This is a genomic window from Pseudovibrio exalbescens DSM 16456 (assembly GCF_000422785.1).
Classification (GTDB): domain Bacteria; phylum Pseudomonadota; class Alphaproteobacteria; order Rhizobiales; family Stappiaceae; genus Pseudovibrio; species Pseudovibrio exalbescens.
Genome location: NZ_AUGS01000005.1, coordinates 173,014 through 288,356, shown reverse-complemented (window position 1 = coordinate 288,356; position 115,343 = coordinate 173,014). Strand labels below are relative to the sequence as shown.

The window sequence follows — 115,343 nt, the reverse complement described above, 5'->3', positions numbered from 1 at the left end:
TGCCCTGTAGCCAGATGTCCAGAATGACAAGCGAGGGACGGCGCTCCGCAATCGCTTCCAGCGCGCTATCGCTGTCCGAGGCGGTGCGGGCCGTGTATCCCTCATCATCAAGAATGCCCGCAATCAGCTCACGGATATCCGCTTCATCATCAACAATCAGAATGTCACTTGCCATGGCTTGAATCCACCACCTGTTCGGTCCGTTCACTATCACTGGATGAGTTGTAGGAAGCTGCAAGGCTCAGTCGAACCATGGCCCCATGCCCTCCGTCTGCCACAGACGGTGCGTCGAGCAGCTCAACACCCCCACCGTGATCCTCCATAATCTTTCTAACAATCGCGAGCCCCAAACCAGTCCCCTTTTCCCGAGTGGTCATGTAGGGCTCCAAAAGGCGTGTGCGCTTTTCGGATGGCAAGCCCACACCGTTGTCCACGACCTCGATGATCCGCTGCTCACCATTTGCATAGAGCTTGACACGAATGTCACCCTTCTCCTCAGCGCCATGTTGCTGCTGATACGCCTCCACGGCTTCGGTCGCATTCTTGATGACGTTGCCGACAGCCTGCCCGACGAGACGCGTGTCAAATCGGGCCATCATCGGCTCCTCTGGCACCTCGGTCTTGATCTGGATATGCGAGTTGGAAACCGACAGCATGAACGCAGATTCGCGCACGATCGCGCGTAAATCTGCGTTCTCGATACGCGGTTTTGGCATGCGCGCAAACGAAGAGAACTCATCGACCATGCGCCCGATATCGCCAACCTGACGCACGATCGTATCCACGCATTGATCAAACACGATTCGATCATCTTCATTGATACGCTTGCCATACCGTCGGCGAATGCGCTCCGCAGAAAGCTGGATCGGCGTTAACGGGTTCTTGATCTCATGGGCAATGCGACGGGCAACATCCGCCCAAGCCGAAATGCGCTGTGCCGCAACAAGATCCGTGATGTCGTCCAGCGTAACCACGAAGCCATGCTCGGACCGCGTAGATTCTTCTGTTGTGACGCGCACGTTGACCGTGCGTTCGCGCCCACCGCGAACCAAGGATATCTGAGCGTATTTGCGATGATCCCCGCGTCCGCTCAGAGCCTCTTCAACAGGTCCTTGCAGTTCCGGCACCACCTCACCAAGAGGCCGCTCCAGAAGCTCCTCTTCCTCCTGATCCAGAAGGTACAATGCGGAACGATTGATCAACGTCACGCAGCCCTCGTCGTCAATGCCGATGACGCCAGAGGACACGCCGGACAATACCGCTTCAGTAAACCTGCGTCGCTTGTCGATCTGATCATTGGCGGCAAGCAATGCGGCCCGCTGTCCGCGCAATTGCGAAGTCATGTTGTTGAAGGTCGTGCCCAGATTTGCAAGATCACCCGCCGACTTGTTGGTCTCGACCTCAACCAAATAGTTGCCTTTTGACACCTGATCGGCCGCACCGATCAGGTTTCGAATGGGCTTTACAAGATTGTTTGCAAATCCAAATCCCAGCCAAATGGAGGAGAGCAACAACACAAGAGCAACGCCCACATACACCAGCGCGAAGGCCAACTGCACGCCAAAGCGTCGCGCCTCCAACTCGGCATACTCGTTGATGCCTGCCTCTGCCAGACGTTGATATTCGACAACCCTCGGATCCAGGGCCCGTGTCACATACAAATAAAGATCATCATAAGCGGTGAGTTTCATCACCCCGCCGACGAGGTTTGAAACACCCGGCGCGATCAACACCGGCGCGCCCTCCTGTGCCTGCCGCATGGCCACTTCGGGCGGCAACAACGGTTCTACATCAGGATCGCGCAGAACCCGAGTGACCACCGTTCCATCGCGCTTCAAGATGTATGCGCCCAGCAACCCCCTGACCCACGTCTGGGTTTCAAAAAAACGATCGAACCGAGAAGGTTCATAGTGATACGCGTTGCGATTCAGGTCCACGTCATTGACCATGGCGATCAAGGTGCTGCGCAGCACGTTTCCATGCTCTTGAACATACGCTGCGGCAACCGACTGCGCGTTACCAATAATCTGACGTGTGCGTTCCTCGAACCACCTGTCCAACCCCTGATCCAACGTTATCGTGGCAACAACGGCCACCAGTATGGCCGGAATAGCCGCGACCAAAGAAAACAGCGTTACAATGCGCACATGAAGGCGCGCCGCAGCACGCCCGCGTTTTCTGGCCTTCAGAAGCTTGAAAAACTCCCAAAAAATGAGCGAAATCAGAACCGCCACGAGAAGGCTGTTCCATATCAGCGCTGCGTAGACAACGTTCGTCCCCGGAACAAGCGGGGTCAGGCCCATCAAAACGGTAAAGGATACTGCAATGGAGATCAGCGAGACGATCACCACCAGTAGACCGGCCAGACGCGCACGTGACCCCATAAGGCCGGATTTGCGCTCCACACTATTTGAAGTTGCTTTGAATATCATGGGGTCAACAGCCTGCTGCAGCCTGCGTCGCGGAAGAAAACATAGTTGCACCATTAGCACACATGTTGCGCATAGGCGACACTGACTTCATTGGGGAAGCCGTGGTTTGGGGAAAAGAAAGCCGCACCTTGGAAGAAAGGCACGGCTCATGCAAACACTATTGCTCACATTCAAGTGGTTGCGGGTCAACGCGAAGTCCGGATCACCTGAACATCAAGATCCCGGATCTTCTTGCGCAACGTATTGCGGTTTACGCCAAGCAATTCCGCTGCCTTGATCTGATTGCCGCGCGTGGCTGCCAACGTGGCACTTATCAGAGGGTATTCCACTTCACGCAGGATTCGGTGATAGAGCCCCGGAGGCGGCAAATCCTCCCCAAAGCTGCCAAAGTACTCGCCCATGAAACGCTCCACGGCACTGCTCAAGTCCTTGTCCGCCGCAGGTTCGTCGCTGACTGTGGTCATGGATGGTTGGCTCAGTTCCAGATCAATCAAGCTTGAGGTGATGACGTCCTGCGGATAAAGCGCGGCCAGCCGCCGTACCAGATTCTCCAGTTCACGGACATTGCCGGGCCAGCGATAACGTCGCAACTTCTCAAGCGCGTTCAACTCGATCTGCTTGGCTGGCAGCCCTTCCTTTTCAGCCATGGCAAAGAAATGTCGGACCAGGTCAGGAATATCTTCCGTACGCTCCCGCAACGGCGGCAACCGAATGGGAACAACATTCAAGCGGAAGAACAGGTCTTCACGAAACAGGCCTTGCCCAATCAGGTGCTGAAGATCCTTGTTGGTGGCAGCAATGATGCGAACGTCAGTCTGTATGGGCGTGCGCCCACCTACTGTGGTGTACTCACCCTGCTGAAGGACACGTAGAAGCCGAGTTTGAGCCTCCATTGGCATGTCGCCGATTTCATCGAGAAACAGCGTACCTCCATCTGCTTGCTCAAAGCGACCAGAGGAACGCGCCTGAGCCCCAGTGAAAGCTCCCTTTTCGTGACCAAACAACTCAGATTCGATCAAGTCCTTGGGAATAGCTGCCATATTGACCGCCACGAAGGGCCCATTGCGCCGTTTGCCGTAGTCATGCAGCGCCCGAGCGACAAGCTCTTTCCCTGTACCGCTTTCTCCGTTGATCATCACGGTAAGATCAGTCTGCATCAGCCTCGCAAGAACCCGATAAATCTCCTGCATGGCAGGCGAACGGCCAACAAGCGGAATGTTGTCCTGCCCCTCTTCACTTGCAGGTACACGACGCGACTTCGGTTCAGCCAGAGCTCTACCGACGATACCGGTCAACTCCTTGAGGTCAAACGGCTTGGGAAGGTATTCGTACGCCCCCTGCTCGGAGGCCTTGATTGCCGTCATGAAGGTGTTTTGCGCACTCATGACGACCACCGGCAGGTCTGGACGTAGCTTTCGAATACGCGGTAGCACGTCGAACGCATTTTCGTCCGGCATGACAACATCCGAAATCACCAGATCTCCTTCACCTGAACTGACCCAACGCCATAACGTGGTTGCATTCGACGTCAGCCTGACCGTGTACCCTGCGCGTGACAAAGCCTGATTGAGCACGGTGCGAATGGCAGCATCGTCGTCAGCTACCAGAATGGTTCCGCTTGGCATAACGTTTATTCCTGTCTCTCTGGTTCATCCTCGACCTGTGAATAGGCCGGCATCAGAATGCGGAAAGTCGTCCCCCGCCCGGTACTGTCACATTCAATGACACCGCCGTGGTCGCCCACGATCTTTGCAACAAGCGCCAAGCCGAGACCCGAACCGTTTGTCTTGGTGGTGATGAACGGCTCAAAAAGGTGGGGCAATAGATCTTGAGGTACGCCCGGACCATTGTCCTTGACGCAAAATTCAAGGGGCAGACTGACACGTTCACGCACTCCGGGGACGGATAGCCGTACGCCCGGACGGAACGCAGTCGTGATTGTGATCTCCGCATCATGGGTGGTTGCCAAGGCTTCGCTCGCATTTTTCATCAGATTCAAAAAGATCTGAACAAGCTGGTCCTTGTTGGCGAAAACAGGCGGCAATGAGGGATCATATTCCTCAACAATGCGGATGTTCTTGGCAAATCCGTTTTCTGCAAGCTGTTTCACCCGGTCCAACACCACATGAATGTTAACCGGCGCACGATCAATCGGACGTTCATCGGAAAACACTTCCATCCGATCAACCAGCTTCACGATACGATCAGCTTCCTCCATGATCAGCCGTGTAAGCGCACGATCCCCCTCATCTGCCGAGCTTTCCAGCAGTTGAGCCGCACCCCGAATACCTGACAATGGGTTCTTGATCTCGTGCGCCAGCATGGCCGCCAGACCAGTAACCGTGCGCGCGGCACCCCGTGATGTGAGCTGTTTATCCAGCTTTTCCGCCATGGTGCGTTCTTGAAACAACAAGACGACGGACTCAGGCTGATCGCTCAAAGGCGAGGCATGAATGTCCACCAGTTTCTCGCTACCAATACGCGGCGATCCGATATCCACCTTGTATTCGTTGACTGGAGCCCCCCTTTCCTTCACCTGCTGAAGGAGATTGAGCAAAGGGCTCCCAAAGGGCACGAAGTAGGACAAATCGTGACGCTGCATCACCGACAAGCTGGCTTGAAAAAAACTCTCTCCAGCTGCATTGGCTCGGCTGATACGACCATCCGGCCCAACCACAACAACGGGGTGCGGCAGCGAATCCAGCACCTGTTGTCCCGTAATCGACTGCACTATCTTCAATGCCCCCTATGCTGTGTCTTCATCAGGCTGCGCTCTTCACCCGGCCTGAAGTCTGGGTAAACACATCTTTCAATGTGGCAAGAACCCAGTCCGGCTCCGTCGATGTCATGAGCCCGCGCATTACCTCCGGCGCGACCTGACCTTTTTCCAAATTCGACTCGATATACCAACCAAGATGCTTGCGTGCGGCACGCATGCCCACATGAGCGCCGTAGTGTTGCAGCATCGCGGTATAGTGTTCGCTCACGAGATCAGCGAGCGCCTCGCCACAAGGCGCTTCCAGCTCTTCTCCAGTTTCCAGAAAGTGGCCGATATGGCCGGGAAGCCATGGTTTGCCATAGGCAGCGCGCCCGACCATCACGAGGTCCGCACCGGATTTGTTCAGCATGGTCGTCGCATCTTGGAAACTGCAACAGTCACCATTCGCGACCAACGGCACATCGACGACCTCACGAACTTGCGCAATCGCCTCCCAGTCTGCCTGCCCCTTATAGAATTGCTGGCGGGTTCTTCCGTGAACGGTAATCATCTGGACACCCGCATCTACGGCGCGACGCGCAAGTTCAGGTGCGTTGATGGAGGTCTCATCCCAGCCCAAACGCATTTTCAGCGTCACAGGCACGCTCACCGCCTTTACGGTCGCCTCTACAAGCGTCAGCGCATGATCCAGATCTTTCATCAAGGCAGATCCGGAATAGCCACTTGTAACTTTTTTTGCCGGACACCCCATGTTGATATCAATGATGTCCGCCCCAGCTTGCTCAGCTAGGCGTGCACCTTGCCCCATCCAGTGAGGTTCTCTGCCAGCCAGTTGGATAACATGAGGCGCGATCCCCTCACCCTCCGCACGCATGAGGGATTCAGGATGCCCAGTCACCAACGCTTCACTGGCCACCATTTCACTGACGACAAGACCTGCGCCATAGCGCCAGGCCAGCCGACGAAACGGCAAGTCGCTGACCCCGGACATGGGGGCCAGAACACTCCTGTTTCTGAGAGGTACAGAGCCGATCTTGATCATGGTCGCGTGAGGGGCATCCGAGCGGGGTGCACATTCCGTATGCATCTACAATTATGCCTATATTCTAATCAGTCATCGAAATCAAGCATGTGATTTCCACCTCATACTATCCGCGCATATTGAGCGCGCGCCCGAAATACGCCAATAAGACAAGCAAAACAACCACACCTGCAGCGTGACGCGACGTCCATACGCAAAACGTGGCGCTCGGAAGGATCAAGCAAACCTTGAAACAGAATTTGCAAAGCATTGCGCTGATCGTGGCCGCAGGACGCGGCTCGCGGATGATGACGGAGACTGATTCCAGCCCCAAGCAGTATCGGGATCTGGTGGGTAAGTCGGTGCTCCAAAGGACCTGCGAGCAGTTCATCGCCAATCCGCGCATAGACCGGGTACTTTGCGTCATACATGCAGATGACCGCGATCTCTTCCAAACTGCGACCGCACGTCTGGACAGCACCAAACTGCTGCCGCCGGTCACAGGCGGCGCCGAGCGTCAGGAATCGGTGCGCCTTGGACTGGAAGCCTTGGCGGACATGAACCCGGACTACGTACTCATTCATGACGGTGTGCGGCCATTTGTCTCTCAAGAGGTAATCCTGCGAGTTCTGGATCATCTGGACAGCGATCACCCCGCGATCCTGCCGGCGGTCAAGGTAAGCGATACGCTCAAGACACGCGGTGCAACAGGACACATCGAAGGCACAGTGGACCGCAGCAAGATATGGGCGGCACAAACGCCGCAAGGCTTCGCGTTTGAAACCATACTGAATGCACATCGCACGGCGCTCGCCACCGACCAACATCACTTCACCGATGATACGGCACTCATGGAACATAATGACGTTCCCGTGCTGATTGTTGAAGGCGATGGAGCGAACATCAAACTCACCACACCTCAAGACATGGAACTGGGGCGCAAGCAGCTCCGAATGGAGGCCACTCACATGCTTTCCGATATCCGGACTGGAACGGGCTATGATGTGCATGCATTCGAGGAAGGTGACGCTGTCCTTCTTGGCGGTGTTGAAATCCCCCATAGCCGAAAGCTGAAGGGCCATTCTGATGCTGATGTCGTGCTGCACGCGATTACGGATGCCCTGTTCGGAGCTTTGGCCGACGGTGACATCGGCTCTCACTTTCCGCCATCCGACCCGAAGTGGAAAGGCGCAGCTTCCGACCAGTTTCTGGTTTATGCAGTTGACCGCCTCAAGGCACGAGGAGGCAAATTGGCCCACGTGGATGTAACTGTGGTCTGTGAGCGCCCCAAAATCGGTCCGCACCGCGACAGCATGCGCGAACGCATCAGCCAGATCTGTTCGCTGCCAGTTGACAGGGTGGCCGTAAAAGCGACAACCTCCGAAAGACTTGGCTTTACAGGACGGGAAGAAGGTATCGCCGCCTTGTCTACGGTAACAATCCGCCTGCCTTTACCCGACGACTATTGGGACGCACATGACTGACCTGACGCCGCTTCGCGAAGCAGCCCAAATGCTCATTTCGGTTTGCACCGCCAAAGGAGCGATGGTTGCGACGGCTGAATCTTGTACCGGAGGCCTCGTTGCAGGGATCCTCACAGAGATTGCCGGCTCTTCTGCTGTTCTGGATCGTGGGTTTGTAACGTATTCCAACGAAGCCAAGAACGAGATGATCGGGGTGCCAATGGACCTGATCAAAAACCATGGCGCGGTGAGCGAGCCTGTAGCAAAGGCCATGGCAGAGGGCGCATTGGCACGCTCGCGGGCAGACGTTACGGTCTCCATCACCGGCATTGCCGGCCCCGGCGGCGGATCGGATGAAAAACCGGTCGGCCTCGTCCATTTCGCCGCGATGACCCGGACTGGTCACTCGGAACACCGCGAAGTTCGCTTCGGTGATATCGGACGGGAACAGGTTCGTCTCAAGTCAGTTGAGACCGCACTCGATCTTCTGACAAAAGCGACCGAGCGCCTTTAACGGTTTAGACATACCTCACAGCGACTATGACGACTTGTCGTTTTAGTCGTTTTTTTAGCTGGATTATCATGAAGCCGCTTGTTGTCGCCCTGCCCCTGTTCCTTCTTTTCGCACTTCCAAGTGTGGCAGATGAGGTGTACATGATTGCCCGAGATACCGAGGGCACTTTCATTGGCAGTCACAAGATGTTTGATTCTGAAAAGGAAGAACACAAGAAAGTCACGCTCTGCGGCTCAGACTTCTGGCTCCGCCCCTACACCGCTGTCTGGGCAAAGTGGGAGGCTCAATCCGGCAGAAAAGTAACGCTTGAAGGCAACCACGAGGGCCGATGGGATATTCTGTGCAAGAACCCGACCGAGCAAATCACACTGCGCCAGGTCGGCGTCTACGTCTCGTTGAAGGATGCAATGCTCAACGCGCAGAACATCACCACAGACCGGCGCAATCGCTTCAAGGCAATCCGCGAAACTTTCAACGAGCGCGGCTTTGGCAGCGACAACGACGACGACAAAAACACCCCGCGGCGCGTGATGCCCTTCGACGCTGAGTGATACTATTCCCTTAAAGGACTGTCAGGCGCTGCCATAAACCTCATCGGCTCGTGCTTCAAAAGCCGCCGAAAATTTGCGGAACGCACGATCGAACATCGTACCCATCAAAGCGCTCAGGGTCCGGCTCTTGAACTCGTAATCAATGTAGAACGAGATATCGCAGCCTTCCGCCTCACGTGGCAAGAATGTCCAACGATTTTCCAGATGCTTGAAGGGGCCATCCAGATACTCAACGAGGATCTGCAGTTCTGCCGGATCCAGCGTAACCCGGCTCGTAAAGGTTTCGCGGACAACCTTGTAGGCAACCGTCATGTCCGCAATAAGCATCTCGCGTTCGCCCTCAAGCTCGCGGCGCCCGCGGACAACCAAGTTCTGACAGAGCGGCACAAACCGGGGATACTGCTCCACATCCGCAACGAGATCAAACATATCTCGAGCCGAATGCTGAACCCGGTGCACTGTTTTAAATGACGGCATGCTTTCCTATTCCGCAGGACTGAGTGGCTAGGCTGGCCTCCACATACTGCACGGAACCACCAAAGCCAAGGGATGCAACCCGCACCCCATCGACTGTCCACACGTCAAATATGTCACAATTCCCTGAGGAGAATCTAAACACAAAAGGGCCGAACGCAACCGCCGGCCCTTTCAAACTTCAATGACCTATCAGTGACCCAGCTTTGCTGCCCGAGCCTTTTTCAAGTCTTCAAAATCGGAACCCGCATGGTGCGACGACCGTGTCAACGGGCTTGCAGAAACCTTGAGGAAGCCCTTGGAATACGCAATGCGCTCATAAGCCTTGAACTCTTCTGGCGTCACGAACTTCATCACCGGATGGTGCTTTTTCGTCGGCTGCAGATACTGACCCACTGTCAGGAAATCCACATCAGCCGAACGCAGGTCATCCATAAGCTGAAGCACCTCGTTACGCTCTTCGCCAAGACCCACCATGATGCCGGATTTGGTGAACATGTTCGGATCCAGTTCCTTCACGCGCTGCAACAGGCGGATGGAATGGAAGTACCGCGCACCTGGCCGCACCTTGAGATAGTTGGAGGGCACTGTTTCCAGATTGTGGTTGAAAACGTCTGGTTTTGCATCAACGACGATTTCAAGAGCGCCATCCTTGCGCAAGAAATCCGGCGTCAACACTTCCACGGTCGTTTTTGGCGAAACCGTGCGGATCGCATTGATCACGTTTGCGAAATGGGTCGCACCGCCGTCATCCAGATCGTCCCGGTCGACCGAGGTGATCACCACGTGCTCAAGGCCCATGCTCTGAACGGCTTCTGCGATGTGTTGCGGTTCACTCTCGTCAACTGCTCCGGGCATCCCGGTGCGCACATTACAGAACGCGCAGGCACGCGTGCACGTGTCGCCCAAGATCATGAAGCTGGCGTGCTTCTTGGACCAGCATTCACCAATATTGGGGCAACCGGCTTCTTCGCAAACCGTCACGAGCTTCTTGTTACGTACCAGCTCATGGGTCTCGCGATAGACTGGCGATGTTGGCGCCTTCACCCGGATCCATTTCGGCTTACGCTGCACCGGGTTGTCCGGGCGATGGGCCTTTTCCGGGTGCCGCGGGCGTTCAGCGCCGGCAGCTGCTCCAACCTGTACAGACGCAGCTGCATCCTTTTCAGGTGTGGCGGAACGATTATTAAGTGTATCTACGATGGTGACCATGGCACTCACATGCTTCTTCAGGACAGAAAGGTCAAGGCCTTTTCCGTCGCAAAGAGGAAAAGCTTCGATCCGGTCGGCGTCAGCGGGCTCTAAAATACTTTCCGTTTCAAGAACAGTAGCAGAATGGAGCCACACGTCGCGATGATCAACTGATCAACGAAACCGCCGGTCACGTTGAGGTTCAGTATCTTGGCCAAGTAGCCCCCAACCAGGGCGCCTACAAGACCCAAAACCAAACTGCCGATCATGCCTCCGCGGCTATCGAACACTCTGTGTGCAATAAACCCGGCGACCAAACCGACAACAATCCATAAGAAGATACCCATTGACGCCCTCCACTATGATCTGGCGCATACGCCCGTTTCGAACTGCTGTTCGGATGTCTGTCCAAACCATCCTGCCGATGCCAGACTCTGACCGCAGACTATACGGTGCATTCGCTTGCATCGATAGGCCCCTTCTCTCGTCCAAATTGCTCGGCGCTGTGGGGTGACCCTCAACAAGTATCGTGCTGGCAAGACCATGTTTTGCACAAACAAGCCCGGCATTTCAAAAGCTTACTGCCCAATCAGGTCCTACCAGCATGAATGGCATTCGCCCGTCAATCAGAACGGGCGAAAACCGAAATCAGATGTTCATTGCCCGGTCATAGGCATCAAGAACGCTTTCCTTCATCATTTCGGAAAGAGTCGGATGCGGGAAAACCGTGTGCATCAGATCCTCTTCAGTGGTCTCAAGACCCATAGCCACAACAAAGCCCTGAATGAGCTCGGTTACTTCCGCACCCACCATATGAGCGCCCAGCAACTGACCTGTCTTGTCATCGAAGATGGTCTTGATCAACCCTTCAGGCTCACCAAGAGCAATGGCCTTGCCATTTCCCATGAACGGGAAGCGACCGACGCGCACCTTGTAGCCAGCATCCTTGGCCTGCGGCTCTGTCAACCCGACAGAGGCAACCTGCGGATTACAGTAGGTGCAGCCCGGAATCTGGTCCTTGTCCATCGGGTGAACGTCCAGACCTGCGATGTTTTCAATGCAGATCACACCCTCATGCTCTGCCTTGTGGGCCAGCATCGGAGGACCAGCGACATCACCGATTGCATAAAGGCCCGGAACGTTCGTCCGGCCATAGCCATCGATAACGATGCAGCCACGATCTGTCTTGACCCCAAGTTCTTCAAGGCCAAGCTTTTCGATGTTGCCAACAACACCCACCGCAGAAATCAGCTTCTCTGCCGTGATCTTCTGGCTCTTGCCGTCCTTGGTTTCAACTGTCGCGGTGATCTCGCCCTGACCCTTTTCCACCTTGGAAACCTTGGCCTCAAGAACGAACTTGATGCCCTGCTTCTCCATGGACTTCTTGGCCATGGCGGAGATTTCCGGGTCTTCCACCGGCATGATCTGGCTCATCATCTCCACAACCGTCACATCAACGCCCATGGTCCGATAGAATGAGGCAAATTCGATCCCGATAGCACCAGAACCCATTACAACAATGGACTTTGGCATTTTCGGCGGAACCATCGCCTCGAAATAGGTCCAGATGTTTTCCTTGTCAGGCTCAAGCCCTGGAATGACACGCGGACGAGCACCTGTAGCCACAATGATGTGCTTGGCCGAGTAGGTGCCATGCCCCTTCACGCCTTTCGGCTCCGGATGTTGCGGCTGATAAGCTTCCCGGCTTGGCGCACCAACGGAAATTTCGCCGGGCTTGGTCAGCTTGGCTTCACCCCAGATGATGTCGACCTTGTTCTTCTTCATCAGATAACCAATGCCGCCATTGAGCTGTCCGGAAACACCACGAGAGCGTTTGACTACTGCACTGGCATCAAAGCCAACGTTCTCAGCTGACAGACCATAGTCCTTGGCATGCTGCATGAAGTGATAGATTTCAGCCGAACGCAGAAGTGCTTTCGTAGGAATGCAACCCCAATTGAGGCAGATCCCGCCCATGTGTTCGCGCTCAACAATCGCAGTCTTCAACCCGAGCTGGGCAGAGCGAATAGCCGTGGTATAGCCACCAGGGCCAGAGCCGATAATGATGACGTCGTAGGCAGTGCCACTCATCAGTCAATCCTCGTTTTTGCCGCCCCTTCGCTGTGGGGCTCGACATAAAGGTCAGAGAACTTGTCGAAATTCTCTCTGAAATACCTGGGTAGCTCCTTGCTGTGCCGTTCGACCAGCTTTGAGCCCCCGTCTCCCGCATCCAGACGCTGCAAAGTTCGCTCCGCCCGTCCAAGATACGTCTCATTCTGGTGTTCCGTGTGCGAGTAAGCCGCGACCTTGGTCAAAACCTTGTCCATGTCACCCAGATAGCTGAAATGCCAACTGGTTGATGGACGGATGATGCGGTTCATCCAGCGACCATAACGGCGGGCTGTTGCCGCGTGCCACATCAGACGTTCCACTGCAGCCGGAGCCGACCGACTCCTGAGCGCTCGCTCGCTGCGCAAGCTCTGAGCACCCCTGAAGTGTCGGCGCGCAATCATGCGCGGGCAGGATGTCAGATCATTCACATCATCTTTATAGTTCAGTCGGTACCGAAAAATGTCCGTACCAAACCATGTCAGGCCATACTGGGACCGCTGATCGGCCTTGGCCAGTTCAAGCGCCTCGGGGCGCGGTATCTCATCCACATCAGAGACAAGGATCAAGTCTGCCCCATCCCCTTCCGCAAGACCGCGAGCGATGGCGTCTCGCTGCATGAACTCACGCGTCCAGGGGCTAGGCACATTCTCTGGCAAATCGGAAACGATCACATGCGTGATCTTCTCTGAAAATGCCGCATACCGCGCCTTGTTTTCCGCAAAAAACAAGGGCTTTTTCTGGCCGGTAAAGGTGGTGGTTGCTTCAACAAGAATGAACTGATCGACAACGTCGTAAAGTTCGCCAAGCCTGAGTTCCAACACATCAAACTCATTGAAAAATGTAAACCCGTCGATCACTCTTCCCATTCGGCACCCTCACCCTCAGCCACGCCACAGTCCTGAGGACCGCAGTCGGTCTGCCAATTCGCACCAGAACAGGCAAGGCGATCAAGTCCCCCTGATCGCCTCCCCTAGTAATCTTAGACCAACATGCTCATCGGATTTTCGATGAAGCCCTTGAAGGCCTGTAGCAGCTCGGCACCCAATGCACCGTCAACAGCACGGTGGTCCGTCGACAACGTTACAGACATCACGGTCGCCGGTACGATCTCATCACCCTTGACGACTGGCTTCTTGATACCAGCGCCGACGGCAAGAATTGTCGCATGGGGTGGGTTGATGACTGCGCTGAAGTCGTTCACGCCGAACATGCCCAGATTGGAAACGGAAGTTGTTCCGCCCTGGAATTCGTCAGGCTGCAGCTTGCGGTCTCGTGCGCGCTTCGCAAGATCCTTCATCTCTACAGAAATTGTAGACAAGGTTTTCTCTTCAGCACGGCGGATAATTGGCGTTATCAAACCACCATCAATGGATACCGCAACACCCACATCTGCATGCTTGTGAACCAGCATGCCGCCCTCTGTCCAAGAGGCGTTGGCACCCGGCACGGCCTTCAGAGCCATGGCATGCGCCTTGATCACCATATCATTCACGGAGATCTTGTAGGCAGGGTTTCCATCCTTGTCCTTCGGCGCAGAACCATTGAGCTGCGAACGCAGAGCCAGAAGCTCATCAAGTTCACAATCAACCGTCAGGTAGAAGTGAGGGACGGTTTGCTTGGACTCGGTCAAGCGCTTCGCAATGACCTTACGCATGGTGTCGTGTGGCACCAATTCGTAAGAATCCTTGTCGAACAGCTTGAGGATCTGCTCATCAGACTGACCAGCAGGTGCTGTCGGCTTCGGAGCTTCTGCGGCCTTGGGCGCGTCTGCTGCCGGCTGAGCGGCATCAGCTGTTTTTGCGGTGTCGGCTTTACCGGTACCAGCTGCCAGAGCTGCTTCGATATCGCGCTTGACAACACGGCCACGTGGACCGGTGCCATTGACCAGGGAAATATCAAGGCCATTCTGCTTCGCCAGGCGACGAGCCAGCGGCGAGGAGAAGACGCGACCACTCTCGGTCTTTGGTGCTGGAGTTGCCGTATCCGGTGCAGCGGCTGGAGCCGGAGAGTCAGCTGGCGCCTCTTGCTTCGGAGCTTCTTCGGCCTTTGGCGCGTCAGCAGTCGGTGCGCTGGTCGCTTCGTCCAGAGCCGACTCGTCTTCGCCTTCTTCCAGAAGGACAGCGATAAGTTCATTCACCTTAACGCCTTCAGAGCCTTCCGGAACAACAATCTTGCCAACAACACCCTCGTCAATGGATTCAACTTCCATTGTGGCTTTGTCGGTTTCAATTTCCGCAATCACATCGCCAGCGGATACGTTATCGCCTTCCTTGACCAACCACTTGGCAAGGTTGCCCTCCTCCATTGTGGGGGAGAGCGCTGGCATCAATATTTTGATAGACATCCTGTTGCCCCTCGCCTTACGCGGTGTAGGTAACGGCTTTCACCGCGTCGATGACTTCCTTGGTGTTCGGCAGAGCCAGTTTCTCAAGGTTTGCAGCATATGGCATCGGCACATCTTTACCGGTTACGCGCAGAATGGGCGCATCCAGATAATCGAAAGCCAGTTCCTGAGTCTGATATGCAATTTCAGAGGAAACCGAGCAGATCGGGAACGCTTCTTCAACCGTCACCAGACGACCGGTCTTACGAACAGACGCCAGAATAGTATCGATGTCCAACGGACGGATTGTCCGCAGGTCGATGACTTCAGCGGAGATACCCTGCTTGGCAAGTTCTTCTGCAGCCGGCAGCGCATAAGTCATGCCAATGCCCCAGGAAACAAGCGTCACATCCGTGCCTTCCTGAACAACCTTTGCACGGCCGATCGGCAGCACGTAGTCATCCAGAACCGGTACATCGAAGTGATTGCCGTAAAGCATTTCGTTTTCAAGGAACACAACCGGGTTCGGATCCCGAATGGCCGCCTTGAGCAAGCCCTTGGCGTCCGCAGCTGAATACGGCTGAACAACCTTCATGCCCGGTACACTTGCGTACCATGCAGCGAAGTCTTGAGAGTGCTGCGCACCCACGCGCGATGCTGCACCGTTCGGGCCGCGGAACACGATCGGTGCGCCCATCTGACCACCGGACATGTAAAGCGTCTTTGCTGCAGAGTTGATGATCTGGTCAATCGCCTGCATCGCAAAGTTGAACGTCATGAACTCGACGATCGGGTTAAGGCCGGACATTGCCGCACCAACCGCAAGGCCGGTAAATCCATGTTCCGTGATCGGCGTATCGATGACGCGCTTTTCACCAAATTCGGCCAGCAGTCCCTGCGAGATCTTGTAGGCGCCCTCGTATTCGGCAACCTCTTCGCCCATCAGGAAAACATTTTCGCTACGACGCATTTCTTCTGCCATTGCGTCGCGCAGCGCTTCACGAAGTGTCATGTTGCGCATTTCGGTGCCGGCCGGAATTTCAGGATCCTGACCGACATCGATCTTCACAGGCGCACATGGGCTGACATATTCGTTTTCGGAGACAGGTTGCGGCGCAGCAGCAGGTGCGGCGGCTGGTGCTTCTGCCGCAGCTTCCGGTGCAGCGGATTCTTCAGCCTTTGGTGCGGACGATGCTGAGGCGTTTTCCAATGCAGAAGCGTCTTCACCTTCTTCAAGCAGCATTGCAATTGGCGTATTGACCTTTACGCCTTCAGCGCCTTCCTGAACAAGGATCTTGCCCAGAACACCCTCATCAACCGCTTCCACTTCCATTGTGGCCTTATCGGTCTCGATCTCGGCAATAACGTCACCAGCCTCGACCGTGTCACCTTCTTTCTTGACCCACTTGGAGAGGTTGCCCTCCTCCATTGTCGGTGAAAGAGCCGGCATCAAAATTTCAATCGGCATAATTTCTCGTTCCCACCTTAGAGGATAATGTCCGTGTACAGTTCAGACGGATCAGGCTCGGCATCGCTTTGAGCAAAGTCAGCCGCGCCCGCAGCAACACCGCGAACTTCCTTGTCGATCGCCTTGAGTTCGTCCTCGGTTGCCCATTCCTTTTCCAGGAGGCGCGCACGGACTTGCTCGATCGGATCGTGCTCGGACTTCATCTTCTGCACTTCATCCTTGGACCGGTACTTGGCCGGGTCGGACATTGAGTGACCGCGGTAGCGGTAGGTAATCATTTCGAGAATGTACGGACCGTTGCCTTCACGGCACCATTCCATGGCGTAGTCGGTCGCAGCCTTGACTGCACGCACGTCCATACCGTCAACCTGCACGCCCGGAATACCGAAGGACTGACCGCGCTGGGACAGATCCGTGGTAGAGGAAGCACGCTCTACGCTGGTCCCCATGCCGTACTTGTTGTTCTCGATCACGTAGATGACCGGCAGATTCCAGAGCTTGGCCATATTGAAGGATTCGTAGACCTGACCCTGGTTCACAGCACCATCACCAAAGAAGGTCATGGAAACCTTGCCGTTCTCCTTGTACTTGTTGGTAAACGCCAGTCCGGTACCCAGTGGCACCTGTGCACCAACAATGCCGTGTCCGCCATAGAACTGCTTTTCCTTGGAGAACATGTGCATGGAGCCGCCCTTGCCCTTGGACAGGCCGCCCTGACGACCAGCCAACTCGGCCATGACGCCATTGGGATCCATACCACACGCAATCATGTGGCCGTGATCACGGTAACTCGTGATCATCTGATCGCCGTCCTGCTTGGCCATTTCCATGCCGACAACGACAGCTTCCTGACCGATGTACAAGTGACAGAAGCCGCCAATCACACCCATGCCGTAGAGCTGACCCGCCTTCTCTTCGAAGCGACGGATAAGCAGCATCTCGCGGTAGGCCTTGAGCTCTTCTTCCTTGGTGAAATCGGCGATAGCGGGCGTATTTTTCATCGCCCCGCGGGCTTTAGAGGCAGCTTTGGAGCGCCCCCCGGTAGACTTGGTTTCTGTTCCAGCCATGACCCTCGTCTTTCGTGACGTGTGCTAATTATGCGAAGGACAGTACTCCGGCAAACCCCGCAGGCCAAGACCCATCTACGCAGAGTATTCACCGGTTACTGCATTGACTTATATGGAGAAATTCTAATTAACTGAAATCCGGTTATCTACTTATAATTAACTTGATTTCAGTTAATATACCTCTAAATGGCCTAATTACGCAGAATTGCAACCTCATTGGGATGCACGAGATTCAAGCTGGCGCGCGCTCTCTCATCAACCATATCCGGATCGAGACTGTCCGGCATCAGCAGGAAGACCCTACGTTGCATGATGAGACGCTGTTCTTTGAGTTGCGCCAGTTCGGATTCAAGCTCGGCCACCTGATTCTCGATGGCCGCTTTTCCAACCAAGCCCAGTTCACCATTGAAGGCATGATAACCGAAATAGCTCAGCATCGCCACAGCGACAGCTGGGCCCAGCATCTTTTTAAGGGAGGATTCTTTACGTTGACGTGTAGTTGCTAGCAAGGGAACGACCTACAAAATACAAAATGGTCACTACGCCCGATACTATGCCTAATGCACGTTAACCAAGGGTTTCTAGCGCGATATCAATTCATTGCATCCCGCAAAAAGCCCGGTCACACCGGACTTTTTGCGGACAACCTGTGTAGATCTAGGCAGCCTGTGCCAATTTCACAAGCTTGTTCAAGATGGTAGCCGAGCCCTTCAATCTGTCTTCCGCGTTCGGCCAGTCACGGGTCAGTACAATCTTCTGGTCCGGCTTGATCTTGGCCAGGAACCCCTGCTCGGCGATGTAGGAGACAAGACCCGCGGGATTTGGAAATTCGGAGTTTCGGAATGAAATGACAATGCCCTTCGGTCCAGCGTCGATTTTTTCGACATTGGCCTTGCGGCATAGCCCCTTGATGTACACGATCTTCAACAGTTGATTGACCTCCTCGGGCATGGAACCAAAACGGTCAATCATTTCAGCTGCAAACCCATCAATCTCTTCCGCCTCGGTGACATCGGCCAAGCGACGATACAAATCAAGCCGCACTTGAAGATCGGGAACATAGGCCTCCGGAATCAAAACCGGCGTCCCAACGGTGATCTGCGGAGACCACTTTTCGTCTTCATGATCATCATCACCAGACTTGAGCTGTGCAACGGCTTCCTCGAGCATTTGTTGGTACAGCTCGAAACCAACCTCCTTGATATGCCCCGATTGCTCCTCACCCAACAAGTTACCTGCGCCGCGAATATCAAGATCGTGACTTGCAAGCTGGAATCCCGCTCCAAGGTTCTCAAGAGATTGAAGTACCCGTAGTCGCCTCTCAGCCGTGGCAGTCAACGTCTTGTTGGCAGGAACGGTAAACAAAGCATAGGCTCGCGTCTTTGACCGCCCTACACGCCCCCGGATCTGATAAAGCTGCCCCAGACCAAACATATCGGCTCGGTGGACAATCAGTGTGTTGGCATTTGGAATATCCAGACCAGACTCAACAATCGTCGTTGACAGCAACACATCATACTTACCCTCATAAAAGGCATTCATGATGTCCTCAAGCTGACCTGCCCCCATTTGCCCGTGAGCAACAGCCACTTTGACTTCAGGGACATTCTGCTCAAGAAATTGCTGGATTTCGGCCAGGTCCGCCAAACGAGGGCACACATAAAAGCTCTGCCCGCCGCGATAATGCTCGCGCAGCAAAGACTCACGGATAACCATGGGATCAAACGGCGAAACGAACGTACGGACGGCCAGACGATCAACCGGCGGCGTGGCAATCAAAGACAGCTCGCGCACACCTGTAAGCGCCAATTGCAAAGTACGCGGAATCGGTGTTGCCGATAGCGTGAGAACGTGAACGCCGGATTTGATTTCCTTCAGACGTTCCTTGTGTTTGACACCGAAATGCTGCTCTTCATCGATAATCAACAATCCGAGATCTCGAAACCCAATCGAGTTCCCCAGCAGCGCATGCGTGCCAATCACAATATCAACCGATCCGTCTTTCAGCCCTTTTTTGGTTTCGCTGAGCTCCTTGGAAGAAACCAGACGAGAAGCTTGACGCACGTTGAGAGGCAGTCCCTGAAAACGCTCGGCAAATGTCTTGTAATGCTGGCGCGCCAACAAGGTTGTCGGCACCACAACGGCCACTTGTCGGCCTGACATGGCTGTCAGAAATGCAGCACGTAGCGCAACCTCCGTTTTGCCAAAACCCACGTCCCCGCAGATCAATCGATCCATCGGCTTACCGGAAGCCAGATCCTCGAACACGGCGTCAATCGCATTCAACTGATCGTCAGTTTCGTTGTAGGCAAACCGCGCCACAAACTCATCATAGGCCCCGTCCGGCGCGCTCAGCGAAGGAGCGCTGCGCATGGCCCGTTCGGCTGCGGTTTTGATCAAGCCATCAGCAATTTCGAGAATGCGCTTTTTCATGCGCGCCTTGCGCGCCTGCCATGCGCCGCCGCCCAACTTGTCGAGCTGAGCCTCCTGGTCCTCCGATCCGTAACGGGTCAGAAGCTCAATATTTTCAACTGGCAGATAAAGCTTATCACTGCCAGCATATTGCAGCTCAAGACAATCATGGGGCGCGCCGACCGCTTCGATCGTGCGAAGGCCAACAAAACGACCAATGCCATGTTCGACATGCACTACAAGATCGCCTTCATGTAGGCTGGAAGCTTCAGTAAGCGCATTCGAAGACTTCTTCCGCTTGCGCCCCTGCCGAACGAGCCGATCGCCAAGAATGTCCTGTTCACCAATGAAAGCGTAGGACCCTATCTCGAACCCTTGTTCAATGCCCAGCGTGATCAAGCCGCTCATGCCCTTGGGCAACTGCTGCAGCTCGTCGATCGAGCCTGCGTAGCCCGTTCGATCCAGACCATGATCCGCCAACACCTGAACCAGTCGTTCTCGAGACCCGTCACTCCAGCAACAGATCACGACGGTCTTACCCTGCTCGCGCACATTTGCGGCATGGGTTGCCAGCGCTTCGAAGATATTGACATCACCAGCAGCACGTTCGGCCGCAAAATTGCGTCCTTGCCGCCCGGCAAGATCAATGGACAGTGCGCTACCAGGCGGTGCAGCGAATGGAGAAAAACGCCCGACAGCCCGGTCACTGAGCGTTGTTGTCCATTCATCTGCACCAAAATACAGGTTGTTCGGCTCCGCGGGTTTATAGGGAACCCCGCTGGAAATGGCAGAGCCGTCAAGCGCCTCAATACGCGCCGCGTAGTGCTCCTGAATTTGTTCAAGCCGCTCTTTCACCGCATCCTGATCGGCTGTATCAAGTACAATCGGACAGTCTGCTATATAGTCGAACAAGGTTTCCAATCGCTCGTGGAACAGCGGGAGCCAGTGCTCCATTCCAGGATATCGACGTCCCTCACTTATTGTGTGATACAGAACGTCATCCCTGTCTGCGGCTCCAAACATGGAGACATAGTTGCGCCGGAACCGCGAAATAGTCTCAGGCTCCAGTACAACCTCACTCATGGGCACGAGGCCGAGGCTTTTTTTCTGAGCCAGAGTGCGCTGTGTTTCCGGGTCAAAAGACCGGATCGATTCCAGTGTATCGCCAAAGAAGTCCAGACGGACCGGTTCCTCGGTTCCAGGTGAAAACAAGTCAATAATCCCACCGCGAACCGCGTATTCCCCTGTTTCACGCACAGTTGGTGTGCGAGAAAAACCGTTCATCTCCAGCCATTGGATGATCGTGTCCAGCGGAATGCGATTACCCGGAGATAGCGCCAACGCTTGTTCGGCGGCCCAATCCCGCGCCGGAACACGTTGCAACGCAGAATTCACGGTGGTGAGGAGGATCGTCGCTCCCTCTCCCTTAACACCACGGGCCAATCGACCGAGCGTCGTCAACCGCCGGGCAACAATGGCACTGTTCGGCGACACACGATCATAGGGCAGACAATCCCAAGCCGGCAGTTCAAGGACTTGCAAATGAGGCGCAAAGAAAGCCAAGGCTTCGGCAACTTGTGCCATTCGCGTTGCATCACGCGCCACATAAGTGAGCACAAGGCCATCCCGTTCGGGAATCTCCTCAAGGATCTGCGAGAGAACATATGCCTCCGCACCATCCGGTACCGAAGACAAAAGCACGTTTGCGCGATCTGATAGCAGGCTCTCAAACACCTTGGATCTTCCTTTGCTGCGAACTTGTCCGCCGGTTCTGGAGCCGGTCGTTAGCGTTGGGTCTGGTAAAACGCCAGGATATCGCGAAACAACTCCGTATCCTGGGCAGAAGGAACGGGTTTGGACCCGATGAACCACGAATAAAGATCCTGATCGTGGAGTTCCATCAACTCTTCGAGCGCGGAAAGCTGAGCCTCATCCATATCCCCGATTTTCGCCTGTACATAACCGCCAAGAAGGAGATCCATTTCCTTCATGCCGCGGTGCCAGCACCGAAACAGGATTTTCTTCCGTCGCGGATCAAGGTGAGAGGTGGGATGATCGCCTTGGGGCTGGTTGTCGTTGATCATGGATGGCCTCACTGTGACTGCGGGCGTTCATAAAAACACCGTGTAAGATCAGACAGCCGTGTATAACGGCATGAAACACTTCTGTCAGTGTTTTCTCATCTGCGGTTGCACAAATAGCCTAGACGTGCGACCAATCAAGCCTCTGTTCACGTTATAGTCCGATTTTTTAAATGCGCCCGACACGCCTGGATCCGCTCTTTGCCCCTGTCACCAAGTTACCCGGAATTGGTCCCAAAACGGCCAAAACCCTTGGTAGCTTATTGGTCGGCCACGCCGAACGTGAGGCCAGAATCTCGGATCTTCTGTTCCATTTGCCAACGTCGATGATTGACCGGCGCCTGCGCCCCGGTGTTTCGGGTAGCCCCGAAGGCACAATTGTAACGCTGACACTCTGTGTGGACCAGCACCGTCCACCACCGCGCAATAGCCGAGCGCCCTACAAGGTTTTCGCTCATGATGAAACCGGATCCATCGAACTGGTTTTTTTCCATGCCCGCCGAGACTATCTGGAAAAAATTCTCCCAGTTGGCGAAACACGTTTGGTATCCGGCAAAGTGGAATGGTTCAACGATCGCGCACAAATGGTTCACCCGGACTATGTTGTGAGTGAAGAAGATGCCAAGACCTTGCCGGTGGTAGAACCCGTGTATCCACTGACGGCGGGACTATCCGGGCGTATGATCATCAAGGCCATGCAATTGGCATTGAAAGTGGTGCCTGACCTTCCCGAATGGCAAGACGCCAAATTCTTGGACCAACAAGGTTTCCCGAGCTTCAAGGATGCCTTATTGGCAGTTCATCATCCAGAAGACGCCTCGGATCTTGTCGCAGAGGGAAAAGCCGTGCGCCGGCTGGCCTATGATGAGTATCTGGCCAATCAACTGGCGCTCGCCCTGGTTCGCAATTCCATGCGCCACCAGGGAGGAACCGAAAGGCGCGGTGACGGCCAGTTGCGGGCACGCATTCGCGCCGCGCTGCCTTTCAACCTTACCGAAGGCCAGGAACAAGCCTTGATCGAAATATCGGAGGACCTCGACGCGCCCGTGCGAATGCTCCGATTGCTACAAGGTGACGTTGGTTCAGGCAAAACCGTTGTTGGTCTCATGGCCATGGCACAGGTCATTGAAAGCGGTGCTCAAGCAGCGCTCATGGCACCGACCGATATCCTCGCCCGGCAGCACTACGCATCAATCTTGCCGCTATGCGAAGCCGCCGGCATTCGCGCCGCCGTCATGAGTGGCAAAGACACGGCAAAAACAAAACGTGAGATCAATGCGGCATTGGCGGCTGGAGAGCTGGACCTGATTGTGGGAACTCACGCGTTGTTCCAGACAACGGTTACATTCAAGAATCTCGGGCTGGCTGTGGTCGACGAACAGCACCGCTTCGGCGTACACCAAAGGCTGTCCCTCTCCTCCAAAGGCGCTCATGTGGACGTCCTCGTAATGACGGCGACGCCGATCCCAAGAACACTGGTCCTTTCTTACTTCGGCGACATGGAAGTCTCACGGCTTACGGACAAGCCCGAAGGTCGCCAGCCCATCAAAACCGTAGCTGTATCTCTCGACCGGATATCCGAGGTCGTGGAGCGCTTGCGAGCTGCCATTCAACGCGGTGAGAAAGCCTATTGGGTGTGCCCGCTCGTGGAAGAGTCCGAGAAAATCGACTTGGCCGCCGCACAAGAGCGGTTCGAAGACCTTCAGCGCAGCCTCGGCCCGGTCGTGTCGCTGGTTCACGGTCGTCAGTCAGCGGACGAAAAACAAGCAGCCATGGATGATTTTAAGCATGGCCGAACGCGTCTTCTGGTCGCCACGACGGTGATTGAGGTCGGGGTCGATGTGCCTGACGCGACGATCATCGTTATCGAACACTCGGAACGCTTTGGTCTGGCGCAACTTCACCAGCTCCGCGGCCGTGTCGGTAGAGGCAGTGCCGCGTCGACCTGCCTGTTGTTGTACAAGGCTCCCCTTGGTGAAACATCGGCAGCGCGGTTGAGCATTCTTCGTGAAACCAACGACGGTTTTCGCATTGCCGAGGAAGACTTGCGCCTGCGCGGCGAAGGTGAACTGTTGGGAACACGCCAGAGCGGAATGCCGGGTTTCAAAATTGCAAACGTGGAAGCCCACGGCGACCTGATGGAAATCGCCCGGGATGATGCCAAGCTGATCCTGTCCAGAGACCCGGCCTTGACTTCACCTCGAGGCGACGCACTCCGACACTTGCTTTATTTGTTCTCCCGAGATGAAGCCGTGCGCTTGTTGCGAGCGGGATGACCTATTCTGCGGGCTCCCCGCTTCGCCTTTTCTCGCCAGCCCTCGAGCTGCCGGTCGACGTGATTTCCTCCCCCAATTCCGCGAGGATCTCTGGATAATCAGGACTGACCAACCCCGCCGAAATGACTAGTTTGGCCGCATCTTCCACGCTCATCGACAGTTCGATGACGTCCTCTTTTGGAACAAACAGAAGAAAGCCTGAGGTCGGATTCGGCGTTGTTGGCAAGAACACGGACACGGTTTCTGCCTTGTTCTTCAGTCTGGTGGCGACTTCACCGCGCGTAGATGTTGCAACGAACACAACCGCCCACAAACCCGGCCGCGGATATTCAATCAGTGCAGCCTTGGTAAAGTTCTGCCCACTATCGCGCAGCACCGTTTCAAAAATCTGCTTCAACGCCGAATACAGGTTACGCACCAGCGGCATCCGCGCCACAACGCGCTCACCCAGATTTATCAGCGTGCGTCCGGCAATGTTGGCTGTCAAAAAACCAATGAGTGTCAACGTGACCAAAGCTGCAATCAGCCCGACACCCGGCACCTCAAGGCCAAAGTAGGTGTCCGGATTATACTTTGCAGGAATAATCGGCTTTACCCAGCCATCAACAACCTGGATGAGCGACCAACTTAGGTAAAGCGTAATGCCAATCGGTCCTGCAACAACCAATCCTGTCAGGAAGTAATTGCGAATCTTGGTCAATGCACTCACCCGCGGTACAATGCTTTCGCCCTCACCGGCGTCTTTCGAGTTGGAATCAGATCTCTTCATGCAATCGGTCTTCCTTGGAAACGCCCACACTCACCCGTGATTGGCATCATATATCCTATTGCTTTATATGGGTGAACTTAGAGGGAATTGTTGCAGTGACGAGTGTTTTTGCAAAAACACCCGTTTTTTTCGCCCGGAAGGAGATCTGCACGTGCCACGCGCATTCTATTTGGCAGCGGGTTTCTTGCTGGTTGCAGTGGGATTGATCGGCATCGTCTTGCCGTTGTTGCCCACTACCATATTCTTGATTCTCGCAACTGGATGCTTCGCCAGATCCAACCCACGTCTGGAGAAGTGGCTGCTCAACCACCCAAGATTTGGCAAAAACATTCAGGACTGGCGCAATCATGGCGTCATCCCCGTACGCGCCAAGATAATGGCTGTACTCGGCATGACGGGCGGCTATTTCGTGTTTCTTTTTACCACCGCCCCCACGATGCCACTGGCGTTGATCGTCCTCGCTGTCCTGATCTGTTGCGCAATCTATGTCATCACGCGCCCCTCAGGTCCTAGGACTGCTCAAGTGTCCTGAGTACATAGGCCTGTGCGAGCAAGACTGACCCATCTTCACATTGGACTTCCACAGGAACGCGAACATATTCCTCGCCCTCCCATTCATCGATATCAGGCCAAATGCGATGCAAGTGCTCTGAAGAATAAACGTTCCCCTGAAGCCACTCAGCCAGTTCATCCGGCACCAGCGCAGGATAGCCAGCCCCTTCCGAAAACCCTCGATCTTGATAGTGGGCGCGTATGTAGGCACGCGACCACACACCAGTTACTTGCGTCAGTAGGTATTCATGGGAGGCCCCGGGGGCCAGACTGCCATAAACAAACAGGTGCTCCATGCGGCGATCTCTTACAGCTTCGACGAGTTTGGGAATACCGATCCAGCTCTTGCCGGATCGCTCCTCACCCCGCTATTCGACTGTTACCGATTTTGCAAGGTTTCTTGGCTGGTCAACATCAGTTCCCATGAATACAGCTGTGTAATACGAGATCAATTGCAAAGGCAGGGCGTAGACGATCGGCGTTGCAATCTCGGGAACATCCGGGACCGTAATGATGTGATGAGCCTCAAGTCCGGCAGCTTCCGCACCTTTGCCATTGGTGATGAGCACGATGCGGCCCCCGCGTGCGGCAACCTCCTGCATGTTGGAGACCGTTTTTTCATAGATGCTGTCGTGAGGTGCCACGACAAAAACCGGCATTGTCTCGTCGATCAGCGCAATCGGACCATGCTTCAACTCTCCCGCTGCATAACCTTCAGCGTGGATATAGGAAATCTCCTTGAGCTTAAGCGCGCCCTCCAGTGCCATGGGAAAGCTAGTGCCGCGCCCAAGGAACAAAGCATGATTGGTTTGCGAGATCCAATGGGCCATTTCTTCAATCTGATCGCTCAACGCCAATGCTTGCCTTGTATAACTCGGCAGCTCTGAAAGCGTTTCAACGAGCCCCTTGGCCTGTGCCTCGCTCAAAGTCCCGCGCATTCGCCCTGCATGGACAGCAAGAGCCGCCAATACCGTAAGTTGGCAGGTAAAGGCTTTGGTTGACGCAACACCAATCTCCGGACCTGCATATGTTGGGAACACCACATTGGATTCACGAGCAATTGTGGATTCGGGAACGTTCACAACAGAGCCAATCACCATCCCCTTGTCTTTGCAGTATCGTAGCGAAGCCAGCGTGTCCGCCGTCTCACCTGACTGGGAGATGAACAGCGCCAAGTCTCCAGCCTTCACGGGCATTTCGCGGTAGCGAAACTCCGAGGCAATATCAATATCCACTGGCAATCGGGCGTACTTTTCGAACCAGTACTTGGCAACCAGCCCAGCGTAATAGGCAGTGCCGCAGGCCGTGATCACCAGACGATCCAACTTTGTGAAGTCAATGGCTGATGCCTCAGGCACGACCGTTGAATAATCATTGAGGTCGATGTACCGCGAAATGGTATGACCGATTACCTCGGGTTGCTCATGGATTTCCTTTGCCATGAAGTGTTTGTAGTTGCCTTTGTCCACCACAGCGGCGCTAACGGCAGACGTGCTGATTGGCCGGGCAACCTGATTTCCATCGGCGTCGAAAATCTCGGCACCTTCCCGCGTAAGAACGGTCCAATCCCCATCTTCCAGATAGCAAACACGGTCGGTAAAGGGTGACAAGGCAATGGCATCCGACCCCAAGAACATTTCACCCTCGCCATAACCAATGGCAAGCGGAGAGCCTCGTCGCGCACCAATGAGGAGGTTTTCTTCGCCGTCAAAAAGAATTGCCAGTGCAAAAGCACCTTGAAGCTTGCTCAGGCAATTGCGAACTGCCTCAACAGGTTGAAAGCCCGCCTTCAACTCGCGAGCAATCAGGTGAGCAACCACTTCAGTATCGGTTTCGGTTTCCAGCTCCACACCGCCGGCAACCAGCTCGCCCCGCAAATCCATGAAGTTCTCAATGATCCCATTGTGAACGACGCTGACACCTTCAGCAGCATGCGGGTGCGCATTGCGAACAGTCGGCGCTCCGTGGGTTGCCCATCGCGTATGACCGATACCAATCGTGCCACGCAAGGGTTGTTCATCAAGCAAGGCTTCGAGATTTCGCAGTTTGCCCTCGGCACGGCGCCGAACAATAGTTCCCTGCTCAAGCGTTGCTACACCGGCAGAATCGTATCCGCGATACTCAAGGCGTTTCAGCGCATCCACAAGCAGCGGTGCAGCCGGTGTTTGCCCGAGAATGCCGACAATACCACACATATCAATTCTCCTTGATGATCGACGCCTGTTGCCCGCCGAAATCCGTTGGTCTTGGTACCTGTTTAGCCAAAGGTGCATAACGCTGTGAAATCAATAGATGTTTCGGTTCGTTACACACCATTGGTATTAGAGTAGTTATACATACCTACTTCTAGTCGGCCTGCTTGGTTTGGGCCTTTTTTTTCTCTAAACCCGCACGCACTTCTGCTGCGCGGTCAGATTTGGACACCTGTCGAGATCGCCCAAACGCCATGGCGTTGGTGTCCACGTTTTCGGTAATAACCGAACCGGCAGCGATCAAGGCTCCGTCACCGATGGTCACCGGCGCAACCAGAATGCTGTCAGAACCGATAAAGGCGCCTGCGCCAATATCCGTGTGGTGTTTGAAATACCCATCATAGTTACAGGTGATCGTTCCGGCTCCAACATTGGTCTTCGTACCGATCCGCGCATCGCCAATATAAGAAAGGTGATTGACCTTGGCACCGGCCTCGATCTGAGCATTTTTTATTTCAACAAAGTTGCCAATATGAGCACCAACGCCAACTTGTGCATTGGGTCGCAACCGCGCATAGGGACCAACAGTTGCGTTTCTTTCAACATGCGCTTTTTCAAAGTGTGAAAATGCCTTAATGCGAACGCCGGTCTCAATGCGCACACCAGGCCCGAAAACCACATGAGGCTCTACCACAACGTCCTGTGCCACGGCTGTATCCCACGAAAAGTAGACTGTATCAGGTGCAAGCAAAGTGACGCCATCGGCCATTGCCTGTTGCCGCATTCTCTCCTGAAAGACAGCATCGCACGCGGCCAGTTGTGCACGGGTATTGATGCCCTGCACTTCAGATTCGGGAGCAACAGAAAACCGTACCTTGAGCCCTTTTGAAGCAGCTATTTCCACCGCGTCCGTCAGGTAGTACTCGCCTTTGGCGTTTTTGTTTTCGATCAGATCCACCAACTCTGCCAGAGCTTCTCGGCGAAAGCCCATGATGCCAGCATTACACAAACTGACTCTGCGCTCTTCATCAGTTGCATCTTTTTCTTCGCGAATTGAAACAAGCTGATTTCCCTTGGTCAGCAAGCGACCATACCCATGGGGGTCTGCTGCCTCAAACCCAAGAACAACCACGTCCGCCCCTTTGGCCAACTCCTCACGCAAAGCGACAAAGCTCGCGGGCGTAACAAGCGGCGTATCACCGAAAAGCACCAAGACGTGACCACACTCGCTGCCTTGATAAGCCGCTTCGGCGGCCTTGACCGCATGAGCCGTTCCCAAACGATCATGTTGGACGAAGCATTGCGCGCCGGGTGACAGCGACCGCACTGTTGTTTCAACTTCGGGCATCTCCGGCCCAATGACGACTGCCAGCTCCTCTGACCCGGCAGCCTGTACGGCCCTGACGACGTGACCAATCAACGGAAGGTTCCCGATTTCGTGCATGACCTTAGGCAAACTGGATTTCATCCGTGTCCCAAGTCCCGCACCGAGTACGATTGCCAAGCAGCTTTCCGAGGTCATGTATCTGTTCCTGAAGTTGAAGACCGTTCTTTGCAGGACACTGCAGTCATGCCGTTACAAATCAATCTGCAGAGGCACTATATCACCAACAACTTTCGCCTTTTTGAGCAGAAACTGTAAAAATCAGCGAGCCGGACAAATTAGCGTTTGCAATCTGTTAACCATAAACCCACAAGGTTTAGAGGGTACAGCCGTCGCGGAATCAATCTTTGCATTAGTTGTTTGTTTTGAAAAGCACAGTCGAGCCATACAGCCAAGGGCACACTGGCACGGGCCAGATAGACCGGAGGGCAATTGCACTCTGGGGCTGTATTGCTGTTTGTTGTGCAACAGCTGCTCTGGCAACGATTGTCTTGACCCCTCAGCCGTTCAAAACACCGCAACCTCCCATAGCGACCACCGAGCTGCCCTTCCTGACCGAAAGCGAGCCATTTCAAACAACCGAGGTCTTCAAAGATAACGAGCTCGCTGTCTATCAACCCGTCAGTTACAACAATAACCGGTCAACAACAGCAGGCACCTCAGTTCGCCAGATCAGCACGCAGGTAGCCATGCTGGAACGCCAGTTGGGGAGCCTGCGCAACAGCAATGAGAGATTGCGTGAGACGCTGGCCCGCTTGGAGGCCCACCCGCCCCAGCCACTGAAGGTACAATTGGCCCAAGCCAACCTGACCAGCGGCTCGCAACACCTCCCAGCTGAGAACAACCGCGAAGGATCAACAGCAAAGCAGGAAACAGAACAAGACGCGGCGGCTTTGCCCTCCTCACAGAAAGTGCCAAGAAAGATCCCGTTTGGTGCGGATGTTCAGCTGGCTTCCCAGGAGCAGGCCATGGGGCCGGATCCGGTACCGCTTGCCCGAGCCAAACCCAAACAACTTCAGCCCCCACCGATTGAAACCCTTCCCGCACCGGAGGTCGCCCCTGAAGTCTACGCTTCGTTGCCACCGCTTGTAGCACTCAGTACTGATCAACCGACTGTGCCTCTCCCTTCCTCCGAAGCACCTCAATTGGTGTCGGCCATCTCTCCAGTCGCGGCCAACCTCACACCAACAGGGCCAGCGGGGATCGTGTATGGCCGGGCAGGATCCGTTTTCACGCGAACAGCGTTCGCTGTTGACCTTGGTGAATTCAAAAGCCGCGGTGATGCGCAAACACATCTTGAGCATGCCAGTGCCGTGTCCGGTCTGGTTGCCGGGGTATCGGGTCATGTACTGGCTAAAGATCCAGACCCCGAAAATGGCATCGAGTACAGAGCAGTTGCAGGTCCATTCGCCAACGCCCGTGATACGGCCCTTGCCTGCGCCCAACTGCGAGCGCAGAACCTGCCCTGCCGCATGGTCATCCACCCAAAGTAAACTTTCGCAGGCTCCTGCCATACTCCATTGTGCACCCGGCCTCTCGCGGCGTTGCCTGCTGCCAACTTGTTTCTCACACCCAAGGTTCAGTCACGTGTCCTCACCAGCCAGCCAGAATCCCCTGATCTATCCTCTGTTGTTCATCATGCCGGTATTCATGAGCTCGAACATCATCATTGGGCGCTATGCCATCGAGCAGACCGAGCCTTGGACACTCGCCTTCTTGAGATGGCTACTGGCATTCATCATTTTGCTGCCGTTTGCGCATAAGCAGGCATCGGCAGCCATGCCCATCATTCGAGCAAATCTGAAACTGCTTCTCGTCATGGCATTTCTGGGCATGTGGATCTGTGGCGCTCTGGTCTATCTTGCGCTCAAATACACCAGTGCAACACATGGCACGCTGATTTACTCTGCGGCACCGATTGTGATCATGGTTCTGGAATGGCTTTTTCGAGGACGCCGCATATCCCCCCGCGAAGCCGTGGGCATCATTCTGGCTGTTACTGGTGTTGCCATTATCGTTACCAAAGGTTCATTGGCGAACCTTCTTACGCTGCAATTCAACTGGGGTGACCTGATTTTCGCCCTCTGCATGATTAGCTGGGCAACCTATTCCGTTCTCATTCGCCAGAAAGCCCTGCAAGACATCCCCGTCATGATGTTGTTTGCAACTCTGGCGGGGTTGGGCGCCCTTCTGCTGTTTCCGTTTTCGATAATGGAAATGATTTTCGTTGCGCCCTTGCCAACAAGCATGCCGGCATGGCTCTCGATAGCTGGTGTCGCTATCGTCGCCTCGGTTTTGGCGTTTTCAACTTATCAATACGGAATCAAGATGGTTGGCGCGTCAATCGCGGGATTGTTTATGTATCTGCTCCCACCCTATGGTGTTTTCATGGCGGTTGTTTTTCTGGGAGAAGAACTTCGTGCCTACCATTTCATGGGTTTTATCCCAATCATGGCAGGGTTGATCCTAGCAACCCTGCCCGTTGCGGCACTTAGAAGGTTAGGCAACTCACAGGCCCAATGCCTCACCCGATCGTGCCCAACACCGGAAAGGTTTCCAACAGCCAGAACGAAAACGCCTGCATATAACCGGTCCAGAACCCGATACCGGTCAAAACCAACAGACCGCCCATGACGCGTTCGACAGTTTGCATGTGGTGGCGAAAGCCTTTCATGAACTCCATGAAGGGTCCAGCAAACGCAGCGGCGATCAAAAATGGCACGCCAATTCCCAGAGCATAAGATGCCAGAAGCACAATTCCATTGCCAACAGATGCCTCAGTCCCTGCGATCAGCAGAATCGAAGCAAGCACGGGCCCGATACAGGGCGTCCAGCCAAAACCAAATGCCAACCCCATGAAATAGGCCCCCAGGAACCCGGCGGGTGAACTCGTGACCTGAACTCGGGCTTCACGATAGAGCACGCCAATGCGAAACACGCCCAGAAAGTGCAGGCCCATCAGGATGATCAATCCACCCGCTACGTAACCCAATATCTGTGAATGCTGTAGGAAAAACTGCCCAAGAAACGACGCGCTCGCGCCCAGTAGCACAAACACGGTCGAGAAACCCGCGACAAAAAACAAGGCAGCAAAAATGACCTTGTTTCGGCGTGCCGCCTCCTGTTCGTCTTGAGTGAGTTCATCCAGCGACATGCCCGCAATGTACCCCAGATAGGGTGGCACCAGAGGAAGCACACATGGAGAGACGAAAGATAATATACCCGCAAAAAAAGCCCCGAAAATCGTCACTTGTTCCAGCATGAACCGGTCCTGATAGTCTTAATGAAAACCCGCCCAGAAACCTGAGCGGGCCTGAAAGCCCGCAAAATGGCTGGGAAGCGTCGAACGCTTCCGCAACCGCTAGGGCTTCTGTGTAACGGGAATCGAGATCGCTTGCAGACAAATCCCTGTGATCACTCGTCGCCGCGAACGACCATCACAGACTGGTTGGCGTGTCGAACGACCCGCGCCGCATTGGGGCCAAGCAGATAATCTCGCAACTCCGGTCGATGGGACGCCAACACGATCAGATCTGTGCCCAGCTTGTCCGCGGCCTTGTTGATTTCCTCATAAATCGTTCCGTGAGCAATATGCCCCTTCACCTTGAGGGTATCATCCGGCAACTCCCGATCCAGCAATTCTTCCAGAGCAACCTTGGCTGCCTCCAAGGCATCATGCTCAAACTCTTTCTTGAAATAACCGCCCACAATGGCCTTACCAAAATCCGGCATGACGGAAACCACATGCAGCTCAGCATTGTAGTGCTTGGCAAGATCCACTGCGATGGGGAGCGACTTCTTCCAGGAGCTTTCCTCGTTCAAGTCAACCGGAAGCAAGATATTTGAGTACATGACCCTATCCATTCGTTTCTGTTAAAACGCGGGCTGCGTTTGACGACGCCGCTGCGAAACCAGAACCAAACCCAACAACAACAATCCGGGAATGTAGAAAACTTCTTTTGGCATACGTTCAGCCTCCACTTGCGCGGAAACCAAAGTAACGGGATCGTCGCCATAGAAGTCGAACTTCTGTAGCTGTTGGGCAAAAGGCGTTCCAGGGAACGGCTCATCCATGAGAAGCTTGCCATCTTCTTCAAAGATCGTCAGCCCCTCATCATCAAGACGCGCCAGTCCATCCACGGGACTGTCTTCCGGCACGGTAAATGGAACGGTAAGAGTGATGATGTCATCGGGGTTATCAAAGTCCGGTCCAGCAAGGTTCAACCGGACTTCGGTACCGATTGCAGCGCGCCCAATCTTCTCGATTACTGGCGGGCCGGCAGTGGTAATGTAGCGGTCTTGCACCTGATCGAGCCAAAAACCCGGACGGAATAGCGTAAATGCAACTACGATCAAAACCACTGTTTCCCAAATCCGGGAACGGGCCAGCAGATATCCCTGCATTGCCGCTGCAAACAACATCATGGCGATTGTTGCCGTGATGAAAACGAAAATCGCTTGCAGTGGGCCGACATCAATCAACAGAAGATCGGTATTGAAGATAAACAGGAACGGCAGCAGTGCGGTGCGTATCGAATAAAAGAACCCCTGTACACCCGTGCGAATGGGGTCACCCTGACTGATTGCGCCTGCTGCAAAGGCCGCAAGTCCCACAGGCGGAGTCACATCCGCCAAAATTCCGAAATAGAACACGAAGAAGTGGACCGCAATAAGAGGCACGAGGAAGCCAGTCTGCGCACCCAGTTCAACAATTACAGGCGCCATCAAGGACGAGACCACCAGATAGTTGGCCGTTGTTGGCAAGCCCATGCCCAAGATCAGGCTCATCACCGCCACAAGCAAGAGCATGGCCAGAAGGTTACCGCCTGAAAGGAATTCGACCAGTTCACCAATCATCTGGTGGGCACCTGTCAGAGATACGGTTCCAACGATAACACCTGCGGCAGCCGTTGCTACGGCGATACCGATCATGTTGCGCGCGCCGCCAATCATGCCATCAACAAAATCACCGATGCCCTGCTTGACCTCGGAGCGCCAGTTTGTGTTGCGAAACAACGCCTTGAGCGGCCGATGCGTAAGCACGATGAAAATCATGGCAACGGTCGCGTAGAAGGCGGAAAGGGACGGCGAAAACCGTTCGATCAGGATACACCAGATCAAAATCACGATCGGCAGAATGAAGTAATAACCGGTGCGCCCCACATCACCCGCACGCGGAAGCTCCTTGATCGGCGCGTTGGGGTCATCCACTTCCAGATCGGGCAGCTTGGCCGCAACGCGGATCAAGAACAGATAGGCAACAAGAAAAATCAGTAGCACAGTTGAGAACGTCAGTTCCGGGAATAACTGTTTTACAAGCCCCAGACCATAGTAGACAGCCATGCCAAGAACCGAAATCCCGATAAACCCGGTCAGCACGCCGATCAAACGGCGCATGGCCGTTAAGTGCATTGGAGGCTTCGGCAGCCCGCGCAGGTTCATCTTCAGCGCTTCTAGATGGACGATATAAATCAACGCAATGTATGAGATGACCGCAGGCACAAAGGCGTGTTTGACCACCTCGTGGTAACCAACGCCCGTGAATTCGGCGATCAGAAACGCTGCGGCGCCCATCACCGGCGGCATGAGCTGTCCATTCACCGAAGAAGCAACTTCAACCGCACCGGCCTTTTCTGCCGGAAAGCCTGTGCGTTTCATCAACGGAATCGTGAAGGTCCCTGTTGTAACCACATTTGCAATTGAAGAGCCCGAGTAAAGTCCGCTCATCGCAGAGGCTACAACCGCCGCTTTGGCCGGGCCGCCGCGAAGATGTCCGAGCAACGCAAATGCAACCTTGATGAAATAGTTGCCCGCACCAGCCTTTTCCAACAGCGAGCCAAACAGCACGAACAGGAAGATCATTGATGCTGAAACGCCTGCGGCGACCCCAAACACACCTTCAAGCTGCATCCAATAATGCCACATGGCCTTCCCGTAGGAAGCACCGCGCCACTGAATAGCTTCGGGAATGAACGGTTGATTGCCAAAAAACACATAGAACAGAAATACGCTGGCAACGATAACGAGCGCCAACCCCAGGCTGCGATACACCGCAATGCCTGTCACAACCATACCGATGGTTGAAACGATCAAGTCCATCGTTGTCGGCTGGCCAGCGCGCATAGCTATGCCGTCTTTCATGACGACCAAGTATAAACAGGCAAATACCCCAAGCGCGGCAAGCAGCCAATCATACCACGGGATCCGCGTACGCGGGCTGCGCGAAAACAATGGATAAGCAAAAGCAGCGAGAGCCAAACCGAAAGCAACGTGAATGAAACGCACTTCCGAGTTATTGAAGATCAGATTGATGCCCGCCACATCCACGAGCCAGAACGGCAAGCTTGAGGCAACATAAAGCTGAAATGCTGACCAGGTAAACGCGACTATGGCAACGAACTTGCCAACGTTTCCAGTGAGCATCCGCGCGCCGGTATCGGTCTGCGCCACTAGCTCCTGAGCGTCTACCTGCGCCTTATGCCGCTCTATACTCATGGTCTACTCCCCACACAATCAAATCGGGTATTTTTTGATTAATTCTTGAAAGACATGAATAGGTAGACGGGGCGACTGAGCCGCCCCGTCCATAAGGGTGCCTTAAACTGGAATTACATCCAGCCCTGCTCTTCGTAGTACTTTACAGCACCTGGATGCAGCGGCGCAGTCAAGGAATCCTTGATCATTTCTTCTTGCTTCAAGTTCGCAAAAGCAGGATGCAACTTCTTGAAGTCATCGAAGTTATCGAAAACAGCCTTTACAACAATGTAGACAACCTCTTCCGGTACATCTGCAGAGGTCACGAATGTGGCACCCACACCAAAGGTGTTGATGTCTTCTTCGTTGTTGTACATGCCAGCAGGAATAGTGGCCTTACGGAAGTAGGAGTATTTGTCGACCAGTTCGTCGACCTTCTCACCTTCGATATCGACCAGCTGCGCATCACAGGTAGAGACGGTTTCCTGAGTAGAAGCAGACGGATGACCGACGAGCCACATGTATGCGTCGATCTTGCCATCGCAAAGTGCCGGCCCGGCTTCCGCTGATTTCAATTCCGTGGCAAGTGCCAGAGCTGCGGTGTCAACAACACCTTCCTCGTCCATCAACTGCCAAGTAGCGTACTGACCAGAACCAGGATTACCAATATTGACTTTTTTACCAGCAAAGTCTGCCAAGCCGTTGATGCCTGAGTCAGCCTTGGCCAGTACGGTCAGAGGCTCGGGATGCACCGAGAAAACCGCGCGCAGGTTTTCGAAAGGTTTTCCGTCCCACTGGGCACGTCCCTCATATGCATTGGCCTGCACATCAGACTGTGCAACGCCGAATTCCAGCTCGCCATTCTGGATTGTGTTTACATTGTAAACCGATCCACCTGTCGATTCAGCGGAGCAGCGAATGCCGTGATCCCGACGATCCTTGTTGACCAGTCGGCAGATAGCACCGCCGGTAGGATAATAAACGCCGGTCACACCGCCGGTGCCGATGGAGATGAATTGCTGTTCTGCAACTGCAGCTCCGGACATGCCACCCATGACGAGCGCAGCGCTTAGTGCAACTGATTTGATCTTCATCGAATCCTCCAAGTTAAGTTTTTGTTTGGCCCTGTCCGCCCTGCGAACAGAAAATAAAGTTTGAGCGCTGAAAAGCGATCGAACATCCCCGGTAGTTTCAAGACCACCCTTGCTTTTACTTTGACCTCCCGACCGGATGTGCCGGAAGCTGAACTATGGCAACCAGTCGAGACTTGGTTGTCTTACGTAGGATACAACCCTTACACCCTACGATTAAAGAGAAAAATATCGCAGACAAAGACAAATCAATAAAAAACACGAATGAAGCACCCTATACTTCATGAAAAGCTAGGTTGTAAAGCCTCATGCAAAAGTCTAGCCCCCCATTGCAGAATTCTCTCCTGTCAAAAATAGAATGAATAGTACAATCAAACCAAGTTGAATTTAGGAACCAGAAAAACAACTCATGTAAAATCAAAACCTCCGATTTTCTTTACTTCTTACCTAGCGTAATTACCAAGCACCAACCGACTAAAAAGTCGTGCACAGCTAGTCCAACAACATTCTTTCTCTGAACAACCTCTCAGAATCGCCTGATAAATCCCGTTTTCGAAAATAGGTCTGAAGTAAGGGCGCAGTTTCGAAAGCGCTTGCAATGCAATGCGCGATCAGCGCCGTTTCAATGCTGACCAACAAACCAGGCGAAAGCGCAATGGTCTGTGGTACAGCCCATTGCGCACCATGCAACCTAAGCAATTACATTGGCTCAATCGAGGTTTGGTTTCAGAACCCACTATGAAACGCACATCAGGATTTAGGCACCAGAGCCGTGCTCTTTGAAAAGGCTCCTGTCGTCATTCAAGAAGGTTCGACCCCACAGCCTCTTAAAGCATCAAAAATACACTGGAAGGCATAGGCAAGACGGCGCGATCTCAACCACCCATCCTGACCTTTTGATTTGAAACAGGAAAAAGCGTGGTTCAACAAGTCCATCGCCTTTGCTCTCCCAGGCATGATCTTTAAACACCTAAGGTATTGGGGATTCATTCATCAAAGCGGATTGGTTTGCCTAGCCATTGCATAGATCAGCAAAGCGAACCGTCGCATACCGTTTTTGAAAGGCTCAGGTGCTCATTTCAGACCCAATGTGGAAAATCGAAAAAAGGGGTTGCGGCAAGAACCTGAAATCCTTAGAAGACCCCTCAACGGCAGCGGCGAAACGCCAAGCCGAGAGCCCGTAGCTCAGCTGGTAGAGCAACTGACTTTTAATCAGTAGGTCCACGGTTCGAACCCGTGCGGGCTCACCAAAAATCTCCCAGAGATTTCAATTGGTTAGCAAAATATCCCAAAAGAACACTACAAGAACATGAGACCTGTGAGACCCAAAAAAAGTCTCACGAAAGTCTCACGCGTTCTTGCCCCGTTCACGGTTGTGGATCACCCTCCTGCCTTTGAATAGCTTATCTCAATTATACTACTTCCCGTAAAAGCTCAGCGCTCAGATCGTTGAATACTCCAATCCATAGTTTTTGAAATACAACTTGATTGCCGAATTAGAACACCGCCAATCAGCCTATTCGCATTTCCTCGTGCGCCTCTCTTAACGGCGCGCCCGATAAACTTTAAGGTGCACCTCAGACTACAACAAACTGGGGGACCCAATGTTACTACTTAGCGCCGACGAAACTCGGGCCAACCTTCCCTACCCGGCTCTGGTTGAAGAACTGCGCCAGATGTTCAAGACGGGCTGCGAAATGCCTCTGCGCCATCATCATGATGTTGCTGTTCCGGGAGAACCTGATGCAACTCTTTTGCTAATGCCCGCGTGGCAACCTGGCGCCTATGTTGGAGTGAAGCTGGCGAGCGTGTTTCCAGGAAATTCTGAACGTGGCCTGCCTGCAATTTCTGCCAGTTATGTCTTGTCCAGTGGAAAGACCGGCGAAACACTGGCTCTCGTCGATGGGGGAGAATTAACCGCGCGACGCACTGCTGCAGCTTCCGCCTTGGCCGCCGACTATCTGGCACGAGCAGATTCCGAACACTTGGTTATGGTGGGAACTGGTCGTCTGTCTTTGAACCTCATCGCGGCGCACAAAGCGGTAAGGCCGATTAAATCGGTTGCTATTTGGGGGAGAAACCCAGAAAAAGCTGAGGCCATTGCCAAGCAAGCCGGTGAAAATTTCGGAATCAAAGCCTGGGCAACCACCGACTTGCAAAGCGCATGCGCCAAGGCAGACATTGTGTCAGCTGCAACGCTTTCTACTAGTGCGCTGATAAAAGGTGACTGGCTTCCCGAAGGCGTCCATGTTGATCTGGTTGGCGCGTTCAAGCCATCCATGCGGGAAACAGATGAAATCGTCATAATGAAGGGCTGCCTGTTTGCTGACACCCGTGAAGGTGCTCTCAAAGAAGGCGGTGATTATGCCATTCCACTTCAGGAGGGCACGATTACACCAGACGCCATTTTGGCTGATCTATACGATCTATGCCGAGGCACGCATGAAGGACGTCGCCAGGATAAGGAAATCACAGTTTTCAAATCCGTTGGTGCAGCTCTTGAAGATTTGGCTGGTGCCATACTGGCCTACAAAAATGCGGTGTCAAAAGCTTAGTCCAGCCAAGCCAACGTCGAAACGGGGATCATGCTTTCAAGCAGTGTCTCCGTTTCCGTTTCCAGCCGTGCGGAACGCCACCCGGACGGGAAAACACCGGCGATCCAGGCACGTTCATGCTCTAGAAGCGGTTTCAACTCCAACCGAAATTGCGAATCCATTTTTCCATCAATGACTTCGCCGTCTGTTTCCCCGACACGAGTAATCACCAAACGACCCGCGAGCCTGCGCTGATCTGGTCGCACACCATCATCAAGATGCAAAACGACCACCTCTTCGCTAAGGGCTTTCTCCGCAGGCCAATAACTCCCGCCAAAGGAAATTTCAATCATTGGTGCAGTGGGTATCGGATTAATGGTGACCTGATGTGGGAGGTCTCCTTCAGAACCAGACGGGGCAAACTGAACAATCCCATCAATTGGCGCAAGCAAAGTGAGAGATCGGGGTGGGCTGCGTTCATCAGGCTTTTTGGAGAGAGCCAACGTTAATGTATCCTGCCCGGAGGTTGGAAGCGCCCGCAGTTTCTCTATCAATGACCTGCGAAGCGTCTGCTCGACCCTCAAACGATCCCGTCTCACAGCCTCCCCACGAGTAATGGTTGAGCGCGCCAAATCTATACGGCGCTTAAGGCGTGCCATTTCAGTCTGCAAACCTGTCAGCACGGGCTGTGGCAACAACTGACGTTGCACCAGCGGCACTGTCCTTTTCCAGTTGGCTCTAACCTCAGCCAACTTTTTTGTTAGTCGCCCCAACTCCTCTTGAACGGGTTTATTGTCAAAGGCATCAACCTCTGGACTGTCGACGACCCGTTGCAATTGTTCGGCAAGCCCATCAAGCTTTTCGGAAAGTGCTGCAGGTATCGCCCCGTTTGCTCGGAGCACCCTCAGTTCCGCAAGCGCATTTTCCGTTTTTCCTTGCTCAAGCAACCATACGAGGCGTTCAATCGAAGGTGCCAGACCCCTTGGTCTGTTATCTGATAAAGAGCTTTTCGCTGAAGGAACGGGAACATCAAACACGTAACGCATAACGGGCGTACCGGTCGTCACTTGTGCTCCTGATTCAATCAGCAATTCGGTAACATTGGCACCGTCAGGAACCTGCACAGTTTGAGACACTTCGGAAACAACAAGACGCGCCTTTACGGAATATATTGAGGGCAATTGAAGTTTGTTTGCCCACAATACGGCATAACAAGCTGACGTGACTGAAACGAGAACCAGCAAAAATAAAGTAAATGCCTTGAACCATGAGTTCTTTCTCATTTCAAGTTGTTCTCGGTTCCTATACTTCCTCACAGATATTCATTTCCCATCAACATGTATTGCAGCTTTTGCCACCCCCTATTTGGAGGCGTCATACAGTCGGAATCAAACTACAGTAACTTGAAGGTACATCAGAACAAGAACGGTAAACGCCCGCGATAACTCACTGCGGAGAAATGCATGCCACCCACGCAAGATCATATGGCACTTCTGCCGGAGCGCATAACGCACCGCTCGGATCAAACAAGAATGACGGAGTCCCATGTCGGTATCATGTCATGGGCGATGGCAATCGAATGCGTGGGGCGGTATTTTGAACTGGAGGACGCATCAGATCGTTATGGGGCTTCAATGCCAGTAGCGGATGATGAAGAAATGACCACTCCACATGCGATTATCAGCCGAACAACCCAACACCTTGAAAAAATAGGCATCACCGCTTCAACCTCGGATCGACCTGTTGTTGATGCACCCGAAGCTGATTTCCCTCTGCTTCTGTGCTTGAGTGATGGCACAGCTCTATTTCTAGCGCAGAAAACCCCAGCAGGTTTTGAGGCATGGTGTAATGACCACGAAAAGGCGCTACTCAGACCTTCAGAGATCGAAGCACTGCCTCTGGTGCAGGCCTTTAGCCTCTCGCTACAAAAGTCCTCAGTACCGACAAGGTCCCTGCACTTACGCAGCTCAATGCAGTCTGAAGCGTTTTTGGAACCCCGGCACCTGCTTTATCCTGATCGAATACAATACCTTCTGATAGTGTGTAGTGCAGGCCTGCAGTTGCTCGCAGTTGGAACGGCAGCGTTCCTTCTGATTTTGATTGTAGACAGGTTCATTTTGCCTGACGCAGCAGGAAGTACAATCGCGTTTTCAAGTGCGGTGATCGCAATAGGTCTCGTCTTGGCGACCTCTAGACTATTGCAACGGGTACAAGTGGGCTGGCTTGCAAGCAGGTTTACCTCCTCCTTGACCGATTTACTTTTTGACAGCTTTCTGAAAACCCCTCTTGGAACGCGTCACTCCGCACTCAAGGACCTACCGAAAACCCTGACAGCATTAGACCGCTTGCGTCTCATAGCGAACACTGACGCGCTCCACGCCCTGCCAGATGCCCTCCTTGCAGTTGGATGCATCCTGTTTCTTTTCCTGATTGACAACCAACTAGCATGGCCCGCGTTTATTGGACTCGCTACTCTACACGTTACCTCCATAGCAATGTACTATCCGCTTAAAAAGGCGTCCGATGCGCTCATCGGCCAAATGGCTGCCGAAAACGGCCTTATGGAGGAGACGTTTTACGCACTCGAAACCATTCGCTTGAGCCAAAGCGAGGCGTTTGTTCAGGGGCTTTGGCACCAAACACGGAAAAAAGCGGCGAAAGCCCGCCTATGGTTTGGTGTGCTGTCCGAAACAATAACGACACTCAGTTTGGTTATTGGAATCGGTTCACTCATTTATCTTCTGTCAGCGGGCATTCCGCAGGTCATCAACCAGACACTCACCGTTGGGGAGTTCCTCAGCCTGTTTCTTTTATCCGGCGGCGGATTCATGTATGCGCACCGATTTGTTACTGCACAAAGCAATGCTCAACTGGTTTTTGCTGCAATTCGTAGATTACAGCCGCTCGTGCAGGCCAAACGGCACACCGCCGCATCGAGTTCAGACAATCAAACAGCGCTTGAAGGCCCTTATGACATTGAGATTGCCGAACTGACCTTTGCGTATTCATCACCCGGTCCCACCGTATTTGATGGACTGAACTTAACGATCAAGCAGGGTGAAAAAGTCGCTATTCTCGGCAAGATCGGTTCAGGAAAAACCTCTTTGGGACGCATTCTGGCCGCGGTTTACAAGGGAAGTCACGGCACCTATCACCTCGCCGGACATGACACAGCAATATTGTCTGGTGAACAGGTGCGCTCGGTTCTGAGGGTTGTTGGCCAGGACACCAGCCTGTTCAAGGGGACATTGCGCAGCAACGTCACAATGGGTCGTAAAGGCGTCGCTGATCAACGCCTTTTTGACGTTCTCAATATGACCGGTGCAGACGCTTTGTTGCATGGACATCCATTCGGCCTGGATCTGCCAATCGAAGACTTCGGCCGCAACTTGTCTTCTGGCCAACGTCAGGCAGTGGTCATGGCCCGGGCCCTTCTCGAACCACCGCAGATCTTGTTCTTGGACGAACCTACAGGCAACATGGACAGTCGAAGTGAAAAGAATTTTGTACGTCAGCTGCGAAATATCGTAGGACCCGACCAAACCCTGATCCTTACAACCCACCGCACCATGCCTCTGGCATTGGTGGACAGACTCATTATTTTGGGAGATGGCAAGGTTCTGGCAGACGGACCAAAAGAAAAAGTCATCGACTTGATTACAGGTTGAAATCAAATCAAAAGCTGGGCTCTTGAGAAAAAACGAGAAGCGGTCTGAGGCCATTTGAAACGTGTCATCGCAGTTATGCGTGACCAACCTCAGGCATATCACCTTGCATTTGGCTGCATCAGGGTTCGAAAGCACAAGCAACGGTTGACAGTTTCCACATCCCAAACGCCCTCCTTGCTGTAACCAATCGCAACGCCACACCAGTCACGCGTTGCTTGGGCCCAGATGAAATTTTGCTGAGTTCCCTGCCCCTGGTGTCCGTTCAATACAGTTTGGTTCGCTTCTTGAAAGATCTGGTTCAGTGTTTGCTCCCAATTGACGCTGGACGGATCCGGAATTGGTTGTTTGATGTTGGTACAAGGTCGATATTGGGGATTGGACGGTTGCACCTGCGGCATATCTGCGCTGTAACCTGTCATCGGCACCAAAATTGTGCCCACCAGCAAACCTGTTCGCCATGAAATCATTCGGCTCCCCTCTCATCTTGGTGCCACCTTACTTTCAGGGACGGGCGGTATACGGTGATCCACGCCGCCATTGCGCCGAAAGCCCCGGCAACGCGCTACCTGGTAATGTACGGCCAGTATCTTCATCGTCTCGTAGGCGCCGAAACCCACTGGCTGCTTGTGCCGGCGGTTGAATACCGAGCACATCCAGCATCCGCCCCATCGCGGCGAGCAAACGATACTCCGTAAAGAGATAGGCATACTCGGCAGAAATCTTGGCAACCTCAGATCGAAAAACTGTGTTCTGAGTATCCAGAACATCAAGTAAAGAGCGCTGCCCCACAGTGAACTGCTCCTCATACGAAACGAGTAGTTGCCGCGTTGTCTCAACCTGCCGGGTCAGCAATCCAATCTGTTTGTTGAGTTCATTGCGACGTATCCAGCTTTCTCGAGTTTCGCGAGCAACCTCACGGTAGGCCTGCTGCGACCGCATCCGTGCCTCACCCGCACGTTCTATCTCTTCAGCCCGCCGGTTTTTGGTGATGTTTCCATTAAAAAGGTTCCACCGCATGACAAGTGAAGCGCGTGCGTCAGCCTTGGTACCAACCTCCCCTTGAAGATTCTCTCCGAACCTGGAAGATACTTCCAGATCAACCGTCGGATAGTAATCGGCTTCTGCGATTTTTACCTGTGCATTGGCTGCATCAATATCTGCATTTCTAAGTGATATCAGAGGATTATTGGCACGAGCCTGTGCCAGAACCGCCTCATAACCGGAAGGAATACGCCGCCCTTGCGCCGGGATTCTCTGCGCTTTGCTTATGGGCTTTCCAACGATTTCAAGGAACAGCGCTTTGGATAGCTCTTGTTCTTCAACGGCTTCTTCCAATGCCAATTTGGCCGCCAATACCCGTTCGTTGGCCTGTTGAACATCGGCCACTGATACCGCCCCTCGGGATAAGCCCGCCCTCATGTCCGAAGCGATACGCAGATGATAGTTGATGTTCCGCCTAGCAGCATCCTGAACAGCCTGTAGCCGCGCAACATCCAGATACGACCGGACCGCTGAAAGACCGACAAACTCCGATCTCTCCCACACTCTGTAAGAGGTTGCGTCGAGGCGGGCCCGTTGGCGCTCAATCTCATAGGTCGTGGCGAAGCCGTCAAAGACTTTCTGTTGTCCACGCACACCAATCTCGTAGGGACCATAAAGGTACTTGTTGTCTTGTCGCGTTGAAGGTTCATCAAACCACTCAACACCTCCGCGAACCTCCAGATCGAGGCGCGGCAACCACTGGCCCTCAGCCTGCTTCAACTCAAACCCAATGGCATTGCGGTTAAAAATGGCTTCCCCGACCTCGGGATTGCTATAAACGCTGAGTGAAACAGCTTCCCGGAGCGACATCGCGTCTGCCGACACCCCGCAGCTAAGAAACACCCCGAGCGCAATTGCTCTCTGCCAATACTTCATATCGCAAACTGCCCTTTACGCAAAACAAACTGGGCGAATGCGTCATAAGTAAATTAGATTCGGAATACTGACATCACCGGCAAATAGCCATGAAAATTGTAACAATATACCTTTTCTGAAAGCACTTATATCTAGTGAAATTCATCAATGCCGCCACTATTCAATTCACGGATCAACCCTGCAAAACTAAGGTTTCGTTTAACCATGGCCATTAAGGTGTCCTTGTTCAAACAACCAACTAGGTTGAGTAGTGAGTCGAAGGTTGGGTATGGATCAAGCACATCAATTGCGCTCGAATGCACAATTCTGGCACGAGGCACCGGCGGAGAACGGTTCTGTTGGCGACGTTCAACCGATAGTATCAGCGGATCTTGATTGGATCACGGCTTGCTTGAATCGAACAAAAGCAACAAATGACGCGGTAACGCCAGCCTCGAAAAATCTAAGGCCACTTCAGTACGACCCTGATACATAAAGCCCTGCTACCGCGATGCTCGCGGTATGCCAGCGGGCGGCACAGGCTGTGGAATAGGTTGACGCCGTTTGAAGACAGGCAATCCCCAAAAGGGAGGTCGAACAATCGGCGGCGCAGTGACAACGGGGGGCGGCCCTCCCTCAAGGGGGGCGATGTAGTTGGAGTTCACCCACCCGGTGCGCCCTGCATATGAGACCTTACACCAAGCAGAGCAACCCGCTACTTCAAGAAAATGCCCATAGGGAATAACCAGAATGACAGGCGAAGAAGTGCCTGCTCCATATCGCAAATTCAGGTCCGCGGTAGTTGACGCAGGCCATGCTGCAACACCCTGCGGCCATGCAAACAACCAGATCCAGAGTCCTATGGAATATTTTAGCCTTCGCATCCACACCCCACCATTTTGGCGTAGTGTATCTGCGGCTCACGTCATCACCAGCCTCGAACTAAGTGGGGTAAAAACGCCTTAGGCTACTTCTCGAAAAGCGCAGCCAACGCCGTACAGGCCTTCCGGTTTTACAACAACACCCTGTCCTTGCTTATGGCTTCCGTCAGGATGATTAGCCTTGATCCAGTCGAATGATGACACACCAACCTCCACGAGAGCTAGCCGCATTTCTCGGCCGGTTACAGGCACGCAGAACCCATACAGGCTTTCAAAGGCCGAGGGAGACAGCACCTTGATGTATCCCTGATCCAGTTCCAGCGTAATTCCAAGGCTGGACAAATTGGCGGTACCAACACCACTGAATCCCTTAAGAAATCCATGATGATCTCCCGGATCATCTGCCACAAAGACCACACCAAGTACCTGTTGCGCCCCATTTTGGTGAACGGCGTATTCAGGCTGCCAAAAATTTTCCGGATATCTGTTGTAACAAGTAAAAAAACCGGTGTTTGGCGACAAGCCGCTGCTGGTGAATGTCAGATCAAACCCGACAGGCCGCACAGTTCCATCAGGACCGACGGCCTCGCGCTCGAATGAAAACGGTTTGTACGTCGGCAATCCAGCAGTTTCAAAAGCAGTCCGATCCCTATCTGGAGAGTCGCTACTAAGAACAAGCATTGAAGCGCCTTCACGCGTCTTCAAAAAACCTGCATTGAATGCGCCAAACGAGAATTCACCCTCGCCAGCCGGTGGAATGGAAGCCTCTGGCGTAACGCTCAACAACTCCAAAAAGGAGGAGCCAATCTGGATCAAACGGTTCTGAGTTCCCCAAGGATGCTGTGCCTGCGGTGTGAGAGTGAAACCCAAGCGCTCCCAACACGATGCCAGCCGCTCCAATGAGCGCCCTGCAAGAACCACATGATCAATCCGCTTCATGCCCCCTCCTCTTCCTGCGTGTCAAACCAGACGAGAGTTGTCTCGTGCTGCAGCGATGAACGATGCAAACAACGGATGCGGCTCAAACGGACGAGATTTCAACTCGGGGTGATACTGCACGCCGATAAACCAAGGATGCTCCGGGATTTCCACGGTTTCAGGCAGAACACCATCCGGAGATGTTCCCGCAAATTTGAGACCCGCAGCTTCCAACCTTTCACGGTAATCTATGTTCACTTCATAACGATGCCGGTGGCGCTCTGAGATTTCTTCAGTGCCATAGATTTGCGCGATACGGGAGCCTGCAGACAAACGAGCCGGATAAGCACCAAGACGCATCGTCCCGCCAAGGTCGCTGTCGGAGCTGCGTTTTTCCGATGCGTCGCCGCGCTTCCACTCCGTCATCAAACCAACGACTGGCTCATCGGTCGGGCCAAATTCAGTCGAGTTGGCTCCTTGAATACCGGCCAGGTTACGAGCTGCCTCGATGACGGCCATCTGCATTCCAAAACAGATGCCAAAATACGGGATCTTGTGTTTGCGCGCATATTCTGCAGCGGCAATTTTACCTTCTGCGCCGCGTTCACCGAAACCACCCGGAACCAGAATGCCATTGACGTTTTCCAGAACCGGACCCGGATCACTTTCTTCAAAGACTTCCGATTCAACCCATTCAAGGTTTACCTTGACGTTGTTGGCCAGTCCGCCGTGCACAAGGGCTTCAATCAAAGACTTGTAGGCGTCTTTCAAAACAGTGTACTTGCCCACAACAGCAATCGTCACTTCGCCCTCTGGGTTTTCAATGCCATTGGCGATTGTCTCCCAGCGTTTGAAGTCCGGCGCTGGTGCTCCAGTAATGCCGAAAGCTTCCAGAACCTGCGTATCCAGCCCTTCCTTGTGATAAGCCAGCGGCACTTCATAAATGCTCTTGGCATCATATGCCGGGATCACAGCTTCTTCACGCACATTACAGAATAGAGACAGCTTGCGACGCTCCGTCTCCGGAATCATGCGATCACACCGGATCAGAAGAATGTCCGGCTGAATGCCGATTGACCGTAGCTCTTTAACCGAGTGCTGTGTCGGCTTTGTTTTCATCTCACCAGCACTTGGAATGTAAGGCAGCAGCGTCAGATGAATGTAGACTGCCTGCCCACGTGGTAATTCATTGCCCAACTGCCGAATGGCTTCAAAAAACGGCAGGCCTTCGATGTCCCCAACGGTTCCGCCGATTTCGCACAATACAAAATCGTAGTCGTCGTTTCCGTCCAGGATGAAATTCTTGATGGCATCCGTAACATGGGGGATGACCTGAACAGTCCCGCCGAGATAATCACCGCGCCGCTCCTTGGCGATAATCTCCTGGTAGATGCGGCCGGTCGTAATATTGTCCTGTTTGTTTGCTGGTCTTCCGGTGAAACGCTCGTAGTGCCCCAAATCCAGATCGGTTTCAGCCCCGTCGTCGGTCACATAACACTCACCGTGCTGATACGGGCTCATTGTGCCCGGATCAACGTTGAGATAGGGATCCAGTTTCCGGAGACGAACCTTGTACCCGCGCGCCTGCAAGGCTGCGCCTAGTGCCGCTGAAGCCAGCCCCTTTCCCAATGAAGAGACTACGCCACCAGTGATAAAAATATACCGCGCCATGGATCACTACCATTTGCTTATTAGAGCGTCTGCGACACCCTGTTGTCGTTGAACGCATAAATACGGACGCCGCGAAGGGCTCGCAGCGCCGCATTCAATTTCGGATACTCTTGTCTGCATTCAGGCAGACTGATTACTGAGCGGAAGGCACCTGTGGACCGGCAGGCGCTTCTTCAGAAGGTGCGCCCTGAAGCTGATTCAGGATACCCTCTCCGTCGGTCTCGCCGCTTTGCGTTTCAGCTGCGGTGGGAACTTCGTCCAAGATAGACGCTGGACGGTCGTCCCAACGTGCAAGGAGCGAAAGACCAAGCGACGTGGCAAAAAACACCGCAGCCAGAATGGCTGTTCCGCGAGTAAGAATGTTGGCTGTACCGCGGCTGGACATGAAGCCGCCGCCGCCACCGCCGCCGCCGATTCCAAGCGCGCCACCTTCGGAGCGCTGCAAGAGGATCATCACGACAAGCGCGACCACAGCCATGAGGTGGATTACAATAAGAACGGTATCCATAGGTTTCCGTAGGTTTGAAATTCGTTTTGCGGCCTTCTAGCCTAAATTGGTCATGGTTTCCACCCTTAAACACAAGCCGTGGAAACCTGAGTTATCCAGTTGGGCCCAAAACCGCTATCGAATGGGACAACACCGCGCCATTCTGCTGTTATCAACACCTGCGATCGCATTTCACAGGATCCTCAGCAATATAGTCATGGATGGACTGGATCACATCGCTAAATGCACGCAGAACCTCACATTTATGTTTCCAGATGCCTTGCCCCCATAGCGCAGGCTCTTTATGATCCGCCCGCCTTGCATTCAGTGGCGGATGAACTCATGTCATCGCCGCTTCGAAACACGAAAACGGATTTATAAATATGCTGGACGCGCTGCGCAGAGGCGTTGGAACCTGGGTTGCAAAAGTATTTATTGGCTTGCTCGTCATGAGCTTTGCTATTTGGGGCATTTCTGACGTCTTTACTGGATTTGGAAACAACTCCGTCGCACAAGTTGGCGACACGGAGATTTCTTCACTGGAGTTCGAAACTGCTTACCGGCGTCAGCTGGACAACCTATCGCAGCAGCTCAACCAGCCTATCACACCTGAACAAGGCGCTGCTTTCGGCATTCCGACTCAGGTTTTAAGCCAGTTGCTTGCTGAAGCAGCTCTCAATGATGTCGCCTCCAATCTAAAACTCGGTGTGTCCGACGAAGCGATCGTGAGGACGATACAGGAAAATCCTGCATTCCGAGGCATCAATGGCGCTTTTGATCGCAGCCGTCTGGCAATGGTTTTGCGCAATGCAGGCATCTCGGAGGACGAGTTCGTTCTTCTTCAGCAAGATCTGGCGGAGCGCCAGCAGTTGATCGAAGCGCTTGTTGGAGATCTGATTGCGCCGGAAGCTTTGGTGACAGCTTTCCATAATCATATTACGGAGGAGCGCAGAATTGCCTATCTGCGCATCGACGAGAGCAATCTGGATGAAATTCCAACGCCGACTGACGAAGAGCTGAAAAGCTACTTCGAAGACAACATTGATCGCTATCGCGCCCCGGAATATCGGCAGGTAAATTATTTGGAAATTACCCCAAAGAAGATCGCCAACCCCTCCCTATTGACGGAAGAACAGGTGCGTGAGGAGTACGAGCGGGTCAAGGATCGCTATCAGCTACCTGAACAGCGCCGCGTCCTTCAAATGTCATTTCCGACGCTGGAGGAAGCCGAAACTGCAGCTGCAGAACTTCAGGGTAACAAGACCTTCGAGGACCTCTTGAGCGAGCGTGACCTTGAGATTGCAGATGTTGATCTGGGCATGATGGGGCGTGCAGGTTTTCTGGATGACTCCATTGCCGAGGCTGCCTTCCAACTGAATGAAGGGGAAACCAGCGGTGCCGTTGAGGGCCGGTTTACCAACGTCATCTTGAAAGTTCAGGAGATCCAGCCAGAAAGCGTAGAGCCATTTGAAGAAGTAGCGGATGAAATCCGCAGCGCGTTGGCCGAAGATTTGGCTGCCGATGAGATTTACGACCTCTATAACGAAATCGAGGATGCGCGCGCTGGCGGCAGTTCTTTCAACGAAGTAGCGGAACGCTTTGATCTGGACCTCGTTCAAAGCCCACTGTTTGACCAGTCTGGTCAAAACCCCGATGAGCAAGCTGTCGACCTTCCTGTCAAACAAGACTTGATCGCCGCTACTTTCGACAGTGACGTGGGTATTGAAAATGATCCAATCAACATTGGACGGAACGGCTACCTGTGGTTTGAAGTTGCGCGCGTTGACCCTGAGCGTGAACGCAGCCTTGAAGAGGTACGCGCCAAGGTAGTTGCGGATTGGACAGCGCATCGCGAAGCTGAGCAACTCAAGCAACTTTCCGAAGAAATTCTGGCGGAAATTGAGGCTGGCAAAACACTTGAGGCTGTTGCCACAGCAAGAGAACTGACAGTTCAAAACGCCGATGGCTTGACCCGCGAGCAACCAACTGAGCTGATAGGCGCGGAAGCACTGCAGGCTATCTTCTCCGGGCCAGTTGGAACAACGGCAGAAGTATCTGCGCAGGATGGATCTCGTTTGGTTCTTCAGGTTGCAGACACTACGACACCTGCCCAATTCACAGAATCCCCTCAGATGCGCAACATGACCAGTCAACTCTCCGCGGATCTGCAGAACTCGCTGGTATCCCAGTTTATCGCGCGTGTTGAACAAGAAGCGGGCGTTCGCGTCAATCAAACTCTGTTCAATCAGATATCGGGCATGGCCGCACAATAAGTATCTGAAAAGACACACGGCCGGGACACTTTGTTCCGGCCGTTTCAATTTGAACTCGGGACAACGGACATGCGAAACTTGAAAGATCTGATCGCCATTGTCGCAGATGGTACAGCCTTGACTCACATGGAAGCGCGTGAAGCGTTTGAGATCATCATGTCCGGTGGAGCAACCCCAGCGCAGATTGGCGGATTTCTGATGGCTCTGCGTGTGCGCGGTGAAACCATCGACGAGATCTCCGGAGCGGTTGAAACCATGCGCGCGAAGATGACCCCAGTGCTTGGCGTTCCACAACAGGCCATAGATATCGTGGGAACAGGCGGCGATGGATCGGGCACCTACAACATTTCTACCTGTACGGCTTTGGTTGTAGCAGCCTGCGGCGTCCCGGTAGCCAAGCATGGCAACAGGTCGCTTTCATCACGTTCCGGTTCCTCCGAAGCCCTGGTCGAACTTGGTATCAATCTCGACATTCCGCCGTCAAAAATCGCTGAATGCGTCAATGGGGCTGGCATTGGGTTCATGTTCGCCCCAAACCACCACTCCGCCATGAAGCACGTCGGTCCGGCTCGTATGGAACTTGGGACCCGCACGATCTTCAATCTCTTGGGCCCCTTGGCCAACCCCGCCTCGGTAAAGCGGCAAATGACGGGGGTTTACGCCCGTCCCTGGGTTCGACCAGTAGCGGAAACACTGCGCGTGCTCGGCACGGAAAAAGCTTGGATCGTACATGGTAGTGACGGTCTGGATGAGATTACCACGACCGGCCCCACCTATGTTGCGGAATTGAAAGACGGCGAAGTCAATGAATTCACCATCGCGCCTCAGGATGCAGGATTGCCACTCGCAGATCCCCAAGACCTGAAAGGCGGTGAGCCGAAGGAAAACGCCCAAGCGCTGCGCAAGGTTCTGGATGGGGAAAGGAATCCTTACCGCGACGTCGTAGTGCTGAATGCCGCCGCATCACTGATCGTCGCGGACAAGGCTGAAACCCTGCTACAAGGTGTTGATATGGCAACCCATGCAATCGACAGCGGCGCAGCCAGCCGTCATCTGTCTGACCTGGTGCGGATTTCCAACAGCTGACGTGAAGAGGACTGTCTGGCGATGGCCGATATTCTGAAAAAAATCGAAGCTTACAAACGCGAAGAAATAGCGATTGCAAAGCAGACCGTTGACTTGTCTACGCTGCGCCAGAGAGCTGAGGAGCAGGCTCCAACACGCGGTTTTCTCAAAGCTCTGGAAGCCAAGAGGTCGGTTGGGGAGTACGGCTTGATTGCGGAGATCAAGAAGGCAAGCCCATCGAAGGGTCTCATTCGCGCCGATTTCAATCCTCCAGAGTTGGCCAGAGCCTATGAAAAAGGGGGGGCAACATGCCTTTCCGTGCTCACCGACACGCCTTCGTTTCAAGGCAAGCCGGACTATCTGAAACAAGCAAGAGAAGCGGTGTCCCTCCCTGCCCTGCGCAAGGATTTTTTATATGACACCTATCAGGTTTACGAGGCGCGCGCGTGGGGTGCTGACTGCATTTTGATCATCATGGCCGCCGTCGATGATGCGCTTGCTGCTGATTTGGAGCAAGCTGCCTTTTCATTGGGTATGGATGCACTGATCGAAGTTCATGACGAACCTGAGATGGAAAGAGCCCTGCGTCTGCAGTCCCGCCTTGTCGGCGTGAACAATCGAAACCTAAAAACATTCGAAACCTCATTGGAAACCAGTGAGCGCCTCGCTGAAATGGTACCAAACGAGCGGTTGCTTGTAGGAGAATCCGGCCTTTTCACTCGGGAAGACCTGGAACGCATGAAACAGGCTGGCATTACTACGTTTCTAATTGGCGAGAGCCTGATGCGCCAACATGATGTCACTCACGCCACACGAACACTCTTGCACTCCTGAGCAAATTTACGTTGGAATACCCCTCCTGATTCATCTCTGCCTTGAGGGGTATTCATGCCAAAAGCGGCGTCACAATTATCTCACATCAACACCGCAGGCGAAGCCCACATGGTGGATGTCTCCGAAAAACCCCAGACTGCGCGAACCGCCCGTGCGGCAGGGTCCGTGCGCATGAAAACGCAAACTTTGGAGACCATTTTGGCAGGAAACGCCAAAAAGGGTGATGTACTGGGTACAGCACGATTGGCAGGCATCATGGCAGCAAAGCGCACCCATGAGTTGATCCCACTTTGCCACCCCCTACCCCTTTCCAAGGTCTCTGTCGATATAACGGAAAACCATGCGTTGCCGGGGCTGGACGTTACCGTCACAGCCAAGGTCTCAGGTCAAACCGGCGTTGAAATGGAAGCGCTGACCGCAGCTTCCGTAGCCTGTCTGACAATATACGACATGGCCAAAGCCATAGATCCGGGGATGGAAATTGTGAGCCTTCGCCTCCTTGAGAAAACTGGCGGAAAATCGGGTCCATTCCTCGCGGATGAAAAAGGATCAGCGGAATGAGCCTCATTAGTGTCGAAGCTGCCCTGAAAAGCCTGTTGGCAGACGTAAAACAAACCAACATTGAACAAGTCCCGCTTCTTGACGCCGGAGCGCGCGTTCTGGCGAAAGACGTCCGCGCAACCCGAACCCAGCCGCCTTTCTCAGCTTCTGCAATGGATGGCTATGCGGTGCGCGCAAGCGACACGACCCGCGCCAACGATCCACTGCGGGTTATTGGTGAAGCTCCGGCAGGCCACGCCTATAAAGGCAGCCTTAAACAAGGTGAGGCCCTCCGTATTTTTACCGGCGCACCCATCCCTGACGGGGCAAACGCCATTCTCATTCAAGAATACGCGCGCCGGGACGGCGAAATGGTCTATGCCCTTCAGTCCGTTGACGAGGGCAAACACATTCGGGCCGCCGGACTGGACTTTTCGCAAAACGACACCCTGCTACATGCTGGACAACAGCTCGACTATCGAGCCCTCGCCCTTGCCGGAGCCATGAACCACCCGACGCTCCCGGTCCATTGCAAGCCACGGGTCGCCATTCTTGCCAATGGGGATGAACTGGTGGAACCCGGCCAAGTCCCTGGTCCCAACCAGATCATTGCTTCAAATCAGATCGGAATAGCCGAACTGGTCCGCCGCTCGGGCGCAATACCCGTCATGCTCGGAATAGCTCCGGACAATGAACAGGAGATAGCCAAGAGGGTTACCAAAGCCATCACCCTCAACTGCGACATACTCGTAACCCTGGGTGGTGCGTCCGTCGGTGATCATGATCTTATTCAGAAAACCCTCGGTAATGCCGGTATGGACCTTGAGTTTTGGCGCATCGCCATGCGTCCCGGAAAGCCTCTCATGGCGGGCAGCATAGGTGAAATGAAAGTTTTGGGCTTACCGGGCAACCCGGTATCCAGCCTCGTTTGCGGGTTGCTGTTCCTTGTGCCGTTGATCCAAACCATGCTTGGCCAGAGCCCAGCCACCAACCCCACAGACCACCCAGTCCTGCCGCTCGCAAGCCCCCTGCCCCAAAACGACATGCGGCAAGACTACGTGCGTGCGCGCATTGTCTCTGACAGTGGTCGCGAGACCCTCCAGCCTTTCAAAACCCAAGATTCATCGATGCTTTCGTTGTTTCATCAATCACAAGCCTTGATTATCCGCCCACCTCATGCACCGGAAGCTTCCGAAGGAAAAGAGGTTCCATACATCCCACTCTGACTCGGCTCACGGAACCTGGCAGCCCCTTCTTCCGCGGGAAATTGGGGGAAATAACCGCGCCTTAAGCCTTGCAGAACACAATAGGAACAGGTAGGGTTGTGTTCGCGTTTTGTACTGACGCACTCGATTTACAGGGCACCACAACGGGGAAGCTGGCGATGTTGACCAAAAAGCAACATGAATTGCTCATGTTCATCCATGCAAGACTGCAGGAAACAGGCGTCCCCCCTTCTTTTGACGAAATGAAAGAAGCACTTGAACTTCGTTCAAAATCAGGCATCCACCGCTTGATCACGGCGTTGGAAGAGCGAGGGTTCATCCGGCGCCTTCCCAATCGCGCAAGAGCGCTGGAAGTCATCAAGCTACCTGAGACCAGTGCGCAGCCTGCCCGAAGCCAGCGCACCAAGGGCTTCTCCCCGGAAGTAATTGAAGGCTCTCTTGGCAAGGAGGCTGTTCCATCTCAGTCGGATCCCGCGCCTGTATCCACGACAGCATCGACAGTGGAAGTTCCGGTTATGGGCCGCATCGCGGCTGGGGTGCCCATCGAAGCAATTCAAACGCATAGCCACTCGATAACCATGCCCAGTGACATGCTTAGCAGAGGTGATCATTACGCCCTTGAGGTGCGAGGTGATTCCATGATCGATGCAGGCATTCTGGATGGCGACACGGTGTTGATCCGACGTGGCGACACTGCCGAGACAGGAGATATTGTTGTCGCATTGGTTGACGATGAAGAAGCCACTTTGAAGCGACTGCGCAAGAAGGGCGGCACCATCGCATTGGAAGCGGCAAACCCCGACTATGAAACACGGATTTTTGGGCCGGACCGCGTGCGTATTCAGGGTAAGCTGGTGGCTTTATTCCGCAGTTACTAAACCACGCGCCCAATCGGCAACCTCCGGTTCCCAAGGGCGCCTGACCGGTCTGTAAGACGTCTGGATACGTTCAAGGCGAACCTTGAAGTCGCTATTTCTGTCGGCCTCGGCAGCCTCTACGCCGAGCCACAAAGCATGGCTGCCAAATCGAGCAAGGCGTTGCGCATCGATGACAAGCTTAGCGCTACAAGTCTCAGGAGCTTGTAAGGTTGTCACGATAATCTCTGCGAACCGGCAATCTTTAAGGAGCGAGTCTGTAGTTCTGGGCATGGCCAGTCGAAGGCCATGTACTCGGCTGACTCGTTTATTGTCTGAACTTGGCGCTGACGGTTTACCCTGTGAAACAGAGCTTGGCAAACCACCGGCTGGAAAGAGCGACATAACACAGCCTTGGTCATCGCAGGACTGATCATCATCAGAAGCGCGATGCGCCTTGAACTCTGCATCGCCAACGCCGAATGCCTTTAGAAATACGGATGGGACAAATGATGCACGGCGTGCAGTCACACGCGGCTCTCCTTCACGGGTATGAAAGGCAATCGTTCGGCCATTGTCGGAGACCAGAATATCCGGCGGGCGATATAGCGTAAACGCCACACCTGCCGCGATGATCGGTATAAAGGTTAAAACCTTGAACCGCCCCGGCAGGAGCGCTAGGGCAAGAATGCTGCCCACCATCAAAAATGTACCCCAACCACTTACCATTCCGATGAACCCGATGGATCCTGTGAGCCTTTCCACCTCATGAGCAACCCAAAGTACCCAGCTCAAGGCAAGACTCATGAGCTGAAGAAATGGCCCCTCCGCCCCCATAGGCATTGCGAGTAGCCCTATCAAACCAAAGGGCATGGCTGCGAAGCTGAAAACGGGCATGGCCGCCAAGTTTGCAACAAGGCCATAAGGAGCAACCTTTTGGAAGTGATAGGCGGCAATGGGACCAATAGCCGCCTCTGCAATCAAGGAGGTAGCCCCGCAAGCAACAAACCACGCCAAGGCGCCTTTCAGGATACGTCCAAATCGCTTCTCGGCTGAAGGCCCGTGTAAAACCGTTCGGCGGGCTTTAAAATCTCGCCATAACGCATAAACGGCAAGCAGCGCCGCTACCGCTGCAAAAGACATCTGAAATCCCGGCGCAATGAGATTGTGAGGTGCCACCAACAGAACCGCAAACGCAGCAAGTCCCAAGCTGCGCAGGCTCAAGCCCCACCGCCCCATAACACCGGCCAAAAGCACGATCACAACCATGATGTAAGCACGCTGTGTTGCGACTGAGGCGCCAGAAAGCATTAGGTAGCCGGTAGAAACTGTGAGGGCGGAGAACGATGCCAAGCGATGCACAGAATGGGTGAGCGCGAACTCTCGAAACAATGCCAAACCATGGCGCATGGAAAAAAACACCAATGCCGCCACCAAACTCATATGCAAGCCAGATATGGCAAGCAAATGAGCAAGCCCCGCCATTCGAAGGGCTTCTTGATCCTCCTCCTCCAAATAGCCTCGCTCACCAACCAGCAAGGCAATCGCCAATGCCGCTTCGGGGGTATCTCCCATATGGTATTGAATTCGGCTTGCAGCGCCGTGTCTCAACGTCTCCAACCAACCGGCAGCCAAAACAGGCGGTCCTCTCGCCACCCTTTTGATGTCGCCCATGGTAAAGCCCACGGTGTCGATGCCTGAGAAAAACGCACTACGTCCGAAATCATAGCCACCCGGGTAAACAGCCCCGGGCAACGGCATCAGACGTGCCAAAGCCGTAACCGTATCGCCAACTTTCAAATGGCCAGTGTGGGCGCGCGTGGTCACACGGCCCAGCGACGGCATGCTGGAAGGTTCAAGCTTATCAATCTTTGAGAACGATACCCATAGGCGTGTTACACCATTCTCCCGTTCCTCTATGTCGACAACTCGCCCTTCGAAATCACTCGTCAGAGCACGGGATAACCGCGGACCATCATGAAGGCGGGTCTGCACCTGCCCTGACAAGACCCCGGACATGATCAGCATTATGCAAGCAGGTACCCAGGCACGCGCACCGCGGCGACTCTGTCGCACAGCCGCGACGCAAGCCAGGACGAAAATGCTGGCCGACGCACTGATATGAGGCTCAAACGCTACACTATAGTAGAACCAGAGACCTGCGGCGAAGAGCACGGCACCCCACAAGGGCCCAATCCCACGCTGTAAGTCCCGGTCCATCTCTTGAATCAACGCATGAAGACCCCAATATTCTAGTTTAAAAAAATGTTTTAAATATTTGTAATTATGTCTTTTTACCCTATTGCATTTGATAGTTTCGGGGTCATTGCCAACAGCAAGTGACATTGCATCGCCCGAACGCGGAGTAGGTTCGCTTTTCTGGGTTGCGGACGCCGACAAGTCGGTTGGCTCGCTACGTGCGGAAGAGTTCACTGGCAATCAACTTCTTACTCAATACAGGCCTTGGGTGGACGCGCCCCCTATGGTACACAGCCATCAAACTGGCGACTTCCGCCGTATTTGCTTGGTTGAACACAAGAGACTGAAAAATCACAAATGACTGAGAGCATTGTCACGCGCTTTGCGCCTTCTCCCACGGGCTTTCTCCACATCGGCGGGGCTCGCACCGCCCTGTTCAACTGGCTCTATGCCAAGGGCCATGGTGGCAAGATGCTGCTGCGCATCGAAGATACCGACCGCGCACGCTCCACTGAAGAGGCTGTAACAGCCCTACTCGATGGACTGACCTGGATGGGCATCGATTGGGACGGCGAACCGGTTTCCCAATACAGCCGTGGCGAGCGTCATCGCGAAGTGGCCAAGCAACTGGTCGAAGCAGGACAAGCCTATTATTGTTATGCCTCTCAGGAGGAATTGGATGAGATGCGCGAGAAAGCCCGCGCAGAAGGCCGGCCGCCCCGTTACGACGGACGCTGGCGGGACCGTGATCCATCGGAGGCACCAGAGGGCATATCGCCCGTGGTACGCCTTAAAGCGCCTCTGAACGGGGAAACTGTCATCGAGGACATGGTCCAGGGTTCTGTTACCTTCCCAAATAAGGATCTAGATGATCTTGTCATTCTGCGCTCAGATGGCTCGCCCACCTACATGCTGGCCGTTGTGGTAGACGATCACGACATGGGCGTAACGCACATAATCCGAGGCGATGACCACCTGACAAACGCTGCGCGCCAGGCTCTAATTTACAAGGCTATGGGCTGGGATACTCCGGTCATGGCACATATTCCTCTGATTCACGGGCCAGACGGTGCAAAACTATCAAAACGCCATGGCGCCCTTGGAGCCGAGACCTACAGAGCCATGGGATACCTGCCTGCTGCCATGCGAAACTATCTGGCACGGCTGGGATGGTCTCATGGTGATGAGGAAATTTTCTCAACTGATCAAATGGTCAAGTGGTTTGATTTCGACGCAATTGGACGGTCTCCGTCGCGTTTCGACTTTCAAAAGCTGGAAAACCTGAACGGCCACTATATGCGCTCCACCGATGACGAAGAGCTCGCTGAGCTTTTCAAGGAGTACCTGAAGGCCGTGGACAATGGCGCTGAGGTTCTCACTTGGTTGGAAACCGAAGCAAACGCCCAAAAGTTCATTGCAGCTCTCCCCGGCTTGAAAGAGCGGGCCAAGACACTGGTGGAATTGCATGAATCGGCCCGCTACCTGTGGGTTCAGCGCCCTTTGGACCTCGATGAAAAGGCCGCAAAGCTGCTTTCCGAAGATGCACGTGCACTCCTTGGTCGCTTGGCTCCGCAGCTCGAGGCTCTGGATATCTGGAACGCAGAAACCACTGATGCCGTGGTACGTGCTTTTGCGGAGAAAGAAGAGCTCAAACTGGGTAAGGTCGCTCAGCCATTGCGAGCAGCCCTTACCGGCCGGGGTACGTCTCCGGGGATTTTTGATGTACTCGAAGTGCTCGGAAAGCAAGAATCTGTCGCCCGCATCCGGGATGTAGCGCAATAATTTCTCAAAAATCTGGGGAACTATCGTAAAACTTGGCAGGAAGCCGCTGCGGTAGTTCCCCTATTAGTACAAAAGCCATAGTTGCCAGTGCTTGCGGGAAAACCCTAAATGCGATAGCAACTCCTCGACGACACTCCTCCGGCGTCGGCATCAGATGCTTGAATGTATCCCCGTGTACACAATATTGGGGATCGAGTGGCGGGGGACACCTTAACAAGGGGGTTGCCTATATGAGCGACAAAACTGCAAAACTGACAATCGGTGACGAAACGTGGGACCTCAATGTCCGCGAAGGTTCAGTTGGACCAGACGTTATCGACATCGGCGCGCTTTACAAGGACACGGGCCGCTTTACCTACGACCCCGGTTTTACCTCAACCGCATCCTGCGAATCCAAAATCACCTACATTGATGGTGATCAGGGAACGCTGTTGTACCGCGGCTATCCGATTGAGCAACTGGCCGAACACGGAGATTTTCTGGAAAGCTGCTACCTGCTGCTTTATGGAGAGCTGCCAACCCGCGCACAGAAAGACGATTTCGTACATCGCGTGACTTATCACACCATGGTGCATGAGCAGATGACCCGTTTTTATTCCGGGTTCCGTCGCGATGCACACCCAATGGCCGTGATGACCGGTATTGTTGGTGCAATGTCCGCATTCTATCATGACTCGACGGACATTACCGACCCTCACCAGCGGATGATTGCATCTTTGCGCATGGTGGCAAAGATGCCGACAATTGCCGCAATGGCTTACAAGTACCACATCGGTCAGCCGTTTGTTTTTCCACGCAATGACTTGGACTATGCAGCAAACTTCCTGCACATGTGCTTTGCTGTTCCCTGCGAGGATTACAAGGTGAACCCGGTACTGGCCCGCGCCATGGATCGGATCTTCATCCTTCACGCAGATCATGAACAGAATGCATCGACATCAACGGTTCGCCTGGCAGGCTCCTCCGGTGCCAATCCGTTCGCGTGTATTGCTGCTGGTATTGCATGCCTCTGGGGGCCGGCACATGGCGGTGCAAATGAAGCCGCGTTGAACATGCTCTCCGAAATCGGTTCTGTTGACCGCATTCCGGAGTTCATCGCACGGGCCAAGGACAAGGATGATCCGTTCCGTCTCATGGGCTTTGGTCACCGCGTTTACAAGAACTACGACCCGCGCGCGCGCATCATGCAAAAAACAACGCATGAGGTACTTGCAGAGCTGGGCCATCAGGACGACCCGCTGTTGCAGGTCGCGATGGAACTGGAAAAGATCGCGCTGTCAGATGAGTACTTCGTTGAGAAGAAGCTCTATCCAAACATCGATTTCTACTCCGGCATCACACTTCGCGCCCTGGGCTTCCCAACCACAATGTTCACAGTGCTGTTTGCCCTGGCCCGCACGGTTGGTTGGATTGCTCAGTGGAAAGAAATGGTTGAGGATCCATCTCAGCGCATTGGCCGCCCGCGCCAGCTCTACACGGGCGCTGCACCGCGCGACTACCTGCCAATCGACCAGCGCCGCTGAAAATACTATTCGAATAAAACTCAAAAAGAGGGCGTCATGCCCTCTTTTTTCGTTGCACGTCACTCATGCTTGGCGTACGCGTTCTCGCTTCTATACGCACTACAACAGAAAATGGCCTGTAGATTGGCCCAAACCTAGGCTGTGTGACGCTTTTCAGCTGTCGTGAGAAGGATCTGTGCTGCCTTTCCGGCCTGGCTCTCTCCATCCGGAAGTTTCATGATCCTGTCGAGCTGATTGAATGCTTCGACCTGTAAGTTCCGGGCCACGCTGTCTTGATTCAAAAGAGAGATCACACGATCCGCCAAAGCCGGTCCATTTGCATCTTCATCCAAATACTCTGGAACGACATTGCGCCCCAAAACAAGGTTCGGCAAGACCATGCTGTCCACTGTGGCAATCGGGATAAATCGATGGATGTCTTTGAGACGGCGGAAGAACCAGTCGAGTTTATATGCCACAACCATCGGTACGCCAGATATGGCAAGTTCCAGTGAGACTGTGCCACTGGCTGCCAGAGCGGCGTGAGCCTTGCGAAAGGCCGCGAACTTGGCAGGTTCTCCAATGACAATCTCAGGCTGAATAGCCCAACTTTGAAGTGCATCGCGAATACGCGCTTCCTGATGAGCGACGGCAGGCATCACAAAATGAGCGTCTGGCCAAGCTTCTGCAATACGCGCCACAGCCTTGCCAAAAGGTTCCATCAAACGGGATACTTCACTACCGCGGCTGCCCGGAAGCACAAGGACCGTTCGCTCCTGAGCACTCATTGGTGCCCTCTCCCCATCTTTCGGGCGCAGATTATCCAAGCGCTCGATCAAAGGGTGCCCAACATACGTGGTCGCGGGCCCACCTAACTCACGATGGACCTCAGGTTCAAATGGCAACAACGCCAGGAGATGATCAACATATGCTGCCATCTTCCGTGCCCGGCCGGGGCGCCATGCCCAAACCGAAGGAGAAACGTAGTCCACGATTGGAATATGGGGTGCCTTTTTGCGCACCCGCTTAGCGACGTTGTGAGTAAAGTCCGGACTATCAATAATCAGCAAAACATCCGGGTCTTTTGCAATCACATCATCAACGCATTGGTATACACGTTTCACGATTGCCGGCAGACGCGCCAATACGGCCGACAGCCCCATAACGGCAATGTCCTGAAGCGGAAAAAGGCTCTGCAAGCCTTCCCGGGACAATCGCTCCCCTCCAACGCCCTGAACGACCAAAGGTCTTCCTGTTCGCTCTCGCAGTGCGCGGATCAGTTCTGCTCCCAGTTGATCCCCGGACTCCTCACCCACCACAATGTAGACCGAAAGGGGTGGTTCCTGCCTCATGGCGTTGGCTCCTTCGCGCGCGCTTCAATCCCCAGCAGAAAGATGCCGAGTTCATTGCAAACAGCCAATGTCTCTTCGCGATCAGAAATCAACACCCTTCCTGCTTCAACCGCAATACCCTTCAGTTGAGCCGCCTGGGCGCGTCGCACCGTATCCGGGCCAACTGTTGGAAGATCGACACGTAAATCCTGGTCAGGCTTGGCGCACTTTACAAGCACCCCCGCGCGGCCTTTCGCCCGAACGCGACCGTTCTCTCGCAGGTCACGGCAACGCACCAGCATTGCGTCGGTTCCTTCGGCGCCTTCGACGGCGACAACCCGTGTACCAACCGCAATCGCCGCCTGCCCGATGTCGAGGGCACCCAGCATCCGAACCGCTTCGACGCCCAGTTTTACAGCAAGATTGTCTTGATCATCCGGATACGGGCCTGCCATGACGCCACCGCTCGCAAGCAGCTCCGGAGCCAGTTCGTGCGCACCAATCACGCGAAGACCCTCCCGTTCGAATATACCCATGACGCGCACCAGCAAGCTGTCATCACCGCCCACAAGCGCGCTCAGGATACGAGGCAGTCGCCGCATCGTTCCCAAGTCTCCAACGATAGAGGTAAAGTCAGGCCGCCGTGTGACAGATCCAATCAGCACCACCTCTTTGGCTCCGGCCTGATGAATCGTGTCGAACAGCTTTCCAATCTGCCCCCACCCTAAAACAACGGGGTCAAATGCGGAAAGGGAGGCATCCGCCTCCCCCTTGATCGCAATGGTAATAACTTCGCGGCCACTGAGCTCAGCTGCACGAATGACTTGCGCAGGAAGACGGCCGCCGCCAGCTACCACGGCAATAGGACCTAGCGCGTCCATAACGGCGTTTAGCCCTCCGCACCTTTTCTCGGCGTACAGAACCGGCGATCCCCCTCAACCAACAGAAAGTCCGTCAGTTGTTGAACACCTTCACGCCCCTCATAGGTTTCACGCGCCTTTGCTGCGCGTTCGCGCAAAGTACCTGTATCGCCCTCAAAAATATCCTTATAGGCGTGGCGAAGCGCATGAATTTCATCGCGACTGTAGTTGCGACGTTTCAAGCCAATCAGGTTTAGCCCATGCAGCCTTGCACGATCACCAATTACGGACCCGAATGGGATCACGTCAAACTCAACACCTGTAAGCCCCCCGATGATGGAGTGGGCCCCAATACGGCACCATTGGCGGACTGCAGACAGACCGCCGAAAATCACGAAATCCTCAACCTCGACATGACCAGCTAGCGTTGCATTGTTGGCCAGAATCGCATTGTTACCGACCTTACAGTCATGCCCCACATGGCTACTCGCCATAAACAGGCACTGGTCGCCAACCTTGGTCAGGCCACCGCCACCTGCAGTGCCCGGGTTCATGGTGACATGTTCGCGGATCTGGTTGTCTTGGCCAATTTCGAGGCGTGTTTCCTCACCAGCGTACTTCAGGTCCTGAGGCTGGTGCCCGATACTGGCAAACGGAAAGATCCGCGTGCGTGCGCCAATGGAAGTGTGCCCGGCGACAACCACGTGAGAAACCAACTCAACATTGTCGCCTAATACCACATTGGGCCCAACCATACAGAATGGCCCAACCTTTACGTCTTCACCTAAAACCGCCCCTGCCTCGATTACGGCAGTGGGATGTATCTCTTGCATCAGAACCTCAGGTTTCTGAATCGACGAGCATGGCGCTCACTTCGGCTTCGGCCACCTTCTGGCCGTCAACAGTTGCCACGCACTCGAACTTCCAAATGGTTGCGCGGTTGCGGATCTTCTTCACATTGAAGTGCACCTGATCACCCGGCACCACCGGCTTGCGGAATTTACATTTGTCGATGGTCATGAAATAGACCAGCGACGGGTTCGAATTGTTATCGCGAGCATTGATGCACAACGCCCCGGCCGTCTGTGCCATGGCTTCAATGAGAAGAACTCCTGGCATCACCGGCTGCTTGGGAAAGTGACCCTGGAAATGTGGCTCGTTGATTGTAACGTTCTTGATGCCAATACCCGAGTTGTCACCATCCATCTCGATAATCCTATCAATCATCAAAAATGGATAACGGTGTGGCAACAACTCCATCACCTTCATAATATCAGCGCTATTCAGCGTTGTTTTTTCAGAGTCACTCATGCTCAAAGCCTCAAACTACAATCAATCAACCCTCTGGGATCTTCAAAAACGGTTGTTAGCAAAGCCGACAAGGAAAAACCAGCAGCATGACCGGCTAAACAACAATGGAAAATGCTAGAATGCTCAGCTTTTCCCGTCTTTTTCCGCCAATTTGCTAAGTGCCGCCATTTCACGGAACCATTGACGGACAGGTTTTGCCGGAGTTCCTCCATAACGACCGCCGCCAGGCAGGTCATCATTGACTACTGACACCGCCGCAACCTGCGCCGCCATTCCAATCCGAATATGTCCGGCGACGCCGGTTTGCCCGCCAATTGCGACGTAATCTTCAAGAGTGGCGCTACCAGAAATACCAACTTGAGAAACGATGACACAATGACGTCCAATATTGACGTTGTGGCCAATCTGAACCTGATTGTCGATCTTGGTTCCTTCTCCAATCACGGTATCGCGGTTCGCCCCCCGGTCGATCGTTGTATTGGCGCCGATTTCGACGTCGTTCTGAATAATGACGCGACCAATCTGGGGTACCTTCAGGTGACCGCCAGGCCCCATTGCAAACCCGAATCCGTCTTGTCCAATTGCAACGCCGGGATGAATGATGACACGGTCACCAACAAGCGCATGCTGAATGGTCACATTGGCTGAAATTCGGGTGTTGCGGCCAATCTGGCAGGATGCACCAATTACCGAATTTGGACCAATAACCGTACCAGCTCCCACATGGGCGCCATCACCAATCACAGCCCCGGCTTCCAATACCACGTCATCCTCCAGAACCGCAGTATCGCTGACAACAGCTTTGGGATTTATTCCACCTTGCCGGATCACTGGTGTCGGTGCCATGGCTTCGGGCACCATCTTTGCCAAAACCTTTGCCAAACTCCTGTACGGATCCTTGGCCAACAAGGCTGCCACACCGTTTGGTACACGATCTAGATACTTTTTTGGTGTCAGGCAAGCCGTCGCGTGAACAGCTTCCAGCTGCGGCGCATACTTGGGATTGTCGATAAAGACCAGGGTGCCTTCCCCGCCCTCATCCAGCGGAGCAACAGACGTCACTGTTGCATCAGGATCACCGCGGACCAGCTCCGCGTCTGCCCACTCCGCAATTTGCTTCAAGCTAACAGGGGTGCACTCGGGAAAGAATTTTGGATCAGTCATAGTGTCCTACAAACGAAAAAAGGCCGCCGAACGTTTCGGCGGCCGATTATAATCACTTTTGTCAAGATCAGAAGCGGGTACCACCACTGAGCTTGAATACCTGTGTTTCGTCGGCATCGTTCTTGGCAAGCGGCCAAGCAAAGTCTGCACGCAGCGGACCAAACGGAGACTGCCACAGAACACCAACACCAACCGACGCGCGCAGGTCGAAGTCCTCGGACTCGATCGTGTCAGATCCGCTGGCAATAGCATCCTTGAGCTCGTTGTCCACGCCCCACAAGGAGCCCGCATCAGCGAATGCTGCCATAGACAGTCCAAGCTCATCAGGCAAGAACGGTACAGGCATCTGACCCTCAACGGTCGCAGCAACGTAGTACTTGCCGCCCAGAGCGTCACCATTGGAGTCACGTGGGCCGAACCCGTTGCTTTCGAAACCGCGGATCAAATCTGAGGAGCCTTGGAACTGATCAGAAACCCTCAGGCGATTGCCGATAGATTCGATCTGTCCAGCTTCACCCTTCAAGAAACCGACAAGCCCCCAAGACGGCACCAACTCCTGATACACACGCCCTTCAAAGGTCGTTTCAATGTATTGAGAGTCCCCGCCGATACCGGCAAAGTCCTGCTGGAACTTGCTGTAGATACCATCCCGCGGATTGATATTGTTATCCAACGAGTTCCAAACAAGCGAGTACCCACCAAGGGAGGTCAGATAGTTACCGAGAGAATCGCAAACAGCCAGAGAGACGTCTTCATTGGCGTTATTGCAATCCGACAACCCGGTCACATCATCACGAGACAGGTCAGTCTCGTAGATCTTGTAGAACAGGTTCAACGTCAACTCATCTTCACGCAGTGGAAGACCAAAGTTAATGCCACCACCCGTTGTCTTCTCTTCATAGGCACGCGTATCGTTTTCTTCATAAACCTTGCGGTAGACCTCAAGGCCTGCAGAAATACGACGACCAAGGAAGAACGGCTCGACGAACTTGAACTCGTAACTCTGTGTTTCGGTACCACCACCGATAGCAGCCTTCACGAACTGGCCACGACCGAGGAAGTTTTTCTCAGTAATCGACAGATCGCCGATGACACCATCAGATGTCGAGTACCCCACACCAAAGGAAACTTCACCGGTTGGCTGCTCTTCCACGTCCACATTGATAATCACCTTGTCAGGTGCACTACCCTGCTGACGGGAAATCCGAACCGACTTGAAGTAACGTGTATTGTTCAGACGACGCTCTGCCTTGTCAAGCAGCACTCGGTTATAGGCATCGCCTTCCGCAATATCAAACTCGCGGCGAATAACATATTCACGCGTCCGATCATTACCGCGGATATTGATCCGTTCCACATAAACGCGCGGACCTTCTTCAATCAGATAGGTCAGCGAAATCGTCTTGTTTTCGTAATCACGGATACCACGCGGACGCACCTGAGCAAACGCGTACCCACCCTTGGACACTTCGATTGTCAGGTCTTCCAAGGTCTTTTCAACTTCAAGTGAGTTGTAAGTATCACCCGGATCCGTACGGACATACTGGCGAAGCGCCTCTGGGTCTACCTGAGACAAAGAGGTTTCGATATCCACTTCGCCAAAGGTGTACTTCTCTCCTTCATCCACCGTGAAGGTGACATAGAAGATATTCTGCTCGCGATCCAGATCCGCCACAGCAGACACAATGCGGAAATCCGCATAGCCATGCTGGTAGTAGAACTGGCGAAGAAGCTCTTGGTCTGCCTCCAGACGATCAGGATCATAGGTATCCGTCGTCCGCAGCCAGCTCAACAGACCGCTTTCGCGCGTCTGAATCTGATCGCGCAAACGACCATCACTAAAGGCTGCATTCCCTATGAAACTGATGCGCGAAACGCCGGTCTTGTCGCCTTCGTCGATTTCAAAGACCAGATCAACGCGGTTATTGCCACGTTCAATGATCTTCGGCTCTACGGAAGCACGGAAGCGACCAGACCGCCGGTAGGCTTCGAGAATGTTTTGCACGTCTGACTGCACGCGAGCTTTTGTCAGCATGGATCGGGATTGCGAACGAACAACGCTCTTAAGCGCCTCATCCTTGATCCGATCGTTGCCTTCAAAGGAAACGCGTCCAATTACCGGGTTCTCGACAACTTCCACAACCAGAGTACTACCCCGTTGCGAAATGGAGACATCGGCGAACAAGCCGGTCGCGTACAAAGTGGTAAGGCTCTCATCGATATCGATGGCCGTAAAGGGCTGACCCGGGCGGATTGTCAGGTAGTTGCGCACCGTATCGTCTTCGATACGGGTTGCACCCTGTACATTGATCCGACTGACAACAGCAGCTTCAGCGACAGACGCCCCAAATGGAGACACATCAGCCGGAAGCGCAACCCCTGCCCCAGTAACGGTCAGCGCCAGCAGTGAAATTCGTGACAGGCTCTTAATACGCTGCATAGAAAGCTATGCCTTTATAGTCTGCCCCAGTTTGCGGTACCCCCCGCTACCTGAGGAAATGGATAGAATCTGAAACACCTTGGAACTTTGTACAAGGTTTTCAGCCTAAAGCAACCGTAGGACGACGGTTTCCATGTAATTTTACCCAATAACCGCCGAGGGTTAACGCTATGGACTTATTAATAAACGCAGGTCGTTCCAAGTTGCGAAGACCATTAGCATAAGGACAAGAGTGATTCCTATCCTGAAGCCATACTCTTGAACTTTTGGTCCGAGAGGCTTTCCCCGAATAGCTTCAGCTGCGTAAAACAACAGATGCCCGCCATCAAGCATAGGCACTGGCAACAAGTTCAACAACCCAATACTCACTGAGAGTAATGCTGTCAGGTTAATGAGTGGCAAAATCCCGATGCTGGCGACCTGACCTGACATTTGCGCAACACGGATCGGTCCGCCCAACTGATCCGGATCCTCGCGACCGGCAAACAAACCCGCAATGTAGCCTCCTGTCCGCTCTATAATGAACCAGGTTTCTCGCACACCTTCAGCCACCGCCTCCAGCGGCCCAAATCGCTTCACCGTTACATCATCTGCAGTTGTATTGCGCTGAATTCCGAGAATCCCAACCTTTTGCGTGTTGCCAAATTGATCGGTGATTTCCCGGCGTTCCGGCGTCGCGGTTACCTCAATAAACGCGCCTTCACGGTCAATACCAATCAGGAGCGGAATACCAGCATTAACGGAAACAGCCCGCTGCAAATCGGAGAAGCTGGCAATCGGGGTTCCATCCACCGATACTATGACATCACCAGGCTTGATACCCGCTGCTGCTGCAGCACTGTCTTCCCGGACCACATCAACGCGCGGAACGGTTTCCACCTTGCCGTAAAATCCGAACAGCCCGGCAAAAATAACGATAGCAAGAAGAAAATTGGCAAATGGGCCGGCGGCCACAACCGCCGCGCGCTGCCATACAGGTTTGGCTTGAAAAGCTCCTTTTCGGTCCTCTTCACTCATATTGGCAAGAGCATCCTGATCAGGAACGCTGGCTTCGTTTTCATCGCCGGCAAACCGAACGTAACCACCCAAAGGAATGGCGCAGAGCTTCCAGCGCGTCCCCTTTTTGTCAAAGCGCCCGGTCAACTCCGGCCCAAAACCGATAGAGAATGCATCTACCTTTACGCCGCACCAACGCGCCACCAAAAAATGTCCGAGCTCGTGGAAGAAGACAACAACGGTCAGCACGAACAGGAACGGAATGATGTATCCCAATGTTCCGCCCAGAACCGAACTTAACAGCTCCATCAAGTGCCCTTTCTTATATGCTTTTCAGCGTTGGTACTGGCATCCCGCGTTGTGAGCGGGCGCTCAGATGGTGCTAATGATATCGGACGCTATTCGGCGCGCCTCTCCGTCAATATGCAGTACTTCTGCAATACTAGACGGTTGTGACAGTAAATTCCTTGCCTCCATCTGCCCAAGTGCGTCTTCGACAACAGAGACAATATCCAGAAAACCAATGCGCTCTTTCAAGAATGCCGAAACGGCCATTTCGTCTGCCGCATTGAACGCAGCGCCGGCGCCATCTCCCTTATCGATTACATCCCATACCAAGCGCATGGACGGAAACCTTTGCGCATCTGGCGCTTCAAATGTGAGCTGTCCCAAGGTCGCAAGATCAAGCCTTTGAGCATCAACCGACAGGCGCTCTGGATGCCCTAAACAATGCGCAATCGGAACTCGCATATCCGCTGGCCCCATCTGCGCCAGCAAAGACCCATCGGAGTATTGTACCATACCGTGAACAATACTTTGAGGGTGTACAACAACCTCGATTTGCGAAGGTTTTAAAGGAAAAAGGTGTAATGTTTCAATGACTTCAAAGGCCTTGTTCATCATGGTTGCGCTATCGATGGTAATTCGCGCACCCATCTCCCAATTGGGGTGTTTCAAGGCATCGGCAGGTGTTGCGGCGCGCATTCTCTCTTTCGAGGCATGACGAAACGGCCCGCCTGAAGCTGTGATGATCACCTTCTCGATGTGATCCGCATTACTGCGTTCAAAAACCTGGAATACAGCATTGTGCTCGGAATCGACTGGCAGCAGGCGAACATTGTTGCGCTTCACGGCATCCAGTACCAGTTTTCCCGCACAAACAAGGGATTCTTTGTTCGCCAGCGCCAGATCGCTACCGGCACCAATGGCCGCAAGATTGGGTTCCAGTCCAGCGGCCCCAACCATCCCGGAGACAACCAGATCTACAGGTTCGGCGCATTGGTCAAGAACGGCTTGCCGCCCTCCACTTACGGTAATACCGCTACCTTTCAACAAGTCCGCGAGTGTGTCGAGCTCAGTTTCATCATTCAAAACGGCATGACGCGCCTGAACGCGCCGCGCAGCCTTGGCCAGCCCCTCCGCATTGCGATTGGCCACCACGCACACCACATCATAGCGCTCGGAATTCTTGGAAATGAGATCAACAGTGCTCAGGCCGATTGACCCGGTTGCACCAAGAAGAATGATTTTTTGGCGGCTCATCAGCAACCCATTAAACAGAAGAGGCTCACAGAGCCCTTAAAGGGCGAGCAAACCAAGACCGGGGTCAGACACTTGGCCCCCAAGCAACACACCGAAGACATAAGCAGCTATGGCAGCAAAGACAAGCCCATCAACTCGGTCCATCAGGCCACCATGCCCGGGAATCAACTGGCTGGAATCCTTCACGCCGAAACGACGCTTCAAAGAGGATTCATATAGGTCTCCAGCTTGAGAGGCCACCGACAGGACCGAAGCCACGACGAAACCAGCAATAACGCTCATGAACCCCGTAAAGTGAGCAATAAGTGCACCCATCAACGCAGCGAACAAAAACCCGCCGATCGCTCCGCTCCAGGTCTTGCTGGGCGATACACGAGGCCACAATTTGGGGCCGCCTAACGTACGCCCGCTAAAGTAAGCCGCAATATCTGTTCCCCAAACAACGAAATAAAGATAAAGAACCAGCTCAAAACCCACAGTGCCATGGCGTATGGCAACCAAGGAAACCAGAGAGGCAGCAGAGTATGAAAACCCTTTTGCCAACAATGCGCCGTTTCCTCTTGTCTCAAAACCCCACACAGCTGGCACACTCACCGCGCCAACCATCAAGGCAGCGGCAACACTGTGCAATTCAGCAAGCCCCGCAGTAAGAACAAGCGCACACAACCCGAAATAAAAGGCGACACTACGCCGTCCCTTGAAGACGATCAGATTCCATTCCCAGAAAACCAGCAGTGTAGCCACAAGCACGAATGCCGAGAAGTAAATCCCACCGACCCAACACACAAGCAATGCAAACGGCCCCAGCGCTAGCGCTGACAAAAATCTGACGAAAAGGTCTGGGTTCTTACGCGTTATCTTCTCGAACAAGGCCCGTGCTTTCAAAAAGTGGTCTACTTCAAGTGGAAACAGCTGCACCGACCCCGCCAAAACGGCGTTCCCGGTTCTTGAAACAACTGAGGGCCTCTTCGAAGGCACTGCAATCAAAATCCGGCCAGTGCATCGGCGCAAAGTAAAACTCTGCATATGCCGCCTGCCAGAGCAAGAAGTTTGAAAGCCGCTGCTCTCCGCTAGTTCGGATAATCAGATCAGGGTCCGGGAGTCCCGCTGTATCGAGATGGGACTCAATATCCGCGCTGGTAATTTCCTCGGGTTGCTTGCCCCCACGCGCAACCTCCAAAGATAATTGGCGAACAGCTCTCACCATTTCATCGCGAGCGCCGTAATTGAACGCCAGCACCAACTCAAGCCCGGTGCAATCCGCCGTACCCTGCTCGGCCTGTTCCAGCAACGACAGAATACCGGGATCCAATCCGTCTCTGGAGCCGATCACTCGGATGCGAACATTGCTCTCACGCAAATCCTTCAGATCGGAGCGCACATAGGCCCGCAACAGGCCCATGAGAAATTTCACTTCCGCGTGTGGTCTCGACCAGTTCTCGGAGGAAAAGGCAAACAAGGTCAGGTATTGGATACCGAGTTCGCCCGCACGACGAACAATCTGCCGAACGGTCTTGACGCCATTGCGATGCCCTTCGGTGCGCGGCAGGCCGCGCAAAGCTGCCCACCGCCCGTTGCCATCCATGATGATGGCTACATGACGAGGCAATCCGGACGGGTCCGCCGGTGCGTACCGGTCCTGCGTTTCCTCTTGCACTGTAGCCGTCATTGGCACACCACCTTGGACCAAGCCCATCAAACCTGCTTGATTTCCTGCTCTTTCTTGGCAAGCACTTCATCTACTTCGGCGATGAACTCGTCTGTCATCTTTTGAACCTTGTCCTGCGCGACATGGCTCTCGTCTTCGCCCATATCACCGGCCTTCTCAGCCTTTTTGACCAGATCCATTCCATCCCGGCGAACATGACGAATTGCGACCTTGGCAGCCTCTGCATACTTGTGCGCAACCTTGGCCAGCTCCACGCGCCGCTCTTCGTTCAACTCCGGAATCGGCAAACGCAAGACGGTGCCATCTACGACTGGATTCAAACCAAGATTGGATTCACGAATAGCCTTCTCCACGGCAGAAACCATGGATTTGTCCCAAACCTGCACGGACACCATGCGTGGTTCAGGAACACTTACGGTTGCCACCTGGTTAACCGGCATTTGCGAGCCATAGGCTTCGACAGTGATTGGATCCAGCATGCTGGAAGAAGCACGCCCGGTGCGAAGCCCGGAAAACTCATGTTTCAAAGCCGAAATCGCGCCTGTCATGCGGCGACGTAAATCGTTATAATCGAGCTCCGACATACTAACCTCTTTCAAAATCTATTCACAGCAGCTGTTACCACCGAATGGTACGGTACAACGTAATTCGTCCTTCCGCACCACACCAGTGCCCCGCAAGGTCTCTTAGTCAGATACAACAGTGAAGAGGCCCTGCCCTCGCAGCACATTTACCAATGCACCGGAGGTATGGATGGAGAACACCACTACAGGAATAGCGTTGTCCCGGGCAAGTGCAATCGCCGTCGCATCCATGACTTTAAGGTTCTTTTCAAGAACTTCGCCGGGAGTCAGTGTGTCATAGCGCATTGCATCCGGGTTGAACTTCGGATCGCAGTCATAAACGCCATCTACCTGAGTGCCTTTCAAAAAGGCATTGCACTGCATTTCTGCCGCTCTCAGAGCCGCTCCAGAATCAGTAGAAAAGAATGGGTTGCCAGTGCCGCCGGCAAACAGGATCACATCGCCATCTTCCATATATCGCTCAGCGCCGCGCTGGGTGAATGTCTCACAAATGGAAGGTACCGGCACTGCGGACAATACGCGCGCCTGCACACCAAGGCTGTTCAACGCGTCAGCAAGGGTCAAGGAGTTCATGACTGTCGCCAACATGCCCATATGGTCGCCGGTGACCCGATTGCCGCCCTTCGCTGCCAAGGACACCCCTCGGAAAATATTACCGCCGCCAACAACGATGCCGAATTGCGCGCCAAGCGCGACAGCTTCTGCGATTTCACGCGCCACGCGTTCAACCACTGCGGGATCGATCCCGAATTGCTGTTCTCCCATTAGGGCTTCGCCAGACAGCTTAAGCAGAACCCGTTTCCAACGTAGTTGATCCGACATCTTCAACCCCTTCACCTAGGTTTAGATACAAAAAGGGCGCCGACTGGAATCGGCGCCCTCCAAAAATTAATTACCAGCAGCTGCTGCGACTTCTGCAGCAAAGTCTGTTTCTTCTTTCTCGATACCTTCACCAAGACCGAAGCGAACGAAACCGGCCAGCTTGATCGGCGAACCGATTTCCTTGGCAGCTTCTTCAACAGCAGCTTCTACACTAAGGTCAGGATTGATAACAAAGCTCTGCTTGACCAGTGTTACTTCCTCGTAGAACTTGCGCAGGCGGCCCTCAACCATCTTCTCGATGATGTTGTCCGGCTTGCCGGATTCACGAGCCTGTTCAACAAAAACGGCACGTTCGCGCTCGACATCAGCAGCATCCAGCTCATCAACATTCAGTGCCAACGGGCTCGTTGCAGCAACGTGCATCGCAATCTGACGACCAAGTGTGTTCAGCTTTTCAGCGTCGCCTGCAGATTCCAAAGCAACAAGAACACCAATCTTGCCCATGCCATCAACGGTAGCGTTGTGAATGTAGGATGCGACAACACCTTCATTTACGGAGAGCTTGGCGAAACGACGCAAGGTCATGTTTTCACCGATGGTACCTACAGCTTCCTTGATTTCTTCATCAACGGTCTTGTCTGAACCTGGGTAAGAAGCTGCTGCAAGTGCGTCCACATCGCCATCAACGTCAAGCGCAACGGAAGCAATGTCGCCGACGAGTTTCTGGAACCCTTCGTTACGGGCAACAAAGTCGGTTTCGGAGTTCACTTCAACAACAGCAGCTTTAGTACCGGCAGCAGCAACACCAACCAAACCATCGGCGGCAACCCGACCAGCCTTCTTGGCAGCCTTGGCCAGACCCTTGGTGCGCAGCCAATCTACGGCTGCATCCATGTCCCCGTCGGTTTCCTTCAGGGCTGCTTTACAGTCCATCATACCAGCGCCGCTCTTTTCGCGGAGCTCTTTAACCATTGCTGCGGTAATGCTCATGAGATCGCCTCTTGGACGGGAGTTAAAAACCAAAAAATCGGAAATCCGACTTCCCTAGCGGTCTAACCGATTTGTTTTGTCTGCAATGTGACGGCTGCAGCAAAAATTGCGCAGGCCGCCACATCAAGATAAAGCAAGAGCCGCAACGGGCGGCTCTTGAAAAGTGGCCTTAGGCCTGAGCGGCTTCGCCCGTTTCTGCGGACGTTTCGCTTGTGCCTTCTTCGGCAAGTGCTGGTTCTTCCAACACTTCTTCGGCCTCACCAAGGTCCACACCCATGGAACCCTGCGCACGGGCGATACCGTCAATGGCGGCACGAGCAATCAGGTCGCAATAAAGCGTAATCGCGCGGCCAGCATCGTCGTTGCCAGGAACCGGATAGTTGATGCCGTCCGGATCACAGTTGGAATCCAGAATTGCAGCAACCGGGATACCCAAACGACGAGCTTCCTGAATGGCGATCGCTTCCCGGTTGGTATCGATCACGAAGATCATATCCGGAATACCGCCCATATCCTTGATACCGCCAAGGTTGCGCTCAAGCTTTTCGCGTTCACGATCAAGGAACAGACGCTCCTTCTTCGTCATGCGATTGGCTTCACCGGCCAACATTTCTTCAACCTTGCGCAGACGTTGAATGGACTGCGAAATGGTTTTCCAGTTGGTCAGCATACCACCGAGCCAGCGCGCATTCACAAAATACTGGGCCGAACGACGAGCTGCTTCTGCAACTGGTTCCTGTGCCTGGCGCTTTGTACCAACGAGCAGAACACGGCCACCACCAGCTACGGTATCAGACACGGCCTTGAGGGCTTGGTGAAGAAGTGGAACGGTCTGACCCAGATCAAGGATGTGAACATTGTTGCGAACACCAAAGATGTAGTTGCTCATCTTTGGGTTCCAGCGATGCTTCTGGTGACCAAAGTGGACGCCTGCTTCCAGCAGCTGGCGCATTGTAAAATCGGGCAGTGCCATGGCCCTGTAACTCCTGTTTTTCCGGTTTATTCCTCCGCAGGGTGGCAGTCTGAACTGTCAAACACCGGATGGACCAAACCAAATTGGCTGGACTCGCCCCTGCGTGTGGGATGTCGGCCTTATAGAGAGCCTTTTCATCGAGATCAAGCAACGATCCACAGGCTTATAGCAAGAAACGCGTTTTTACCGCAAGAGCTAGCCATTGCGAACGATGTTATCGTTTCCGCTACTGCGCGCCTCTTGGCTGAACTGCCTTGCACGACTAACACATCATCTGCTCAAGCCATTTGAACATCAACAACGCCTGGCACGGCTTTCAAAGCTCCAGCAAGTTGCGGGGATAATTGATAGCCTCCGGGCAACTTGACTTCCACCTCTCGTTGCCCCTGATCCAATAACATGATGCAGCTGACCTCCCCATCACCGCCGGACTTGAGCTGCCGCTGCAGATTGGTAACGGGCTGCGAGGTATTCATGAAAACTCGCAGTGTTCTGTGAACACGCGATGCGATCCGTTCCAACGGGTCCACTTGATTTATGCGCACACTCACTTCTTCGTCTCGCAAGTCGGCTTGTACCAGCAAAACAACGGAACTGCCTGGCTCAAGTAGATCGCGAAACTGAGCAAGTCCTTCCGAGAACAACAAGGCTTCGTATTGCCCTGTTGGATCAGACATGCGCACGATACCCATGGGCGTCCCCTTTCGGGTCTTCCTCTCCTGTCGCGCTGTGACTGTCCCGACAAGACGCCCTGCTGACGCACCAGCTTTCACCGACTGCTCAAAATCCTTCCACAACTGGACACGAAGCGTTTTGAACAAATCCTGATATTCATCGAGCGGATGCGCAGAGATGTAGAATCCGACGGCACTGTGTTCGCGCTGAAGACGCTCCGCAGGCGTCCAGGGATCAACGTCCGGAAAGATCAGAGGTTCAGGCGCATCCGCACCGCCAAACAGTTCGTTCTGGCCCGAGGTCGCATTGTCTTCCGTTCGATGGGACATCGCAACAACACGATCGAGGCCCTGCATCAACTGGGCGCGATTGGGGTTGAGCTCATCAAACGCACCGGCAGAAATAAGGCTTTCAAGCGTTCTCTTATTGACAACCCGAGTACTTACGCGGCGCGCAAAATCTGCCATGTCTTTAAATGGTGTATCACCGCGCGCCTCAACAATATGCTCGATTGCATGCTCGCCTACGCCTTTGATGGCCCCCATGGCATAGAGAATCTTGCCATCTTCTACATCAAAATGAGCACCGGAGCGATTGATGGACGGGGGAACCACTTCAATACCCATTCGGACAGCTTCCTGGCGAAAATCGCTCAGCTTGTCCGTATTACCCATATCCAGCGTCATGATGCCGGCAAGAAACTCCACCGGATAGTTCGCCTTCAGCCAAGCAGTTTGATAGGCCACCAGTGCATATGCGGCAGCGTGCGATTTGTTGAAGCCGTAATTGGCGAACTTGGCCACGAGATCATAGATCATCCCGGCCTGATCCTTGTCGATCCCCTGCTTGACAGCACCTTCCGTAAAGCGAGCTCGCTGGATCTCCATCTCAGACGCAATCTTCTTACCCATGGCGCGGCGCAGCAAATCCGCTTCCCCGAGCGAATACCCCGATAGCACCTGAGCAATCTGCATCACCTGTTCCTGATAAACGATGATGCCGTTAGTCTCCTTGAGGATGGGCTCTAGCAACGGATGAAGATAATCCGGTTCCTGCTCCCCGTGCTTTACCGCATTGTATACCGGGATGTTGTCCATGGGACCTGGACGATACAAGGCAACCAGCGCGATAATGTCCTCAAAGCGGTCGGGTCGCATACCCGCAATGGCACGCCGCATACCCTGACTTTCGAGCTGGAACACGCCAACGGTGTCACCTGCGGCCAGCAACTTGTATGTCGCCGGATCATCAATCGGAATCGCAGAGATATCTACCTCGATGCCCCGCTGCTTCAGCAGGTTCAACGCAGTATCGATCACCGTAAGAGTTTTCAGGCCGAGAAAGTCAAACTTTACAAGACCGGCCTGTTCCACCCATTTCATGTTGAACTGGGCAACCGGCATATCCGATCTGGGATCTCGATAGAGCGGCACCAACTGTTCCAGCGGCCTGTCACCGATCACAACACCAGCCGCATGCGTCGACGCATGCCTATAAAGGCCCTCAAGCTTTTGCGCCATCTTCAACAGACGGTCGACGACCTCTTCCTGACGCGCAGCTTCTCGCAGCCGAGGTTCCTCCTCAATCGCTTCCGCAAGCGTCATGGGATTAGCTGGCGTACCGGGCACCAACTTACTGAGCCGATCAACCTGGCCATAAGGCATCTGCAGAACACGCCCCACATCTCGCAATACGGCTTTCGCCTGCAGCGTCCCGAACGTAATGATCTGTGCAACCTGTTCGCGTCCATACTTGCGCTGAACGTATCGAATGACCTCCTCACGCCGGTTCTGGCAGAAATCGATATCGAAATCCGGCATGGAAACGCGTTCGGGGTTCAGGAAACGTTCGAAAAGCAACGAGAAACGCATCGGGTCGAGATCGGTAATCGTGAGCGCCCACGCCACGAGAGAACCCGCCCCCGAACCGCGACCAGGTCCTACTGGAATATCCTGCTCCTTGGCCCACTTGATGAAATCCGCAACGATCAGAAAGTAACCCGGGAACTTCATTCGAGTGATGATGCCAAGCTCGTAGTCCAGCCGGTCCCAATAGGTTTCCTCACTCAATCCCGGGGCTAACCCATGCGCCTCCAAGCGGGCTCGCAACCCGTCTTGAGCTTGGCGCGCCAATTCGGCAGCCTCTGCTTTCTCAGCTTCTTCCGGATCTGACCCTGCACCAGCAAATCGTGGCAGAATGGGAGCGCGTTTCAAGGGCCGGTAATGACAGCGCTGAGCAATCTCGATGGTCGAAACAAGTGCCTCCGGCAAATCGGAGAAGGTTTCCTGCATCTCTGCCCGTGTCTTGAAGCGAAACTCGGAGGTAAGCTGTCGGCGATCGGTTTCAATCAGAACACGCCCTTCTGATATCGCAAGAAGAGCGTCGTGAGCCTCATAGTCATCTGCGGATGGGAAAAAAGGTTCATTTGTCGCAACAAGAGGGATACCAGTTTTGTATGCAAGCTCAATCAGATCCGGTTCGACCTGATCCTCTTCTCTCAAGCCGTGTCTTTGAACTTCCACATATAGGCGATCCGCAAAGATCTCATGGAGTTTCAACAAACGACGCTCTGCATCCTCGGGATGACCGTGAAGGAGTGCCTGATTGATTGGTCCGAATGTTGATCCCGTCAGCGCGATAAGGCCGGCGTTTTTCGCGGTAAGGCGATCAAGACCGATATTGGCTCGATATCCGGGCTCGGTATCCAGAAACGCTCGCGATACGATATCCATGAGGTTCTCATAGCCCTCTTCGCTCATCGCGAGCAGAACAATATCGGTTAGGGCCGCATCCCCTTTTGCATCCGTATCTCGGAAATTTAGGGAGACCTGTGATCCGATGATAGGTTGAATGCCAGCGCCAAAAGCTTTTTCGGAAAACTCCAGAGCGCCAAACAGATTGCCGGTATCGGTGATTGCCAAAGCTGGCTGGTCATCCTTGCTCGCAAGATCAAGTAGCTTGCCAAGCGGTAGCGCCCCTTCCAACAAGGAAAACGCCGAGTGCGTACGTAAATGGATAAACCCGGGCCCTGACATTACCATACCTTTTGATTGTTTCTTCCCATCAGTGATAACGGATGCGCAGTCTGTTTCAAGCCCCGGCCAAAGTCGACCACTCGCCAACGGCAATTCACATCAAACGATTTCACATACCCTGAGCCAATACCTGTCCCCAAACCCAAAAACTGGACCCACAGGCAACGATGGACGCAAACGCAGCAAGATCACGTAGGATGTACATCTCCAAACTCCTGATAATCACGTTATGTTCCATCATAGTTCTACTTTTGTTCTCTTAATTCAACTCCTGATTTCCGGTGGATCCTTCTCTGGTAAATAGACGGTAAACAAACAACGCGGCAACTCACTCACAAGTCCTTTGCCACCAGTGCTCTAAGATCATAAAAGAACGAGAAATTTCTTGACCTTGCTGCGGATTTTGCGCACCCAATCCGGAACCAAGCAAAAACTGATCGCTTTTCGTAGTGTAGCCACCCGATCCGCCCGAAGCCGTCACCAGCGATAGCGAGCTTTGGCGGCTTATGCCCGTCGCGCGCCGCGTTCAACTCAAGGCTGAGAGACTACGTCCCAGTTGCTATTAAATTATATGAATATGGAGAGTATGGGAAAACCAGCGTCACACCGGACAACGGAAGTCTGATTCATAGCGCTGTGGCAGCAACTTAGGCCAGGTATGCCAATACCTACCGAACCCAGCGCGTTAAGCTCGAAGGTCGACCACTCTTAGCGTGCTTTGGGAACCCGCTTGAGCTCGACAACCTTGCCATCTTGCAAAGTGATACACCGATCCATCTTGGCCGCAATATCCATGTTATGGGTGGCAAGCAACGCGGAAACGCCAGAAGCTTTGACCAAAGCCTTGAGAGCGTCAAATACGTAGGCTGAGGTTTTCGGGTCAAGATTACCCGTTGGTTCATCGGCCAAAAGGATACGCGGCGCATTAGCGACGGCCCGTGCAATTGCAACCCGCTGCTGTTCGCCACCAGATAGCTCTGCCGGACGATGTGTTTCCCGGTCTTGGAGGCGCATGTATTTCAACAACTGCCGAGCACGCTCCTCCGCATCACTGCGCGCCAATCCGTTGATCATCTGCGGTATGGCTATGTTCTCCAGTGCCGTAAACTCAGGCAACAACTGGTGGAACTGGTAGACGAAGCCAACTTCGGTGCGCCGAATAGCAGTCCGTTGTTCATCGTTTAAGGAGCCGCATGCTCGCCCCCCGACATAAACCTCCCCGGCATCCGGGCGCTCAAGAAGGCCGGCGATATGCATCAAGGTTGATTTTCCGGAACCAGAAGGCGCGACCAAAGCCACCAGGTCACCCTCATATAGATCCAGATCGGCGCCTTTCAGAATCTCTAAAATCCCATGGGCTTCGGTGAAGCTACGGCATACGCCGCGCAGACTGAGTGAAATGCGCTGATCTGAACGCTTGTCCATAGGCCCCTTTTTCATCGGTGCATTCATTATTCGTACCTCAGCGCATCCACCGGATCCAATCTCGCGGCCCGCCATGCCGGATAAAGAGTTGCCAGAAAGCTCAAAGACAAGGCCATGCCAACCACCGCCAACGTTTCCATGCTGTCCATTTCAGCGGGCAATTTGGAGAGGAAATAGAGTTCAGGAGAGAAAAGCTCAGTCCTCGTCAACCAGGAAATTCCCTGTCGGATGCTTTCAATGTTCAGGCACACAACCGTTCCCAACGCCACACCAGCGAGCGTACCGAAGGTTCCGATGCTGGCCCCTGTAATCACAAAGATTCGCATCACCGCCCCGCGGCTTGCACCCATCGTGCGCAGGACCGCAATATCCCGCCCCTTGTCCTTGACCAGCATTGTCATGCCCGAGATGATGTTGAGCGCAGCAACAAGTACAATCAATGTAAGGATGAGGAACATTACGTTGCGCTCAACTTCGAGCGCCGAGAAAAAGGTCATGTTCCGCTGACGCCAATCGGTTACATAGGTCGGCCGTCCAGCGCCCTCTTCAACCGCCTGACGGATACCACCAACGGAATCGGGATCTTCGGCATAAACCTCAACGCCGGTGGCTTCCCCTTCCATGTTGAAGTAGAGCTGTGCTTCGTTGAAAGGCATGAAAACGATGCTGCCATCATACTCACTCATGCCGATCTCGAAAATGGCCGTCACCGGATAAGCCTTCACCCGAGGTGTCATACCCATTGGTGTAATGCTGCCGCGAGGCGTAATGACTCTGATCGGATCACCGAGTGCCACGCCCAAAGATCTGGCAAGTCGGGATCCCACGGCAATGCCCTGTCCCTCATCAAATCCTTCCAGCGTGCCGGCTTGAATATTCTGGGAGACCAATGGCAGTTTATCCAGATCGGCTTTGCGCACACCGCGAAACAAGGCGCCCAAATCGGCAGCGGGCCCCGACACCATGGCCTGACCCTCAACGAACGGCATGGCAAATTTCACCCCATCCAGCCCTTCAAGACGCGCTGTCACAGCATCAAAATCATCCAGACGAGAGTCGATCGGCTGCACGAGAACGTGACCATTAATCCCGAGTATTTTGGTCAATAGCTCGGAGCGAAAGCCATTCATCACGGCCATCACGATTATGAGGGTAGCCACGCCCAGCATGATCCCTAAAAAGGAGAAGCCAGCGATTACCGAAATGAAGGTCTCTTTTCGCCGAGAGCGCAAATACCGACCTGCCAACATCCACTCGAACGGGGCAAAGGCCCGCGTGGCCCGTGTGGGCTGGTTTGTTTCGGTTTGAGCCGTCATGCCGTTCTCGCACTCCCTGTTGTGTGCCTTGGTTCAGGCAACCATGCTAAGCCCTGACAATAAAAACCGCGCCAGCATACTGGCGCGATTCATCTTAGCCTGAGTTAAATCAGCTTTGTGACTTTACAGTAGCAATCAACGCCTCGGCGGCAGCTTCTGGGGACAACATCTGCCGTTCGCCGGTGGCACGGTTTTTTACTTCAACTTCGCCATTCTTCAAACCGCGAGGACCGACAATAACCTGATACGGCAAGCCAATCAGATCCATGCTGGCAAATTTGGCTCCAGCTCTGGTGTCGCGGTCATCATAAAGAACCTCAACGCCAGCAGCCTCCAGTTTTTCATAGAGCGCATTACAGGCCCCGTCCGCTTCACTGCCAGGCTTCATATTGATCAAGCCCACATGGAACGGAGCGACAGATACAGGCCAGATAATCCCGTCGTCGTCATGATTGGCCTCAATCAACGCGGCCAACAGGCGGGACACGCCAACACCATAGGACCCCATGTGAACCGGCACTTCAACGCCATCGGAATTGGTGACAGTAGCCCCCATCGGCTCGGAGTACTTTGTACCGAAATAGAAGATATGGCCAACTTCAATACCACGTGCGGATACCTGTTTGTCTTCTCCAACTGCGCCGAATGCTTCCGGGTCATGCATCTCGTCAGTCGCCGCATAAGGTGTAGTCCACGATTTGATGATCGGGCTCAAATCCGCATCAAAATCGGTATCTTCACCTGGAACCGGCAAATCGAGAATATCTTTGTCCAAGAACACTTCGCTCTCACCGGTAGAGGCAAGAATAATAAACTCATGAGACAGATCACCACCAATAGGCCCTGTGTCTGCCTTCATGGGAATAGCCTTCAGGCCCATTCGAGCGAAAGTGCGAAGATATGCTACAAACATGCGGTTGTAGGCATGGCGCGCAGCTTCCTGATCAAGGTCGAATGAGTAGGCATCCTTCATCAAAAACTCGCGCCCACGCATGACGCCAAACCGAGGACGAACCTCATCGCGAAACTTCCATTGAATATGGTAAAGATTCAGCGGCAGGTCCTTGTAGGAGCGCACATATGACCGGAAGATGTCGGTAATCATCTCCTCGTTGGTTGGTCCGTACAACATGTCCCGCTCATGGCGATCGGTGATCCGCAACATCTCTTTGCCGTAGGCCTCATATCGCCCGCTTTCGCGCCACAAATCGGCTGACTGGATCGTTGGCATCAGCAACTCGACGACACCTGCCCGGTTCTGTTCTTCCTCGACGATTTTCTGGATCTTCATCAGCACACGATACCCGAGCGGCAGCCATGCATAGATCCCGGCAGATTGCTGGCGCAGCATACCAGCACGCAACATAAGCCGGTGGGACACAATCTCCGCTTCTTTGGGAGTTTCCTTCAGAATCGGCAGAAAATAACGGGACAAACGCATCAGTTAGACTCTTGAGGTTCGGTTAGCGTTGAACTTGAAAGGCACTCAAAGCAAACCCACTGAAAAAAAACAAGCCCTGTTGTGAAAAGGGCCAACCTGTGCAGCGTTTTATCAGGTGAAAGCGTCTACGCACACCCCGCCAACGGCTTATCATGCACGAAACCGCATCCGTTCCGGCCGTTTTTTAGGCAAGATTAAAGATTAGGCTTTTATGTACAAAATGATGACAAAGTCATGTCACCCTGTTATATTCCAGTCAATAACAACGTCGGGAATACAACCCGGTGAGCATCGCGGTCTGAGTCTTGGGAGGAAGGCCTTCAGGCGCACCCACGAGGTCGCAGCCGGCACTAACAAACGGTGCAAACGAAGGCAAGTAGACGCGGAACTTTATCATAAGCAAGGCTTTCCAAGCCTTGCTTTTTTTTATTTGACGCAACCCTCAGTACATGAACTGATCGGCGTAACGCATAAAGCGCGTTCCCAAACCCGACTCGATGATATAGTAGATTGCCGCAAAAAGGACGCTAGTAACAATGGTGTTGGCAATAACCTTACGCAACATCCAAGGTCGAGCCGGCGCGCTTTCCGCACTCCCCGGAACAACCTCTTCACCGGCTTCATCCTGAGTTCGCACACCAAATGGTAGAACCGCAAGAAACAGGATCCACCACATCATGAAGTAAATTGCCAACGCGAGTGCTAGCGACACAACGCCCCCTTAGTTCCTTAGTGATCAGGCGATTAAACCCTATATCTCTTCCAGTTCAGTAAGCGTTCCAAGAAAGTCCTTGGGATGCAAAAAGAGAACAGGTTTACCGTGTGCGCCGATCTTTGGCTCACCATCACCCAATATACGATAGCCTTCGCCAATCAGTTTATCTCGAGCGGCCCGTATATCAGAGACTTCATAGCAAAGGTGATGAATTCCACCGGCAGCATTGCGTTCGAGAAAACTCGCGATTGGAGAGTTCTCCCCCAACGGTTCAAGCAGCTCCACCTTTGTATTGGGTAATTCAATGAACACGGTTGAAACGCCATGCTCGGGTTGCGGTATCTTCTCAGAAGCCTGCCCACCCAAAGCGTCTCGGTAAACCTTCAAACCGTCTTCCATGTTTGAAACGGCGATGGCGACGTGATTGAGGCGCCCGATCATAACAATCCTCCCGCAAAACTGTCCTAGAAGGACCAGATTTGCGCGAGGATGTCCAGTCAGACATACGTTATAGCGCGTAGAACTCACCGAAAACGGCAGTTAAACCTTTCGCACCAAAGCGCGACACAAAGGCTTCTTTCCCCAGTGCTCCACGACTGCGTACCGCGCCGAACGGCGCGCCGCTTCCGTTACCACGTCCACATCCTTGCGGCGGCTCTTGGGAATACTGATTACCGCACTGTAGACGGCTTCATGAACCAAATCCTCGAACGGCTCGCCCGCGCGATTGAACTCCGGGATGCCAAACAAAACGACATCAATGTCCCCATGCATCTCCCCTTTTGAAGTAACAGCAAGGGAGACCACTACGGTCCCGGCAAAGGATAACTTGCGCCGTTCTTGCACACCGGCCTCTTCCGGCATCATGATAAGATCGCCATCACGTACCATGATCCCGACCGGCGCCTCATCAATCACCTCCAAAGGTCCCGGCGCAAGGCGCACCATATCGCCATCCTTGATGATCTTGACATCAGTAACGCCCTTAGAGAGCGCAAAGTCCTTGTGGCAAGCCAAATGCAACGGCTCTCCATGAACCGGCACCACTCGGCTTGGCTTCAAGAGGCTATAGAGCTGATCCAACTCCCCTCTGCGAGGGTGGCCGGAGACATGCACCAGTGCATCACGATCCGTCACGACATGAACACCTTGGGACACCAAAGAGTTGATGACAGTATTCACTGCCTTCTCATTGCCGGGAATGGTGCGCGACGAGAATATAACCGTATCACCCGCGGAAAGACCAATCTGCCGGTGATTGTCTGCTGCAATGCGAGCCATCGCTGCGCGGTTTTCTCCTTGAGAGCCGGTACAAATCATCACAACCTTGTCTCGCGGAAAATGGCCATACGTTTCCTCGTCTCGAAACGCGGGAAGCCCATCCAGATAACCCAGTTCCTTCGCAACTTCGATAACACGCAGCATGGATCGTCCTACCACGACCACTTCCCGATCTGCAGCTCGTGCCGCCTCCGCAATAGCCCGAATTCTGGCCACATTGGAGGCGAAGGTGGTAACGGCGACGCGCCCTTTGGCTTTCTTGATGATTCCGGTAAGTTCCGCCTGAACATCCGCCTCACTTGGACTGATGCCATCACGAACAGCATTGGTACTGTCGCAGATCAAGGCGTCAACGCCTTCCTCACCCAGAGCACGCAGCCGATCCATATCCATGACCTTGCCAACGCCAGGTGTCGGGTCGATCTTCCAGTCGCCCGAATGAACCACCAAATGTCCATCGGCCCTTAGAGCCAATCCACACGGCTCTGGAATAGAGTGGGTCATGGTCAGAAACTCAACATCGAACGGACCAATCTTCAACCTGTCTCCCTGATTGACAAGCGTAACGGGAATATCCACCTGCTCGCCATCGACACCGTACTTGGCTTCCAGCAGACCTGCAGCAAACGGCGTTGCATAGACAGGTGCTTGGACCATTTCCCAAATGTACGGCAACGCCCCATAGTGGTCTTCATGGGCGTGGGTGATTACGATGCCGGCAATCCGGCTGCGTTCTTCCTCCAGAAACCGAATGTCCGGCAGGATCAGGTCAACACCTGGCAACTCCGGGCCGGCAAATGAAATCCCGAAGTCAACGATTAGCCACTTTCGATCATTTTCGGGCCCTACACCATAAAGCCCAAGGTTCATGCCGATCTCGCCGACACCCCCTAGAGGAAGAAATACGAGCTGATTTTGGCTCGACATGCACTTACACCTTTCAAACTCGTCCTGAACGGGCGGCCACTTTGTACGGCGCCACTGTCTTGTCACCCTCACATCGGGTTACTTTAGATCAGGAGAAAAAAACATCACCAGCGCTGACAACGCGCGTTTGGCCATTTTCTAGTTTGACAATTAACCGACCAAATTGATCCAGATCGATAAATCGTCCTTTGAATTCTTCCTGCGTCAACCTCACACGGATTTCTTGTCCGACGCCAACGGCACGCGCCAACCAGGCTTGGCGAACGCTTTCAAACCCGTCAGGTTGAAAACCGATCGCCAACCAATGCGCAAATCGCTCCGCCAGCAACGCAAACAAATCGTCAGCCGAACAGATAAACCCCAAGCTGCGAAGGTCCGTTGTCTTGTAGAGACCTAGGTCTGGATGGTGGGTTACATTGACACCAAATCCACAGACCAAGTAGAACCCATAGGCCGATTGGCTCTCACTCTCAAGCAAAATTCCGGAGATCTTGGCACCATCGATCAGAAGATCATTAGGCCACTTGACCTTAACAAGATGTGTCGTTCCACACGCATGTTCTACTGCTTCAGCCAAAGCGAGCGCTGCCAAGAAAGGAAACTGCACAACCCGCTCTTCAAACGCCTCAAACCTTAACAGAACCGAGGCGAACAAATTTCCATTCTCTGATGTCCATGGCCTCCCACGACGGCCGCGTCCTGAAGTCTGTTCATCAGCGCGGATCCATACATGTCCGGGATGCCCCTCGCGCGCCAACTCAATAGCGCGTGTATTGGTGGATCCAACTCGCTTGTAGTATTCCATGACAAAGCCCGGCGCATTTTGCACCGGGCCCTTTTCGCGTAAAATCTGTTCTACTTGGTTCATTTAGAACAACGTATTCGCCGCAGCGCTTGCGGCCTCCACTATCGGTCCTGGAACAAGGAAGAACAGGCACACAACCACGCTCGACACTCCAAGGACAATCTTCATTTCCCCTGACATGGGCAGGAATTCATCAGTAGCATCATCAAAGAACATCACCTTGATGATACGCAGATAGTAATAACACCCTACAACACTTGTCAGAATACCAATAATCGCTAGGGGATAAAGGCCAGCTTCGACCGCTGCCATGAAGACATAGAACTTCGCAAAGAAGCCAACAAATGGCGGGATGCCTGCCAACGAGAACATGATAAACGCCAGCAGGATGGCCATTGGCAAATTTGTCTTGGACAATCCCGACAAATCGTAGATGTCTTCCACCATGCCACTCTTGCGTCGCATGGACAAAATGCAGGCAAATGCACCCAAGGTCATTGCGAGATACGCCGTCATGTAAACAATGACGCCTTCCACCCCGACAGCTGAACCCGCCGCCAGTCCAACCATCGCGTAGCCCATATGGCCGATGGATGAATAAGCCATCAGACGCTTGATGTTCTTCTGGCCAATCGCGGCAAATGAACCCAACGCCATGGACATGATCGCCATGAATACGATGATCTGCTGCCAATCAACCAACACGCCGCCAAGGCCTTCCACGAGAACGCGCATCATCATGCCGAACGCAGCAATTTTGGGCGCGGCCGCAAAGAATGCTGTCACCGGTGTCGGTGCGCCCTCATATACGTCCGGAGTCCACATGTGGAACGGCACAGCCGAAATCTTGAAGGCAAGGCCGGCAAGTAAGAACACGATACCGAACACCAAGCCCAAAGACGCCCGTTCCTCAGTCAAGGTCATGGCGATTGCATCGAACTCGATTTGACCGGTAAAGCCGTAGATGAAAGACATCCCATAAAGCAGCATGCCCGAAGACAATGCACCGAGAACGAAATACTTCAGTCCTGCTTCTGTAGACCGTACTGAATCCCGATTGATCGCCGCAACAACGTAAAGAGCCAGAGACTGCAACTCCAGACCCAGATACATCGCGATCAGGTCCCCTGCCGACAGCATCATCATCATACCGAGTGTCGCCAGCAAAATCAGGATCGGATACTCAAACCGGTCAAAGTTCTGAGAACGTGCGTATGCCACTGACATGGCAATGGCGAACCCTGAACCAATCAGGACCAGGATCTTCATGTACCTTGAGAACGCATCCTGTACGAAGGAGCCATTGAACACTTCGCCATAGTTTGGCGAAACGATCAACATCAATCCGGCAATGGCCAGAAGCGCCACACACAAGCCGGTGACAACCGACGTGTATCGATTGCCGCCGAATGCTCCGACCATCAACAAAACCAGCGCACCCACTGCCAGAAGCAGTTCCGGCAATACCGGGGCGAGATCGCTCAAATGTAAAATCTCAGCTTGCATGGTGTCAGCTCGTCCTGTCGATTTAATGGCCCAACGCAGCGGTATCGACAATGGCCTTCGGGCCAAGCTCAATCGCTGCCTGGTAGTTCGTAATAAGGGCATCCACCGAAGCTTGCGTCACGTCGAACACAGGCGCCGGATAGAACCCGAAGAAAATGGTCAGTATAATGAGCGGAACAAGAATTACCTTTTCCCGCGCGCTCAGATCGAGCATGGCCTTCAAGCTCTCTTTCTCCAGTGCACCAAATACCACACGGCGATAGAGATAAAGAGCGTAGGCCGCGGACAAGATCACGCCGGTACACGCGAACAACGCGACCCATGTGTTGGCCCGAAACGCGCCCAACAGCGTGAGAAACTCTCCGACAAAACCGGAGGTGCCAGGCAAGCCCACATTGGCCATCGTGAAGATCATGAAGGCAACCGCATATTTCGGCATCCGGTTAACCAGACCGCCATAAGCAGAGATCTGCCGCGTGTGCATCCGATCATAGATAACCCCAACACACAGGAAGAGCGCAGCCGATACGATCCCGTGCGACAGCATTTGGAACAATGCACCCTGAATGCCCTGCTCATTCATGGCAAAAATACCCATGGTGACATAGCCCATGTGTGCCACTGAGGAGTAGGCAATCAACTTCTTGATGTCTTCCTGAGCCAGAGCCACCAATGAAGTATAAATGATGGCCACCACAGACAGGGTAAAGACCAGCGGAGCAAACATCTCGCTTGCGAGCGGGAACATTGGCAGTGAGAACCGCAAGAACCCGTAGCCGCCCATCTTCAGAAGAATGCCCGCCAGGATGACAGAGCCAGCCGTTGGCGCTTCCACGTGAGCATCCGGCAGCCAGGTATGCACGGGCCACATTGGCATCTTCACTGCGAAGCTTGCAAAGAAGGCAAGCCAAAGCCATGTTTGCATGCTTGCCGGGAAGCTATGTTGCATCAATTGCGGAATATCCAGCGTACCGGCCTGCCAATACATGGACATGACCGCAATCAGCATCAAAACAGACCCAAGCAAGGTGTAGAGAAAGAACTTGTAGCTCGCATAAACGCGGCGTGCTCCACCCCATACACCGATGATCAGGAACATCGGGATCAAGCCAGCTTCAAAGAAAACGTAGAACAGGATCAGGTCCAACGCACAGAACACACCGATCATCAGTGTTTCCAGAACGAGGAACGCGATCATGTACTCTTTCACCCGGTGCTGGATGCTGTGCCAGCTTGCCAGAATGCAGAAAGGCATCAGGAACGTCGTCAAGATCACGAACAGCATGGAAATACCATCCACGCCCATGTGATAGGAAAACGCCCCACCCAACCATTCATGCTTCTCCACCATCTGGAAACCCGGGTTTTCGTAGGTAAACCCACCCCAAATAAACAAGGAGATCACAAAGGTGAAGCACGTGGTGATCAACGCCACGCGGCGGATGTTTTTCTTGGCCTCTTCATCATCGCCCCGAACAAGCAAAATGAAGAGAACACCGACCAACGGCAGGAAGGTCGTAATAGAAAGAATAGACCAATCGCTCATTAGTGGGCTCCCCCGCCCGAAAACATTGAGAGGGTAACGAAGAAGGCGACCCCGATCAGCATCGCAAAGGCGTAGTGATAGATGTAACCAGACTGAAGCCGAACGACCCGCGCGGTTACATCCTGTACTCTCGCGGCAACACCATCAGGACCCAGTCCATCAATGACACTTCCATCACCGCGCTTCCACAAGAAACGGCCAAGCCACATGGTCGGACGAATGAAGATACGCTCATATAGCTCATCAAAGTACCACTTGTTGAGTAGGAAGCGATACAAAGCATCATGACGAGCCGCCAGAGCCTTCGGCATTTCCGGCTTGCGAATATAGAACTGCACGGCCAGAAGGAATCCTGCAGCCATCATGACAAATGGAGACAGTCGCACCCATACCGGCACCTCATGCATCTCGTGAAGGATGTGGTTGTCACTTGAAGTGAACAGAGACCCCTTCCAGAACGCCTCATATGCATCGCCGAAGAACTCGGGTTTGAACGCCATACCGGCAAACAAGGCGCCCACGGCAAGCAGGATCAGCGGCACTGTCATCACCCAGGGGCTTTCATGAACGTGACTCATGACATCGGCGGAAGCCCGTGGCTTACCGTGGAATGTCATGAACGTCAGCCGCCACGAGTAGAACGAGGTCAGAAACGCTGCTGCAACAGTCATCCAGAATGCGTAGCCAGCAACTGCATTGTGCCCAACGAAAGCCGCTTCAATTATCGCATCCTTGGAGATGAAACCGGCGGTACCAATGTAGGTAAGCGGTATACCAAAACCGGTAAGCGCCAACGTACCAACCATCATGGTCCAGTAGGTAACAGGGATATGCTTTCGCAAACCGCCCATCTTCCGCATGTCTTGCTCTTCAGAAACAGCGTGGATCACCGAGCCTGCACACAGGAACAACAGTGCCTTGAAAAAAGCATGCGTGAACAGATGGAACACGCCGATGCTGTAAGCCCCTACACCAAGCGCTACGAACATGTAGCCAAGCTGGGAGCAGGTTGAATAGGCAATGACGCGCTTGATGTCGTTTTGAACACAGCCCACGGTCGCAGCGAAAATAGCTGTTGTTGCACCAAAGAGGGTCACAACGGTCAGCGCCACGTGAGAGAGTTCGAAAAGAGGCGACAGGCGCGCAACCATGAACACACCCGCAGTAACCATCGTTGCCGCGTGGATCAACGCGGAGACCGGTGTCGGGCCCTCCATCGCATCAGGCAACCATGTATGAAGCAGGAACTGCGCTGACTTGCCCATTGCACCCATGAAGAGCAAAAGACAGATCACGGTAAGCGCTGTTTCAGCGTTCAACTGGTAGCCGAGGAACGTCAACACCACCCCTTCGCCATTGACTGCCGACTGAGCCGTGGAAAAGATTGTTCCAAAATCAACCGCACCAAAAACGACGAACGTGCCCAGGATGCCCAACAGGAAGCCGAAATCACCAATACGGTTGACGACAAAGGCTTTCATTGCTGCGGCATTGGCGGACGGTTTCTTGAACCAGAAACCAATCAATAGATAGGAGGCCAGCCCTACGCCTTCCCAACCGAAGAACATCTGTAGCAGGTTGTCCGATGTCACCAACATCAACATCGCGAACGTAAACAGCGACAGATATGCAAAGAAACGCGGCCGGTCCGGATCATGATGCATGTAACCAATGGAATAGACGTGCACCAATGCAGATACGGAATTGACCACAACGAGCATTACAGCTGTTAGCGTATCAACCCGAATGGACCAGTTTATCTGCAGATCCCCGGAGTTAATCCAGCGAATGAGGTCATACTGGACCATCTCGGCGGACCCGAGCCCAATCTGCGCAAATGCCACCCACGACAGCAAAGCCGAAGTGATCAGAAGACCAGACGTGATGTACTCACTGGCCTTGGATCCGATGGCCCGTCCAAACAGGCCAGCGACCAGAAATCCGATCAACGGCAGGAATACGATTGCCGAATACATTCTGTCCCTCAGCCTTTCATGATGTTGATGTCTTCCACGGCGATGGAGCCGCGGTTACGGAAATACACAACCAGAATAGCCAGACCAATGGCTGCTTCAGCTGCAGCGACCGTCAGAACCAGCAGTGCAAAAATCTGTCCCATCAAGTCCGAAAGGAACACCGAAAAGGCCACCAGATTAATATTGACTGCGAGCAACAACAGCTCAATCGACATGAGAATGACGATGACGTTCTTCCTGTTCAGAAAGATCCCGAAAACACCGATCGTGAACAGGATCGCTGCCACCGACAAATAGTGCGAAAGTCCAATTTCCATGGGCGCCTCGCCGTGCTCCCCGTAAGTTTTAAAGTGAACCTGATCCGCGAGAGATCCAGATCAGGCTTATGTTTGGTATCTTGCCACGCTCTTGCAGCGCAGTTTTAAATCCCGCGGCCACTCTTGACCTGAACAACCTCAATGGAGGTTTCCGGCGTACGGCCAACCTGTTCAGAAATATCCTGACGCTTCACACCTTCCTTGTGGCGCAGGGTCAGAACGATGGCACCGATCATCGCCACCAGCAGCACAAGACCCGACGCCTGGAAGAAGTAAATGTAGCGGGTGTAAAGCACGTCACCGATTGCCGCGATGTTCTGCGTTTCTCCAACGGTCGCAATCGGCAATGCGCTCTCACCAACGATCTCAGGTGCAATCACCCAGCCACCAGCAACCATCAACAGCTCAACGAGCAGGATCAGCCCGATGAGGCCACCGATGGGCAGGTACTGCAAGAACCCCTGGCGCATCTCAACAAAATCAACATCCAGCATCATCACAACGAACAGGAACAACACCATCACGGCACCGACGTATACCACGACCAAAAGCATGGCCAGATATTCCGCCCCTATGAGAATGAACAATCCTGCTGCGTTGAAGAAACACAGGATGAGAAACAAAACTGAGTGCACCGGGTTACGCGAAGCGATCACCATAAAGGCGGAGCCCACGGCGACCCCGGCAAACAGATAGAAAAAAAGGGCCTGCAAAACCATTTTCGGTTGCCTTTGTCCTTAAGTATCCCGCCTCAGCGCCATGAGTTGCACCGAAGCGACTAATGGTTACTCCCCCGACGCTGATCAGCGGTAAGGTGCGTCCAATTCAATATTGCGGGCAATTTCACGTTCCCAACGCGCACCGTTTTCCAGCAGCTTGTCCTTGTCATAGAACAGCTCTTCACGGGTTTCAGTCGCGAACTCGAAATTGGGTCCTTCAACAATTGCATCTACCGGGCAGGCTTCCTGGCAGAAACCACAGTAAATGCACTTGGTCATATCGATGTCATAACGAGTTGTACGCCGGGTTCCATCGTTGCGGCGCGGTCCGGCCTCAATCGTAATTGCCTGTGCCGGACAAATTGCTTCACACAGCTTGCAGGCGATGCAACGTTCCTCGCCGTTCGGATACCGCCGCAAGGCGTGCTCCCCGCGAAAACGCGGGCTTACCGGGTTCTTTTCGAACGGGTAGTTGATCGTTGGCTTTGGCTTGAAGAAGTAGCGCATTGCGAGAAAGAACGCTGAAACGAACTCCTTCAACAGCAACGACTTAGCGGCCTGCTCGAGTCTCATAGCTCTAAAGCCTCTCCTTGACGACAGTTCTCAACCGGCAATTTTTTGACCGGCGAAAAATCCGATGATGGGAAACCCGATCATCGTAATGACAAAAATCAGTTTCCGAAGCAGTGGTTCCGCTCTTTCCAACGTGACCGCACTTTCTGCCCCGGACTGTTTACGCTTGGTTATGGCAGCCTGCAAAACACCCCAAAGTATTTTACAGTCCAACCAACCAAGGTACATCCCAACCGCCGCGCCAATGGCGCCGGCCAGCGTCAGGCTTTCCAACATTCTTATGGCGCCCATCCCATGGCCATCAGCACGGTTGCAACGGCGAATACCATGAACAGTGACAGCGGCAGGAACACTTTCCAACCCAAACGCATCAGCTGATCATAGCGATACCGTGGAACCATCGCCTTCACCATTGCGAACATGAAGAATACCAGCAGGCCTTTCAGCAGGAACCAGACGATGCCAGGAACCCAGGTAAATGGCGCAATGTCCAGCGGGGGAAGCCAACCGCCCATGAACAGAATGGTCATCAAAGAACACATCAGGCAAATCGAAACATATTCACCCAACATGAACATCATGTATGGCGTGGACCCGTACTCCACCATGAAACCGGCAACCAGCTCAGATTCAGCTTCTGCCAAATCAAAGGGCGGACGATTGGTTTCTGCCAATGCCGAGATGAAGAACACCACAAACATTGGGAACAGCGGCAGCCAATACCAGTTTAGAATGGACAACCAAGGCACGCCCAGCATGGTCGCTAGACCCGTCTGTTGCGACTCTACAATCTCGGTAAGATTGAGGGATCCGACACACAGCAGAACGGTAACGATCACAAAACCAATGGAAACCTCATAGGAAACCATTTGCGCCGCCGACCGCAACGCAGACAAGAACGGGTATTTGGAGTTCGACGCCCACCCGCCGACAATAACGCCATAGACGCCAAGCGACGAAATCGCAAAAACATAGAGAATGCCCACATTGATGTCAGCAATCACCCAGCCATCTGCGACAGGGATCACAGCCCAAGCGGCCAGCGACAGCATCACTGTTATCAGCGGCGCAAACAAGAACAGGAACTTGTCAGACCCCGAAGGTATTACCGGTTCTTTGAGAGCGAATTTCAAAAGGTCCGCAAAGCTTTGAAAAAGCCCCCAAGGGCCCACCACGTTCGGACCACGGCGTATCTGTACCGCCGCCCAGACCTTTCGGTCCGCATAAAGAACATATGCAACGATCAGCAGCAAAACCACCATCAACAGCACACTTTGCGCAAGCATGATGATGAGCGGCAAACCGTAGTCAGTCCAAAGTTCTGCCATATCCCCCGCCCCTACTCTGCAGCCTCAAGTGCACGTGATCTGGCGAGTTGAGAACACTCTGCCATCACCGCCGAAGCCCGCGCAATTGGGTTCGTCAAATAAAAATCGCTCACAGAAGAAACAAAGGCTGAACCCTGAAGATCACCACCAACAGCGGCCAACCTTGAAATTTCTTCAGCTGCTGCACCTCGTTCAATCTGCTCCACACCCAAAAGGTGCGGATAAGCTTCATATAACGCCGCACGCAACTCGTTGAAGCTATCAAATGGAAGGGCCTCTCCTGTATGACCCGACAAAGCTCGGAAAATCGCCCAGTCCTCGCGCGCATCCCCCGGAGGGAATGCCGCCCGCGGGGCCAATTGCACCCGACCTTCCAGATTGACATAAGTGCCCGGCTTTTCTGTATAGGCCGCGCCTGGCAAAATGACATCAGCCCGATGCGCACCGCGGTCTCCATGGGTGCCGATGTACACGACAAACGCATTTCCAAATGCGTCCATGTCCATTTCATCTGCCCCAAGCAAAAAGACAACGTCGAGATCGCCTTTGCCCGCCGCCTCTTGAATGCCACCAGCAGAAAGACCACCATTTTGTGGCGTGAAACCGATATCCAGCCCACCTACGCGGCTTGCCGCGTTAGCCAGAAGGTTGAAGCCGTTCCATTCGTCGCCAACCGCGCCAACGGAAGTCGCAACACGAGCGGCTGCAGACAAGACCGCCTGACCATCTTCGCGAGCAACGGCTCCTTCACCAACAATGATCATCGGCTTGTCAGCATTCTTCAGTGTTTCGAAGAATGCCCCCTTGCCAGATGCCATTTCCGCCAGCGTATCAGTGCCAGCGCCAAGGTACGTGACCGGGTAGGTCTGATCAATCTGCTCGCCAATAAAGCCGATCGGGATCCCGGCAGCGCGGAAACGCTTCAGAATTCGCGTATTGAGAACTGACGCTTCGTGGCGTGGATTGGCTCCAATCATCAAGATTGCATCAGCGTCTTCAATGCCTTCAATGGTACTGTTAAAGATGTAGGTTGAACGACCCAGAGCCGGATCCAACTGTGCACCATCTTGACGGCAATCCAAATGATTGGATCCGATGGATGTCATCAAAGCCTTGAGTGCAAACATGTCCTCGACCGAGGCCAGATCACCTGCAATGGCACCGACGCGTTCGCCACCAGCGGCCTTCACCTTATCGGCCACCGTCTGGAACGCCTCTTGCCACGCGGCTGCCGTCAACTTTCCATCGCGCTTGACATAAGGGCGATCAAGCCGCTGCGTCCGCAATCCGTCCCAAATAAAACGGGTCTTGTCCGAAATCCACTCTTCGTTCACCGCCTCATTGGTACGAGGCATGATCCGCATGACCTCACGACCGCGGGTATCCACCCGAATGGCAGATCCGACTGCATCCATGACATCAATGCCCTCGGTCTTGGTCAGTTCCCATGGCCGCGCGTTGAACGCATACGGGCGTGATGTGAGCGCTCCAACCGGACACAGATCTACGACGTTGCCCTGTAGCTCGGAAGACATGGCACTTTCCAGATAGGTCGTAATCTCCGCGTCTTCACCACGGCCCGTCAAACCCAGTTCCGATACACCTGCAACTTCAGTCGTAAATCGCACACAGCGCGTACAGTGAATGCAGCGTGTCATCACTGTCTTCACCAAAGGGCCGATATATTTGTCTTCAACCGCGCGCTTGTTTTCTTCAAAACGCGATGAATCCACACCATACGCCATCGCCTGATCTTGTAGATCGCATTCGCCGCCCTGGTCGCAAATCGGACAATCGAGTGGGTGGTTGATGAGCAAGAACTCCATCACCCCTTCCCGCGCCTTTTTCACCATTGGGCTTTTCGTAAATACCTCAGGTGGCTCACCATTCGGACCCGGACGCATATCCTTGACGTTCATTGCACAAGAGGCTGTGGGCTTGGGCGGTCCGCCCTTCACTTCCACCAGACACATGCGGCAGTTGCCGGCAATGGATAGACGGTCATGGTAACAGAACCGGGGAATTTCTGCGCCAGCCTCTTCACAGGCCTGAAGCAGGGTATATTCGCCCGGCACTTCAATCTCTCTGCCGTCGACGACGATCTTACGCATCAATCGCTCTCCGTCCCCTATCACTCAGCCGCTTGCGCCGGAACGCTGCGCTTGCGCGCAACATACTGGTCGATCCGGTCTTCAATAACCGGGCGGAAATTCTTGATCAGCCCCTGAATGGGCCATGCAGCGGCATCACCCAAAGCACAAATGGTATGGCCTTCCACCTGCTTGGTGACCTTGAAGAGCATGTCGATCTCTTCATAGGAGCTTTCGCCTTTGACCATCCGCTCCATGACGCGCCACATCCAGCCGGTACCTTCCCGGCACGGAGTGCACTGCCCGCAGCTCTCATGCTTGTAGAAGTAGGAAATGCGCGAGATCGCCTTTATGATGTCCGTGGACTTATCCATGACAATCACAGCCGCTGTACCCAGTGAAGAGCCCACTTCCTTCAAGCCATCGAAATCCATGATGGCATCCTTCATGTCCTCACCCTTCACACAGGGCACGGAAGATCCGCCGGGGATAACAGCCAGAAGGTTGTCCCAACCACCACGGATCCCTCCACAGTGGCGTTCTATTAGCTCTTTGAACGGAATGCCCATTTCTTCTTCAACGGTACATGGGCGTTCCACGTGACCGGAAATGCAGAAAAGCTTTGTGCCCGCGTTGTTCTCGCGCCCCATACCGGAGAACCAGGCAGCACCGCGCCGCAAGATGCTCGGCGCAACGGCAATCGACTCAACGTTGTTTACCGTCGTTGGGCAGCCATAAACACCCATGTTCGCCGGGAAAGGTGGCTTCAACCGCGGCTGCCCCTTCTTGCCTTCAAGGCTTTCCAGGAGCGCCGTTTCTTCACCGCAAATGTAAGCACCGGCACCGTGGTGGACATAGATGTCGAAATCATATCCATGGACATTGTTCTTGCCGATCAAACCAGCGTCATAGGCTTGATCAATTGCAGCCTGAAGGCGCTCGCGCTCCCGAATGAACTCGCCGCGCACATAAATGTAAGCTGCGATCGCGCCCATTGCGAAGCCTGCCAGCAAGCACCCCTCAACCAGATGGTGAGGATCATGGCGCATGATCTCGCGGTCCTTACAGGTGCCGGGCTCAGATTCATCCGCGTTCACGACGAGGTAGGCGGGCCTTCCGTCGCTCTTTTTAGGCATGAAAGACCATTTGAGGCCCGTCGGGAACCCCGCGCCCCCGCGCCCCCGCAGGCCGGAAGCCTTCATTTCCTCAACAATCCAGTCGCGGCCTTTGCCGATGATGTCCTGTGTTCCGGACCAACAGCCGCGCTTTCTGGCACCTTCCAGACCCCAATCATGAAGTCCGTAGATATTGGTGAAGATACGATCCTGATCCTGCAGCATCCCTTAGCCCTCACCTTGTTCAGCAAGTTTGGCCTTCTGCTCTTTCGCGAAGGCTTCATTGAACGCGTCGACACCTTCCTGCGCCGGATGCGGCACACCGGTATAGCCCTTGCCACCTTTATTGATGTGCTCTCCGGCAAACTCGCGAGAGGCCTTATCTGATCCATCAACAATTTGCGGCGCCGGATCACCACCGACCGTATCATCATCGATCTCGGTCAACGTCGTCGGTCCACCCTCGGGTGCAGCAAACCGACGATCCGTTTGCGGACCGGGCGTTACTTCCCGTCCGGCAGCGATGTCATCGATCAGCTTGCTCAAGGTTTCCTCGGTTAGATCCTCATAAGTATCCTTGAAAATCTGTACCATTGGCGCATTGGAGCACGCACCGAGGCACTCAACTTCTTCCCAAGAGAAGTTTCCATCCTCCGACAACTCATGGGCCTTTTCAGCAATTTTACTCTTGCAGACGCGGATCAGCCCTTCGGCGCCGCGCAACTGGCACGGCGTGGTGCCACATACCTGAATATGCGCTTTCTTGCCAACCGGCTGAAGCTGGAACATGGTGTAGAAAGTAGCCACTTCCAGAACGCGGATTTTTGGCATGTCCAGAAGATCGGCAACCACGCGGATCGCCGGCTCTGTCAACCAACCTTCATTCTGCTCCTGAGCACGCCACAAGATTGGAATCACAGCAGACGCCTGCCGTCCCTCCGGGTAGCGCTCGATGACTTTTTTCGCCCACTCCAGGTTTTCCGGTGTGAACTCAAAGCTTTCCGGCTGTTCATGATGAAGACGACGCACTGACATTATCGGTCAATCTCCCCGAATACGATGTCGATGGACCCGAGCACGGCTGCTACGTCGGCCAGCATATGGCCGCGACAAAGGAAGTCCATCGCCTGCAAATGCGCAAAGCCCGGAGCCTTGATCTTGCAGCGATACGGCTTGTTTGTTCCGTCGGATACGAGATAAACGCCGAACTCGCCCTTGGGCGCTTCAACAGCGGCGTAAACCTCGCCTTCCGGCACGTGGTAGCCTTCGGTATAAAGTTTGAAGTGGTGGATCAACGCTTCCATTGAGCGCTTCATCTCGCCACGTTTCGGCGGCACAATTTTGCCGTCAGTAGACGAAACAGGGCCTCGACCGGAGTCCATGTTCAGTTTTTCAATACACTGTTTCATGATGCGCACGGATTGGCGCATCTCAAACATGCGGATCAAGTAACGATCATAGCAGTCGCCATTCTTGCCGACCGCAATATCGAATTCCATTTCCTCGTAGCACTCGTAGGGCTGCGCTTTACGCAGGTCCCACTTGGCCCCCGAGCCACGCACCATGACACCGGAAAAGCCAAGAGCCCAACAATCCTCCAAGGAAACGACACCGATATCCACGTTTCGCTGTTTGAAGATGCGGTTATCCGTCAACAAGCCTTCAATGTCATCCAAGGTCTTGAGAAATGGATCACACCAAGCTCCAATATCATCGATAAGATCCTGAGGCAGGTCCTGATGTACGCCGCCGGGCCGAACATAGGCGGCATGCATCCGCGCACCGCAAGCTCGCTCATAAAACGCCATCAGCTCTTCACGCGGCTCAAAGCCCCACAACGGCGGTGTCAACGCGCCAACGTCCATGGCTTGTGTGGTGACATTCAGCAAATGGGAGAGCAATCGCCCGATTTCAGAATACAGAACCCGGATGAGTTGACCGCGTCGCGGCACCTCGATATCCAGCAACCGTTCAACTGCAAGGGCGAACGCATGCTCCTGATTCATCGGGGCCACATAATCCAGACGATCAAAATAGGGTACCGCCTGCAAGTAGGTCTTGTGCTCGATCAACTTCTCGGTTCCCCGATGCAGCAACCCGATATGCGGATCGACACGGGTAACCACCTCACCATCGAGCTCAAGCACCAAGCGCAGCACACCGTGAGCCGCAGGGTGCTGCGGACCGAAGTTGATATTAAAATTGCGAACCTGAGCCTCAGCCATCAGTACACGCCTCAGTTCGATGCTTTTTCGTCGCCCGGAAGCACGTAGTCAGTGCCTTCCCACGGCGAGAGAAAGTCAAAATTGCGGAATTCCTGGTTCAGTTGCACCGGCTCATACACCACGCGCTTTCGTTCATCGTCGTAACGCACTTCCACGTATCCGGTGAGCGGGAAGTCCTTACGCAGCGGATGTCCATCGAAGCCATAGTCAGTCAACAATCGGCGCAGGTCCGGATGACCCGAGAACAGGATGCCGTACATGTCATAGGCTTCACGCTCGAACCAGTCAGCGCCAGAGAACACCGAAACGACGGACGGCACCTGCTCCCCCTCACCGGCTGCAATCTTTACGCGGACCCTTTGGTTCTGACGCGGCGACAAGAGGTGATACACCACATCGAAACGCTTCTCTCTACCTGGCCAGTCAACGCCGCAAATATCGACCAAGGCGGCAAATCCGCATCGAGCATCGTCACGCAGGAAACGAAGTACTTTCACAATCCGCGCTGCGGGAACATGCAGCGTCAATTCTCCAAAGGCGACAGACCAACCACTTAGGTCATCCAGAAGCTTCGCTTCAATATAGTCACCCAGTTCCGTGAGCGTCTCGTCCATGAACCTTTTCCTGTCCTTCGGACCAATGAGGAATAAAGGCGCTGGCTGCGCCTGAAAATTAACGTTCGATCGTACCTGTACGTCGGATCTTTTTCTGAAGCAGCAGAACGCCATAGAGCAGCGCTTCAGCTGTTGGAGGGCATCCAGGCACATAGATGTCTACAGGGACGACACGGTCACACCCGCGCACAACCGAATAAGAGTAGTGGTAGTATCCACCACCATTAGCGCAGGAGCCCATGGAGATCACATAGCGCGGCTCAGGCATTTGGTCATACACCTTGCGCAAAGCAGGCGCCATCTTGTTGGTCAATGTCCCTGCAACGATCATCACATCTGACTGACGCGGAGAACCACGAGGTGCAAATCCGAACCGTTCGCCATCGTAACGCGGCATCGACATTTGCATCATCTCTACGGCGCAGCACGCAAGACCAAAGGTCATCCACATCAAGGACCCGGTGCGCGCCCACTGGATAAGGCTCTCGGAGGAAGTGACAAGGAAGCCCTTGTCCGACAATTCGGTATTGATGCCTTTTACAAAAGGATCATCGGCGCCCACAGGCTTGCCGGTATTCGGATCCAGAATGCCCTTAGGTTGCTGCGCAACCATTGGGCGGGCTCCTTCAGGACTCAATCCCATTCCAGTGCCCCCTTCTTCCATTCATAAACAAAGCCTACGGTCAACACTGCGAGGAATATCATCATCGAGGAGAAACCAAACCATCCCAGATCACCAAAGGACACAGCCCACGGGAAAAGAAAGGCCACCTCGAGATCAAAAATGATGAACAAGATGGAGACAAGGTAGAAGCGGATGTCGAACTTCATGCGTGCATCATCAAACGCATTAAACCCGCATTCGTAAGCTGACAGTTTTTCTGAATCGGGACTCTTGTAAGCCAAGACGAACGGCGCGATCAACAGCGCCAAACCAATGACCAGAGCCACACCGATAAAGACGACGATTGGGATATAATCCCTTAAAAGCTCTTCCATCTCTGTTTGCATCCCTGCGCAGTTGGCCCACAGGGGCCTGGTAGCTACATTATGCAAGATCAATAAAAGTCAACACATCTCAGAAGGTTGCGAGCACCTCGCGTGCTGACAGCACCGCCATGCATTGGACGCACGATTAACTTAGCCCCTCCAAGAGCGCAAGACCCTACAGGACAGTAAATCCGTATACACCCATATATAGAATATATCGCAGTACTTTTCAGGGACCACCCACCCACAAAAAACCGCTGAAATCCGCTGGATACATAATCTTGAATATTGAACTCATATTATAGTTTACTTGCCTCATAAAGTTTTCCCCTAGCAGTTGAAACGCGCAAAAACGAAGGATCTACACCTCTGGCAGTGAGTCCTTTTTGAGGAGGGCGAAACAGTATTTACCTAGAGTAACCGGGGCAGGACAATAAACTCTTTATATCAATGCAGGTTTCACGGGCCGCTTCTGTCCAAAATGCCCGAAAACGCAAAAAGCGCGGCTGCATTCCTGCAAGCCGCGCTTTTTTGTTGAAATGAGTGGCGCGAGTGACGGGGCTCGAACCCGCGACCTCCGGCGTGACAGGCCGGCACTCTAACCAACTGAGCTACACCCGCTCTCAGACTATTTACCACAAGCTCACAACACCCTTAAAGGAATGGCGCGAGTGACGGGGCTCGAACCCGCGACCTCCGGCGTGACAGGCCGGCACTCTAACCAACTGAGCTACACCCGCTTCGTTCGAAGACGTTGTGTCGTCCTGAGGTGGCGCTGATGTACGGCGTGCACGCTCGCAAGTCAAGCGCCCTCAAAACAGGTTTCTCAGATTTTTCTCATAATCGCGATTTCTCTGTGCAAATCGCGCTCACCGCACTCTCTTCATGTGGAAAAACAAACCGAATAACATCCCCAGAATGCGTTTATCGTCAATGGCATGGCACGACACCGGCAAAACGACGACGCATAACCTCGCCACCCAAACACAGATTCCCGCGAATGGGCGCGGACAATGCGGCTCCTGCGTAATATACTCTAGGTAGTTGCAAGGAGCAGCGTCTGGACAAGGCTTCCAGCATGCAAAAGATACAGGGGAAAGTGGACATGAACACAACCATTAGGCTGGCCAAAGCCGCCACTCTGGCTCTGGCAGCATCCTTACCCGCTGCAAGTGCCCACGCGGGTGCTGGAGATTTTCTGGTCGGCGTTGGTGTGGGTGCGATTGGCAAAACAATATATGACAAGGCCACCCGTCAGCCCGCGCCGCCGCGCAACGTGCCCAGAGCAAGCCAGAACCGGGAGCAGGTGCGGGATATACAAGTCAGACTTAATGCGCTCGGCCACAACGCTGGTACGGCAGACGGCATCATGGGACGCAAGACGCGAGCGGCGATCTATGCTTTTCAAAAAGCACAAGGCTATACGCCAAATGGCAAACTCACGCAGGAACAGGTCGCCCGTCTTGTTGCCCTCACCTCCCCGGATTCCGAAACCAACACGACAACCATTCCGGTTGGCAAATCCGATTCAGGAAGCCATTCTAAAGATCAGAACCGCGCGGCATATACACCACCAACTCCTGCCATACATGGGCTGATCATAGGCGACAAGGCATCAGATCTTGGTAAAAGGCTCACCGAGATTGGTTACACGGATTGCGAGCAGGTCGAAGGGCTGTACCGCTGCACAGAAGACCTTGAAAACATGATGGATTCACTCACCGTCGCCACGGTGGACAACACCATTTACCTGCTATACCGCGATTTGGCCTTCAAAACCGAGGTTGCGCGGAGCGCCCTTGAAAGCCGCATGACCGACACCTATCCGACATTAATGAGCCAAGACGACCTGAGCCGTACAGAAGATGCATCCTGTACCGGCACGTTGCAGAAACCACTTTCAGCAGTTGTTGCCCCCGTTTCAACCTCTCCATCTGACCCCAACGTACTTAAAAAGGTTGCCGTCGCCTGTACGGATTATCAAGGCATCGCCTTGACTGGTGATCAAACAGTCACCCGAGCACAAATACTGCTCTATGATAACGACCCGATTAACCAGGCTCTGGAAGCCGGTACAGGTGTTTTCAAAGCAGCTAATGATGTACCGCCCGATTTAAAGTTTTAGTATTCAAAGCGCCGGGAGATAAAAGCCTCTCGGCGTTCGCTCCACTTTGAACAAGGTCACGACACCACCCGCTGCATCCTCAATATCCTCTGAATCGGGCTACAAACGCCGTTACGAGGCCATAGAGCGCGTGACCCACAAGCGATGCCCAAACCAACGGAATGAAGTCCAGAAAGGCTGGAGAGCCCCCTACAAGGTGTGCCATGAAATACAGGGCAAACACCCAAAGGCCAAATCCAAACCCCAGACCGATCACCCACCAGGGCAGTTGCGGCAAGATCACCTTCAAAAACGGCCGGGCAACCAAAAGATAGACAAGCGGGAAAACAACGATCCCTGTCAGAAGATGGATCATTTCTGCTGTGAAAAAATCATTGAAGCCAAATACGGATTGGACCAACGCTTCTGCTTGCAACGGCCCTCCAACCCAAAGCGGCGTCACAAATCTCGCCCAGATTTCCCAAACAGTCACAGCAGCGACCCCTGACAGGATCACGGTTCCCCAAAAAGCGCCGTTGATTAATGGAAACCCACTGTCTCTCGAATCTTGTAGCTTCGTGTTTTGATCTGACATGGACAAGCCCTCCTCCCTGGCATGACCTGTTGTGTACCGCCAACGCCGCTTTTGGGTTGACGGCCAACATTTATGCGGACCCATGAAGCACATGAGATCATCGCGTCACAAAACATAACCTTAGGGAAAACAAGCTGCCCATCCCACCAAAAGGATAAGCAAACAAAAAAACCGGAGAGCTGATTAAGCTTCCGGTCACTTGGAAATGGTGGGCGATGAGAGACTCGAACTCCCGACATCTTCGGTGTAAACGAAGCGCTCTACCAACTGAGCTAATCGCCCGATCTCTGCGCCTTTCAGCGCGTCGTCGATGCAGCGGTATGTACCCAACCCCGGCACGATTGGCAAGAGCATTCTTCGCCCCAACGCGCCCCTTTCTGTGCATAACCCAAGCAAACCAAGACTGTCCACAACATTGAAAACAAACGTACTTTTTGATGTTGGCTGAACAAAAAAAAACCCTGCCCATGATCTTGGACAGGGTTTTTTGAAAGATTGCCGGCAAATGCTTTACGCGTTCACGGCGTCCTTCAGGCCTTTGCCTGCCTTGAACTTTGGAGTCTTGGAAGCTGGAATCTGGATTGTTTCACCGGTGCGTGGGTTACGGCCTTCCGTTGCTGCGCGCTCAGAAACGGAGAAATTGCCAAAGCCGATGATCCGAACTTCGTTGCCGCCCTTGAGCGTTTCAGTGATAGCGTCGAACGCAGCTTCTACAGCTTCACCTGCCTGCGCCTTTGTCAGGCCAGTTTTTTCAGCAACGGCTCCGATCAGATCATTCTTATTCATGACTGTTCCTTTCCAAAATTCACCTGGAATGCCAGATTCGTAGAGCACTCCTTGACCGGACATTCACGGCATTTGGATAGCAAATCAAGTGAGAAACCGCAGAAAACTGCGGTTTTAGGGATGGTTTCAACGAAAAAAACCCCGAGCAATGCCCGGGGTCTATCTTAAAACGGTTTCAACTCACATTAATGAGCCACGATACCGGTTGTATCATCTTCGGCTACAACTGCCTCGGCGGCCTTTTTCTGGTCTTCTTCCGTCCAGTCGATTGGCTCCGGCATGCGCACCAACGCATGCTTAAGCACCTCACCCATTCGAGACACCGGCACGATCTCCAACGCGTTTTTCACGTTGTCCGGAATATCCGCGAGATCCTTGGCGTTATCCTGTGGGATAAGAACTTTCTTGATCCCACCACGCAACGCTGCCAGCAGTTTCTCTTTAAGGCCACCAATCGGAAGGACCCGACCACGCAAGGTGATTTCGCCAGTCATGGCAACATCACGCCGCACTTCAATGCCTGTCATCACCGAAATCACGGCTGTTGCCATCGCAATACCGGCAGAAGGACCGTCTTTCGGCGTCGCACCTTCCGGTACGTGAACGTGCAGCTCGCGTTTGTCGAACATCGGCGGTTCAATGCCGAAGTCCACCGCACGGGACCGCACATAAGATGCGGCAGCAGAAATAGACTCCTTCATCACGTCCTTGAGGTTGCCGGTGACCGTCATCTTGCCCTTGCCAGGCATCATGACACCTTCAATCGTCAACAACTCGCCGCCAACTTCCGTCCAGGCCAAGCCGGTTACCACACCCACCTGATCCTCGTCTTCCATCTGGCCGAACCGGTAACGCGGCACACCAAGATATTCTTCCACCAGCGCTTCATCCACCTCAATCACGGTCTTTTCGCTGGTAAGAATGTCTTTTACAGCCTTACGGGCAAGAGTTGCGATCTCGCGCTCCAAGTTACGAACGCCCGCTTCGCGGGTGTATAGCCGGATCACCTTGCGCAGAGACTCATCAGAGATGCTGAACTCGCCATCCTTCAGACCATGGTTCTGCATTGCCTTCGGCAACAAGTGGCGACGAGAGATTTCGACCTTTTCGTCCTCTGTGTAGCCAGCAATACGTATCACTTCCATACGGTCCATCAACGGGCCGGGAATATTGAGCGTATTGGCGGTCGTCACGAACATAACGTCAGAGAGATCATATTCGACCTCCAAGTAGTGATCCATGAAGCTGCCATTCTGCTCGGGGTCCAGAACCTCCAACAACGCGGAGGACGGATCACCGCGGAAATCCATGCCCATCTTGTCGATCTCATCGAGCAAGAAAAGCGGGTTGGACTTCTTGGCCTTTTTCATGGACTGGACGACCTTACCGGGCATGGAGCCGATGTAGGTCCGCCGGTGACCACGAATCTCGGCCTCATCACGAACGCCGCCCAAAGACATGCGCACGAACTCCCGCCCAGTGGCACGCGCAATGGACTGCCCCAGAGACGTCTTACCAACGCCGGGTGGACCAACCAGACACAGGATCGGACCACGTAGCTTGTTAGCCCGTTTCTGGACGGCAAGGTATTCGATGATCCGTTCCTTGACCTTCTCCAGCCCGTAATGATCCTTGTCCAATACCTCTTCGGCATAGCCCAGGTCATGCTTGACCTTGGACTTTTTGCCCCAAGGAATAGACAGCATCCAATCCAGATAGTTGCGCACAACAGTTGCTTCGGCGGACATTGGGCTCATCTGCTTGAGCTTTTTCAACTCAGCATTGACCTTTTCGCGGGCTTCCTTGGAGAGCTTTGTCTTTTTGATGCGCTCTTCAAGTTCCGCCAGCTCATCACGTCCGTCTTCGCCTTCGCCGAGCTCCTTCTGAATGGCCTTCATTTGCTCATTCAGATAGTACTCGCGTTGCGTTTTCTCCATCTGACGCTTGACGCGTGATCGAATACGCTTTTCAACCTGCAGGACGGAAATCTCGCTTTCCATCAGCCCCAGCACCTTTTCGAGGCGCTCGGCGACGGAAACCGTTCCAAGAATATCCTGCTTGTCCTGAATCTTGACCGCCAGGTGCGAGGCAATGGTGTCCGCCAGCTTGGAATAGTCTTCCAACTGGTTTACAGCGCCGAGAACCTCAGGCGATACTTTCTTGTTCAGCTTGACGTAGTTTTCGAACTCCGAAAGCACGGAACGACCGAGCGCTTCAATCTCGACTTCGCTGTCATCGGTCTCGTCAAGCACAGTTGCTTGCGCTTCGAACAAGTCGTCACGCTGAGTGAATTCCGAAATCTCTGCGCGCGCACCACCTTCAACCAGCACCTTGACGGTGTTGTCCGGCAGTTTCAAAAGTTGAAGCACCGTTGCCAGCGTACCAACCTTGTAAATCTGCTCTGCATCAGGGTCATCATCAGCAGCGTTGATCTGTGTTGCGAGCAAGATCTGTTTATCAGTGCTCATCACCTCTTCGAGAGCACGAATGGATTTTTCGCGCCCTACAAAGAGCGGCACGATCATATGCGGAAAAACGACGATGTCGCGCAATGGGAGCACGGGGAAAACCGTCTTTTCCGTCTCTCCAGTCAGGCGCGTTTCATTGTCAGCCATATTTGATCCTTTCATGTGGTGCGGGTCGCAGCTTGCGCGGCGGCGCACACGAGGGACGCAATGCAAGTTTCCAAAAGCGGCAAACTATCCAGGCCGGAACTGGACATCTCACAAATGAGCCTGACCAGGTCCGCCGCGATTGCGGTGATGACTATTAGGTGGCCACCCCGCACTGCTGTGTCAAGCACTCACCAATCACGCAATCAAGCCAACTGTTGATAGCATTGTGATCAGCGATCACTGCCAAGTTCACCACCTCGGCTCAGCCGAAATATACTCATTTACTGAATCGAAACGGGCGGTCCATCTCCAAAAGGGGCCGCCCGCTCTGAAATCCTGTGTGCCTGATGTGGCCCTTACGCGCTGGTCGCAGAGGTCTCGGCACGGTCCTCGTAAATGTACAAGGGGCGCGCTTTCCCATCGACGACTTCAGGCGAAATCACTACTTCTTTCACGCCCTTCAGACCTGGAAGCTCATACATTGTTTCCAGCAAGATCGCCTCAAGAATGGACCGCAAACCACGGGCCCCAGTCTTGCGTTCGATCGCCTTGCGCGCAATGGCACGCAAAGCATCTTCGTGGAAGTTGAGCTCTACGTTCTCCATCTCGAACAAACGCTGATACTGTTTGACAAGCGCGTTCTTCGGTTCGGACAAGATCGTGATCAACGCATCTTCATCCAGGTCTTCAAGCGTCGCGATCACAGGCAAACGACCCACGAATTCCGGAATGAGGCCGAACTTCAACAGATCTTCCGGTTCCAGTTCGGAGAACAGTTCGCCTGTCTTCCGATCTTCCGGCGACATGACGGTAGCGCTGAAGCCAATGGAAGTTTTTCGCCCACGATCAGAGATGATCTTGTCGAGCCCAGCAAACGCGCCACCGCAAATAAACAGGATGTTCGTCGTATCCACCTGCAGGAATTCCTGCTGAGGATGCTTACGTCCCCCTTGAGGTGGAACAGAAGCGACGGTCCCCTCCATGATCTTCAGAAGGGCTTGCTGTACGCCTTCCCCGGATACATCGCGTGTAATGGATGGATTGTCCGATTTGCGGGTGATCTTGTCCACCTCGTCAATATAGACAATGCCGCGCTGCGCCCGCTCCACGTTGTAGTCAGAGGCCTGAAGCAACTTGAGAATAATATTCTCGACGTCCTCCCCCACGTAACCGGCTTCGGTCAGTGTGGTCGCATCTGCCATCGTAAATGGTACATCCAGAATACGAGCGAGTGTCTGAGCCAACAACGTCTTGCCGCACCCTGTCGGGCCCACCAGCAGAATGTTGGACTTTGCCAATTCCACATCATTGTTCTTTGCCGCGTGGTTCAGGCGTTTGTAGTGGTTGTGAACCGCTACCGACAAAACCTTCTTGGCGCCGCTCTGGCCGATCACATAATCATCCAGTACCGCGCTGATCTCTTGCGGTGTTGGGATCCCGTCGCGGGTCTTCACCAGAGAAGACTTGTTCTCTTCCCGGATGATGTCCATGCATAGTTCGACGCATTCATCGCAAATGAAAACGGTTGGCCCGGCGATGAGTTTGCGCACTTCATGCTGGCTCTTTCCGCAAAACGAGCAGTAAAGCGTATTCTTGCTGTCGCTGCCGCTGGCTTTGCTCATGAGTTATAACCCCGCATCGTTTTGAGGACATGCGTCCCCACTTTGAACTTTATTCAGTCGCCGGCCAGATGGGTGAACGGCGTTCCTACTCACTTAGCGCGTTTGACGGCACCGATCTAGTAAGAACATTGAGAAACCCTAACGCGACGATCAATTAACCGATAGTTTGACTGCAAAAATCAACAATCCATTAAGACCCATTCTGGGACACAGGATTTTGATGTGAAGAATTCACGCAAACACCGTGCCACAGTCAAATCCTCGGAAATCAGTCCTCGTTCTGAGCATTCAGACTATCGCGGTTCTCAATAACCTTGTCGATCAAACCGAATTCCATGGCCTGTGTAGCGGTCATGAAGTTGTCACGTTCCAGCGCCTCTTCAATCTCATCCAGCGTACGGCCAGTATGCTGAACGTAGATCTCGTTGAGACGACGCTTCAGCTTCAATATTTCTTGCGCATGCAGCATGATGTCCGCCGCCTGTCCACGAAAACCACCGGACGGCTGGTGCACCATCACACGGCTGTTTGGCAAGGAGAACCTCATGCCTTTTTCACCACCAGCCAGAAGCAACGACCCCATGCTGGCCGCCTGACCAATGCAAAGCGTACTGATCTTGGGCTTGATGAACTGCATGGTATCGTAGATCGCAAGACCCGACGTGACGATGCCACCCGGTGAATTGATATACAGCGCAATTTCCTTGTTCGGATTTTCCGCTTCCAGATAGAGCAGCTGTGAACAGATCAGCGTCGCCATCGTATCTTCAACCGGGCCGGTAACGAAGATAATGCGTTCTTTCAGAAGTCGGGAGAAGATATCAAACGCGCGTTCGCCGCGGTTCGTTTGCTCCACAACCATCGGCACCAGACTGTTCGTAAAGTACTCTACAGGATCGGTCATGCGTCATCCATTGTTTTGCAAGAGTGGTCCGGAACCACTCCCCCGTCTCAAATCACTGACGGGTCTAAAGTCAATCTGCGAGTCGAAAAAGCGACTATCCCAACATAAGGTATGTCGCCTCGTTCTTAAAGGGATTGAAGCCCCTCTCACACCCAGCGCATCCGCTAAGTAGCATTCACTGCGGAAATTTCAATAGTCGGCTTCAAGATGCCCCCGTTTCCTCGCTGATTGCAAAGAAAACGGAGGCCCTGAGCCAGAGCCTCCGCCAAATTTCTTCCATTGTTTGTGGAAGATTATTCTTCGTCTTCGTCCTGCTTAAGCAGCTCTTCCTTGGAAACAACCTTGTCGTTGACCTTGGCAAGCTCGAGGATGAAGTCCACAACCTTTTCTTCGTAGATCGGTGCGCGCAGAGAGGCCAGTGCCTGTGGGTTCTTCTGGTAGAATTCGAAGACCTGCTGCTCCTGTCCAGGGAACTGACGAACGCGATCATACAGAGCGCGCTGAACTTCTTCGTCAGATACCTGGATATTGTTCTTCTCACCAACTTCAGACAGTACCAGACCCAGACGAACACGGCGTTCGGCAATGCGCTGGTATTCGGCCTTGGCTTCGTCTTCCGTGGTATCTTCGTCCTCGAAGGTCTTGCCGCTCTGTTCCATATCGGCCTGAACCTGACGCCACACACCATCAAACTCGGTGGTAACGAGCTTTTCTGGCAGATCGAAGGAGTAGGCTTCGTCCATCTTGTCCAGAAGCGCGCGCTTCACCTTCTGACGGGTTGCCGCGCCGTACTGGCTCTCGATCTGACCACGGATGATTTCCTTCAGGCTATCCAGAGATTCCAGACCCAGCTTCTTGGCCATTTCGTCGTCGATGACCAGCTCACCCGGAGCTGCAATTTCCTTCACCACGACATCAAAAGTAGCGACCTTGCCTGCAAGATGCTGAGCGCCATACTCTTCCGGGAAGGTCACTTCTACAACCTTCTCGTCGCCGACCTTCAGGCCAACCAGCTGCTCTTCAAAGCCAGGGATGAACTGACCGGAACCCAAAACGATCTGGCCGTTTTCATCTGCACCACCTTCGAAAGGCTCACCGTCGATCTTGCCGAGGTAAGACATTGTGATGCGATCGCCATCCTGAGCTGCGGCGCCTTCTTCGCGCGGCTCGAAGGTGCGGTTGCTCTCTGCGATCTGCTTGACCTGCTCGTCAACTTCTTCCTCGGAGATTTCAACAATCGGACGTTCCAACTCGATGGTGGAGAAGTCGATCAGCTCGAACTCGGGCAGAATGTCATACTTCATGGAGAAGGTCAGATCTGCATCGCCGGCCAGAACGCGTTCAGCGTCTTCTTCCGGCAGGTCGATTTCCGGCTGCATGGCAGGCTTTTCACTGCGCTCTTCAACGGCCTTGTTGGAGGTCTCGTTGATCATGTTGCTCAGCAGCTCGGCCATGGCCTGACGACCGTAAACCTTTTTCAGATGCGAAGTCGGAACCTTGCCTGGACGGAAGCCATTGATGCGCACCTTGCCCTTGAGGTCTTCAAGATACTCATCGAGGCGAGTTGCCAGATCAGATGCTGGAATAACGATCTTCAGTTCGCGCTTCAGGCCTTCAGCCAGGGTTTCTGTTACCTGCATGGTACTTGTCTTCGTCCTTAATTTAGAACGTGTACTCAGCAAATCCGCTGTGATTTGCCTTCGGCTCAGTGAAAGAACCAGTCTATTTCAGGGGAAAACAATTTTGCGAGGATCATTTTTCCTCAGCAACAAACCACCCAAAAAACCGGACGACTTTCAACCGAACTTTGACAACGCCCTCAACTTTTCAAGTTTCCGATAGGGTACGGTTGTCGTCAAGTTGCACACCGTATTACCGGGGGTTTGGTGCGGCTGGAGGGACTCGAACCCCCACGGTCTCCCGCCAGAACCTAAATCTGGTGCGTCTACCAATTTCGCCACAGCCGCAACGTTGTGGTGCTGACTAATTGCTCGGTCAGAGGAAGTCAACCGCCTTGCTCATGTTGTTTTCGGGCAACGGGCACTTTATCCCATTTTTTTGTTACCAACGCCTCCCACCTACCCGTTTTGCCCGAAAACTCGGGATTTTAAAGTGCCTCAAAAGCTTGCGCATACGCTCTTGGCAGGTGGGCAATTAGATCTTCAGGAACCAACATCGCCCCCGCACTTTGCGCCGCCGCTCCATGCAGCCAGACAGCCATCGCAGCTGCTTCAAACTCCGCAACGCCTTGCGCCAACAAGCCGCCAACAATTCCCGCAAGAACGTCGCCGGAGCCGCCAGTTGCCAGCCAGGGGCTCCCGTTGCTGTTCAGGGCGACACGCCCATCAGGCGCAGCAATCACCGTATCGGGCCCCTTGAGCACGACCGTTGCACCAATCATTGCCGATGCCGTGCGTGCCTGATCCAGTTTGGAGAGTTTTTTGTCGTGCGCCAGATCCGGAAACAATCGCGAAAACTCGCCCATATGCGGTGTCATTACACACGAGCCTGAACTACCCTGAAGTGCCGACGCCAACGCCTTGGTCGCCCCTTCGAACACCGAAATGGCATCCGCATCCAGCACCAGATGCCGATTGAGGGATGCGACCAATTCTACAGCACTCCTGGTTTGAGCTTCTGTTCCCGCAGCGGGTCCAATGACAAAACTGTTTATCCGGCTGTCGGAAAGCAGCGATTGCAAAGCCTTGTGACCTTCAACTGACCGAACCATGATGGAGCTGAAATGTGCAGCATGAATTCGCGCCGCATCAGGTGGCGCCACAACTGTTGTCAGCCCGGCCCCAACCCGTTGCCCCGACATTGCAGCAAGGCGGGCGGCACCGGTTTGGAACACGCTTCCGCTGTAAACAACGAGATGTCCGCGATCATATTTGTGCCCATCTTCGGATGGTCGAGGCAACTTGGCCCGCCACAACTCCGGTGTATTCAGATAGGCCGCTACGGCCACTTCGGGAAACACCGTTTCGTGGATTCCTATCTGCGCAATTGTAAGCGCGCCGCACAATCCGCGCCCCGGATAAATATAATGGCCTGGCTTGGCGCGAAAAAAGGTGACCGTTGCATCAGCCTTTACTGCAGCTCCCAACACCTGACCGGTGCGCCCATCAAGGCCAGATGGTAAATCAATCGCCAGCACTTTAGCCTGACTGTCATTAATTGCCTCTGCAATCGCAAGCGCGGCTCCTTCAAGCGGCCGATCCAAACCTGCACCAAACAAACCATCTATGATCAAGTCATAGGGCCCAAGCTCTTGCAAAGGCCCAAACGCTTGTTCCATGGGAACAGCCACAAAGCCAAGCCCGTTATAGGCCTCTCGCGCATCCCCCTTCAACGTCTCAGGTGCGCCGAGTAAAAACAGATCAACCACATGACCACGGCGGACAAGATGCCGGGCTGCAACAAAAGCATCTCCACCGTTGTTACCCGGTCCTGCCAACACAACGATACGTCGTTCATAGGTCGTCATGCGACTGGCTGCGTTGGCCACGGCCAGCCCAGCCTTTTCCATGAGCTCCATGCCGGACCGCCCTGCCTCGATTGTCAGTCGGTCCGCCTTTCCCATTTCTATCGGTTCCAAGAGCTCATGCATCAGTCCGACACCTTTCTCACTCACTATGTTGCCCAAGCACAACGTTTTGAGGTTGCGCAAGCTCGATCAGATTTCCATCAGGGTCGCGTATATATATGGAGAGCAGAGGCGATCTTGCACCCGTGCGGTAGACCGGCCCCTCTTCAATTTTCACCGAGGCCGCTGTCAAATGATCAATCGCCTCTTCTACGCTGTCGATCAGAACACACAAATCCGCTGAACCGGGTGTCTCTACACTTGCCTTGGGATTTGCTGCGTGGGTAGCAACCTGCAAATTGATTTTCTGCATGCCGAAGCGAAACCCTTTGCGTCCGGCACCAAAAACCACCTCCTCAAGACCCAGCACATCGCGATAAAAAGCGCAGGCTCGGTCCAGATCCTGCACAGTCAATACAATATGATCGAGCGAAATCACACGCATGAAAACCTCCTGGGTGTACTGACCCCTCATCATACAACCAGTCCCAACGACACGCCACCAAGCAACCCGTCGCAACACAAATGAGCGGTAAAACTGCACAATTAAACATCATTGCGCCTATTTTATTCTCAGTTTTTAAAGGCGACCCGGAAAATAACTTAGTTTAAAACAGTGATACTGCCCGAATATCGGGCGTTTAAAGCGAGCACCCCAACTTGGCACGCTTCATGCAAGTAACCAAACCATTAACAGCAGGACCCGGTTTTGCCTGAAGTTTGATCGTAAAAAAGCTCTAAATCAAAAACAGCGACACCTCGGGCGAACATTGAAGAGCGGAGAGATTGTGCGGCCATGAAAAAGATAGAAGCGATTATCAAACCCTTCAAACTCGACGAGGTGAAGGAAGCGCTTCAGGAGGTTGGTCTCCAGGGCATTACAGTGACTGAAGCCAAAGGTTTCGGCCGCCAAAAAGGCCACACGGAACTGTAC

The 115,343-nt window shown here is 53.7% G+C and carries 96 protein-coding genes and 5 tRNA genes (2 of these 101 only partly in view); 20 read left to right on the top strand and 81 right to left on the bottom strand.

What is annotated here, in order from left to right; all coding sequences use genetic code 11:
- The 5 genes from ntrX to dusB form a co-directional block, all read right to left on the bottom strand.
- A protein-coding gene (gene ntrX / locus G512_RS0106220) for a nitrogen assimilation response regulator NtrX (RefSeq protein ID WP_028480965.1) crosses the window boundary here: on the bottom strand, positions 1–175 show its beginning. 1,193 nt of this gene lie to the left of the window's left edge; the window shows 175 of its 1,368 coding nt (coding positions 1–175); it begins with the start codon at positions 173–175; its stop codon lies off the left edge, out of view.
- The gene (locus G512_RS0106215) at positions 165–2,432 is read right to left on the bottom strand and encodes a sensor histidine kinase NtrY-like (protein ID WP_028480964.1); all 2,268 of its coding nucleotides are present in this window, start codon (positions 2,430–2,432) and stop codon (positions 165–167) included. The genes ntrX and G512_RS0106215 overlap by 11 nt, the downstream gene beginning before the upstream one ends.
- A 185-nt stretch (positions 2,433–2,617) precedes the next feature.
- Positions 2,618–4,057 carry a nitrogen regulation protein NR(I) gene (gene ntrC, locus G512_RS0106210; RefSeq protein WP_028480963.1) on the bottom strand — a complete coding sequence of 480 codons (1,440 nt, stop codon included), beginning with the start codon at positions 4,055–4,057 and terminating at the stop codon, positions 2,618–2,620.
- A gap of 5 nt (positions 4,058–4,062) precedes the next feature.
- A complete protein-coding gene (locus G512_RS20200; RefSeq protein ID WP_051269040.1) occupies positions 4,063–5,154 on the bottom strand; it encodes a two-component system sensor histidine kinase NtrB in 1,092 nt (363 codons plus the stop codon).
- Between the two features lie 40 nt (positions 5,155–5,194).
- Entirely contained in the window at positions 5,195–6,193 is a 999-nt protein-coding gene (gene dusB, locus G512_RS0106200; protein ID WP_051269008.1) for a tRNA dihydrouridine synthase DusB, read from the bottom strand.
- A 227-nt stretch (positions 6,194–6,420) separates the two neighbouring features.
- Between dusB and G512_RS0106195 the strand changes: the two genes are divergently transcribed.
- The 3 genes from G512_RS0106195 (at position 6,421) to G512_RS20195 (ending at position 8,700) form a co-directional block, all read left to right on the top strand.
- Positions 6,421–7,656 (top strand): bifunctional 2-C-methyl-D-erythritol 4-phosphate cytidylyltransferase/2-C-methyl-D-erythritol 2,4-cyclodiphosphate synthase, encoded by a 1,236-nt coding sequence (locus G512_RS0106195; RefSeq protein ID WP_143181407.1) that lies wholly within the window; start codon positions 6,421–6,423, stop codon positions 7,654–7,656.
- Complete coding sequence (locus G512_RS0106190) at positions 7,649–8,149, top strand: CinA family protein (protein ID WP_028480960.1); 501 nt, start codon at positions 7,649–7,651, stop codon at positions 8,147–8,149. Before G512_RS0106195 ends, G512_RS0106190 begins: the two co-directional genes overlap by 8 nt.
- 68 nt (positions 8,150–8,217) lie before the next feature.
- Positions 8,218–8,700, top strand: coding sequence for a hypothetical protein (locus G512_RS20195; protein WP_036488700.1), 483 nt, complete (start codon positions 8,218–8,220; stop codon positions 8,698–8,700).
- A 21-nt stretch (positions 8,701–8,721) separates the two neighbouring features.
- On the opposite strand, the gene G512_RS0106180 is transcribed toward G512_RS20195, so the two are convergent.
- From G512_RS0106180 to G512_RS0106130, 11 genes are all read right to left on the bottom strand, one after another.
- Positions 8,722–9,177, bottom strand: coding sequence for a type II toxin-antitoxin system RatA family toxin (locus tag G512_RS0106180; RefSeq protein ID WP_028480959.1), 456 nt, complete (start codon positions 9,175–9,177; stop codon positions 8,722–8,724).
- Positions 9,178–9,366: 189 nt separating this feature from the next.
- The gene (lipA, locus tag G512_RS0106175; RefSeq protein ID WP_028480958.1) at positions 9,367–10,386 is read right to left on the bottom strand and encodes a lipoyl synthase; all 1,020 of its coding nucleotides are present in this window, start codon (positions 10,384–10,386) and stop codon (positions 9,367–9,369) included.
- Between the two features lie 89 nt (positions 10,387–10,475).
- A complete protein-coding gene (locus tag G512_RS0106170; protein ID WP_028480957.1) occupies positions 10,476–10,712 on the bottom strand; it encodes a GlsB/YeaQ/YmgE family stress response membrane protein in 237 nt (78 codons plus the stop codon).
- 301 nt (positions 10,713–11,013) lie between these two features.
- Positions 11,014–12,456, bottom strand: coding sequence for a dihydrolipoyl dehydrogenase (gene lpdA, locus G512_RS0106165; RefSeq protein ID WP_028480956.1), 1,443 nt, complete (start codon positions 12,454–12,456; stop codon positions 11,014–11,016).
- Positions 12,456–13,343 (bottom strand): glycosyltransferase family 17 protein, encoded by an 888-nt coding sequence (locus tag G512_RS0106160; RefSeq protein ID WP_028480955.1) that lies wholly within the window; start codon positions 13,341–13,343, stop codon positions 12,456–12,458. The genes lpdA and G512_RS0106160 overlap by 1 nt, the downstream gene beginning before the upstream one ends.
- A 113-nt stretch (positions 13,344–13,456) precedes the next feature.
- On the bottom strand, positions 13,457–14,821 hold the full coding sequence (locus G512_RS0106155) for a pyruvate dehydrogenase complex dihydrolipoamide acetyltransferase (RefSeq protein WP_028480954.1): 1,365 nt from the start codon (positions 14,819–14,821) through the stop codon (positions 13,457–13,459).
- A gap of 16 nt (positions 14,822–14,837) precedes the next feature.
- Positions 14,838–16,268: a pyruvate dehydrogenase complex E1 component subunit beta gene (locus G512_RS0106150; protein ID WP_028480953.1), complete on the bottom strand. Its 1,431-nt coding sequence runs from the start codon at positions 16,266–16,268 to the stop codon at positions 14,838–14,840.
- Positions 16,269–16,285: 17 nt separating this feature from the next.
- Entirely contained in the window at positions 16,286–17,335 is a 1,050-nt protein-coding gene (pdhA, locus tag G512_RS0106145; protein ID WP_028480952.1) for a pyruvate dehydrogenase (acetyl-transferring) E1 component subunit alpha, read from the bottom strand.
- A 191-nt stretch (positions 17,336–17,526) separates the two neighbouring features.
- Entirely contained in the window at positions 17,527–17,844 is a 318-nt protein-coding gene (locus tag G512_RS0106140; protein ID WP_028480951.1) for an FtsB family cell division protein, read from the bottom strand.
- Positions 17,845–17,992: 148 nt separating this feature from the next.
- Positions 17,993–21,481: a transcription-repair coupling factor gene (gene mfd / locus G512_RS0106135; RefSeq protein ID WP_028480950.1), complete on the bottom strand. Its 3,489-nt coding sequence runs from the start codon at positions 21,479–21,481 to the stop codon at positions 17,993–17,995.
- Positions 21,482–21,531: 50 nt separating this feature from the next.
- On the bottom strand, positions 21,532–21,831 hold the full coding sequence (locus G512_RS0106130; RefSeq protein WP_036488691.1) for an FAD assembly factor SdhE: 300 nt from the start codon (positions 21,829–21,831) through the stop codon (positions 21,532–21,534).
- Positions 21,832–22,001: 170 nt separating this feature from the next.
- On the opposite strand from G512_RS0106130, the gene recG reads away from it, so the two are divergent.
- Positions 22,002–24,104, top strand: coding sequence for an ATP-dependent DNA helicase RecG (gene recG, locus G512_RS0106125; RefSeq protein WP_028480948.1), 2,103 nt, complete (start codon positions 22,002–22,004; stop codon positions 24,102–24,104).
- 1 nt (position 24,105) lies between these two features.
- Here recG and G512_RS0106120 read toward each other — a convergent pair whose 3' ends face one another.
- On the bottom strand, positions 24,106–24,873 hold the full coding sequence (locus G512_RS0106120; protein WP_051269006.1) for a DUF502 domain-containing protein: 768 nt from the start codon (positions 24,871–24,873) through the stop codon (positions 24,106–24,108).
- A 151-nt stretch (positions 24,874–25,024) separates the two neighbouring features.
- On the opposite strand from G512_RS0106120, the gene G512_RS0106115 reads away from it, so the two are divergent.
- Positions 25,025–25,405 carry a YbaN family protein gene (locus G512_RS0106115; RefSeq protein ID WP_028480946.1) on the top strand — a complete coding sequence of 127 codons (381 nt, stop codon included), beginning with the start codon at positions 25,025–25,027 and terminating at the stop codon, positions 25,403–25,405.
- On the opposite strand, the gene G512_RS0106110 is transcribed toward G512_RS0106115, so the two are convergent.
- The 3 genes from G512_RS0106110 to glmU all read right to left on the bottom strand — a co-directional run bounded on the left by G512_RS0106110 (position 25,383) and on the right by glmU (position 29,139).
- Positions 25,383–25,721 carry a gamma-glutamylcyclotransferase family protein gene (locus G512_RS0106110; protein ID WP_028480945.1) on the bottom strand — a complete coding sequence of 113 codons (339 nt, stop codon included), beginning with the start codon at positions 25,719–25,721 and terminating at the stop codon, positions 25,383–25,385. The genes G512_RS0106115 and G512_RS0106110 overlap by 23 nt on opposite strands.
- A 72-nt stretch (positions 25,722–25,793) precedes the next feature.
- Positions 25,794–27,620, bottom strand: coding sequence for a glutamine--fructose-6-phosphate transaminase (isomerizing) (gene glmS, locus G512_RS0106105; protein ID WP_028480944.1), 1,827 nt, complete (start codon positions 27,618–27,620; stop codon positions 25,794–25,796).
- A gap of 151 nt (positions 27,621–27,771) precedes the next feature.
- Positions 27,772–29,139, bottom strand: coding sequence for a bifunctional UDP-N-acetylglucosamine diphosphorylase/glucosamine-1-phosphate N-acetyltransferase GlmU (gene glmU, locus G512_RS0106100; RefSeq protein WP_028480943.1), 1,368 nt, complete (start codon positions 29,137–29,139; stop codon positions 27,772–27,774).
- Between the two features lie 353 nt (positions 29,140–29,492).
- Between glmU and G512_RS22540 the strand changes: the two genes are divergently transcribed.
- The gene (locus tag G512_RS22540) at positions 29,493–30,494 is read left to right on the top strand and encodes a RodZ family helix-turn-helix domain-containing protein (RefSeq protein ID WP_143181408.1); all 1,002 of its coding nucleotides are present in this window, start codon (positions 29,493–29,495) and stop codon (positions 30,492–30,494) included.
- 94 nt (positions 30,495–30,588) lie between these two features.
- Positions 30,589–31,635, top strand: a complete 1,047-nt coding sequence (locus G512_RS20190; protein WP_073833242.1) for a DMT family transporter — start codon at positions 30,589–30,591, stop codon at positions 31,633–31,635.
- Here G512_RS20190 and G512_RS0106085 read toward each other — a convergent pair.
- The 4 genes from G512_RS0106085 to G512_RS0106070 all read right to left on the bottom strand — a co-directional run bounded on the left by G512_RS0106085 (position 31,526) and on the right by G512_RS0106070 (position 36,569).
- On the bottom strand, positions 31,526–32,263 hold the full coding sequence (locus G512_RS0106085) for a cytochrome c biogenesis CcdA family protein (RefSeq protein WP_028480941.1): 738 nt from the start codon (positions 32,261–32,263) through the stop codon (positions 31,526–31,528). The two genes, G512_RS20190 and G512_RS0106085, sit on opposite strands and share 110 nt — an antisense overlap.
- A 152-nt stretch (positions 32,264–32,415) precedes the next feature.
- A complete protein-coding gene (locus G512_RS0106080) occupies positions 32,416–32,853 on the bottom strand; it encodes a universal stress protein (protein ID WP_028480940.1) in 438 nt (145 codons plus the stop codon).
- A 21-nt stretch (positions 32,854–32,874) separates the two neighbouring features.
- The gene (locus G512_RS0106075) at positions 32,875–35,496 is read right to left on the bottom strand and encodes a TRAP transporter permease (protein ID WP_028480939.1); all 2,622 of its coding nucleotides are present in this window, start codon (positions 35,494–35,496) and stop codon (positions 32,875–32,877) included.
- 113 nt (positions 35,497–35,609) lie between these two features.
- Positions 35,610–36,569 (bottom strand): TAXI family TRAP transporter solute-binding subunit, encoded by a 960-nt coding sequence (locus G512_RS0106070; protein ID WP_028480938.1) that lies wholly within the window; start codon positions 36,567–36,569, stop codon positions 35,610–35,612.
- A 1,171-nt stretch (positions 36,570–37,740) separates the two neighbouring features.
- On the opposite strand from G512_RS0106070, the gene G512_RS0106065 reads away from it, so the two are divergent.
- Both G512_RS0106065 and lhpI read left to right on the top strand, forming a co-directional pair.
- Positions 37,741–37,816: transfer RNA gene (locus G512_RS0106065), tRNA-Lys, on the top strand.
- Between the two features lie 354 nt (positions 37,817–38,170).
- Entirely contained in the window at positions 38,171–39,121 is a 951-nt protein-coding gene (gene lhpI, locus G512_RS0106060) for a bifunctional Delta(1)-pyrroline-2-carboxylate/Delta(1)-piperideine-2-carboxylate reductase (RefSeq protein ID WP_028480937.1), read from the top strand.
- Here the strand turns inward: lhpI and G512_RS0106055 are convergent.
- On the bottom strand, positions 39,118–40,383 hold the full coding sequence (locus G512_RS0106055) for a putative HlyD family type I secretion protein (protein WP_028480936.1): 1,266 nt from the start codon (positions 40,381–40,383) through the stop codon (positions 39,118–39,120). The two genes, lhpI and G512_RS0106055, sit on opposite strands and share 4 nt — an antisense overlap.
- Positions 40,384–40,563: 180 nt before the next feature.
- Between G512_RS0106055 and G512_RS22035 the strand changes: the two genes are divergently transcribed.
- Positions 40,564–42,768, top strand: a complete 2,205-nt coding sequence (locus G512_RS22035) for an ATP-binding cassette domain-containing protein (RefSeq protein WP_081657381.1) — start codon at positions 40,564–40,566, stop codon at positions 42,766–42,768.
- A 98-nt stretch (positions 42,769–42,866) separates the two neighbouring features.
- Here G512_RS22035 and G512_RS22030 read toward each other — a convergent pair whose 3' ends face one another.
- The 6 genes from G512_RS22030 to secG all read right to left on the bottom strand — a co-directional run bounded on the left by G512_RS22030 (position 42,867) and on the right by secG (position 48,642).
- On the bottom strand, positions 42,867–43,235 hold the full coding sequence (locus G512_RS22030) for a hypothetical protein (RefSeq protein ID WP_051269004.1): 369 nt from the start codon (positions 43,233–43,235) through the stop codon (positions 42,867–42,869).
- 34 nt (positions 43,236–43,269) lie between these two features.
- Positions 43,270–44,685, bottom strand: a complete 1,416-nt coding sequence (locus G512_RS0106040; protein WP_028480934.1) for a TolC family outer membrane protein — start codon at positions 44,683–44,685, stop codon at positions 43,270–43,272.
- A 482-nt stretch (positions 44,686–45,167) separates the two neighbouring features.
- The gene (locus G512_RS23125) at positions 45,168–45,548 is read right to left on the bottom strand and encodes an SH3 domain-containing protein (protein ID WP_081657380.1); all 381 of its coding nucleotides are present in this window, start codon (positions 45,546–45,548) and stop codon (positions 45,168–45,170) included.
- 78 nt (positions 45,549–45,626) lie between these two features.
- Positions 45,627–46,484 carry a VOC family protein gene (locus G512_RS20175; protein ID WP_036488686.1) on the bottom strand — a complete coding sequence of 286 codons (858 nt, stop codon included), beginning with the start codon at positions 46,482–46,484 and terminating at the stop codon, positions 45,627–45,629.
- A 21-nt stretch (positions 46,485–46,505) separates the two neighbouring features.
- Positions 46,506–48,134 (bottom strand): CTP synthase, encoded by a 1,629-nt coding sequence (locus G512_RS0106030; protein ID WP_028480933.1) that lies wholly within the window; start codon positions 48,132–48,134, stop codon positions 46,506–46,508.
- A gap of 133 nt (positions 48,135–48,267) precedes the next feature.
- The gene (secG, locus tag G512_RS0106025) at positions 48,268–48,642 is read right to left on the bottom strand and encodes a preprotein translocase subunit SecG (RefSeq protein ID WP_028480932.1); all 375 of its coding nucleotides are present in this window, start codon (positions 48,640–48,642) and stop codon (positions 48,268–48,270) included.
- Between the two features lie 362 nt (positions 48,643–49,004).
- Between secG and G512_RS0106020 the strand changes: the two genes are divergently transcribed.
- The 6 genes from G512_RS0106020 (at position 49,005) to lexA (ending at position 55,437) form a co-directional block, all read left to right on the top strand.
- Positions 49,005–50,894 carry a SurA N-terminal domain-containing protein gene (locus G512_RS0106020; RefSeq protein WP_028480931.1) on the top strand — a complete coding sequence of 630 codons (1,890 nt, stop codon included), beginning with the start codon at positions 49,005–49,007 and terminating at the stop codon, positions 50,892–50,894.
- Positions 50,895–50,963: 69 nt separating this feature from the next.
- Entirely contained in the window at positions 50,964–51,980 is a 1,017-nt protein-coding gene (gene trpD / locus G512_RS0106015; protein WP_028480930.1) for an anthranilate phosphoribosyltransferase, read from the top strand.
- Positions 51,981–52,001: 21 nt separating this feature from the next.
- A complete protein-coding gene (gene trpC / locus G512_RS0106010; RefSeq protein WP_028480929.1) occupies positions 52,002–52,793 on the top strand; it encodes an indole-3-glycerol phosphate synthase TrpC in 792 nt (263 codons plus the stop codon).
- A gap of 54 nt (positions 52,794–52,847) precedes the next feature.
- Entirely contained in the window at positions 52,848–53,354 is a 507-nt protein-coding gene (gene moaC / locus G512_RS0106005) for a cyclic pyranopterin monophosphate synthase MoaC (protein ID WP_028480928.1), read from the top strand.
- A complete protein-coding gene (locus G512_RS0106000; protein WP_028480927.1) occupies positions 53,351–54,559 on the top strand; it encodes a molybdopterin molybdotransferase MoeA in 1,209 nt (402 codons plus the stop codon). Before moaC ends, G512_RS0106000 begins: the two co-directional genes overlap by 4 nt.
- Positions 54,560–54,717: 158 nt before the next feature.
- Positions 54,718–55,437, top strand: a complete 720-nt coding sequence (gene lexA / locus G512_RS0105995) for a transcriptional repressor LexA (protein WP_028480926.1) — start codon at positions 54,718–54,720, stop codon at positions 55,435–55,437.
- Here lexA and G512_RS0105990 read toward each other — a convergent pair.
- Positions 55,420–57,633, bottom strand: a complete 2,214-nt coding sequence (locus G512_RS0105990) for a ComEC/Rec2 family competence protein (protein ID WP_028480925.1) — start codon at positions 57,631–57,633, stop codon at positions 55,420–55,422. The genes lexA and G512_RS0105990 overlap by 18 nt on opposite strands.
- A gap of 336 nt (positions 57,634–57,969) precedes the next feature.
- Here G512_RS0105990 and gltX point away from each other — a divergent pair, with 336 nt between their 5' ends.
- A complete protein-coding gene (gene gltX, locus G512_RS0105985; RefSeq protein WP_028480924.1) occupies positions 57,970–59,394 on the top strand; it encodes a glutamate--tRNA ligase in 1,425 nt (474 codons plus the stop codon).
- Between the two features lie 230 nt (positions 59,395–59,624).
- A complete protein-coding gene (gene gltA, locus G512_RS0105980; RefSeq protein ID WP_028480923.1) occupies positions 59,625–60,917 on the top strand; it encodes a citrate synthase in 1,293 nt (430 codons plus the stop codon).
- 134 nt (positions 60,918–61,051) lie between these two features.
- On the opposite strand, the gene lpxB is transcribed toward gltA, so the two are convergent.
- The 39 genes from lpxB to G512_RS0105775 form a co-directional block, all read right to left on the bottom strand.
- Positions 61,052–62,248, bottom strand: a complete 1,197-nt coding sequence (gene lpxB / locus G512_RS0105975) for a lipid-A-disaccharide synthase (protein WP_028480922.1) — start codon at positions 62,246–62,248, stop codon at positions 61,052–61,054.
- Positions 62,245–63,108 carry an LpxI family protein gene (locus tag G512_RS0105970; RefSeq protein ID WP_028480921.1) on the bottom strand — a complete coding sequence of 288 codons (864 nt, stop codon included), beginning with the start codon at positions 63,106–63,108 and terminating at the stop codon, positions 62,245–62,247. Before G512_RS0105970 ends, lpxB begins: the two co-directional genes overlap by 4 nt.
- A gap of 8 nt (positions 63,109–63,116) precedes the next feature.
- Positions 63,117–63,920, bottom strand: coding sequence for an acyl-ACP--UDP-N-acetylglucosamine O-acyltransferase (lpxA, locus tag G512_RS0105965; protein ID WP_028480920.1), 804 nt, complete (start codon positions 63,918–63,920; stop codon positions 63,117–63,119).
- 7 nt (positions 63,921–63,927) lie between these two features.
- The gene (gene fabZ / locus G512_RS0105960) at positions 63,928–64,398 is read right to left on the bottom strand and encodes a 3-hydroxyacyl-ACP dehydratase FabZ (protein ID WP_028480919.1); all 471 of its coding nucleotides are present in this window, start codon (positions 64,396–64,398) and stop codon (positions 63,928–63,930) included.
- Between the two features lie 123 nt (positions 64,399–64,521).
- Positions 64,522–65,562: a UDP-3-O-(3-hydroxymyristoyl)glucosamine N-acyltransferase gene (gene lpxD, locus G512_RS0105955; RefSeq protein WP_028480918.1), complete on the bottom strand. Its 1,041-nt coding sequence runs from the start codon at positions 65,560–65,562 to the stop codon at positions 64,522–64,524.
- A 67-nt stretch (positions 65,563–65,629) separates the two neighbouring features.
- Positions 65,630–68,002 carry an outer membrane protein assembly factor BamA gene (gene bamA, locus G512_RS0105950; RefSeq protein WP_028480917.1) on the bottom strand — a complete coding sequence of 791 codons (2,373 nt, stop codon included), beginning with the start codon at positions 68,000–68,002 and terminating at the stop codon, positions 65,630–65,632.
- 168 nt (positions 68,003–68,170) lie between these two features.
- Positions 68,171–69,307 carry an RIP metalloprotease RseP gene (gene rseP, locus G512_RS0105945; protein WP_028480916.1) on the bottom strand — a complete coding sequence of 379 codons (1,137 nt, stop codon included), beginning with the start codon at positions 69,305–69,307 and terminating at the stop codon, positions 68,171–68,173.
- Positions 69,308–69,370: 63 nt separating this feature from the next.
- Complete coding sequence (gene dxr, locus G512_RS0105940) at positions 69,371–70,540, bottom strand: 1-deoxy-D-xylulose-5-phosphate reductoisomerase (protein WP_036488684.1); 1,170 nt, start codon at positions 70,538–70,540, stop codon at positions 69,371–69,373.
- Positions 70,541–70,576: 36 nt separating this feature from the next.
- Positions 70,577–71,458: a phosphatidate cytidylyltransferase gene (locus G512_RS0105935; protein WP_051269002.1), complete on the bottom strand. Its 882-nt coding sequence runs from the start codon at positions 71,456–71,458 to the stop codon at positions 70,577–70,579.
- Entirely contained in the window at positions 71,439–72,209 is a 771-nt protein-coding gene (locus G512_RS0105930) for an isoprenyl transferase (RefSeq protein WP_028480913.1), read from the bottom strand. Before G512_RS0105930 ends, G512_RS0105935 begins: the two co-directional genes overlap by 20 nt.
- Before the next feature lie 26 nt (positions 72,210–72,235).
- Positions 72,236–72,793, bottom strand: coding sequence for a ribosome recycling factor (gene frr / locus G512_RS0105925; protein ID WP_028480912.1), 558 nt, complete (start codon positions 72,791–72,793; stop codon positions 72,236–72,238).
- 102 nt (positions 72,794–72,895) lie between these two features.
- Positions 72,896–73,615, bottom strand: coding sequence for a UMP kinase (pyrH, locus tag G512_RS0105920; RefSeq protein ID WP_028480911.1), 720 nt, complete (start codon positions 73,613–73,615; stop codon positions 72,896–72,898).
- Positions 73,616–73,681: 66 nt separating this feature from the next.
- The gene (gene tsf / locus G512_RS0105915; RefSeq protein ID WP_028480910.1) at positions 73,682–74,605 is read right to left on the bottom strand and encodes a translation elongation factor Ts; all 924 of its coding nucleotides are present in this window, start codon (positions 74,603–74,605) and stop codon (positions 73,682–73,684) included.
- Between the two features lie 169 nt (positions 74,606–74,774).
- Positions 74,775–75,578 carry a 30S ribosomal protein S2 gene (gene rpsB / locus G512_RS0105905; RefSeq protein ID WP_028480909.1) on the bottom strand — a complete coding sequence of 268 codons (804 nt, stop codon included), beginning with the start codon at positions 75,576–75,578 and terminating at the stop codon, positions 74,775–74,777.
- 278 nt (positions 75,579–75,856) lie between these two features.
- Positions 75,857–79,288, bottom strand: coding sequence for a DNA polymerase III subunit alpha (dnaE, locus tag G512_RS0105900; RefSeq protein WP_028480908.1), 3,432 nt, complete (start codon positions 79,286–79,288; stop codon positions 75,857–75,859).
- A gap of 708 nt (positions 79,289–79,996) precedes the next feature.
- Positions 79,997–80,713, bottom strand: a complete 717-nt coding sequence (locus G512_RS0105890) for an ABC transporter ATP-binding protein (protein ID WP_028480907.1) — start codon at positions 80,711–80,713, stop codon at positions 79,997–79,999.
- Between the two features lie 26 nt (positions 80,714–80,739).
- Positions 80,740–81,963, bottom strand: coding sequence for a lipoprotein-releasing ABC transporter permease subunit (locus G512_RS0105885; protein WP_036488850.1), 1,224 nt, complete (start codon positions 81,961–81,963; stop codon positions 80,740–80,742).
- A gap of 175 nt (positions 81,964–82,138) precedes the next feature.
- The gene (gene proS / locus G512_RS0105880; protein WP_028480905.1) at positions 82,139–83,470 is read right to left on the bottom strand and encodes a proline--tRNA ligase; all 1,332 of its coding nucleotides are present in this window, start codon (positions 83,468–83,470) and stop codon (positions 82,139–82,141) included.
- Between the two features lie 442 nt (positions 83,471–83,912).
- Complete coding sequence (locus G512_RS0105875) at positions 83,913–84,182, bottom strand: DUF1467 family protein (RefSeq protein ID WP_028480904.1); 270 nt, start codon at positions 84,180–84,182, stop codon at positions 83,913–83,915.
- A gap of 39 nt (positions 84,183–84,221) precedes the next feature.
- Positions 84,222–84,626: a methylmalonyl-CoA epimerase gene (gene mce / locus G512_RS0105870; protein ID WP_028480903.1), complete on the bottom strand. Its 405-nt coding sequence runs from the start codon at positions 84,624–84,626 to the stop codon at positions 84,222–84,224.
- A 99-nt stretch (positions 84,627–84,725) separates the two neighbouring features.
- Complete coding sequence (locus tag G512_RS0105865; RefSeq protein WP_028480902.1) at positions 84,726–86,393, bottom strand: ribonuclease J; 1,668 nt, start codon at positions 86,391–86,393, stop codon at positions 84,726–84,728.
- A gap of 88 nt (positions 86,394–86,481) precedes the next feature.
- The gene (locus G512_RS0105860; protein WP_028480901.1) at positions 86,482–87,261 is read right to left on the bottom strand and encodes a biotin--[acetyl-CoA-carboxylase] ligase; all 780 of its coding nucleotides are present in this window, start codon (positions 87,259–87,261) and stop codon (positions 86,482–86,484) included.
- Positions 87,262–88,704 carry an NADH-quinone oxidoreductase subunit NuoN gene (gene nuoN, locus G512_RS0105855; RefSeq protein WP_028480900.1) on the bottom strand — a complete coding sequence of 481 codons (1,443 nt, stop codon included), beginning with the start codon at positions 88,702–88,704 and terminating at the stop codon, positions 87,262–87,264.
- A gap of 22 nt (positions 88,705–88,726) precedes the next feature.
- Complete coding sequence (locus G512_RS0105850; RefSeq protein ID WP_028480899.1) at positions 88,727–90,250, bottom strand: NADH-quinone oxidoreductase subunit M; 1,524 nt, start codon at positions 90,248–90,250, stop codon at positions 88,727–88,729.
- Positions 90,250–92,226, bottom strand: a complete 1,977-nt coding sequence (nuoL, locus tag G512_RS0105845; RefSeq protein WP_028480898.1) for an NADH-quinone oxidoreductase subunit L — start codon at positions 92,224–92,226, stop codon at positions 90,250–90,252. Before nuoL ends, G512_RS0105850 begins: the two co-directional genes overlap by 1 nt.
- Positions 92,227–92,234: 8 nt before the next feature.
- Positions 92,235–92,543 (bottom strand): NADH-quinone oxidoreductase subunit NuoK, encoded by a 309-nt coding sequence (gene nuoK / locus G512_RS0105840; protein WP_028480897.1) that lies wholly within the window; start codon positions 92,541–92,543, stop codon positions 92,235–92,237.
- A gap of 104 nt (positions 92,544–92,647) precedes the next feature.
- The gene (locus tag G512_RS0105835) at positions 92,648–93,262 is read right to left on the bottom strand and encodes an NADH-quinone oxidoreductase subunit J (protein WP_028480896.1); all 615 of its coding nucleotides are present in this window, start codon (positions 93,260–93,262) and stop codon (positions 92,648–92,650) included.
- 84 nt (positions 93,263–93,346) lie between these two features.
- Complete coding sequence (gene nuoI / locus G512_RS0105830; RefSeq protein WP_028480895.1) at positions 93,347–93,835, bottom strand: NADH-quinone oxidoreductase subunit NuoI; 489 nt, start codon at positions 93,833–93,835, stop codon at positions 93,347–93,349.
- Positions 93,836–93,865: 30 nt separating this feature from the next.
- Complete coding sequence (locus G512_RS0105825; RefSeq protein WP_036488680.1) at positions 93,866–94,111, bottom strand: hypothetical protein; 246 nt, start codon at positions 94,109–94,111, stop codon at positions 93,866–93,868.
- Positions 94,112–94,113: 2 nt separating this feature from the next.
- Entirely contained in the window at positions 94,114–95,163 is a 1,050-nt protein-coding gene (gene nuoH, locus G512_RS0105820; RefSeq protein WP_028480893.1) for an NADH-quinone oxidoreductase subunit NuoH, read from the bottom strand.
- Positions 95,164–95,174: 11 nt separating this feature from the next.
- Positions 95,175–97,274 carry an NADH-quinone oxidoreductase subunit NuoG gene (nuoG, locus tag G512_RS0105815; protein WP_028480892.1) on the bottom strand — a complete coding sequence of 700 codons (2,100 nt, stop codon included), beginning with the start codon at positions 97,272–97,274 and terminating at the stop codon, positions 95,175–95,177.
- A 20-nt stretch (positions 97,275–97,294) separates the two neighbouring features.
- Complete coding sequence (gene nuoF / locus G512_RS0105810; protein ID WP_028480891.1) at positions 97,295–98,593, bottom strand: NADH-quinone oxidoreductase subunit NuoF; 1,299 nt, start codon at positions 98,591–98,593, stop codon at positions 97,295–97,297.
- Between the two features lie 3 nt (positions 98,594–98,596).
- A complete protein-coding gene (gene nuoE / locus G512_RS0105805) occupies positions 98,597–99,403 on the bottom strand; it encodes an NADH-quinone oxidoreductase subunit NuoE (protein ID WP_028480890.1) in 807 nt (268 codons plus the stop codon).
- On the bottom strand, positions 99,403–100,593 hold the full coding sequence (locus G512_RS0105800; protein ID WP_028480889.1) for an NADH-quinone oxidoreductase subunit D: 1,191 nt from the start codon (positions 100,591–100,593) through the stop codon (positions 99,403–99,405). Before G512_RS0105800 ends, nuoE begins: the two co-directional genes overlap by 1 nt.
- An 11-nt stretch (positions 100,594–100,604) precedes the next feature.
- Positions 100,605–101,207 (bottom strand): NADH-quinone oxidoreductase subunit C, encoded by a 603-nt coding sequence (locus tag G512_RS0105795; protein WP_028480888.1) that lies wholly within the window; start codon positions 101,205–101,207, stop codon positions 100,605–100,607.
- 58 nt (positions 101,208–101,265) lie between these two features.
- Entirely contained in the window at positions 101,266–101,850 is a 585-nt protein-coding gene (locus tag G512_RS0105790; protein ID WP_028480887.1) for a NuoB/complex I 20 kDa subunit family protein, read from the bottom strand.
- Entirely contained in the window at positions 101,841–102,206 is a 366-nt protein-coding gene (locus tag G512_RS0105785) for an NADH-quinone oxidoreductase subunit A (protein WP_028480886.1), read from the bottom strand. The genes G512_RS0105790 and G512_RS0105785 overlap by 10 nt, the downstream gene beginning before the upstream one ends.
- A gap of 535 nt (positions 102,207–102,741) precedes the next feature.
- Positions 102,742–102,818, bottom strand: a tRNA-Asp gene (locus tag G512_RS0105780).
- Between the two features lie 42 nt (positions 102,819–102,860).
- A tRNA-Asp gene (locus tag G512_RS0105775) sits at positions 102,861–102,937 on the bottom strand.
- 365 nt (positions 102,938–103,302) lie between these two features.
- On the opposite strand from G512_RS0105775, the gene G512_RS0105770 reads away from it, so the two are divergent.
- A complete protein-coding gene (locus tag G512_RS0105770; protein ID WP_162143363.1) occupies positions 103,303–104,322 on the top strand; it encodes a peptidoglycan-binding domain-containing protein in 1,020 nt (339 codons plus the stop codon).
- A gap of 79 nt (positions 104,323–104,401) precedes the next feature.
- On the opposite strand, the gene G512_RS0105765 is transcribed toward G512_RS0105770, so the two are convergent.
- From G512_RS0105765 to G512_RS0105720, 10 genes are all read right to left on the bottom strand, one after another.
- Positions 104,402–104,896 (bottom strand): hypothetical protein, encoded by a 495-nt coding sequence (locus G512_RS0105765; RefSeq protein ID WP_028480884.1) that lies wholly within the window; start codon positions 104,894–104,896, stop codon positions 104,402–104,404.
- Between the two features lie 206 nt (positions 104,897–105,102).
- Positions 105,103–105,178, bottom strand: a tRNA-Val gene (locus tag G512_RS0105760).
- Between the two features lie 228 nt (positions 105,179–105,406).
- Complete coding sequence (locus tag G512_RS0105755) at positions 105,407–105,682, bottom strand: HU family DNA-binding protein (RefSeq protein ID WP_028480883.1); 276 nt, start codon at positions 105,680–105,682, stop codon at positions 105,407–105,409.
- Positions 105,683–105,867: 185 nt separating this feature from the next.
- Positions 105,868–108,297, bottom strand: a complete 2,430-nt coding sequence (lon, locus tag G512_RS0105750; protein WP_028480882.1) for an endopeptidase La — start codon at positions 108,295–108,297, stop codon at positions 105,868–105,870.
- Positions 108,298–108,653: 356 nt separating this feature from the next.
- Positions 108,654–109,919, bottom strand: a complete 1,266-nt coding sequence (gene clpX / locus G512_RS0105745) for an ATP-dependent Clp protease ATP-binding subunit ClpX (RefSeq protein WP_028480881.1) — start codon at positions 109,917–109,919, stop codon at positions 108,654–108,656.
- Between the two features lie 268 nt (positions 109,920–110,187).
- Complete coding sequence (gene clpP / locus G512_RS0105740) at positions 110,188–110,823, bottom strand: ATP-dependent Clp endopeptidase proteolytic subunit ClpP (RefSeq protein ID WP_028480880.1); 636 nt, start codon at positions 110,821–110,823, stop codon at positions 110,188–110,190.
- A gap of 293 nt (positions 110,824–111,116) precedes the next feature.
- Positions 111,117–112,463 carry a trigger factor gene (gene tig / locus G512_RS0105735; RefSeq protein WP_028480879.1) on the bottom strand — a complete coding sequence of 449 codons (1,347 nt, stop codon included), beginning with the start codon at positions 112,461–112,463 and terminating at the stop codon, positions 111,117–111,119.
- A 244-nt stretch (positions 112,464–112,707) separates the two neighbouring features.
- A tRNA-Leu gene (locus G512_RS0105730) sits at positions 112,708–112,790 on the bottom strand.
- Between the two features lie 140 nt (positions 112,791–112,930).
- A complete protein-coding gene (locus G512_RS0105725) occupies positions 112,931–114,457 on the bottom strand; it encodes an NAD(P)H-hydrate dehydratase (protein WP_322782952.1) in 1,527 nt (508 codons plus the stop codon).
- A complete protein-coding gene (locus G512_RS0105720) occupies positions 114,450–114,854 on the bottom strand; it encodes a VOC family protein (protein ID WP_028480877.1) in 405 nt (134 codons plus the stop codon). The genes G512_RS0105725 and G512_RS0105720 overlap by 8 nt, the downstream gene beginning before the upstream one ends.
- A 351-nt stretch (positions 114,855–115,205) precedes the next feature.
- Here G512_RS0105720 and G512_RS0105715 point away from each other — a divergent pair, with 351 nt between their 5' ends.
- Positions 115,206–115,343, top strand: partial view of a P-II family nitrogen regulator gene (locus G512_RS0105715; protein ID WP_028480876.1) — the 5' end (the start) only. 201 nt of this gene lie beyond the right edge of the window; 138 of the gene's 339 nt are visible here — the first part of the coding sequence; the start codon lies at positions 115,206–115,208; its stop codon lies off the right edge, out of view.

What these genes read in the sequence shown, in the direction of transcription:
- G512_RS0106215 (WP_028480964.1), bottom strand. Translation starts at nt 2,432, where the DNA reads ATGATATTCAAAGCAACTTCAAATAGTGTGGAGCGCAAATCCGGCCTT.
- ntrC (WP_028480963.1), bottom strand. Translation starts at nt 4,057, where the DNA reads ATGCCAAGCGGAACCATTCTGGTAGCTGACGACGATGCTGCCATTCGC.
- dusB (WP_051269008.1), bottom strand. Translation starts at nt 6,193, where the DNA reads ATGATCAAGATCGGCTCTGTACCTCTCAGAAACAGGAGTGTTCTGGCC.
- G512_RS0106190 (WP_028480960.1), top strand. Translation starts at nt 7,649, where the DNA reads ATGACTGACCTGACGCCGCTTCGCGAAGCAGCCCAAATGCTCATTTCG.
- G512_RS20195 (WP_036488700.1), top strand. Translation starts at nt 8,218, where the DNA reads ATGAAGCCGCTTGTTGTCGCCCTGCCCCTGTTCCTTCTTTTCGCACTT.
- G512_RS0106180 (WP_028480959.1), bottom strand. Translation starts at nt 9,177, where the DNA reads ATGCCGTCATTTAAAACAGTGCACCGGGTTCAGCATTCGGCTCGAGAT.
- lipA (WP_028480958.1), bottom strand. Translation starts at nt 10,386, where the DNA reads ATGGTCACCATCGTAGATACACTTAATAATCGTTCCGCCACACCTGAA.
- G512_RS0106170 (WP_028480957.1), bottom strand. Translation starts at nt 10,712, where the DNA reads ATGGGTATCTTCTTATGGATTGTTGTCGGTTTGGTCGCCGGGTTTATT.
- lpdA (WP_028480956.1), bottom strand. Translation starts at nt 12,456, where the DNA reads ATGAGTGGCACTGCCTACGACGTCATCATTATCGGCTCTGGCCCTGGT.
- G512_RS0106160 (WP_028480955.1), bottom strand. Translation starts at nt 13,343, where the DNA reads ATGGGAAGAGTGATCGACGGGTTTACATTTTTCAATGAGTTTGATGTG.
- G512_RS0106155 (WP_028480954.1), bottom strand. Translation starts at nt 14,821, where the DNA reads ATGTCTATCAAAATATTGATGCCAGCGCTCTCCCCCACAATGGAGGAG.
- G512_RS0106150 (WP_028480953.1), bottom strand. Translation starts at nt 16,268, where the DNA reads ATGCCGATTGAAATTTTGATGCCGGCTCTTTCACCGACAATGGAGGAG.
- pdhA (WP_028480952.1), bottom strand. Translation starts at nt 17,335, where the DNA reads ATGGCTGGAACAGAAACCAAGTCTACCGGGGGGCGCTCCAAAGCTGCC.
- G512_RS0106130 (WP_036488691.1), bottom strand. Translation starts at nt 21,831, where the DNA reads ATGATCAACGACAACCAGCCCCAAGGCGATCATCCCACCTCTCACCTT.
- recG (WP_028480948.1), top strand. Translation starts at nt 22,002, where the DNA reads ATGCGCCCGACACGCCTGGATCCGCTCTTTGCCCCTGTCACCAAGTTA.
- G512_RS0106120 (WP_051269006.1), bottom strand. Translation starts at nt 24,873, where the DNA reads ATGAAGAGATCTGATTCCAACTCGAAAGACGCCGGTGAGGGCGAAAGC.
- G512_RS0106110 (WP_028480945.1), bottom strand. Translation starts at nt 25,721, where the DNA reads ATGGAGCACCTGTTTGTTTATGGCAGTCTGGCCCCCGGGGCCTCCCAT.
- glmS (WP_028480944.1), bottom strand. Translation starts at nt 27,620, where the DNA reads ATGTGTGGTATTGTCGGCATTCTCGGGCAAACACCGGCTGCACCGCTG.
- glmU (WP_028480943.1), bottom strand. Translation starts at nt 29,139, where the DNA reads ATGACCTCGGAAAGCTGCTTGGCAATCGTACTCGGTGCGGGACTTGGG.
- G512_RS0106085 (WP_028480941.1), bottom strand. Translation starts at nt 32,263, where the DNA reads ATGCTGGAACAAGTGACGATTTTCGGGGCTTTTTTTGCGGGTATATTA.
- G512_RS0106080 (WP_028480940.1), bottom strand. Translation starts at nt 32,853, where the DNA reads ATGTACTCAAATATCTTGCTTCCGGTTGACTTGAACGAGGAAAGCTCC.
- G512_RS0106075 (WP_028480939.1), bottom strand. Translation starts at nt 35,496, where the DNA reads ATGAGTATAGAGCGGCATAAGGCGCAGGTAGACGCTCAGGAGCTAGTG.
- G512_RS0106070 (WP_028480938.1), bottom strand. Translation starts at nt 36,569, where the DNA reads ATGAAGATCAAATCAGTTGCACTAAGCGCTGCGCTCGTCATGGGTGGC.
- lhpI (WP_028480937.1), top strand. Translation starts at nt 38,171, where the DNA reads ATGTTACTACTTAGCGCCGACGAAACTCGGGCCAACCTTCCCTACCCG.
- G512_RS0106055 (WP_028480936.1), bottom strand. Translation starts at nt 40,383, where the DNA reads ATGAGAAAGAACTCATGGTTCAAGGCATTTACTTTATTTTTGCTGGTT.
- G512_RS22035 (WP_081657381.1), top strand. Translation starts at nt 40,564, where the DNA reads ATGCCACCCACGCAAGATCATATGGCACTTCTGCCGGAGCGCATAACG.
- G512_RS22030 (WP_051269004.1), bottom strand. Translation starts at nt 43,235, where the DNA reads ATGATTTCATGGCGAACAGGTTTGCTGGTGGGCACAATTTTGGTGCCG.
- G512_RS0106040 (WP_028480934.1), bottom strand. Translation starts at nt 44,685, where the DNA reads ATGAAGTATTGGCAGAGAGCAATTGCGCTCGGGGTGTTTCTTAGCTGC.
- G512_RS23125 (WP_081657380.1), bottom strand. Translation starts at nt 45,548, where the DNA reads ATGCGAAGGCTAAAATATTCCATAGGACTCTGGATCTGGTTGTTTGCA.
- G512_RS20175 (WP_036488686.1), bottom strand. Translation starts at nt 46,484, where the DNA reads ATGAAGCGGATTGATCATGTGGTTCTTGCAGGGCGCTCATTGGAGCGG.
- G512_RS0106030 (WP_028480933.1), bottom strand. Translation starts at nt 48,134, where the DNA reads ATGGCGCGGTATATTTTTATCACTGGTGGCGTAGTCTCTTCATTGGGA.
- secG (WP_028480932.1), bottom strand. Translation starts at nt 48,642, where the DNA reads ATGGATACCGTTCTTATTGTAATCCACCTCATGGCTGTGGTCGCGCTT.
- G512_RS0106020 (WP_028480931.1), top strand. Translation starts at nt 49,005, where the DNA reads ATGCTGGACGCGCTGCGCAGAGGCGTTGGAACCTGGGTTGCAAAAGTA.
- trpD (WP_028480930.1), top strand. Translation starts at nt 50,964, where the DNA reads ATGCGAAACTTGAAAGATCTGATCGCCATTGTCGCAGATGGTACAGCC.
- trpC (WP_028480929.1), top strand. Translation starts at nt 52,002, where the DNA reads ATGGCCGATATTCTGAAAAAAATCGAAGCTTACAAACGCGAAGAAATA.
- moaC (WP_028480928.1), top strand. Translation starts at nt 52,848, where the DNA reads ATGCCAAAAGCGGCGTCACAATTATCTCACATCAACACCGCAGGCGAA.
- G512_RS0106000 (WP_028480927.1), top strand. Translation starts at nt 53,351, where the DNA reads ATGAGCCTCATTAGTGTCGAAGCTGCCCTGAAAAGCCTGTTGGCAGAC.
- lexA (WP_028480926.1), top strand. Translation starts at nt 54,718, where the DNA reads ATGTTGACCAAAAAGCAACATGAATTGCTCATGTTCATCCATGCAAGA.
- G512_RS0105990 (WP_028480925.1), bottom strand. Translation starts at nt 57,633, where the DNA reads ATGGACCGGGACTTACAGCGTGGGATTGGGCCCTTGTGGGGTGCCGTG.
- gltX (WP_028480924.1), top strand. Translation starts at nt 57,970, where the DNA reads ATGACTGAGAGCATTGTCACGCGCTTTGCGCCTTCTCCCACGGGCTTT.
- gltA (WP_028480923.1), top strand. Translation starts at nt 59,625, where the DNA reads ATGAGCGACAAAACTGCAAAACTGACAATCGGTGACGAAACGTGGGAC.
- lpxB (WP_028480922.1), bottom strand. Translation starts at nt 62,248, where the DNA reads ATGAGGCAGGAACCACCCCTTTCGGTCTACATTGTGGTGGGTGAGGAG.
- G512_RS0105970 (WP_028480921.1), bottom strand. Translation starts at nt 63,108, where the DNA reads ATGGACGCGCTAGGTCCTATTGCCGTGGTAGCTGGCGGCGGCCGTCTT.
- lpxA (WP_028480920.1), bottom strand. Translation starts at nt 63,920, where the DNA reads ATGCAAGAGATACATCCCACTGCCGTAATCGAGGCAGGGGCGGTTTTA.
- fabZ (WP_028480919.1), bottom strand. Translation starts at nt 64,398, where the DNA reads ATGAGTGACTCTGAAAAAACAACGCTGAATAGCGCTGATATTATGAAG.
- lpxD (WP_028480918.1), bottom strand. Translation starts at nt 65,562, where the DNA reads ATGACTGATCCAAAATTCTTTCCCGAGTGCACCCCTGTTAGCTTGAAG.
- bamA (WP_028480917.1), bottom strand. Translation starts at nt 68,002, where the DNA reads ATGCAGCGTATTAAGAGCCTGTCACGAATTTCACTGCTGGCGCTGACC.
- rseP (WP_028480916.1), bottom strand. Translation starts at nt 69,307, where the DNA reads ATGGAGCTGTTAAGTTCGGTTCTGGGCGGAACATTGGGATACATCATT.
- dxr (WP_036488684.1), bottom strand. Translation starts at nt 70,540, where the DNA reads ATGAGCCGCCAAAAAATCATTCTTCTTGGTGCAACCGGGTCAATCGGC.
- G512_RS0105930 (WP_028480913.1), bottom strand. Translation starts at nt 72,209, where the DNA reads ATGACGGCTACAGTGCAAGAGGAAACGCAGGACCGGTACGCACCGGCG.
- frr (WP_028480912.1), bottom strand. Translation starts at nt 72,793, where the DNA reads ATGTCGGAGCTCGATTATAACGATTTACGTCGCCGCATGACAGGCGCG.
- pyrH (WP_028480911.1), bottom strand. Translation starts at nt 73,615, where the DNA reads ATGTCGGATCAACTACGTTGGAAACGGGTTCTGCTTAAGCTGTCTGGC.
- tsf (WP_028480910.1), bottom strand. Translation starts at nt 74,605, where the DNA reads ATGAGCATTACCGCAGCAATGGTTAAAGAGCTCCGCGAAAAGAGCGGC.
- rpsB (WP_028480909.1), bottom strand. Translation starts at nt 75,578, where the DNA reads ATGGCACTGCCCGATTTTACAATGCGCCAGCTGCTGGAAGCAGGCGTC.
- dnaE (WP_028480908.1), bottom strand. Translation starts at nt 79,288, where the DNA reads ATGTCAGGGCCCGGGTTTATCCATTTACGTACGCACTCGGCGTTTTCC.
- G512_RS0105890 (WP_028480907.1), bottom strand. Translation starts at nt 80,713, where the DNA reads ATGGACAAGCGTTCAGATCAGCGCATTTCACTCAGTCTGCGCGGCGTA.
- G512_RS0105885 (WP_036488850.1), bottom strand. Translation starts at nt 81,963, where the DNA reads ATGTTGGCAGGTCGGTATTTGCGCTCTCGGCGAAAAGAGACCTTCATT.
- proS (WP_028480905.1), bottom strand. Translation starts at nt 83,470, where the DNA reads ATGCGTTTGTCCCGTTATTTTCTGCCGATTCTGAAGGAAACTCCCAAA.
- mce (WP_028480903.1), bottom strand. Translation starts at nt 84,626, where the DNA reads ATGATCGGGCGCCTCAATCACGTCGCCATCGCCGTTTCAAACATGGAA.
- G512_RS0105865 (WP_028480902.1), bottom strand. Translation starts at nt 86,393, where the DNA reads ATGTCGAGCCAAAATCAGCTCGTATTTCTTCCTCTAGGGGGTGTCGGC.
- G512_RS0105860 (WP_028480901.1), bottom strand. Translation starts at nt 87,261, where the DNA reads ATGAACCAAGTAGAACAGATTTTACGCGAAAAGGGCCCGGTGCAAAAT.
- nuoN (WP_028480900.1), bottom strand. Translation starts at nt 88,704, where the DNA reads ATGCAAGCTGAGATTTTACATTTGAGCGATCTCGCCCCGGTATTGCCG.
- G512_RS0105850 (WP_028480899.1), bottom strand. Translation starts at nt 90,250, where the DNA reads ATGAGCGATTGGTCTATTCTTTCTATTACGACCTTCCTGCCGTTGGTC.
- nuoL (WP_028480898.1), bottom strand. Translation starts at nt 92,226, where the DNA reads ATGTATTCGGCAATCGTATTCCTGCCGTTGATCGGATTTCTGGTCGCT.
- nuoK (WP_028480897.1), bottom strand. Translation starts at nt 92,543, where the DNA reads ATGGAAATTGGACTTTCGCACTATTTGTCGGTGGCAGCGATCCTGTTC.
- G512_RS0105835 (WP_028480896.1), bottom strand. Translation starts at nt 93,262, where the DNA reads ATGGTTTTGCAGGCCCTTTTTTTCTATCTGTTTGCCGGGGTCGCCGTG.
- nuoI (WP_028480895.1), bottom strand. Translation starts at nt 93,835, where the DNA reads ATGAGACTCGAGCAGGCCGCTAAGTCGTTGCTGTTGAAGGAGTTCGTT.
- G512_RS0105825 (WP_036488680.1), bottom strand. Translation starts at nt 94,111, where the DNA reads ATGTTGGAAAGCCTGACGCTGGCCGGCGCCATTGGCGCGGCGGTTGGG.
- nuoH (WP_028480893.1), bottom strand. Translation starts at nt 95,163, where the DNA reads ATGGCAGAACTTTGGACTGACTACGGTTTGCCGCTCATCATCATGCTT.
- nuoG (WP_028480892.1), bottom strand. Translation starts at nt 97,274, where the DNA reads ATGCGTAAGATCGTCGTCGACGGCAGAGAGATTGAAGTGCCGGGCGAA.
- nuoF (WP_028480891.1), bottom strand. Translation starts at nt 98,593, where the DNA reads ATGCTGCAGGATCAGGATCGTATCTTCACCAATATCTACGGACTTCAT.
- nuoE (WP_028480890.1), bottom strand. Translation starts at nt 99,403, where the DNA reads ATGTCAGTGCGTCGTCTTCATCATGAACAGCCGGAAAGCTTTGAGTTC.
- G512_RS0105800 (WP_028480889.1), bottom strand. Translation starts at nt 100,593, where the DNA reads ATGGCTGAGGCTCAGGTTCGCAATTTTAATATCAACTTCGGTCCGCAG.
- G512_RS0105795 (WP_028480888.1), bottom strand. Translation starts at nt 101,207, where the DNA reads ATGGACGAGACGCTCACGGAACTGGGTGACTATATTGAAGCGAAGCTT.
- G512_RS0105790 (WP_028480887.1), bottom strand. Translation starts at nt 101,850, where the DNA reads ATGGGATTGAGTCCTGAAGGAGCCCGCCCAATGGTTGCGCAGCAACCT.
- G512_RS0105785 (WP_028480886.1), bottom strand. Translation starts at nt 102,206, where the DNA reads ATGGAAGAGCTTTTAAGGGATTATATCCCAATCGTCGTCTTTATCGGT.
- G512_RS0105770 (WP_162143363.1), top strand. Translation starts at nt 103,303, where the DNA reads ATGAACACAACCATTAGGCTGGCCAAAGCCGCCACTCTGGCTCTGGCA.
- G512_RS0105765 (WP_028480884.1), bottom strand. Translation starts at nt 104,896, where the DNA reads ATGTCAGATCAAAACACGAAGCTACAAGATTCGAGAGACAGTGGGTTT.
- G512_RS0105755 (WP_028480883.1), bottom strand. Translation starts at nt 105,682, where the DNA reads ATGAATAAGAATGATCTGATCGGAGCCGTTGCTGAAAAAACTGGCCTG.
- lon (WP_028480882.1), bottom strand. Translation starts at nt 108,297, where the DNA reads ATGGCTGACAATGAAACGCGCCTGACTGGAGAGACGGAAAAGACGGTT.
- clpX (WP_028480881.1), bottom strand. Translation starts at nt 109,919, where the DNA reads ATGAGCAAAGCCAGCGGCAGCGACAGCAAGAATACGCTTTACTGCTCG.
- clpP (WP_028480880.1), bottom strand. Translation starts at nt 110,823, where the DNA reads ATGACCGATCCTGTAGAGTACTTTACGAACAGTCTGGTGCCGATGGTT.
- tig (WP_028480879.1), bottom strand. Translation starts at nt 112,463, where the DNA reads ATGCAGGTAACAGAAACCCTGGCTGAAGGCCTGAAGCGCGAACTGAAG.
- G512_RS0105720 (WP_028480877.1), bottom strand. Translation starts at nt 114,854, where the DNA reads ATGCGTGTGATTTCGCTCGATCATATTGTATTGACTGTGCAGGATCTG.